The following is a 111,376-nucleotide window of genomic DNA, read 5'->3' on the forward strand; positions in this document are numbered from 1 at the left end:
TGCATCCCAAGAGTTTGTATTAACGGAAACAGAAGGTGCGGCTTCGGCTGCCTGGACTAAAAGTGGAAACATAGATGAACCTCCATGTTCCACACTATAAGCAAAAGGTCCTGAGATCAACCCACGATGTCCCTATGGCGCAGGACCATCGTCGTGATATAAGCAAACTACTTTGCTGAAGTCGTCGCTAACCAAGAAGTGATCTGGTTGATGTCATTCGCGACGTATCCATCAGCTTTAATTTCAACGGCCTTTTTGAATTCTTCCTCGTTTTCCACAACCAGGAAGATTTTTTTCTTACGACGGCGCATTTCAGCAAGGACGTTATCATTAAATGCCGGGCGATTCTGAATTTTGAAAGGAGCAATAAAAACATCTCCTTTAAATTGTGTCGAAGGCAAAACCCACAAAGAATCAAAACTCATCAGGCGCATCAAATCCGGTTTGCTTGTTCCGTAAAGCCAAGTCGGCTGCAGGCTTTTGATGGCGTTTGTAATCACGTTCGCATCACTTTGAATTAGCGTGCGATCGTTGGAATTATAATCCTGGACTGCATTTGCGACCAATGAGTCGACGTCGGTTACGTTATCCACGACATTCAAAATGAAACGAGTTTTAGGGAATTTTTCGTACAATTCTTTTAGTGCGGGAGTGCTTTTATAGAACTCATTGATCTGTTCCCACGAAAAGTTGCTAAGCTTGCTGCCCAACATGATCTGAGCTTTAGGGTTGGCTTCTTGTTCCGCCATCTTTGCATTCAGGAATTCTACGTCACGGCTTGGGGGAAGAATGAATGGCACGCGATTATTGGAAATTCTCACATCCGCCCAGATGATAACGTCAGGACGAGCATCAATGGCTTCTGCCATTTTGGCCAAAGTATGAGCTTTTACGGCCACATACGGAGTTTGACCTTCCAAATAAGGAGTTTTGTATTCCTGAAAGGTTTGGCCCATGCCCCAAATACGGGTCATGATGATAACGAAACCTACCAGAGCCAAGGATGCTAATGTCGCTAAAAGTACTCGCATATGCGGGTGGGTATAACATCCTAAAGTCTCGAAATCAGCACATTTTTTCAAAACTCCCAGAAAGATTCCTGTCAAAATCTTAAATACGCTAAAATTAGGCGTATTTCACCTTGTTTTTCAATTAGCTTTCTATTAGATAACAGGGACGTAATCGTCAGGTGCACTATGAACAAGATCAATCGGAAATTAGAATACGCATTGATGGCTCTTAAATATATGAGCCAAAAAATCCCCGGAGAGCTGACTTCTGCAAAAGAAGTTTCGGATGCTTTCCATACTCCTTTTGATGCGACGGCTCGTGTGATGCAACAAATGGCACAAAAAGGCGGCTTTCTTCGCGCTGAATACGGTGCGAGCGGTGGATATCAGATCACCAAAGACCTGGCGAAAGTTTCTATTCATGACTTGGTTGAGGTGATTGAAGGTCCGACGGCATTGGTAAAATGCCTGCATAAGGAAGTTCCTTGTGAAATTCAAGGGACTTGCAACATCGTTTCTCCGGTTACGACATTAAATAATAAGCTCACTGACTTTTATAAATCCGTCAGTTTGAAAGATCTCTTGGTTGAAAGAACGGCAATGCCTAAAAAATCTTCTGAGGCGGTGATTCATGGATAACAACAAGAATAATCCGTCCCAAAATATGCATGATACGTATGAATACAAATACGGTTTCACGACTGATATTGAAATGGATCAAGCCCCGTTGGGTTTGACTGAAGAAATCATCAGATTGATTTCCGGTAAAAAGAACGAACCAGAGTGGATGCTTGAGTATCGTTTGAAAGCATATCGCCACTGGTTGACTCTGACCGAGCCAACTTGGGCGCATGTTTCTTATCCGCCAATTGATTTCCAGTCGATTCGTTATTATTCAGCTCCAAAGAAAAAATCCGACGCTGATAAGCCTAAGTCTATGGATGATCTTGATCCTGAATTGGTGAAGACTTTCGAAAAACTGGGCATTCCTTTGTCTGAACAAAAACGTATCTCTGGTATCGCCGTTGACGTGGTTTTTGACTCCGTTTCTGTTGGTACAACTCACAATGAAGTTTTGGAAAAAGCGGGAGTTATTTTCTGCTCTATTTCTGAAGCGGTTGCGAAACATCCAGAGCTTGTTAAAAAATATTTGGGCTCTGTGGTTCCATACACAGACAATTTCTATGCGGCACTGAACGCAGCTGTCTTTACCGATGGTTCTTTCTGTTACATCCCGAAAGGGGTGCGTTGCCCGATCGATCTTTCTACATATTTCCGTATCAACGCTAAAGACACAGGTCAGTTCGAAAGAACATTGTTGGTATGTGATGACGGTGGATACGTGAACTACCTTGAGGGCTGTACAGCTCCCCAGCGTGATGAAAACCAACTTCACGCGGCCGTGGTTGAGCTTGTGGCTTTGGACAATGCGGAGATCAAATACTCCACAGTTCAAAACTGGTATACAGGTGATAAAGAAGGCAAGGGCGGCATTTATAACTTCGTTACGAAACGTGGTAAAGCTGCCGGCAAAAACTCTAAAATCTCTTGGACACAAGTTGAATCTGGCTCTGCAATCACTTGGAAATATCCATCTTGTATCTTGCAAGGCGATGGTTCCGAAGGTGCTTTCTATTCAGTGGCGCTGACTCATGATCTGATGCAGGCAGACACTGGTACTAAGATGATTCACATTGGTAAGAACACCAAATCGACAATCATCTCTAAAGGTATTTCTACGGATAAGTCCTCAAATGCTTACCGTGGTCAGGTGAAAATCATGCCTTCTGCAGAAAACGCACGTAACTATTCTCAGTGTGATTCCATGCTGGTGGGTGATAAGTGCTCTGCAAGTACGTTCCCTTATATTGAAGTAAAAAACAAAACAGCAACGATTGAGCACGAAGCGACCACTTCACGCATCAGTGAAGATCAGATCTTCTATTTGCAATCTCGTGGCTTGGACATGGAAAAAACAATTTCAATGCTGGTAAATGGTTTCTGTAAGGAAGTTTTCAAAGAGCTTCCTTTGGAGTTCGCTGTGGAAGCCGTGAAGTTGATTGAAATGAAATTGGAAAATTCAGTAGGTTAATTATGTTGGAAATTAAGAATTTACACGCACGTGTTGAAGAAAAAGAAATTCTAAAAGGCTTGAACCTGACAGTTAAAGCAGGCGAAGTTCATGCGATTATGGGACCGAATGGTTCTGGCAAATCCACTTTGTCTAAAGTCCTTGCGGGTCACCCGGCATACGAAGTGACTTCGGGCGAAGTTAAATACGAAATCAATTTCATGATGCAAAATCTTTTGGAGCTGGCTCCAGATGAAAGAGCTAAAGAAGGCATCTTTCTGGCATTCCAATACCCGATTGAAGTTCCAGGCGTTTCTAACTTCACATTCTTGCACACGGCTTTTAACTCTGTCTTGCAACATCAAGGTTCTGAACCAATGCCAGAGGGCGAGTTCCGTGAATTCCTGGTGCAAAAGTTGAAACTCGTGTCGATGAAACCTGAGTACTTGGATCGTCCAGTGAACACAGGTTTTTCTGGTGGTGAGAAAAAGAAAAACGAAATCTTGCAGATGGCTGTTTTGTCTCCGCGTTTGGCGCTTTTAGATGAAACAGATTCTGGTCTGGATATCGACGCTCTTCGCGTGGTTTCAGACGGTGTGAACAAGCTTCGTCGTAAAGACAACGCGATCATCCTGGTCACTCACTATCAGCGTTTGCTAGATTATATTAAACCTGACTACGTACACGTACTTCTTGGTGGAAAAATTGTTGAAACAGGTGACTCTTCTTTGGCTTTGAAGCTTGAAGAAAAAGGTTACGACTGGTTGATCAACTAAGGACAGGGCTATGAATTTACTTTCGACTTACGAAAAATTCAGTCAAGCACACCCGGCGAAAGGCGCATTGGCAGCTTTCCGTCAGGCGGGCTATGACTATGCCCTGAAAAAGGGTCTTCCGACCCGCAAGGATGAAGAATGGCACTATACAAGTGTTAAAGTTCTTGCGGATAACAGCTTCCTACCAAGTGCTTTGAATGCGGTGGCTCCAAGCCACGACACGATGGTGGAGATTAAAAAGGCCATCAATCCTGGATTTACGAACTTGGTCTTTTTTAATGGCGCCTTCAATAAGACTTTGTCTTCTGATTTGCCTGCGGGTCTTACCATGCGCGAGCTTGGTGAGTATCCTGAACAATTTGATGATACGTTCGATGCTTTAAATGGTGCTTATGCGGAAACTCCGTATATGGTTCACTTGGCAAAAGAAACGTCTGTGGAAAAACCTGTGAATTTCGTGTTCTTTACATCGAATGAGGCGGGTTCTGCTGTGATGGTAAATCCACGCATTCGTTTCGAAGTCGGCGCACGGGCTTCTTTGAAAGTTCTTGAAAGTCATTATGGAATGACGGGAGCATCTTACTTTGCGAATTCAGTATTTGATTTGCAGGTGGGCGACAGCGCGAAAGTTATTTATGTTCGCGTACAAGCAGATAGCTTGAATGCCGTAAATATTGGTCGCACAAGAATCAATCTTGGTAAACATGCAAACCTTGAAAGCCTGGCTTTTTCAACGGGTGCTCAGCTTTCTCGTCATAACTTAGATTTAGTTTTGAAAGAAAAAGGCTCAACGTCTGAAGTCCTTGGCATCTATGCGGTTCAAGGAACTCAGCACGTGGATAACACGACTTTGATTGATCACGCGGTTGGGGAGTGTGTGACTCACCAATTGTATAAAGGGATTCTGGATGGATCTGGTCGCTCTGCTTTCTGCGGTAAGATCTTAATTCAAAAAGACGCTCAAAAAGCGGATTCATCACAATTGAATAACAATCTTCTTTTAAGCAACAAAGCCGAAGCAGACAGCAAGCCTTCAATTGAAGTGCATGCCGATGACGTGAAAGCGGGCCACGGTTCCACTGTGGGTCAGTTGAATAAAGAAGAGCTGTTCTATTTGCTATCGCGTGCGATTTCGAAAGATAAAGCGATTGCGATGCTAAGTTACGGTTACTTGTCGGAAGTTCTTTATAAAATCTCTGACGACAGTATTCAAAAATGGTTAACAAAACATTTGGATGAAGCGTTTGCGCGCTTGCATCTGAACTAAGAAGGTAAAATGAGTAATTTGAACGAGCTTTTTGCAGAAATTCGTAAAGAGTTTCCTGCCTTGACCCAAAAGGTCCATGGCAAAAAGCTTTCTTACTTAGATAGTGGTGCCACGACGCTGAAACCAAAATCAGTGATCGATCGTATTGCGCACTTCTATCTGTACGAAGCTTCAAATGTTCACCGTGGTGCACACTATTTGGCAGACATTGCGACTCAAGGCTTTGAGGGTGCTCGTCATAAAATCGCGAGTTTCTTGGGGGCCGAACAAGTTGAAGAGATTATTTTTGTTCGTGGTACGACCGAAGGTGTGAATTTCGTGGCAAATACTTGGGGTTTAACGAACCTTAAGGCGGGCGATGAAATTTTGATCACCGAGATGGAACATCACGGGAATATCGTTCCTTGGCAAATGATCGCTGAAAAGGTTGGCGCGAAAGTTATCGCTGCTGGCATTTTGGATAACGGCGAATTGAACATGGAAGATTTCAAACAGAAGCTTTCCAGCAAAACGAAAATGGTGGCGTTTACTGCAAGTTCCAATGTTTTAGGAACGAACACGAACGTTGCGGAAATCACCAAGCTTGCACACGCGGCGGGTGCCAAGGTTTTAGTGGATGGCGCGCAGATCGTTTCGCAATTGAAAGTGAACGTAAAAGCTTGGGATGTGGATTTCTTTGTGTTTTCCGCGCACAAACTTTTCGGTCCATTTGGTTTCGGGGCGGTTTACGGTAAGAAAGCTATTTTGGAAACTCTGCCTCCGTATCAAGGTGGCGGTTCCATGATTTCAAAAGTGACGATCGAAAAGACGACTTACAATGACGTTCCGACGCGCTTTGAGGCGGGAACTCCTCACATCGAGGGTGCCATTGGAACAGCGGCTGCGATTGAATTTGTCGAGAAAATTGGTTTCGATAATATCCACTCCTACGAGATGGATTTGTTGAAGTACGCGACGGGGAAAATGCTAGAAATTCCGGATTTAAAAATCTACGGAACGGCAGCAGACAAGGGACCTCTAATTTCTTTTAATCTGAAAGGCGCTCACCACTCTGACGTTGGTCAGATTCTGGATCAAGAGGGTGTTGCAGTTCGAGCCGGTCACCATTGCACTCAGCCGTTAATGGCAAGATTGGGTGTGCCAGGGACAGTTCGAGCTTCTTTTTCAGTGTATAATAATCGTGAAGATGTTGATGCTTTAGTTAAAGCCGTGGTGAAGGCCCGGGAGTTATTGTTATGAGTACGCAAGATGTATTGATCAGAATTCAAGCCACCCCAAATCCAAACGCATGGAAATTCGTTTTGGATCGCCCTGTGTTGGCAGAAGGTAAAGCGACTTACACGGACATGAAGGAAGCGGAACAAAGCCCTCTGGCATCAAGTTTGTTCCAAGTGGAAGGTGTTCGTCAGGCCCACTTTTTTCAAAATGTGATCACGATCACTCACAGCTTTGATGCGGATCCAGAAGAGATCCAAAAGAATGTATGTGCCGTGATTCAAACTCGAATGCCTATTCACAACCCCAACGTGACCCAAGCAGATGAAAAGAAAATGCGTCGTGCAGGATTGCCGCCGGAAGTTCAACGTATCGAAGAGATCTTAGACGAGACAGTTCGCCCAGGTTTACAAGGCGACGGTGGAGACTTAGACGTTGTAAAATACGAAGACAATAAATTGTACGTGTTTTACCAAGGTGCCTGTGGAACATGCCCAAGCGCCACTTCTGGAACATTGATGGCGATTGAAGGGATTCTTCGTGATCAATTCAATCCAACAATCGAAGTCATCCCCCTTTAGGTGCCAGGTCTTATTTACGGACTCAGCGCTTCTAGACTGAAAAACCCACTTTAACAAAGTGGGTTTTTTATTGCCTCAACTTGATATGTGTTTCCTCACTCGTGGAATTTCGAGAATGTCATGGAAACTGATTGAGCTAACACCCTTTGTCTACTCTCTCAACACTGCAAATCCGCAGGCTCCCCCTAAATCTGTTTTTGGTCGGCACAGGAGTTGAATAGACAGTGAGTGGGGGTTCGCAAATGTCTCGTTATCATAATCAAATTATCGTAGGCGTTGTGTTTTCTATGTTCATCGGTTTGATCGCCATTGCTGAATTAAGCAATCGCAAGCCGGCTCCAAAACCTATCTCTGTTATAGATGATTCCAAAGGTGGATTCAGTCTGGCGCAGGTTTTGGTGGAGCAAGAACTTACGAATCGTTCCTTGCCAAATGCAAAAAGACTTCAAAATAAAGAGCTAGTTCTTGCTCAAGTTTCAAGACTTTCTCAATCTGATATCAAGCTTCTGCAAAGAAAAGCTGCGAACCAATCAGTTTCTGCGGAAGAAAGAAAAGTTTGCGTTTATCTATTAGAACAAGCGGGACACCCGGTTGATCAAGCTGTTGCGAAAAAAGTAGCTCAGGCGCCAGTGGCGGCTCCAAAAACTTTCAAGGCAGCACCAGTAGTGGCAGCACACAAAGTCGTAAGCAAGCCTGCGCCTAAGGCAAATGCGAAAGTCGCACGCCAGGTGGTAGATAAATCCAGAAAGCTTGTGAAGAAAGACGGCAGACGTTTGCCAGCTTCTTCTCGTACAGTGGCTCTTGCGAACCGCTAGTTAGTATAAGTCGAATCCTGCCATACCTTTTTCTTGTGTCTGTTGGTCTGCGATGGACACAAGAATTCGCTTCACCTTCTCAAAGCCCTCCGTGCTGACATTGATTAAATAAGCATCCAGGTAAGCTTGGGGAGAGGTGTGCTCTTTCACCTTATTAATACCGATAACCGGGGCTTTTTTCCCATTCAGCTCAACAGTGATATCTGAAATTTTCAATTCTGGAGCGATCAAAACGGGCTGATCTTTTTCGGGACTGCCCAAGGCTTTAAATTTCTGCAAAGACATGGGTCTAAAAAAGATCATCATCCCAGGATAGGTCGGAGCCATTTCCCAGGCCTTCATACCATAAAGTTCCAAACCATCAATTTGCACATTTAAATGCGTACCGTGTTGTGGGTTGAAATTCCAATGCCAGTATTCCAGGAATTTATCTTTATAGGACTTGCAGATGAAAATGGATGGATAGATCTTTTTGGGAATTGAGATTTCGAACTTACCATCTACATCAGTTTGAGTCGCATGCCGAGTCTCAAAGTTCTCGTCGTAAAAGCGGACATCGCCACCAGCCAGAGGTTGGCCGTTAAAATCGCACAATTGCCCAGTAACAGTGATATTTTCCATCGCTAGCTTATATAGTTGGGTCGGACTGATTTGTATAGGGAGCAGTGTGAATAATGCGTTTCAGAAGTGTCTCAAAATGAGATTGGGAGAAATAAAAAAAGAGTCCGTCGGCAACTCTGAACTAAACCTGTTTTAGCTAAGGTGGGTGACCATGATAGCGACTTTAGGCTTCTCAGTACGAGCTGAGCTTGCACACCATTGCCAGGGACAGTCCCCAAAAATATGCTTGTAAGGTTTAATTTCGATGAGCTTTACGCCTTCGAACCCTCTGAAAACTATTCTAGCAGGAAGTATAGTTTCGTCAATCAAACCGGACTCTAACTTTTCGGTAAGGCTCCGATATATTGCTTATGACGCCTCAAAAACTTGATTTTATTTTTCCGTTCGTGGTTTTTTTCTATGGACTCCTCATGGTGTTTGTGCTGGAAAATCGTACACTGGTAAGAATCGGTGAAGAGCGCATGGGTGAGGCGTTTCAGAACCTTATGAAGCACAAGAAATTGGGCTGGGTGTGTTTCTTCGTCGGCGGTCTTTGGGCCGCGCAAAATGTCTGGTACTCGTCACTCTGAGTATTGACTCCTCCCGGGGCTGGCTATAGCTTCTTGCCCCATGTCCGACTCTCCAAATCAACCACTTCGCAAGACTGATGCTTACGCGCAACTCTCGTTGGATGCGGCTTCTGCGCCGGTGAAATCTAATGAGCCTGTGGTGCTTTCTGTTGAGCAATTGAATGTGCAAATCAAGCAATTGATCGAAGGTCAACTGGGTATGGTTTGGGTGCGCGGGGAGCTTTCCAATTTCAAAGCTCACACTTCCGGGCATTTCTATTTCAGCGTTAAGGATTCAAAATCGCAAATCACTGCGGTCATGTTTCGCGGCAACAACTCGCGCCTAAGATTTAAACCTTCTGATGGTATGGAAGTCATGGTGCGTGGCCGGGTTACAGTGTACGAGCCTCGCGGCAACTATCAGTTGATGGTTGATATGATGGAGCCAGTGGGCGCGGGGGCTTTACAAAAAGCGTTCGAGCAACTTAAGCACAAACTTCGTGCTGAAGGCCTGTTCGATGCTGCGAAGAAAAGACCTATTCCTACATTCCCAAGACATATCGCGATTGTGACCTCTCCAACCGGGGCGGCGATTCGTGATATTTTGAATGTTCTTTCCCGTCGTGCAAAATCCATTCAGGTGACCATCGTTCCAACGATCGTTCAAGGTGAGGCCGCAGCTCCGCAATTGCGTGAGGCTTTTAAAAAAGCGGTCGCACTTCCTGACGTGGATGCTGTGATCGTGGGGCGCGGTGGTGGTTCCATCGAAGACATGTGGTGCTTTAATGATGAAGGCTTGGCTCGCTTGATTGCTGCCAGTGCCGTTCCGGTCATCTCTGCTGTGGGCCATGAAATCGATTTTACCATTGCCGACTTCGTTGCAGACTTGCGTGCGCCAACTCCCTCGGCTGCTGCGGAACTTGTCGCTAAAAGTTCTTCGGAGCTTGTGAACAAAGTCACTTCGTTAGAACGCATGTTGAAATTGTCTTTCGATAGAAAGATGAAATTCTTGCGCGAAAAATCCCTGGGATTGTCGAAGCGCCTGGTGGATCCGAAACGTCGCCTGGAAGATTTGGAGCTTCGTAATGACGACCTGCTGACTCGCTTGGAGCTCGCAGTCAATCGCCTGATCAGTCAAAAGAGCCACCGTGTGGAGTTGATGACTCAAAAACTGGGCACTCCACAAAATCACATTGATCGTCGCAAAAAGGAATTAACGTTCCTGCAGGCGCGTTCTGAAAAAGCATTGATGTTCGCATTAGAGCGCAAAAAATCCCGCATGGATCGTATGATGGCGATGCTTGATAGCATGAGCCCTTTGCGTGTCGTTGATCGCGGGTACTCAATCGTAACCAAAGATTCAAAAGTTATTAAATCAGCAAGCCAGGTTAAAGTGGGCGATAGCATCGACATTCGCCTGGCTCAGGGTTCACTCACTGCCACTGTAAGTGGTGTGAAGGAGGAATAATGGATTTCGAAAAGAAATTGGGACGTCTGGAAGAGATCGTCCAAAAAATGGAAAAAGGTGATTTGGCTTTGGAAGATTCCTTAAAGCTTTTCGAAGAGGGCGTAAAGCTTTCTCGTGAATGTCACCAACGTCTGTCTGAAGCCGAAACAAAAGTAAAACTTTTGATGTCTGTGGGCGCTGACGGCAAGCCTGTAACTACCGATTTCACGCCGGAGGAATAGTTTTGGATTTGGCGATTCAGCTTGATCAGGAAATGTCCTTGAAGGTGCAAACTGTGAATCAGTTTGTGGAAAAGTATTTGTCTGAAATGGAACTTCCCCAGGGACCTGCTATTGCTGAACTTCGTAAGTCCATGCTGTACTCTGCAACCAATGGCGGAAAGCGTTTTCGCCCAGTTCTGTCTGTGTTGATCGCAGAGATGTTGGGTTCGTCTGCAGAAAAGGTTTTGCCTTTCGCAACCGCCGTTGAGTTGATTCATACCTATTCTTTGATTCATGATGATCTTCCGTGCATGGATAACGATGACATGCGCCGTGGAAAGCCAACAAATCACAAGGTCTTCGGTGAGGACTTTGCCTTGTTGGCAGGGGATGCTCTGTTAACAGAAGCGTTTCTGATTATCGCGAAACATTATTCTGATAATGGTTTCCTGGTGGGTCGCTTGGTGCAGCTTCTTTCCGAGGCAGCAGGTATTCGCGGTATGGTCGGTGGTCAAGCCATTGATCTGCGTGCAGGTGAAAAACAACTTTCTCAAGACGAGCTGACTCATTTGCATTTGCTTAAAACGGGCGCGTTGATTCGCGTTGCTGTTGAAGGTGCTGCAATTATCGCGGGCGCAAAAGTTCAGGATGTGGAAGCACTTAAAAAATTCGGTGAAGGTTTGGGCCTTGCGTTCCAAGTAGCTGACGATGTTTTGGATCACGGCGAAAAAGATCAAGGCGTGCGCAGTTTCACTGGCATTATCGGTCTGGAAAATACAAAAACATACCTAAACCAAATCAGTAAAAATACGATGGCAGAGCTTCATAAAGTTTCCGCCGATGCGGTGATGTTGGAATACCTAGTAAACTTCAACATCGCGAGAAAACACTAAAAGCAGCTTAAGCTGCTTTTGTTTTAATGGCGACGCTGTATTTTAGTGCCGATAGAATTTCGATCAATTTGTCGATGGTCATGTGGCCTACTTGGCCAGAAAATATTTTAGAAACACGGTCCTGAGAAAGGCCGGGCACAAGAGCCGCGAGTTTTCTCTGACTTATTTTATTTTCAGCGCAGTGTTTTCGAACGGTATCAACCAATTCCTTTTTAATTTTAAATACCTGGTAATCAATGCCCCAGCTAGCCGCTAGTTCTTCGATTGACAGGGGCTTTAATTTTGCGCCTTTCATAAATTTATCCTCGCGATTCTGGAAATTATAAGTTCTTTATCTTTTTGAAGTAGCTTCTGTGATTTTTTGTGAAACGCGTATACAAAAACTAAGTACTTCCCCTGAAAAACTGTAGAGATGGCTCGCCAGTTCCCGTGATTGTCTTTCACCTTAAATTCAACAATTCGAGTATTCTTATTAAGTCGAATTATCTTTAAATCGGTTGGGGGAAGTCTTCGACCACTTAAAAACTCAACTATTAAAGAAAACAGATCCTCTTTCGTGCTGTTCGGGAAAGCCAAAAGTTCCTTTTTAAAAGAGTCCATCTGAACAATTTGGAGTGATTGTAAATTTACTATCATTATGATGCCTTGTCAATAGGTTGTAAATTTGTGAAGCAATTTGAGGGCTTAAGTCTTTTGACTCTGTGGTGGCTTTAAATTAGTTTTGATCCGAGGGACGTAAGTTATGACCGACAAGAAGCGCTTGGATATTTATGTGTTTGAAAAGGGTTTGGCCCAATCACGCACTCATGCTCAAGAATTGATTGAGGCGGGGCAGGTATTCCTTGATAACAACGGCCAGAAAAAAATCCTTAAAAAATCGAATTTGCCTGTCACTCTGGAAATGGAAAATCATATTTTCGTGGAACAAGGACCCGCCAACCGCTTTGTTTCTCGTGGGGGATTAAAGCTTGAGGGGGCCTTAAAGCAAGTGGGCCTTAATATTCAGGGCTTCGATGTTCTGGATGTGGGGATTTCCACGGGTGGCTTTACGGATTGTGCTTTGCAATCGGGTGCTCACTTTGTTTTAGGCGTCGATGTCGGTCATGGACAGGTCAGTGCCAGTCTTTTGAATAACCCCAAGCTTAAGGTTATTGAGGGCATCAATGCTCGTGCCTTGTCCAAAGAGCCCTCTGTGGTTGAGGCTACTCCAAAAGATGGGTTTGATCTCATTGTCATGGACGTATCTTTCATTTCAATTGAAATGATTATCCCGGAATTGGCTCGTTTCCTAAAACATTCGGGCCAGTTGTTAAGTCTTGTAAAGCCACAGTTTGAGGTCGGCGTTGACGGGCTCTCAAAGGGTGGTATTGTCAAAGACTCTTCGTTGTATTTGAAAGTCGAAGAAAAGATCAAGGCGGTCTGCCAAAACAGCGGCTTTGATGTAAAGGACTATTTTGCTTCTTCCATTGAGGGAAAGGACGGCAATCATGAGTTTTTTGTTTTCGCGAAAAAGCACTAGCCTGCTTTTAACATTGGTTTTCCTGGCGGGTTGTCAATCATTCAAGACCCGTGAAGATATTCGCAATGCAACTAAACCAGCACCGACTCCGGGTTCTAAAACTACATCCACTACTCCGACGTCGCCTCGTCAAACTGAAGAAGCAGCGACGCCTTATCAGCCTGACATCCAAGTAGAGGAACCAACAACTCCACCACCGGCACCTGTGATTCCGGCGATGCCTAAGATCGCTTTCATCTTGGGAGGCGGGGGAGCTAAGACTTATGCACATATTGGATTCTTGCACGAACTGACTCGCGCGAAAGTTCCTGTGTATGCAATCGGTGGGATCGAATTTGCGTCTCCGATGGCGGCACTGTATGCGAATCGCGAACAGGCCAACGACGTTGAATGGCAAATGTTCAAAATGAAAGATGACGAGATCATCAAAAAATCATTGTTGGGCAATGTGAATAAAAACGGCGACATCACTGTGATGCGCGAATTTTACAACACAGCTTTTAAAAATCAAAAAGCCGAAGACTATCGCATTCCGTTTGCGTGCCCTTCTTACAATTTGAAGAAGAATCAGTCCTTGATGATGAACCGTGGGGGCATGGAACAGTTGATGTCCATGTGTATGGCATATCCTCCTTTCTTTAAGCCTTTTCAGGGTAACATCGCGGCGGTTCGCGAGGTTTCTGGTTTGGCTAGATATCTGCGCCAAAAGGGTGCGAACTTTGTGGTCTTCGTAAACGTTCTTCAGGGCCCGGGCGGCAGCAAACCGTTCACTTTGGATGCCTCGGCAACGGACAACGTATTATGGAGTGAGATCGCAGGACTGTATAATAAGCCTTTTGCGGGAGTTGATACTGTTATTACCCTTGAGACGGGTGACTATGGTATTATGGACTTCGATAAGCGCCGTGAGATCATGAACAAAGGTGCTGACTCCGCAAACCGCCAATTGAAAACTTTGACACGTAAATGGGGACTTTAAAAAGTTCAGGAGACCGGAATGAGAAAACCAACTTTTGATATGAACATTTTTGCAGAAAGAAGAAAGAAACTGGGTCAACAGATCCCAGGTTCCGCATTGGTGGTTGCTTCTCACCCCGAGTTGATCCGCAATCACGATGTGCATTTCCCGTATCGTCAAGATTCTAATATGTTTTACCTTACTGGTTGGGAAGAACCAGATTCCATTTTGATCGTGCGTCCTGGTCAAACTCCAGAATCTGTGATGTTCGTGCGTCGTCGTGACCGCGAAAGAGAAACTTGGGACGGATTCCGTTACGGCCCAGAGGGTTGCGAACAAGAATTCAAAATCGACAAATGCTATCCAATTGATGAATTTGAAAAAATGGCTCCGCAATTGTTGTCTGCTGTTGATTCAATTTATTATCGCCAGTTCAAAAACAAAGAAGTCGATGAAAAGATGGAACATGTGTTGAACACGGTAAAACAAATGCGTGGTCGTACGGGCTATGGTTTGCTAAGCGTGCATGATGCTGACACTTTGATTGGTGAAATGCGTTTGGTGAAGTCTGAGTACGAATTGACTCAGCTTCGCGAAGCTTGCGAAATTTCTGCTCAAGCTCACTTGGCAGCGATGCGCTTTACTCGCCCGGGTGTGACTGAGCGCCAGGTACAAGGCGTGTTAGCTCATAACTTCTACATGAGAGATTCTGCGCGTGAAGGTTACGGCTTTATCGTGGCTTCTGGTAATGCAGCGACAACTCTTCACTACAACTTCAATGACCAAGTATGCAAAGACGGTGATTTGCTATTGATTGATGCTGGTGCGGAGTACAACTACTACACCGGTGACATCACAAGAACTTTCCCAGTAAACGGCAAATTCACTGACGAGCAGGGCCGCGTGTACGAAGCTGTGTTGAAAGTTCAAAAAGCGATCGTTGATTTCGTAAAGCCGGGAATCGTGTTTAAAGACTTGCATGACATGGGTACTTCGATGCTGACAGATGCAATGCTTGAGCTGGGTTTATTATCAGGTCGTAAAGACGATTTGATCCAATCCCTGGCGCAAAAGAAATACTATCCGCACGGTATTGGTCACTGGTTGGGTCTTGATGTGCATGATGCGGGTTTGTACTTCAAAAAAGGTGAGCCACGCCCGATCGAAGCCAACATGTGCTTCACGATCGAGCCAGGATTGTACATCCCAGCCGACGACACCTCGGCACCTCAAAAATATCGTGGTATCGGTATCCGTATCGAAGACAACATCCGCGTAACTTCAAACGGCGTCGAAAACATGACCACATCCGTACCAAAAGAAATCTCCGACATCGAAAAAGTAGTCGGTAAACCCTAAAAGGTACGCCGTACCTTTTGGGGGTGCGGTGTGTTGATTGAGTATGAAAAAGCCCTGGTTCATCGCCAGGGCTTTTTTTATTTGGATTTCTTCTTTTTGGCGGATTCCTTGGATTTTTCTTCTTTCGCGTATTCATTGGCTTTGCGATTTTCTTCCTTTTGATTGGAGAGAATATCTAAAGCTTGCAAGCGGATGTTGGCGATTTCCTCGCAGGTTTTTATGCGTTCTTTGTCTTGGCAGGAGACGTATACTTTCTTACGAATATGATTCCAGCCTTGATACCATTCCGACGCTTCTAAAAGTTGTTTTTTAGAAACAGGATTCAGTCCTGGTATTCCAGAGAGATATGGCAATAGCTTTTCTAAATAGAATTCCTTTTGCACGGACTGCAAATCGTGAAACTCATCGTATGACGACATCCAGAACGGAGGCTCTGACATATTGATTTCATCGCTGGGTGGGGCCGGAACCACGGAGGAAGCCATGTCGACTTCCTCAGCCAGACTTGAAATTGAAATGAATACGAGAGCTAATACGATCAATGAATTGCGAAACATTATCTGGCTCCTGACGCCGTTTTTTGAACGGAAGCCACTTGTCTTTGATTGCCAGAGCTTCTAAGAGCATCTTCAATGGCCACCAAAGACTGTTCGTAATTTCCAGAGCCGCGTCTGACAACACTGAATGTTTTTCTGCTGTCGCAATCGTTTTTGTCAGACATTTGCGTATCGTCGGAGCCGTATGCACCGAAGGCATTATTGCGATTAGTGAAACCATAAGAGCCCGTGAAAAAGTCAAAACGGTTGCGGCCGCGAATTGCTCCACCCGTATCTTGAACAATCAAATAGCCAGGATGAACCATTGTTCTTCCATTCGGTAAGTGAATGGTTTTTCCCTTCAATGAAGGCATCTGGATAATATCCCCCATACTATAATAGCGTGGATCTGCGGCAACAGAGATGAATGGAACCAAGCAGTTGCCACTCGCCCCAAAAGCGGTGTCACAGCTGCCTAAATTGATTTTCTTCCCCGTATAGGTCAGAAGTTTTCCGTTCGGCATAGTACCCGAGCCCTGCAGGCGAACCTGCTTGCGAAAGCGTGCGCAGGGTTTACTGCCCTTGCAGTAGTCACTCATCTTAGGAACGAAGTAAGTCGTCGTTGTCGCGACATTATTTGGACAAAGACTGGAGAAGCCAACTTCCGAAATCGCGATGACACCGAAGAAGAACATTACTTTTTTGAAGGCATTTCCGTGAGTAGCCGATGTGTTTGTCATACGGGAACACATAGCAAAAAGAGGGCCCCTCTTATAAAGAAATTAGGGGTCCTATGATGTAGATAGACTAATCACTGTATGTAACCTTCAACACAATCTCAAAATGAAACTAAGGTGCCAGGTCCTATTTCTTGTCCTGCCATGACAAGAAATAGGACCTGGCACCTTTTTAGATAAAGCGATGGTGAAGCCAGCCTTTGTCGGCGGCGTTTTGTGCAAGCTCTGCTTCCGTTTTAAAGATCTTATCGTCACGGGAGGCGGCACTGACTGCCAGGCGCAGGTGAGTGGCGCTTTCAAGCAGGTTGAAATCCCCCATGGTGTTTCCGCTTGCTAGGAAGGGAAGCTTGCCACCCGTTTTTGCGAGCAACGCATCAACTTTACCTTGGCGGTAAGTGATTACACCTTTTTGTTGATCAGTGATGATGTCATTTTGAACGTCTGTTTCAACACCAATGATACTGTCGTGATCAAGGCCGACCAGATCCGCGCCAGCCTCGACCGCCCATTTTACTGAAGCAGTGATGACGTAGACCTGCACGCCTTTTGACAAAAGGAGTTGGATCAATTTCTTTTGTTCTGAAAAAACCGGAATAGGAGCTGCGTCTTTAACTCCAGCCTTAGCCCACTCACGAACCTGTGTTAAAGATTTTCCCTGACAGATCTGCGCCAGCCACAAATAGGCTTTGCGTGGATCTGCGGCTTTCATGGTTTCATAGTGCTCCCATGGGGACGGAGGAAGCTGCACCAGCTTGTTGTCGATTTGATAGTGGAAAAAGGTTTCCCCTAAATCGATATCCCACAAAGTGCCATCGGCGTCGAAAGCAGCGATCGGTTGATCTTGCTCTTTCAATACCTGGTCGAGCGTGTTGTTAATCGCAGTCCAAATGTCAGAGGAATAATCTTTGTATTTCATCGGGTCTTAGTATGAAATAGATACGTTCAAATGACAAGGGAGCTACAGGCCATGAGTCTTTTCTGTCGCGTTATTCAGGCTGACGATTTACAAAACATTCTTGATCTCGAAAATCGCAAAATGACGGAACAATATCCGGATGAGATGGAAAGAATGATGGCTGTTTGGAATTCCAAGCATCGCATTGAAGCCTTGAATCATTATATTCCGTTAGGTTGGAGCTTCTTGGCCGAGGACCCGGAAACAAAAGCTCTGCTGGGCTATTTTATCGCTCAGCCGCTGTTGTTTTTTGATGGCCAAACACAAACTTTATGGGTCGAGCATGTGCAGTTTGAAACTTTGCAGGCCCGCGACGAACTTTGTGAACTGGCGTATAAGCTAGGCCGTGAAAAACATCTGCAAAGAGTTTACTTCCCGTCAGATAATGGTGTTCCAAACTCTGTAAAAGGATTTAAGCCTGCTCCGTGGGAGCCAGGCACACTAGCGGTGAAAACAACCAAATAGGATAAGGGTATGAAGAATTTTTCCTTCGTGAATCGTATTCAGAATTTGTCCAAAATGAAATCTCAGGAATTTGATTTAATCATCATCGGTGGTGGGATCAATGGAGCCGGCGTTGCGCGTGATGCCTGTGCCCGCGGGATGTCGGTCGCTTTGGTTGAAACTCGGGATTTTGCTTCAGGAACATCTTCTCGTTCCAGCAAAATGGTTCACGGTGGAATTCGTTATCTGGAAAACATGGATTTCAAATTGGTTTATGAGGCGTTGAACGAGCGCAATAAGCTTTTTGAAATGGCTCCGCACCTGGTTCATCCCCTTCGTTTCATGCTGCCGCTTTATAAAGAAAGTCGCGTGGGCATGTTCAAGATGGGTCTTGGCATGTGGCTTTACGATATTTTGGCTTTATTCCAATCACCAGAAATGCATGAACGTCTTGATAGTAAAGAATCCATGGAGCGCATGACAGCTCTACGAGAAAAGGATTTGTTGGGATCTTACGTTTATTCAGATGGCTATATGGATGATGATCGCCTGGTATATGAAACGTTGCGCTCAGCAAATGAAATGGGCATGGTTGCTGCCAATTATGTCAGTGCTACGGGTGCTGAATTTGGTGCTGATGGAAAAATCTCCTCTGTTCACTGCGAAGATCAATTAAGCAAAGAAAAGTTTACGATTCGTGGTCGTCATGTGATTAGCTCCGTAGGTCCGTGGACAGATCAATTGGGCGACAAGCTTTTCAAAGACTGGAAGAAAATTCTTCGCCCTACAAAAGGTATTCATTTGACGTTGCCACAACATCGCCTGCCACTCACCAGTGCGGTGGTGATGGGTGCTGAAAAAGGTAATCGTATTGTCTTCGGAATTCCACGTCATGACATGATCATCATCGGTACGACAGATACGGATTTTAAAGAATCACCAGAGAATGTCGGCGTAACTCCTGAAGACGTTAAGTATCTTTTGGATATTACTTCCCACTATTTCCCAGGGGCGAATTTGACTCCGCACGATGTGATTTCCAGTTATGCGGGTGTTCGTCCGTTGGTGAATGACGGCTCTTCATCAGAGGGAAAAACCAGTCGTGAGCATACGATTATCGATGATCCTCGGGGTGTGACATTTGTGGCGGGCGGCAAGTACACGACTTACCGCTTGATGTGCCAACAAACGGTTTCCCACGCACTTAAAAGTTTTCCTGTGGAAGATCGCGCGCGATTCGCCAAGAAAGATACGGCGGTGGCATTTAATAAGTACACGACTGAGAGCGCATTCCACGATGCGCAAGTTCTGGCAGGCGCGTGGGCTCAGGAGTACGGGCGTCCTGTTGCAGATGTTGCCGCATTGGCACAAAGATATGGTAGGGAAGCCGAAGTTATTCTCTCCAAATATGATCATCGCTATTCTTACTGGCAACTCGAAGCAGCGCAGGCCATCGACAACACGATGTGCTTAAATCTCAGCGACTTCTTCTCTCGACGCGTGCATTTGTTCCTTGCAGATCGCAATCACGGATTGAAGCATCTCGACGAAATTGCGCAGGTTTTCCAAGAGAAATTGAGTTGGTCTGAGAAGCGCATGCACGACGAGAAACACGCTCTGTCAGAGTATATGGGTCATGAATTGGAGTGGAAAAAACACTTCTAACCGAGTCTTCACTCTGGTCTTGCTGGAGTAGCGCGTCAAAAGAACTCGATGAAGGGCCTAAATATCAGTATTGACTCTGGTTTTCAATCTCCCTAGACTTGTAGTCGAAATGACACAATGAAATTTTCTTGAGAGAGATTCTGCATGAGTTTTTTTGATAAAGTACAAGACTATTTTTCTAATGATATCGCAATCGACTTGGGCACAGCGAACACTCTTGTGTACGTTAAAGGCCGCGGAATCATTCTTGATGAACCTTCTGTCGTAGCAGTTCAAAAGAACTATCGCGGAATGCAAAACCGCGTTCTTGCTGTGGGTAAAGAAGCAAAGGACATGTTGGGAAGAACTCCTGGTTCTATCGTAGCAATTCGTCCGATCAAAGACGGTGTTATCGCTGACTTTGAAGTAACACAATCCATGCTTAAATATTTCATCGGTAAATCTTTGGGCGAGAAAAAATCTTTCATCCGTCCTCGTATCATCATCTGCGTTCCTTACGGAATCACTCAGGTGGAAAAGCGCGCGGTTAAAGAAGCAGCTCAATCAGCTGGTGCTCGCGAAGTTTATTTGATCGAAGAACCAATGGCAGCAGCAATCGGTGCAGGTCTTCCAATCACTGAACCATCGGGCAACATGGTTGTCGACATGGGTGGTGGTACTACTGGTGTCGCGGTTATTTCTTTGGGCGGTATTGTTTACTGTAAATCTATCAAAGTTGCGGGCGATAAATTTGATGAAGCAATCATCAATTACGTACGCCGTCAGTTCAATTTGTTGATCGGTGAAAGAACTGCTGAATTAATTAAAATCCAAATCGGTAACGCTTATCCATTCGAAGACGAAAAAACGATGGAAATCAAAGGTCGTGACCTCGTAGCTGGTGCTCCGAAAACTATCGAGATCACAAGCTCTCAAGTGAACGATGCCTTGATGGATCCTTTGTCTGAAGTGGTTGATGCTGTTCGTACGGCACTTGAAAAAACTCCGCCAGAGCTTGCTTCTGATATCGTAGATAACGGAATCGTTCTCACAGGTGGTGGTGCCTTGCTTGCGAACCTGGACGTTTTGCTAAGAGAACGTACGGGATTGCCAGTTTCTATCGCTGAAGACCCATTGAGCTGCGTAGTTATGGGTTCAGGCAAAGTTCTAGACCAACTGGATCTTCTCAGACAGCTGACAGTCGACTAACATAAGGGTCACTCTACTTATATATTAGGAAGTGCATGACCGAAGCCGACATAAAATCGATCGCCTTGTTTTTCTACTTTGCTTTACTAGATGACAGAAGGGCGATCGAAGCTTCAACTCAGGCACTAGCCCTTTGTCGAGATAAAAAGCAACGCAACCCTGAGCTTTCCACTCCTGTCGCCCTTGTCGCGGCAACTAAGATTACCTGGGATAAATTCAAAGTACGCGTAACTCGCGGTCGTCCAAATACCACAGTTGAATCCGGTTGGCTGGTTCCTGAAGGTGTTGATTTGGGCCCATGGCGTGAATTCCAGAAAACAGCTTCTGAAGACGAGCTGTTAACCGTGATTTGGTCAAAAATTTTAAAAATAGAAGATAACGATATTTCAGAGGGCTTGGGAATCACTCAAGGCACGATTCGTTATCGCCTGGGCCGAGCTTTGCGAAAACTCGGAACAATGACTCAAGGTGTGGGTAAGTTAAAGCATGGCACAGCAGGAAGGTAAAATTCCTCTTTCAAAAAAAGGCAAAAGGGAGATGTCTCCTTTTATCGGCCATGAGCTACTTTACGATTATCTGTCGGGGATTCTCGATGATGAAAGAAAGTCAGCGGTGGAAGATCACGTGAAGTTTTCGCGTGATGCTCAACTGGATTTGAATAAGATCCAGAACGGCGAAATTTACGCAAAACAATTGGCTGACACCATTGTGTCTCAACCGATCATTGAGCAAATCAATACGCCTTCGACTTATCTGACCGTTCTAATGCAAAAATCCAATTTCGATCGCTGGCCGCAAGGATTGAAGTGGGGATTGGAAGCTTTGGTTGTCGTAGCCGTGATTGTGACTTTACTGACGGTAGCTCCGTGGCAAAAAGTTTTGCAAATCGGTATGAGCGGTAACACCAAAGAAGTCGTTCTGGCTGAAGTTGCGAAAACTGAAAAAGTTGCGCAAGTTGAAGACAAACCACAATTCGTGGATGAAGAACCTAAAACTGAAAAGCCGTTGCAAACTCCTAAACCTTTGCCGACGGTGGATGTGAAAGCGACCCCGGCAGCGACAGCGGTAGCCGCGAAACCTTCGGCGACTCCGGCAGTATCTGTGGCGGCGAAAGTTGCAGCAGCAACACCTGCGAAAAAAGAGGCTGATGAAGAAAACGATTCTGAAGGAGCAACTTCGGGTGGTTTCCTTTACCGGGGCGAAATTGCCGTCACGAATCTTTCTGTAGTTGGCCCTAAAATCACAGAAAAAGTTAAAGAGCTTGGCGGTCGTAAAGCCGGTGGCGTGGAATTAGGTTGGCAGAAATCTCCAACATCTACGTACTATCACTTCACTTTGCCTGAAGCTAAATACCAAGATCTGACGACGTTCCTCGGCACATACGGCAAAGTTCATGTGAACAAGGAAAAGCATCCCCGTGTAATGCCTGATGGAATCATCCGTCTGATCATCACTGTGGATGAAGATAAAAAGTGAAAACGCTAAGACGGAAACCTAAGAGATCCCTGCGCACGATTTTGATCGTGTGGTCACTTTTGTTTTCCGTCGTTCCTTTGGCTTTCGTAACTCTATATTCGATGAAGAAATACGAAAGAGCCATCGATCATGAATTGACTCAAAGGCTTAAAGGGAATGCTCGTGAAGTGGAAATCATGTTGAATGATTACCGCACATCATTGCAGCAACGTCGTGAACGCTATCTTCGCGATCCAAGTTTGACTTACCATTTATCCATGGGAGACGGAAACACTGTTCGTAATGTCGCAAGTACCTGGATTCGTTCAGACGATACTTCCAGCCTGACATTCTTTAACCGTGAAGGCCGCATGCTTGCTTCGGTCTTTAAAGACAATAAAGGTGCCGTACGCAGCTTTATGCCCGGCCAGGATGCGGTCTTTTTATCAGCGAAATACATGGCAGAGGTTAAAGAAAATCAGGAAGTGGGAGTCGCTGAATACAGTGATGATCACAAAATGAATCTGATCCTGATCTCCCAAGTGAATAATGGCAGCGGAAGATTGATTGGTTATATGGAGCAGGTAATTGATTTGAATCAGGCTTACCTGACGAAAATCAAAAACCGTTTGAAGCTTGAGCTGATCTTATTTAAAGACAACGGCGACATGGTTGCCGCGAGCCACGCGGATTTTTATCTTTATAAAAAAGACTTTTTTAAGAACTACTTTCATCCACAAAAAGATCTGTTTTTTGACTTGAACGTTCGCTCGGCACCGTACGGATTCCTGGTATATCCTTTGGATTGGGGTATTTCAAAATTTTATGTGGCATTGGGGGCTTCAAAAAGCGAATCAGCAGCCGTCCTTCGCAATGTGAATATCGCATTTATGACGGTCGTTGGTGCGGTGGTGATGCTTTTGATTCTGACGATTTTAGTAACATCCAGCTGGGTTTTGAAGCCGCTGTATGATCTGGTCGATGCCTTGCAGTCTTTCGAATCTCAAGAGCAGGCGGTCACCATTCCAGTTAAGAACGATACGGAAATTGGATTATTGACTGAAAGTTTCAATGAAATGAGTAAGAAGATCTGGACGGCGCGTTCTGACCTTAGAAAAAAAATCACGGAGCTTGAATCTGCTAACCGCGAGCTGAAAGAAACCCAAACCAAGCTGGTTCACTCGGCAAAAATGGTTTCATTGGGTCAGCTGGTTGCGGGTGTGGCGCACGAGTTGAATAATCCGATTGGCTTTATCTATTCGAACATGACTTATCTGCGTGATTACAGCGACAAGCTGATCAGGCTGGTTGAGTCGGCAGAAAAAGATGTAACCAAACTTCCGGCCTTAAAAGAAGAGTACGAATTCGAGTATATCGTTAAAGACATGCCGAAATTGATTTCTTCTTGTCAGGACGGTGCTCGTCGCACGCGCGACATCGTCTTGGGCTTAAGAAACTTCTCTCGACTTGAGGAAGCTAAGCTGCAAGAAATCGATTTGCATCAAAGCTTGGATACGACTTTGAATCTGTTGCAGGGGGAGATCAAAGGACGCGTGGAAATCCATCGTCAATACGAACCGACGCCACACATTCACTGTTATGCGAGTCAGATCAATCAAGTCTTTATGAACATCCTTTCGAACGCTGTGCAGGCGATCGAGGGTTCGGGCCATATTTGGATTTCAACCTTGCCTTTGAAGGACTATAAGCCGAACAAAGACAGCAAGCTGAATAAATCGGGTTGGGTGCAAATCTCAATTCAAGACAGTGGGAAAGGCATGAGTGCCGAAACGATCGATAAGATTTTCGATCCTTTTTTCACGACCAAAGGCGTGGGTCAGGGAACTGGATTAGGTCTTAGTATTTCCTATGGAATCGTGCAAAATCACGGTGGGGAAGTTCAGGTTCGTTCTGAAGTGGGCGTTGGCACCGAATTTATTGTCATCCTACCGATCTTCCCTCCGGTCCAAGAGAAAAATACGCAACTATTGTCCTAAAAATCCCGGCTTAGGACTGAACGAGGCTTGCTTCCTTTAGAGATGTCTCATTTAGCCGATAATAATAGTGATGGCGGAGCAGAAATCCTCGAATGACAACAACAAGCTTTTGGCGATCCTCTTGTTTTTAGGGGCTGGCATTCTTGTATTGATGTCATTAGGAAACGACAATCCAAAATCCGGTGGCCAAGCGGGTGTAAAAAAAACTGAAAAGTTTGAAAAGGCCGTGAACAAACATCTGATGCTTACAAATGAAAAAATGGAATTCGAACGTCGTCGTTTAGAAATTGAAAATGCCGCGGGTTCTGATTTCAATTCCACTAAAGCGCAAACGACTTACAATCCCCAAGATTCTGGTTTGGATCTTTCAAACGATTCTCGGGCTGCAGAAGTTGCAAACATTTTGGGGCGTGGCGAGCGTAAAGAGGGCGAGCCGTTAAATCCAAACGATGTGATTCAAAAAGAACTTTTCAATGCGCAACAAGAAGTCGAGTATTCTGAGGCCTACAAAAAAGAATACGCTCGTCAGTTCGTGGAAAATGCACGCCGAGGCGGGTACAAGGTTTACCTTGATGAAAACTACCGGGTGAAGCAAGTCGTCCCACTGAATCGTCAGCCGGGTAGCACGGATATCTTTAACTCCCACGGCGATGCCATTCGCTAATCAAGTGCGCGGTCCTTTGAGTCTTTTGAAAAATCCATTATCAGCCATACTATAATAATCCCGCTCGCTGAAAATAATGTGATCTAAAAGTGGAATTTGAAACAGCTTGCCGCAGTTATGCATTTTTCTGGTGGTAATCAGATCCTGATCAGAAGGTTGAACACTGGAGCTGGGGTGGTTGTGTGCCATCATAAAAAAACTGGCATTTTTTAAAATCAGAAAACGAAAGATATCCCGGGGGTGGGTCGGACAATGATCCGCCGTCCCCCTAAAAATCATTTCCGTCGCGATAACTTGTAGTTGCGGACTTAATGCGATGACCCACAATTCTTCGGCATAGGGGTTTATGATCGTTTTCAAGGTTTCAAAAGCTTGGGCACTGCTGGTGAGTTCTGTCATGCATTGGGAACATTGCAAAAAGCGTAGCCGTGCGGACTCAACCCACCGATCAGGGGCGGACGGAAGGTGGACGCCCGTCTTGAAACGCACGGGCATGACTTGCGCCTGACAAATCCTCGACATAGAATTGGGAGGAATAAGGGGTATTTATGATCAAGAATTTGCTACTTGGTGCAATGGCTGTTTCTTTGTTGGCTCTAACGAGCTGTGGTCCTAAGGCGTTCACAAAAGGTGATTACGATGACGTGAACAGAGAGAATTTGTTAAACGACCAATGGTCTGAAACAGATATGCAGAAAGCTGTTCAGGATCTTGTGAACAGTGCCCTTCAATCACCAGCAATCACTCAATCTAAAAAAATGCCAATCGTGATCGTCACGGGTTTGCAAAACAAAACCAGCGAACACATCGACACTCAAAGCATCATGGATATGATTCGTGTTGATTTGATGAAATCTGGCAAAGTAGCTTTCATCGATAAAGAAGCTCGTGGTGATATCGCTGACGAATACAATTACCAAAATTCTGGTATGACAAGTGCTGAAACTAAAAAAGGCCCAGGCGGCCAAATCGGCGCAGACTTTATCATCAACGGTCGTTTGGATTCAATCGTTCAAGAGGTTGGTAAAGACAAATCCGTATACTACAAACTGACTTTGAATCTGACGAACTTGAAAACAAGCATGATCACTTGGTCAGATCAAAAACAAATCCGCAAAGTATTTAAGAAAAAATCTATCGGTCTATAATGATTAAATCGACTAAAAGACTCACAGGATATGTGGGTCTTTTTTTTCTTCTGCTAATTACCGGGTGCGCATCTTATCAAAGTAAGGTGGATAAAGCCCGTACCTCACTTATCGCTCGCAATTACGACGCTGCACTTAAAGATCTTGAGCCCTTGGCGAACAAAGCGGATGGCGATCAATTAGTTTATCTTTTAGATTATGGCGTGGCATTGCAAGTCGCTGGAAAGGTCGGCGACAGCAATAAAACTTTTTTGCGTGCAGATAAACTTAGCGAAGAAGTCGATTATCAATCCGTCAGCCGTGTGACTGGATCATTGTTGTTGAACCAGGGAATGGTTCAATACAAAGGCGACACTTTCGAAAAGATTTTCATCAATGCGTATCTTGCGATGAATTTCCTGGAGATCGGCAAACTTGATGACGCCTTGGTTGAAGCCCGTCGAATCAATGAGAAATATCAAAAATATCGCCTTGATGAAAAACAGAAGTTTGAACTGAATCCCTTCAGTAAATATCTTTCCGCTTTAATCTGGGAAGCCAGTCGCGACTATGACGATGCTTATATCGCCTATCAAGAAGCCTATAAGTTAGATCCCAATATTCCACAAATTGGCGAAGACCTGATTCGCTCTGCTAAAAACGCCCGTCGGCCCGATACCTATAAGGATTGGAAAAAAAAGTTTCCGGAAGTGAAAGAAAATCCTGATTGGTACAACAAATCCATGGGCGAGTTGATTATTATTTACCAACAAGGCTGGGGTCCTAGAAAATATGCAGCGAAGAATGAGTATCGCCTGCCAGCTCTGTATCCGACTCCGAGTGAAACCAAGCTTGCCCGGCTGACAATTGATGGGGGAGCAACGGTCGTCAGTCATCCAATTTACGATGTTCAAGAAGCTGCCATCAAAACTTTGCAGGAAGACTATGGTGTCTTGATTGCAAAACGACTTGCGGGCATTGCCACGAAAGCAGTGGCGGCAGATCAAGTGCGCCAACAGAATAAATTGCTGGGTGATTTAACTTATTTGGCATTAAATATTGCCGACCAAGCGGATCTTCGCCAATGGTCGATGCTGCCTCAGACAATCCAAATCATCCGAGTTCCTCTAAGTGCAGGGGAGTATAAATTTAATTTAGAAGGTTTGAGTCTATCAGGCGCACCAACCGGCGAAGCTTTATATAATCAGACGGTCACAATCAAGTCAGGCCAAAAGAAATTTATAGTTTGGCGTTCCCTTAAATAGGAACGTTGGCAAATTCCTTTTTCCGGCGTTCTGTTTTACGGCGATTTTTCAGAGGCCGCGAATTTTGGGCAAAAAAAAGGCCCAGCGTTAGCTGAGCCCTTTCGGTGCTAGTTCTGTCGAGACAGAATTAGTTGTTCAAACCAAGAGATGAACCCGGAAGATTCGGAGTTTCTTCGTCTTGTTGAAGACCTGGAAGAACAGTCGCTTTTTCAGCAGCTACTTTAGCAGTAGTGTCTGTGTTGTAGCGAGTTGCTGCAGTAGCAACACGGTTTTCCAAGTTTTGTTTCATTTCCGCAGACGCATTTTCAACAACTGTGTTTACTTGTTGCTTAGTCATGTAGTCTTGAGGGAATGCACCAAGTTTAGCAAGGTAGCCAGAGATGCTGCCGTTGCCGTTTTGGATGATTTCACGAAGTGTGAAAAGAGGAGCGTATTGAGATGCTTTCTTTTCAGCTTCAAAGATGATCTGAGTCAAAGTTGCAGCAGTGATATCGTTTTTTGATTTATTATCGATAACCATTACTTCTTCGTTTGTACGAATCATTTTAGCGATGTCGTCCAAAGTCACGTAGCAGCTTTGTTGTGTGTCATAAAGTTTACGATTCTGATAACGCTTGATGATTTTAACTTTAGAATTTGGCTTAGATGTCATTGTTTCGTTTTGGTTGATCAAAACTGCCTCCCAATTTGAAAATTACCCAAAATATCCAATGAGATATGTGCTAAAGTATTCAGCACGTCCCCCTGTCGATGGGCGCAACCTATCCCCGGTGCCATGCCTTGTCAAGCGGTCCTCAAATCAAAAGAAAAGACTCTAGGCGTTAATTTCAATCGATTTGAGAATCTCGGCCAGTCCAAACCCTTGTTTGTTTTTTTCCGCAGAATTCTCAGACCTTCGTCTAAAGTTTTCATTTGAAGTCGCCGAAACGTCATTAGGGTCGATTACGTTGCGGGTGGTAATTTAATGAAAAATGAGAAAAATCAAGAGTTTAAGTCATCTGGAGTTCTGACTTTGTTGGGTCTCGTTGGCTTCTCGGCAACCATCATTGCCTCCCCCTGGAACCAGTCCGCACAAGACTCTGAGACCAAAGCCGCCCTGCAGAAAGCGGAGGTCGTGGGTTACCAAGTTGTACAGATTTATCGCGAAGCGACAAAGGTTTCTGCGGCGCCGAAAGTGGCCTCTGGAGGCCGTTCTCCAGCCTCAATTTCACCTAAAGTTGACGGAATCGACAGCCTTCGTTCGACCGGAACCATGGGCACTGACCCGTGGGGTCAGCCATATCATTATCGTGTGCTTCCAAACGCAGAGAAGAACTCCAACATCCGCATTGTTGTGTGGTCATCGGGTCCCAACATCAAAGTCGAAAGCAAAGATTTGGAAAATGAGGATACGAAGATTTCAGGACAACCCAACTTTAGTGGAGACGATGTGGGCGTGGTCTTGAGTATGTCTCAAAATTAGATTTCCTGGCCCTGTCCTTGGGTCAAGTTATTGTGGCCTCTCGTCAAGGTTTTCTTACAGAGCACCGAACAGCCTAGTGACCAAGGAGATCCAATGCTTCTTCAAACTAGGACCGGAATTATCGCAGTACTTCTTCTCTCGCTGACTGCATGCGCGACATCCACGTCACATGATTCTGACAAAGCGCCTTACTACGAGGCTTCTTTCAATGATCACAACCGTGCTCCTGCATCTCTGACTCCTCAACCGATTTCATCAAAAGATGGCCAAGCAACTCTTGATCCACTTTATTTGCGTACTCAAGCGGACTACTACTTCGCAATGGGTGAGGCGTATGCTTTGGAGGGTAACCCAAACAAAGCGATCGAGTCGTTTAAGCTGACTCTGGTCTACGATCAAAACTCTCCAGCGGTGAACATGCGTTTGGCGGCAGAGTATTTAAAATTGGGCATGATCTCTGAATCTTTGTCACAAGCTGAAGAAGCAACTAAGAAAGATCCAAAAAACATCGACGCTCACTTGTTGTTGGGTGGTTTGTACTCTTCGATGAAAGCCTATCCTAAAGCGATGGATCAATACCAGGTTGTGATGAAGCTTTCTCCGACGAACACAGAAGCTCCACTTTACATTGGCGCTTTGTATTCTGAGCAAAAGCAATCTGACAAAGCCGTGAAGTATTTCGAATCATTGTTGAAAAATCCTGAATACACAACTCCGTACCTAGTGCACTACTACATCGGTCGCGTACGTATGGAGCAACCAGAAGCGAAATACCAAAAAGCAGCGGAAGCATCCTTCAAAACAGCTTTAAAATTGAAACCTGATTTTGCTGATGGTGTTTTGACTTTGGGTGCATTTTACTCAAAACAAAAACAAGAAGAAAAAGCATTGTCTTTGTACCGTGCTTATCAAAAAGAACAATCTCCATCTCCAAAAATTGCGGATGTTCTTGCGCAAACTTATATTGAGCAAGGCAAGTACGACTTGGCTTACGATCAATTGGAAGTTTTGGAAGCAAACACAGACGAGCCATTGAACATCAAAATGAAAATGGCGTTGATCTTGATTGAACAAAAACGCTATGACGTAGCGGTAGAGAAGCTGGAGCAAATCCTTAAGGATGCGCCAGATTCAGATAAGATCCGTTTTTACCTGGCAGCAGTTTACGAAGAAACCCGCCAGTCTGAAAAAGCGATCCGTGAATTTAAAAAGATTCCAACTTCCAGTACATATTATGGTGAGTCGACTGTTCATGCGGCGTACTTGCTAAAAGGTGTGGGTCGTTTGGATGAAGCGATCGAACTTGTCTCTAAAGGTTTGAAAGAGCGTGCGGATCAACCACAAGTGTATGCAATGTATGCTTCCTTGCTGGACGAAAAGAACGATTTCAAAGGTGCTGCGAAGGTTTTGGAGCAAGGCCTTGAGAAATTCCCGGAGAACGCTCAATTGAGATTCTATTTCGGTACTATCAATGACCGTATGGGTAACAAAGATATCGTGGTATCTGAGATGAAAAAAGTTTTGGAATTGGATCCAAACCACGTGCAAGGCATGAACTATCTGGCTTTCACTTGGGCAGAGATGAACCAAAATCTTGAAGATGCTGAAAAGCTGGCTCGTCGTGCGATGGAGCTAGAGCCGCAAGATGGTTATGTTTTGGATACATTGGGTTGGATTTTGTACAAACAAAATAAAACAGTTGAATCAATCAAGTTCCTGGAAGCAGCTCACAAGTTCCAAGGTACGGTGAGTGTGATCGCAGAACACTTGGGTGACGCTTACTATAAGCAATCCATGGTTGATAAAGCTAAAAAGATGTACCGTAAGGCGGCGGACCTGGAAACTGACAAACGTAAAGTTCAGGAAATCCGCGCTAAGATCACTGCGATTGAAAAACAAGAAATGGGTTCTCCAAGATTGCCAGCTTCTGTTGAAACACCTGTGGCAGCAGATCACACGGCAAAATAATTCCTTGGTCGGAAAAATTGGAAACTCGCTACTTAAAGCCCACTGTCTGGTGGGCTTTTTTATTTTTTCTCGAAAGCGTTCTTGTTTTTCATCTCTATATATAGATAGAAGCAGGTGAAAAACATAAACGGCAATGCCAGAATTAAGCCGAGGCCGCGCAGATATGTAGCAATCACTAGCGCAACACTGATCGCGACCGTTGCCGCCAGAAAAGGACGCAGATTTTTGATCGCGGCGATAACAGTGCGGTCCATGGCTTTTGCGATACCCATATTGGTTTCAAGTTGCAGATTCAAACCGTGGGATAAGATGAAATAAAAGAATACTCCCATGGCCATCAATCCAAATCCTGCCGGCAGAGATTGAATCAGCGGTTGAGGACTGTGGATTACTCCAAACGCTGAACCCATTAAAATTCCAGTGGGCATCAAGATGACCGCCGTGATCAGCCACGACACCCAATCTTTTTGCAGATGGGTGAAGTCTCTTTCCCAGCGTCCTTTTTGTAAACGCAAATTCGCGAGTTCTTGAAAAATCAAAAGGCCCACAGCAATCAATAGGGCACCGATCGTGGGAACAATCTGTGAAAAGAAAGTAAAGAGTGTGGCAAGGACTCCTAAGATAAGGCTGTCCTTCCAATTCTTGCGAAACATGATCAATGCTTGTTTAACTGAATGCATTTTCATATGCTAAGGGAATGAAAAATCTTTGGCGACAATTAATATCATTGATGCAGGGTCTTTTTCTTCTTGGCGGAGCAGTTCTTGTGAGTGCTTGTGCAACCAAACCGGTGATTGAGGCGCCATTGCAGCAAGCGGAATGGGAAACCAAAGCTTTGATTCGCGACATGAAGGAAAACAAATCCAATTCCGTTTCCATAGATATGATGGCCGTGAAAAACCAAAGAGTTCGTCTGGACATCACCGCCCTGATGGGTTTTCAGGTCGCATCTTTGGTTATGTCTCCCAAAGAAATCGCTTATGCCATCTATCCCAGAAAAGAATTTTATTATGGAAAGAACTCTGAAAAATCCATCGAGCGTATAATCGGTTTGAGTTTGCATCCAATGAATCTGGCTAATATCGCCTTTGATGAACCTGTACGTGGGCCAGGATGGGCGTGTGAGCACGATAGTTCTCAGATACTGTCGAAGTGTGAAAATAAGCAGCGTTCTATTCGAGTTGAATGGAAGGATCGCACAGAAGGTAAGAAGAAAGTTGTAATTACGGCACCGCAATTCGAAATGCAGTGGCTTTTTAAGGCTCCCCAGACCGAGGTCCAGTTCAAACCTGAGACGTTCACCTTGAAACAACCTGATGGTTTCAAGGCAATACAAATAAATTAAAAAACTCGTTAACCGTCTAGTATTGAGGCATAATCTTAGTCAGTAGGTGTGTCACAAATCACCGGGGAGAGTATTATGTCCTCTAAGATTGACCTTCACTCGCTGATCAGCAACTGGCAGAACTCCAGCGTCAATGCTAAAGAACATTGGAGCGGTACTTTCTCTGAGTACTTAGACCTGGTTAAAGCCAATCCGAAAATCACTAGGAATGCCTATCAACGCATGTATGACATGATCGTTGAAGAAGGTACCGAGACGTATCTTGATTTCAAAAAGGAAGTCGTTCGATACAAATTCTTTAGTGATCAATTCAACAACGGCAAAGATGCAGTCTTCGGACTGGATGTGCAGTTGATGAAACTCGTAAATATTTTGAAATCTGCTTCTTTGGGCTACGGCACAGAGAAACGTGTGATCCTATTGCACGGTCCGGTGGGAAGTGCGAAGTCCACGATCTGCCGCATGCTAAAAAAAGGGTTGGAGAGATACTCTCATCAACCTCAAGGTGCTTTGTACACTTTCGAATGGATTGACGAAAAGAATGAGCTTAATGGTTTGTTGGGTAAGGAAGTAAAAGTATTCCCGTCACCAATGAATGAAGAACCGTTGCTGTTGATTCCAGAAGAAATGCGTGGCGCTTTGTATGATCAAATCAACAAAGGCCAAGAAGGCAGTTACCGCGTTCACGTTGATGGAGAGCTAAGCCCGCCATCACGTTTTATCTTTAAGCATTTGATGGAACATTACGAGGGCGATTTGATGAGCGTGCTAAAACACGTTCGTGTGAAACGCTTATTTATTTCCGAAGCCGACCGTATCGGCATCGGTACTTTTCAACCTAAAGACGAAAAGAATCAGGACTCTACAGAGCTTACAGGTGACATCAATTACCGTAAGATCGCAGAGTACGGTTCTGACTCGGATCCACGTGCCTTTAACTTTGACGGGGAGTTCAACGTTGCCAACCGCGGGATGATTGAATTCGTCGAAGTTCTAAAACTTGACGTGGCTTTCTTGTATGACCTTTTGGGAGCATCACAAGAGCACAGAGTTAAGCCTAAAAAATTCGCACAGACTCATATCGATGAAGTGATCATCGGACACACGAATGAACCCGAGTATCGTCGTTTGCAAGACAACGAATTCATGGAAGCCCTTCGTGACCGTACGGTGAAAATCGACATTCCGTACATCACTCGCTGGAAAGACGAAATCAATATCTATAAACGTGATTTCAACTCCCAAAAGGTGCGTGGTATTTCCATTGCTCCACACACAGTTGAGATGGCAGCGATGTGGGCGATTCTGACTCGCTTGGAAAAGCCGAAGAAAGCAAACCTCACTCGTTTGCAAAAATTGAAACTATATAATGGCAAGACGCTTCCGAATTATACTGAGGACAACGTGCGTGAGCTTCGTAAAGAAACTCAGCGCGAGGGCCTTGAAGGTATCTCGGCTCGTTATATCCAGGATAAACTTTCCAATGCGTTGGTAAATGCGCAGCAATCCAATAAAGGTTCTGTAAATCCGTTCATGGTCTTTAAGGAATTGGAATCGGGTCTTAAGAGTCACTCCCTTCTTTCTAACGAAGAGCTGAAAGCTGAATACAAAGAGCTTTTGGGTGTCGTGATGCAAGAATACGAAGAGATTATCAAGGCCGAAGTGCAACGTGCGATCAGTGCTGACGAAAGCGCGATGGCAAGATTGTGCTCGAACTATATCGATAACGTAAAAGCATACACTCAGAAGGAGCGCGTCCGTAATCAGTTCACTGGTAACGACGAGGAGCCGGATGAGCGTTTAATGAGATCGATCGAAGATAAGATCGAAATCCCAGAATCCCGTAAAGATGATTTCCGTCGCGAGATCATGAATTACATAGGGGCTTTGGCTCTTGAAGGTAAGAAATTCAACTTCAAGATGAACGAGCGCTTGCACAAGGCGATCGAGCTTAAACTATTTGAAGATCAAAAAGACAGTATCAAGCTTACAACTCTTGTCAGCAATGCTGTTGATAAGGACACGCAAGAGAAGATTGATATCGTTAAAACCCGTCTTATTAAAGACTTCGGATACGATGAAATCTCTGCGACGGATGTTTTACATTACGTTGCAAGTATCTTCGCCCGAGGCGATGTAAAGAGTAGATAATGGGCATACGCGAAGATCAAAGCCGATTTAAAGACATCGTAAAGGGGAAGGTCAAAGAAGACCTTCGCAAATACGTGTCGCAAGGTGAAATGATCGGGAAGCGGGAAGACGAATACGTCAAGATCCCGCTTCCGCGCATTGATATTCCCAATTTCCGTTATGGTCCCAAGCAATCTGGTGGTGTTGGTCAAGGTGAAGGACAACCCGGTCAGGATGTCGGTGATCCAGGCGAAGGCGGACAAGGTCAAGCGGGTGAAGCACCCGGTGAACACATGGTGGAGGTTGAACTCTCCATGGAAGAGCTTGCAGATATTTTGGGCGAGAAACTGCAGCTGCCGCGCATTGAACCTAAAGGTCACAAAAATATTGATTCCTTAAAAACGAAATTCACAGGGATCGCTCCGGTGGGCCCCGAGGGACTTCGTCATTTTAAATCCTCTTATAAAAGCGCACTGAAACGTATGGTTGGTTCTGGAACTTATAATCCGGAAGAGCCGCTTGTGCTGCCGATTCGCCGAGACATGAAGTACAAGTCGTTCAAAAAGGTGAATCAACCCCAAACCCAAGCGGTCATTATCTATATGATGGACGTGTCGGGTTCGATGGGCGAGGAACAAAAGGAAATCGTCAGACTTGAAAGCTTCTGGATCAATACGTGGCTTAAGAAGCATTACAAGGGTCTTGAAACCCGATTTATTATTCACGATGCTGCGGCTAAGGAAGTTGATGAAGACACTTTCTATCGTACAAGTGAATCTGGCGGTACGCTGATCAGTTCTGCCTATAAACTCTGCCAGGAAATTATCCAGGCAGATTATCCAACCAATGAATGGAATATTTATCCTTTTCACTTTAGTGACGGAGATAACTGGAGTGGCGAGGACACGCGTCTTTGTGTGAAGATGCTGCAGGAGTTCTTCCTGCCTAACTGTAACGTCTTTGGATACGGCCAAGTCGAAAGTAAATACGGCAGTGGTCAGTTCTTAAAAGATTTGCAAAAGGAATTCGGCGAGGACGAACGAATCACTCTCAGCCAAATCGAAAGCAGAGACAAGATTCTGGATTCCATCAAAGACTTCCTCGGTAAAGGCCGCTAACCGACTTTGTGTCGCTTCGGGTCTTAGCAAGAAGGGCCATGCAGCCCTTTAGAGAGTGAAGGAACTACCATGGCAAATTTAACTCCCGAATTAGAAGCAGAACGAAAGCGTATTTGCCAGATCGCTAAGGATGCAGGACTAGACTGTTTCGAAACTGTCTTCGAATTGATTACATACGATCAAATTTCGCAGTTTGCTGCCTATGGTGGATTCCCGGTGAGATATCCTCACTGGAAATTCGGTATGGAGTACGAGCATCTTTCTAAAAGCTATGAATACGGCCTTTCTAAAATCTATGAAATGGTGATCAATACAGATCCTTGTTATGCGTACCTGATGGAAGGCAACGCGATGATGGATCAAAAGCTTGTGATGGCTCACGTTTATGGTCACTGTGATTTCTTTAAAAATAATGTGTGGTTTGGAAAAACAAATCGCAAAATGATGGACCAGATGGCGAATCATGCGACAAGAATTCGTCGTTACATGGATCGCTATGGACAAGACACGGTCGAAAATTTTATCGACGTATGTTTAAGTCTTGAAAACCTGATTGATCGTTACAGTCCCTATGTGGAAAAGTCTGTGGTCAAATCGGAAACACCTCCGCAGGAAAAAAACTATCTATTAAAAGTCGAGCGCGATTACATGCGCGACTATATCAATCCGCCCTCTTTCGTTCAGGAACAAAAGCGTAAAGCCGAGGAAGAAGCCGCGGCCCAAGCGCAACGCTTTCCTCGTGAACCAGAAAAAGATGTTCTGAAGTTTTTTATTCATCATGCTCCATTGGCTGACTGGCAGGTGGATGTACTGACAATTATTCGTGATGAAGCTTATTACTTCTCTCCGCAAGGTATGACGAAAACCATGAATGAGGGTTGGGCTTCATACTGGCATTCCAAATTGATGACGACGAAAATTTTGAATGATTCAGAGATCATCGATTTCGCCGATCACCATGCCGGCACGATGGCCATGGCTCCGAATGGCTATAATCCGTATAAAGTCGGTATTGAGCTTTTCCGTGATATCGAAGAGCGCTGGAACAAAGGTCAATTTGGTCGTGAGTTTGAAGAGTGTGATGACGTGAAAGAGCGTAAACACTGGGACAAGAAATTGAATTTGGGGCGCGATAAGATTTTTGAAGTTCGCAAAGTCTGCAACGACGTCACGTTTATTGACCAGTTTTTGACGGAAGACTTTTGCGTGCGCAATAAGCTCTTCGTGTATAAATTTAATAAAAAGACACAGAAGTTTGAAGTCGACACGAGTAACTTCAAAGCGATCAAGTCGCAGCTACTGTTTCATATGACCAATTTTGGTCAACCGATCATTCGCATTGAAGATGCCAACTTCGAAAATAGAGGTGAATTGTTGCTAAACCACCTTCACGAAGGCATCGACATGCAACCTGATTTCATGAGCGAGACTTTGAAAAACGTGTACAAACTTTGGAGTCGTCCGGTGAATATCGCGACGATTATGGATGAGACACCGCAACTTTTTAGATTTGACGGAAAGGAGTACACGCAGCATAAACTGAGCGAAGAGGGTCCGACACCGAACCCTGCAACTGAAGAAAGCTCTGGTTCTTAATGAAAAATACCCGTTTAGTTTATAGTACCGACCCTAAGGACAATATTATTTGTCCTCACTGCAAAGAACTAAAGAGCGAATGCAAATGTCGCCCTGAGGATAGCGCGGATCAAAAGTTCACTGTGATCTTTCGCCTGGAAAAGAATGGCCGAGGCGGAAAGACGGTAACTGTTCTGGATGGTTTGCCAAGAAACGAAGATTACCTAAAAACACTTGCGAAAGAATTGAAAGCCAAGTGTGGTGTAGGTGGATCGCATTCAATTGGCGAGAAATTCGGACTGGTTGAAATCCAAGGTGATAAGAGAGACGCGATCAAAAAAATTTTACAGGTCAAAGGCATACCATTTAAGGGTATGTAATTCTAGACTTAAGGTAACTTGTATTTTTGTTCGATAAAGATATCCTGTTTATATGCAGATGTACGGTAATAACTTGAACGTAGGGGTAAATTTGGCTGCGAAGAAAATCGTCATCGTTGATGACTATGAAGAAAGCTGCAAGCTTTTAGCGGAGATCTTAAGCTCCACTTACGAATGCAAGTATACTTCAGACAGTACTGCGGCGATGCAACTTATCAACGAGCAAAAGCCTGATCTGATTCTGCTGGATTATAAAATGCCAGGAAAATTGGGCGTCGATGTTTGCCGTGAAGTTCGCGAACAATCTGAAATCAAAAACACACCCATCATTTTCGTTTCCGGTGCGGCAACGATTGATGAACGTATTAAAGCGTTCGAAACTGGCGCTAACGATTTCATTTCCAAACCTTTCCACGTGAAAGAACTTATCCTTAGAATCAAAGCGCGCTTGGCAGAAAAAGAGCCAGAGGTTACTGCTGAATTGACGGCTGGTAACTTGCGCATGAACTTGTTGGCTCGCCAAATCTTCATCGATAACGAAGAGATTAACGTAACGCCAAAACAGTTTGATATCTTAAAGCTCTTGGTAGCTGATAAAAACAACCTGGTGACTCGCGAAAAATGTTTAAGCGAAATCTGGGGTGACTCCGATGTGACTTCACGTAACGTGGATTCACAAATCAACTACTTGAAGCGTAAAATCGCCACATTCAATGGCCGCATCGTTGCGGTTCCATCTTTGGGTTACCGTTTAGAGGCGTAAATCAAACTGACAAGTTGAAATTAAAAAGGCGGAATCACTTCCGCCTTTTTTTATTCGCAAATTCGATCTTCACTCGCTGACATTTTCAAGCAAACAAGGCCTTTTCTGCCGGCTTTGCCATCAACGCCATCGGGTACGTCACGCCCGCAGGGGGCAAAGATCGTGTCAGCCGCTGTTCCATCTCGAACGGATCCTCGTAAACCGCGCATACCCAGCATGCCAGCAATGTTGTCCCAGTTTAAAGTGAAGCCGGAGTTAGAATCGACCGTCAGTTGTAAACTTCCGGCATTGCCTCCGTCACCACCGCTTGTCCCCGCGCAACCAGGATGCACTCGCGGATCCGTTATTGCGCCATTCTTGCCCTGTCCGCCGTTTTCGCCGTTTAAAAGGACGTTAAGATTTCCGGTCGCATACTTTGCATCAATTTGAACGGCTCCGCCAGAACGGCCATTGGCTTCGCAGCCAGCCTGGGCATTAGGAGAGAAGTTTTGAATCGTTCCCCCTTCAGCAATCAATTCATCAACTTGGATAATTAAAGGATGCTCGCCGGTTGTGATGATTGCATTTTTTCGAATCGTTAAGCGGTGGGCTTTGATGGTTTCAGGCTTATCCAGCGTGCGAGCCTCGTTCCAAATCACGTTGTCGGCAGCTCCATATATTTTGACTTCAGGTGGCTTTTCATTCTTGTCTTTAACTTCTACAGCACAAGCCGCAGTAAGAAAGATCATTGGTATCATAATAAGTAGTTTCATAAAATTCTCCTTCGCGGGGGAGCTGAGTTGCAAAGGAGTTCACGAAGCTAAGAAGTGCTTTGGGCAATGTCGCAGCCGTATTCCGGATGCCTTAGGGACGACTCCTGTAATTTTAAGTGAAATCGGCGAAGTCGGTAATTTAATAACGTAAGTCTTGATTTGTTCTGATACCGTTGATTGTTTAAACTGGCAGATCACAATTCCAGAATGTTTGTAAATCATTCTGGAATTCCAAACGTACCTAAGTGGCTAAGACTATATATTCGGGTGGCAGCAATCGTGTATGTGCCGTTGATCCTTTTATGTGTACGCCTTCAAACGGAAGTTCTTCCCGATATCGGGGAGCCTTATGCCGCATTAATTGGTGTGGGTGTTCCGGCCTTGTTTTGTATTATGCCCTATTTATACGTTTCAGTTTCAAAATGCCCTAGTTGCACCAAGCACTTTTTCAAACCAAACCCCTTAGCCCCAGGTTTCGGCAGCGACGTCTCATGCAACCACTGCAAATACGAAGCTGTTGCGTAGCGCCTCTTCTTTGGGTTCACGACTCCGATAATTATGAAATAGTTTATCGAGGTCAGTAAGAATGATTGAAGGGCTAGTTTGTGGTGTGAATTAATTGACCTGAATAGTGCCTACGCGAAACCATTTGCTACTAAGCAAAATTCAGTTTGGTAGTGGGGTGCAAATGTTGAGGTTATTATTAGGTGCATTTTTGTTGTGTTCTTTTTCAAATGTAGAGGCAAGAAATTCTAGAGCCTTGGAAATTGGACCTGTTGTTTTTGAGCCCCCTAAAAAAGTTGTTCAGGAAGGCCCAATATCCATCAATCCGGGTTTCGAACGTGCTGGCGATCGCAATGAAGGTCTTGGCAACATAGCAATTGGTGCCACTGGAACTTTATCCACTGCGTGGACAATAACAGGTTCATCAACGACAGCCAAAATGAAATTTGCTGCAACAACATTGTCTGGCAGTGCAGGTTATAAAATTACTAAAGACGGTTGTAAAGGCGTAACTGTGGTCGCCGGGCAATCTTGCCCAATTGAGGTTACCTATAATTTCTCTTCCTCTGGTATGCAAAATACAGTTTTGAACACACCGTGGACAGTTGAGGATACGGAAACAAATCCCCCTACAACCTATTCAGGTACAGCGACAAAATCATATTCTGCGTATGTTGTTCCAGCAGCTCCCGAATACGAAGAAAATCCAGCAGTGCAGAATTGCCAAGGGGAATCTCCAGGATCGATTGTTCGTATAGATAGTTAATCCTTAGGAGAAGAGATAGCGATCGTGGGGACGGGACTCTTTTTATCCTATACCTCAGAGAACGCTAAAGAGTTTGTTACCACTGCTCCCAAAGCAAATCGCATAGCAAATTTTAATCCCGAGGGGATGTCAATTTCTGTGCTTCATTACTATGATCGTGTGAAGCTGCGAATATTCGAAGGAGTCGGTACATCTCGCTTCGCCAAGTACATAAATCTTGAAGGTCAACGAGTCGTTGCAAGTTCTAATGCTGATGAGCTTTACTATTTCGATTCGAATGGTCGACATATGACTACGCGGAATGCTCTTACCGGTGCAATTTTGCGAACTTTCAATTATTCCAATAACAAACTTTCTTCAATTGTTGATGCTTATGGAAATACAACGAAATTAAATAGAAGTTCCACGGGTGTTCTTACTTCCGTCACTGCGCCATTCGGTCAAATCACTACTGTTACGACGACTGCTGCAGGTCTGATTTCTTCAGTTAAAAATCCTATGGGTCAAACTTATACTTTGGCTTATAAAAGCGGAACAGAGCTTCTCGAAAAATTCACTAAACCCGGTGGCCAATATTCTACATTCAGTTATGATGTTAACGGCAAATTGACCAAAGATGCAGCGATTGCTGGCAATCGCTGGGATTTACTGCTCACATTGATGTCAGATCAAAGAACAATTGATAAAAGTTCTGCTCTTGCAAGAAAAGACACTTACTATTTTTGGGGAGAAAAAGGAGACTCTCATCGTTATGTCGATTATGCCTCAGGCGCGTGGTCAGATAGCGTTTCTCTATATAATAACGGTGGAAGTGTTTATAATGAGGAAGGAATCTCGGAAGAGGTTCGTTCCTTCCCCGATGCTCGGCTTGATGTCTTGTCTGATACTCCCATATATCATATAAAACAGTGGCGTGATGAAGAAACTAATAGTCTTCCTTATGTCATGACAACATTTCATAGAACGATTAGTGGAAGCTATGCCTTATTTGGTTTCGGAGCCATAACTGATTCTGCAAAAATCAATGATCGGACTATTTCTACGGATGTCTACACAGCTAATACCAAAACATTTCTGAAGACTTCTAATCAAGGTGCGACATCGACAAAAGTAATTGATCAGTTCGGTAAAGTCTCGCTGCTTAAAATTGGTAACGACACGCCATGGACTTACAATTATGATGGATTTGGACGGTTGTGGTCTAAGTCTCAGGGGGCTTATAACACGGAACAGTACGTTTATAATACTAATGGATACCTCCAAAGCGTAACAAATGCCCGGAACGAAGTTACTTCATATTCTTATGATCTTGCTGGAAGATTAACGCAGATTAAACTTCCGGATAATCGTTTAATTGGTATGACGTACGATGCAAATGGAAACAAGACGGGTATCATCCCTCCGTCAAAACCTCTGCACAAGTTTGTATTTAATGCGATGGAACTTATGAGTTCTTATCAGCCACCAGCTCTTACTGGTGTTACAGTTAAAGATACAACATATACGTACAATCAAGATAAACAGCTGACGCAGATTACTCGTCCCGATGCCAGAACTGTGAAATATATATATGACGCAAACATGGGCCGTATTGATCAAGTCCAGGTTGCACGCGGAAGTGATAATTATTTTTATAGAGACTGGTCCGATCGCATTGGGCAAATTGATTCTGCCGATGGAATACGCTCGGTTTACAGATACTTCGGAAAATCATTACGAACAGAGGAGCAACGACTAGCATCGAACGACGCACTTTTGGCGTCGGTTCAATATCTTTATGATAATGAATTCCGAGTTTCTGCTCGTGTGGTTAAGGGGAGTGGTTACACTTCAACGATCGGTATCACCTATAATGGAGACAGTGTCCCAACAAAAATTGGTAATATGACGTTGGCCTACAGTTATCCTTCAGGTCGTCTGGCGACGACTGCTTTGGATCGAATTACGGATTCCCGTACCTACGATGCACTCGGTAATTTGAAAAGTTACACTGCTATTTATACCCCACCAACTGGTGCCGCAACAACTTTGTATGCGTACTCTTTGACCAGAGATGCCGCGAGCAGAATTACGGGAAAGACTGAAACAATTGGTGGCGTGACGTCAACATACGTTTACAAATACGACGTCGCCGGCAGGCTAATCTCGGTAACAAAAGATGGAGCAACTAACAGTACTTTTAGTTATGATTCCAACGGTAATAAAACTAGCGGTACAATTAATGGTGTAGCGTTCACAGCGACCTATGATGATCAAGATCGTATCGCGAAGTGGAATTCAGCTGTCTACACACACAACGCTAATGGCGATAACACCGGAATTCAAGATGGCACTATTGCCAATACGTACACATATGATGCTTATAGCAGACTTTTGGCCTCGGTTGTTTCATCAAGTAACTACAAATACCAATACGATGGCAAAGGACGTCAGGTCAGAGTTTATTCAGGCACAACGGGCGCGACAGTTATGCGAAGAATCTATGAAGATGATCTTCGAATCGCTGCCGAATACAACGATGCGGGTGTGGTTTCAAAGGAATACGTTTACGGAACGAGTGTTAACTCACCAGACTACGTAATTATATCGGGTGTTAGATATAGATTTATCAAAGACCATTTGGGATCGCCTCGTTTAATTGTAAAGTCAACGGACGGAACAATCGCACAACGAATGGATTACAGCGTTTTTGGTCAAGTTACTATCAATACGAAGCCGGGTTTCCAAGCGTACGGATTTGGCGGTGGCCTGTTGATTAGTTCGGTTGGACTTACAAAGTTCGGTGCGCGATGGTATGATGCTAATTCAGGAAGATGGACCTCTAAAGATCCGGTTCGATTTGATGGCGGGGATATGAATCTTTATGGTTATGTAATTAACGATCCAATTAACCTAATTGATCCCACCGGATTAAAGTTTAACCCGCAGTCTGACGCCATCAACGAGGTATTGGCGGAGAGAATTCCCGAAGCGGCAAATTACTGGTTTTATGAGCGACCATGTGAGAAGAAGCGGGAGAAGCAGAGGTCGGCAGAAGAGTGGGATGCTTCAAACCCCATTAGAAGTACGCCAGTTAAACGCGTCTTGCCGCCGCCATTCGATCCCGTGCCAACTGTTGAATCGCCTAAAATGTGTAATGGAGTGAAATGTGGATAGAACGAAAATTTTATTGAAATGGATTATTCATATTACCAGAGCTGTGTTTTTCCTGGGGCTTTTACTGAATACATTCTCGCTAATAACTTATATTGTTCAGTTATTTGAAGATTTTAATCAGAATGAACATCTATATAAGACCATTTACACAATTTTGATCATTGCTCAAAATTTAATTCTTATAAAAGCATTATCCCATTCGCTGAAGATTGGAAGATTCTGGAATATTGATCGTAAAATTTCGGTTTCCTCAGTTCGGAGTGTCGCGAGGTGTCTTATGATTTTGATTTTCGTACAAGTCGTGAGTATTATTCTTCGATTCGTAACAAATATTGTCTACCAAAGGCCTTCTGATAACTACCTTACGGGAGATCATTGGTCCGCACCCGTGGTGGGTCATGTAGAACATAACATTAAGATAATATCCTTGATTTCTGATTTTATGGACCCCAGCCCTACTGGCTTAGGCGCGCTAATTTTGGCGTTATGTATGTTAATAGTTGCAGATCATCTAGATGGCGCGTTGGCGAGATGAATAAGAAATGTAAAAAAGGCGGAATCACTTCCGCCATTTTCTTACTTAACCAGGTTCTTTGCGTCTTTTTGGGCTTCGATAACTGCTTTGTGGAATTTATCGAAGGCCTCGGGGTTTACTTTGTAAATCGCTAAAGAGTGCTGGAACTAGTGCGGTCATCTGTGGAGCCGCGACAGCCGTGGCAATTACAGTAGTCAATATTTATGATGACAATGATCCTGTACAAGAGGCCATTGATAAACTTAAAAAGGACACGGAGGAGTAATGATGAAAACTATTTATCATAGTAAGCTGTTGGTTGCTGGAATGATTCTCATATCTCTTGCTCTGGTGTTGAGCGCTTGGATCGAGAGTAATTTAACTTATAAATTGGTACATTTATGTCTCGCCTCAGCATTTCTGTTTTTTTCGATATATTCACTTCGGTTTCCCGCTGTAAAAATTGAGGGCAATGCGATACACGTACGACAGTTTTTTTGCGTTGGATTTAAAACAGTGAATAGGTCCAATTTTTTTTTCATGCGAAAAAATTGGGAAATCGAGGCTTTCTATTTATGGTCCTGACGGCAGTCAAATCTTGAAGCTGGGAATATTTAGCGAGTATGATCTTGATCAAATAATCGAGGCTCTAAAATTGTCTACTCATCATTAAAAAAAGGCGTTCCCGATCATACATGGAGGCCCCTTGGAGTTTAGAAGAAAGAAATCTATTATTGTGATCATTATTGCTATTTTTGTGTTGGGAATGGTCATTTTTTTATGCAGAGATAAAATCTCCGAGATGGTTAACGATCGGGTGACGCCGTTGCAGGCTAGATAGCGGAATATATAATTAAAAAGGCGGAAGTGATTCCGCCTTTTTCTTATTTAACCAGGTTCTTTGCTTCCTTCTGAGCTTCGATAACTGCTTTGTGAAATTTTTCGAAGACCTCGGGGTTTACTTTGTAAATTGCCAAGGAGTGCTGGAACAAGTGAGTGTTGATTTCTGGATGCTCGTCGATGTTTTTCTTAACTCGTTTTAGCAAATCCGGATCTTGAGTTAACTTCTTAGAGAAATTTTCCATAAACGCTTCGTCTTGGAATTTTTCGTAGCTGGTGAAGCCGTGATCCTTTAGCTGCAGATCTTCGATGATGCCGTCACGGCCTTCTTTGATTTGCTTGTCGATCTCGACCACATATTCAGGGAATTGATACGTTTTTGCGGAATTTACAGCAGTCAAAAGTTTCATCGTGATTTCAGCACTTTTTTCAAGGCTGACTTGGCGAGGATTGCCGTCTTTATCCAGCAATAACAAGTTATTAAAAACATCCTCTGGAGATTCAGCATGCGCCGGAGGAGCCTCACTTAACGTCTTCATCACTTCTGCAGAAGAAATCAAAACCTCATAGCGCAGGCTGTTTTGCAATGCCTCTTTCGTGTCGAATGTAAGAACTTGTTCCTGCAAAGCCTTCAGGCGCATTTTATCGTCTTTTTTAAGTTTGCGGTGGTTCATGGCTTTCAATGTTTCCAGAGATTGCTCAAGCCAATTTGTGCCCATCATGTTTAGTAAGATCGGACCTTTACACTGAGCCACCATCAAAGAAACGCGCGCCAAGGCTTGCGCGTCTTTCATATTGCCGCTGTTGCGAACTTGTTTGTTGGTGATTTTGAAAACTTCATTCGCATCGTTCCAGTTGGCAACTGTCAAACCACTTGCGGAGTAAGCATTGCAACCTTGAATCGACAGATCAGACAGTTTCAAAAAGCTTTTTGCTGTTTGAGCGTTGCTGGAGGATTTTTTCATCACAGCTAACTGAGAGAAAAATTGGCGACTTCCCTGAGAAGGGATAATGATTTTATCCTGCTCAGGCAGCATCGAATTTAATTTTCCGGCAATCTCAATAAGGGATTTGCTGGTTTGTGGAGCCGTCAGATCTTTCTTTTGTGGAGAAAGAGTAATCGCTGTCGTCGCCTCGGGAGTAGGCGAGGCCGCAGGGGATGGGCTTTCGGTTGGTGAGGCTGCTAGTGCCAGGGAAACAAGTAGATGAAGCATAACCCTCCTAGAGTTTCATTTTTCGAGCGGTCTTTGTGAGCTTCTGTACGGCCCACAGGATATCTTTATCGTAGGCGAACACGCGATCAACATCTTTCAAATCAATCCATGCGACTCCACGATGATAGTCTGCATCCTGAACGGCTCGCACTTCGTGCCATGGCTCATTCAAGGTTGCGAGGTAAAACACTGTGTCGCACGGTTGATTTTTTCCATTCCACGTGAAGTCATATTTTCTTCTGAATTCAGTCTCGGGAAATACTTTGATCTGATAATCAGTTTCTTCTTTGGCTTCACGCATAGCTGTGGTGGCTGCATTTTCACCTGGATCGATCATTCCGCCTGGCAAAAAGAAGTATTTCTTTTTCGAAACCGGATCTTCCGCATGAAATCCTAAAATTTTATTTTTATAAACCACGATAGCGGAAGCTCGGTGGCGATAAACTTTTTCGGATTTCAATTGTTTCTGTTCATCGCGGCGAATTTGAAAAAATGCAGAGATCAACTCAGAACATTCTTTTTCCAGAACCCCTGCCGTGACCTGCACCTGATGATTTAATCGTGCATCTGATAAAACTTCATACAGGCTTTCAACCGCGCCACCTTTAGCGTCCTTAGCGGCGTAAACCACACGGCCCACTCGAGCCTGTTGAATCGCGCCAGCGCACATCACACAAGGTTCAAGTGTGACATACAATGTGCAGTCTTCTAAACGCCAGGATTGAAGTTTTTTAGCGGCTCTGTGCAAACACAAAAGTTCTGCGTGGCCCAGGGGAGTATGAAGTGTTTCGCGAACATTCGCGGCTTTGGAAAGAAGTTCCCCGGTCGGAGAAACAAGAACAGCACCGATTGGTACTTCGCCGTTTTTACCAGCTTTGTGCGCAAGTTCTAAAGCCTTGCGCATCCATTTTATATCTTGCTCAGCATTCTTAATCATTAAGGGTATTTTAGATCGCCCTCATAGAAAAGCTCAATCCAATTATTTTTTTTCGTGAATTGGTGCCATCTCCAATCCCAGAAAAAGACTGCTTTGCCCGTAAGGATTCTGTACTGCAGATCAAAATCAGCGTTAGCCATGAAATAAAATGCAGTGCTTTCGGCAAAATCGTCATAGGGATTTGTGGCAGCGTAAGTGGTTACAAAGTTTGTTCGGTCGAATTGCAAGTAGAAGTCATGCATTTCACTCAGCTGTAATTTGGTTCTGCCTTCGCAGTAATAAAAGCAAAGCCTGCTCCATAGCGGAAACATATTCTGATCATTTGGCTCATAGCCATTTTTCCAGCTGAGTGATGACCACGAGTCCATCTCTGGCAGGAATTTTTTTTGAAGCGCGTAGTACTCTTCAGTTGTTGTTGGTTTTGCCGAGCAGTCTTCTCCCGGAGCGCAGTAAAAGCGATTCGCTCCATTGGCGAAATCCAAAATATGACCAAACTCATGAGTAACCACGTACTGCATAATTTGCAGCGGGGATTTGCCACGAATTGAAACTTGCGGGCCGTCTTTGCTGACTTGGTAGCGGGGTAATTCGCTGCCAAAAATCTTTTGTTCCTTCCAGCCAAGAACCGCATCGGCTTCTAATCCAGATTCAACAAGGCTTCGGCTGATTGCCATGAATGAAGTGCCTTGACCAGAGCCGGCCATCGCAAGCGAATCCATTTTATCTACGACAAAAATATACGGCAAAGAGCAGAAGACTCTTTGAAGTGGTTTTTGAAGAAGGTCATAAAGATGCTCCAGATTTTCGATCGCCTTTTGGTTTTTTTCACCGCAGACGTCGTCATGCTGTAGGTCCGCTACACTGCAGGTAATCTGTGAAATACGAGCTCTGCAATCCTCTTGGCCGACCCATGCTGTGAGTGTTTTAGGGGCATTTTTAAGGGCCGGAGGGGTTCCGATCACGAAATCGGGTGCAAGATAGGTCGCCCAAGGCAGTGTGTTCGCCGTTGAAGAGCCGTGAGCTGATGCCGCACCCGAGAGCAATAATACTAATAATATTAGGTAGATAGATTTCATGGCGGCACGATAGCCAGTTCCCTGGCGAATTATCAATGAAAAGGTGCCTGGCACTTTTTGCAGAAGCGTTGCGTTAAGACCTCGAGGGGTTGCCCCTCCGTTGCCTCTTTGTTATACACTCTCATTCTTATTTCTCTCTTCGACCACATTGGAAGGTAGGTGATTGTCGTGGCAATGGTTAAAATCAAAGACGGTGAGTCTTTTGAATCAGCGTTCCGTAAATTCAAAAAATCTTGCGAAAAAGCAGGTATTCTTTCTGAAGTTAAAAAACGTGAACACTTCGAAAAACCTTCTGTAAGACTTAAAAAGAAATCTATCGCAGCTCGTAAGCGCGCTGTTAAGAAATCTCGTAAAGGTTGGGGCGAATAGTTCTTTAAAAGAATTATAGTTTCTTACTCACAAGAGGCGACCCACAAAGTCGCCTTTTGTCATAATCACCATAGGGAGTTTTCATGGAAATCAGAGACAAAATCATGGCTGATGTTAAAGCCGCAATGATCGCAAAAGAATCACTTAAGCTAACAGCACTTCGTGGTCTGCAAGCTGCGATCAAAAATCGTGAAATCGATATGCGCCCAGACCCAATCACTCCGGAAGAAGTGATGAACGTCGTTAAAAAACTAGTTAAGCAACGCAAAGAATCCATCGATCAATTTCAACAAGCTGGCCGCCAAGACCTGGTTGACCAAGAATCTGCTGAATTGAAAGTTTTGGAAGTTTATTTGCCAACGCAAATGAGCCGCGAGCAAATCGAAGCTCTAGTAACAGAAGTTATCGCTGCAACTGGCGCTAAAACTGTGAAAGACATGGGCCCAGTGATGAAAGAAGTCATCGCTCGTGCCAATGGCGCCGCTGACAACAAAATCGTTAGCGAAGTAATCAAAGCGAAACTAGCCTAGTTTTTCCTCGGAAGAATTGGACCTTGCCTAAAGCCTGCGGGGACTCATGTTCAGTGAGTTCCTGAAGGTAAAACTGAACCAAACTTTGGAAGGTACATGCGTTTTTCCCAAGACTTTATTGAGAGAGTGTCAGAGGGTAATAACCTCGTCGATATCATCTCCCAATACACACAGCTAAAACAGAGTGGCAGTGGCCTGATGGGTCGTTGTCCATTTCCGGATCACGTTGAAAAAACGCCGTCCTTCTCTGTTTCAGAAGTAAAACAAGTCTATCACTGCTTTGGTTGTCACAAGAGCGGTAACTTGTTTTCGTTTCTGCGCGAATATCAGGGCATGAGTTTTCCTGAGGCTGTCGAGTACCTTGCCAACCGCGCCAGCATCCCGATTCCCGCTCCAGAAGCCCATGACCCGCAACGTGATCAAGTCGCGGATAAAAAGAAGTCGTTGTTAAAAGTAAATAAGCTCGCTGCTGATTATTTTTCAGAGCAACTTCGTCGTGTCCCTAACGACCATCCGGTTAAGAAATATATCGCCAGCCGTGGCCTGTCCCAGGAAGTGATCGACACTTTCGGTATTGGTTACGCGATTGCCGAATGGGATGGTTTAGAGCGCGTTTTACAAAGCAAGCAAGTGCCAATGGCCTTGGCTGAAGAAGCGCGCCTGGTAAAGGCCCGCAACGGCAAGCCTGGCTACTTCGATCTTTTCCGTGATCGCTTGATGTTTCCGATCTTCTCCGCCATGGGTGAGCCTATTGCGTTCGGTGGACGTTATTTAGAGAAAAAAGAGACCGAGCCCAAATACCTGAACTCTCCCGAAACGCCGGTCTTTATTAAGGGACGCGTGCTTTACGGATTGTCACAGACAGCTCGCTATATTCGTTCTGAAGACCAAGCCCTTATTGTAGAGGGATATATGGATCTAGTGTCTCTTTACCAAGCGGGCATTAGAAACTCTGTGGCGACCATGGGAACGGCTTTGACTCCAGAGCACGGCAAGATGCTAAAGCGTATGACTCGCAACGTGGTGGCGCTGTTTGATGGTGACTCCGCAGGGATGGAAGCGGCTGAGCGCAGTCTTCCGATCCTGTTGGCAGCTGATTTGTATCCAAAAGGGCTCACGTTACCAAATAACATGGACCCTGATGATTACGTGAAGAAGTACGGTGCCGAGGCCTTAAAGGTCGAATTGGATCGTGCGCCTGATTTGTTTGTCTTGATCCTGAATCGTTGGATGGAGGGTTACCGTGGTGATGCTCCAGAAAAGGTTAAGCTTGCGGATAAATTGAAGCCGATGTTTGAGATTATTCCCGATCAGCGTTTGCGGGATTTGTACTTGGCTGAGGCCGCGCAAAAGATGGCAGTGACCCTGCCATGGCTTCGTCAGGCTGTAGGATTGCAAAGCAGTGGCCCTGTATATTCGCAAAACCGTAGCAATTTCTCTAGGACGGTGCAGCCAAATCAGAACTCGTCACAAGCTAACCCAGCAGTGGGTCCACAAGCGTCTGACTCTGTAGAAGGTGGCAAAATCACCCTCAAAGGAGCCTCAAAAGCGGAAGCAATGCTATTAGGATTGGTACTCAAAAGTCGTGCCAGTTTCGAGCAGTTTGTGAATGAAAATGTGCTGGCAAGTATTGCTCACCCGGGAGTGAAAAAGATCCTGGAAAAAGCAACTGATGTGTATAGACAAGACTTAAATAAGTTTGATAAATTGACCAGTCTCCTTGTCTCCTATGTAGATCAACCCGAATTATTATTCTTAGAGGCACCAGCCAGTGAAGGTGACCCCGGGTTTGATGAAGAAGCTGAGGCGAAGCTTCTGCGCGATTGCTTTAAGCGCGTGCGCGACAATTTCTTGCGCGATCAAGCAAAGCAATTGGCTCTGGAACTAAAGTCCGAGCCAAGCTCCGAAAAGTTGGAACAGATTATGAAGGCACACAGAGATCGACTATCTCTGAATAAAGGATAAAGGCGGGTCATTGATGAAACAGAACCTACCAAACAAACAAGAGAAAGAGCCCGTAAAGGTTCTTTCTTTGCAGGAACAGGAAGCTCTGGTTAAAGAAGAAATCCAGAAATTCCTGAAGCTTGCGAAGGAAAAGGGTGCGTTGACGATCGAAGAGATCAACGACCTTCTTCCACCTGAAATCATTGCCCCAGCTGCATTGGACCAGTTCATGCATGGCCTAGAGGCCGCGGGTGTAGTTATTTCAGACTTGTCTGAAACTTCGAAAGAAGAAGAGGGTGAAGGCAACTTCCTGGAAAGCCCTGATTCTGAGGACGAAGAAGTAGATGAAGAAGAAAAAGCAGAAAGCGAAGACGTTAAGGGTAACGACCCCGTTCGCTTGTATTTGCGTAAAATGGGTTCCGTATCTCTACTAACTCGTGAGGGTGAAGTTGAGATTGCTCGTCGTATTGAAAAAGGGGAACGTGAAATCGTTCGTGCGATCCTTTTGTCACCTCTAGGTACCTACGAGATCATTCAACTTGGTAAGCGTCTTGATGAAGGCCGTATCAAAGTTAAATCGATCTTCCGTGGTCTTGAGGATGAAGAAACTCAATACGATGAAAAGGAATACATCGATAAAATTCACGAATTGATCGGTAAAGTTACGGAATACCAAAAGGCAGCCGTAAAACAATTCGAAGTTCTTCGCCGAGAAGAAACAAACACGCCAGCCCGTCAGGCCGCAATGAAAGAACTTGTTGCGATGAATGACACGTTGATGGCGGTGTTCGAATCTGTGAACTTTAACCGTAAAACGATCAACCGTGTTGTGATCAAGTTCAAAAACTTGGTGAACCGTATCGGAACTCTTCGTCGTCGTATCAAAGACGGTGTAGAGCGTACGTTCTCTAAAGACGTTGCTTCCATGAGCGAGCGTATGAAGCTTGTTGAAAGCAATGAAAAAGAACTGACACGCATGACTCGTGATACAGGTCTTAACTATCAAAAATTCAGATCTTATGTGTTGCAAGCTCAAGAAGCAGAAGTCCGTATTAAACGTTTGGACTCTGAAACTGAGATGAATCACACATGGGTTAAGGAAACATACACAGCTATCTGGAAAGGTGAGCGTGAGGCCGATGCAGCGAAATCTGAATTGGTTGAAGCGAATCTACGTCTAGTTGTATCTATCGCTAAGAAGTATACAAACCGCGGTCTTCAATTCTTGGATTTGATCCAGGAAGGTAACATCGGTTTGATGAAAGCGGTTGATAAGTTCGAATATCGTCGTGGTTACAAATTCTCGACATATGCGACTTGGTGGATCCGTCAGGCGATCACTCGTGCTATTGCCGATCAGGCGCGTACGATCCGTATCCCTGTTCACATGATTGAAACTATCAATAAGCTTGTTCGTACATCTCGTTACTTGATCCAAGAGCTTGGCCGTGAACCAACTCCGGAAGAGATCGCAGATAAAATGGACATGCCGGTAGATAAAGTTCGTAAAGTTCTTAAAATCGCAAAAGAACCAATCTCTTTGGAAACTCCAGTGGGTGAAGAAGAAGATTCGCACTTGGGCGACTTTATCGAGGACAAAAAGGTTATCAATCCTGCAGAGGCGATTGTTAACTTGAACTTGGCTGAACAAACACGCCGAGTTCTTGCGACTTTGACTCCGAGAGAAGAAAAAGTTCTTCGTATGCGTTTCGGTATCGGTGAAGAAGCTGACCATACTTTGGAAGAAGTAGGTCAAGACTTCAACGTTACCCGTGAGCGTATCCGTCAGATCGAGGCGAAAGCTCTTCGTAAGCTTCGTCATCCTTCTCGCAGCAATAAACTGAAGTCTTTCGTAGACGGATAGTTTAAATTCTAAATAATTAGAAAATTAAAGGGCTCCCAGCGGGAGCCCTTTTTTTATGTCTAAATGTCTTTAAAAGCCCGCTGTTGCGCTTGAACTCAACAGCCCCTATCTAATCATTGGTTTCAGATTCAGTGGCGTAAAGGGGAGGGGTGATCTTGCCGGTTTCTAGTTCAGAAAGAACGGCGCGGAAGTGTGAGCGCAGGATTTCGTTTTCTGCATTTGTGTAGCAGAACAAAAATGTCAGCTGCATTTGCTCGGTTGGAGAAAGTTTAAATAATGTCCAAACCAGTGGCAAAGTGGGAAAAGTAAAATTCCTTTTCTTGTCGAACACCAACTTCACAAAAGTTTTTGAAACTTTAAGATGATTCGCGCAGTGCTGAAGTGAAAAGCTGGCTTTCTTTTCTTTGGCTGCTTTGTACTTGAATTGCAAAAAATCACGATAGTCTGAATACGCAGTTATCTCTGAACTCATACTCTAAGGATACCGAACAGCATGCAGTTTAGAATGTTAAACATCAGTGACCAACCAAATACTGTACTCACTATGATTACGGACGAACAATTTTTTTCAGCAAAGTTTACTGACAGTGAACGATTGTTTCGTTATCTGCCGGTATATAGAGTGCAGTTGGGTCTGTTTCCAAGAACAAAAAATAAGTTATAAATGCGCCGTAAAAGCAGGTACGTGAAACCAGTCATCGTCTTTACCATTCATGTATCTTAAAGGCGCAGCCATGGCTTCTTTGAAGTCGACATCATCTAACGCTGGAATAGAAATGGAGACATAGTCTCCGCCGATTTCTGGTATGTTGCCGATGGAAAATAATCGCACTCCGCAAGATTTGCAGAACATGTGATGATTAGAATATGGTGCCATCTGGTCACCAATTTTGAAATTTTGGATTCCAGATTTTGAGTAATCAGATAGGCTTTCGTCCCCCGTGAGCAATTTGAATTGGTCGGGGGTCGTCTGAGTACTCCAGTTACGAACCTTCGTGCAAAAGCTGCAGTTGCATCGGCCCGTGCCTTTTGAGAAATCCAAATTCGCTGTGAAACGAACTTTCCGACAATGACAACTTCCCTGATAAGTCTTGGTCGACATAAATCCTCCGTGCTGGTGGAGGTTATTCTTGCGTACAAAATTGAGTTTGTATATCGTTCTAGGCTCCTAATACAGGTGAAGTTCAGTGAAGCTGTTTTATTGCAGCCATTCTGGCGCTGTCCCGCAACGGTGACCTTTTTAAAGGAAGTCCGATCCCTGATAGGAGCTAACACCACTCCGACGAAGTCGGAGTGAATACAATCCCGCGGAGGAACCCATGGATCTTGAACTTCGAAAGAGTTCATCGCGCACGCGCGTCTTTAAAACTGTCTTTCCTGGAGAGACAAATCATTACAACACTCTATACGGTGGCTTGGCCTTGAATTGGATGGATGAAATTGCCTTCATTGCGGCAACCCGTTTTTCCAGGCAACGCTATGTCACTGTAAGCAGTGACCGAGTGAACTTTAATGTTCCGATTCCAGCAGGAACAATTGTTGAGCTTGATGCATATGTCAGTAGAATAGGTAAGAGCAGTCTGGAAGTGACGGTCGACACATATTGTGAAGACATGTACAGCGATAAGCGAACCAAATCGATGACCGGTGTATTTACTTTGGTGGCCATTGACGAGAATCGCAATTCGACACCGATTAGATTTCCGGAGATTTAGTAGCAAATGGGGGCACTATGAAAAAAATGACTAAAATTGTACTGACTGGTGCCCCATCTTCTGGAAAAAGTTCTGCGCTGGATGCCATTGCCGTTCTCAAGCATGAGAACATAGTTTTGGTTCCGGAAAGCGCGGTCGTTTTGTTAAAAGGTGGGTTTCCAGCACCTTCCCATGACGATCTGGAACAGATCCGCAATTTTCAAAATTCAATTTTGACGGTGCAAGAGAATCTGGAAGACATTTGTATACGCAAAAACCCGCGCGCCTCTCATATGATTTTAGATCGGGCTAAATTGGATGGGGCGGCCTTTTGGCCTCCAGGTATTGAAGATTATCTTCAAAACTTTCCGGTTCGTATCGACGAAGAGTTAGCAAAGTATGATCACGTTTTATTCTTAGAACTACCCAAGAAAGAACATTTTGGCGGAGTTCATCAGTCGCGCTTTCACAACTATGAGCAAAGTTTGGAGAGCGAACGTCGCTTAGAAAAAGTATGGGGCGGTCATCCAAGTTTCACCCGTATCGCTGCCCATCAGGATTTCGACAAAAAGATTCAATCCATCATATCAACTTTAGAAAATCTGGGCGCCTTGTAAAAAGGGAGTCTGCAATGGATGTGTTAAAGAAAAACTCAAAAAGCGCTTTTGCGAAGTGAAAATGGTAGGGGGCGAGGTTATGCCCGCGATAAAACGAGCCAGTGGCTCGTTTTATTGCGGAGCAAGTGCGCGCCTGCGACTGCGAAGGCAGTCCCAGCAAGCACACTTTTTCGGCTGCCTCAATGGCAGCTGAAAAACGTCCCGACAATGCCAGCAACAGCCGCTCACCAAAACAAAGAACCTCGGCAATAAAAGTCATTACTTGCCGCTTTTGCGAAACAGGGAAGAAGAAGCAAAATACGGGGAGCGAAAATGGAAAATCGAAAATGGAGGACCACTTTCGCTTCGCAAAAGTGGTAGGGAGTGCGGAGGTTGAAATTTGTTAATGATTTCAAGCCTCTTTTTCCCGACGGACTACAAAACACTACAAGCTCTATTTTTCCACGCCCAGTTTAAGATTAACGTCCTTGGATTCGCTTTTAAGAGATTTATTCCAAAAATCCTCGATGACTCTGGCTTTTTCCCTATCTGTAGGCGCCCTGGATAGCTCTTTCTTAACTTCCGCACGGTATTCTTCAGCAATCACCAATCCAACAGTATCTCCGTTTTTCCTCGGAAGATTTGATGGAATCTTCTCAAAGCTTTTTGCAAATTGCGTCGGACTATTGGACTGTTGAATCAACTCAGATACTTGCTTTTGCGCTTCATGAATATCTATCTTTATATCTATTTTTTGGGAATTATTCTGTTCCTGCTCTTGCTTCTGCTTCTGTTCTTGAGCCTGCTTCTGGAGCTGCTGTTGAAATTGAAGCTGAATCTGCAATTGGCTCGATTTCAGATAATCGAAATAGTCTTGTGCTGGTTGTTTCGCAAAACACACCGCCAAGACTGCAGCAACTCCCTTAAGGATACTTCCAAAGCCATTTAAGACACTTCCCCAAAAATTGTTTTCCATATAAACAATAGTAAATATACAAGAAACAAGATGTCTATCGTTCACTAAGATCGGTCTGGTAACTTCAATAGTTTTCCAGATTCAACTTTATGAATATGCAGATCATCCAATACTTTGGTTGAGTCTTTAATATCGATTCCTGCCTTTCGCATATATATCATCATCGTATCCATATCCTTCCAACCTCCCATGCTCATCACTTTACTGGGAGCAACACCCTTCCCAAGCAATAATGTCGCCCAGCTCGCTCTTAGGTCATGGAACCTAATCTCAGGTAGCCCCAAGGATTTCAAAAGGAATCTAAGTTCACGAGCCTGCTCCCCCTTATCCCATTTACTCAAACGCGGCAGAACAAAGTTATTGCCTGCTGTTTGCAACTTCAGCTCAGTCAGCACTGGCATTAACGGCTTAGGAATTTCAACCAGTCGGTCATCACCGGACTTGGTCGATTTGTACCCATCTTTACTGCTCCAAGAACAATTCACCAAAATCTGCCGCTGCTCTAAGTTCACCTTGTCCCACATAAGCGCGTAAAGCTCCCCATTTCTCATTCCCGTATAAAGAGCGACGGCGTAATGAGGATACCAATGCCAATCCAACTCTTGGGCTCGTCGCAACAGAGTTAAAATTTGCTCTTCCGTTAGGACCGCTTTGATCTTGTCATTGACCTTGAACTTAATGAGCGGGGTCGGATTCCTTATTAGAATTCCTTCTTCAACCGCGTACTGAAACACGCCTTTGAGACATTTAATGAAGAACTTCCGATGAGCTTCTGCATTTTGACCAAGGCGCTCATTAAGCAGCTTGTGAATATCAGGGGTCGTAATTTGATCGACTCTTTTCGCGTCCCAAGCTGGTAAGGTATGAAGTCGCAAAACCTTTTCTCTGTTGTAGATAGTGCTTTTCATTAATTCATTCTTTTCGTCGATACTGACACAATAATCAGTTAGTAATTTATCCCACAAAGGATAGATTTTCTGATGAAAATAGTTGTTCATCTTGACCACAAGCTCGCGCTCTATCTTTTGCGCTTCAGCCTTGGACTTTAAACCAACTCGTTTATAAGTTTTCGGAACTTTTGTTATTGGGTGCCGATTACTAAAAAACGCAGTCCAAGCCTTCGTCTTTTCATCAAATTTAATTCCCATTGAAACCTCCTCTGCGATTTGCCAAAAGAAGTTGCAAAAGGTCTGATTTTAAATATCGATTTCGTCTTTGGAACTTATAGTAAGGTACTTTGCCGTTACTCGATAAATTCAAAAGTGAAGCTTTGGGTATCTTGAGATATGCCGCCGCCTCTTCTGTTGTCATCCACTCTTCAGTTTTCAAAGAACCTACATCAAGATAGTTTTTCTCTCGATGAAACGTCATCTTTATAGCTCATCTTTCATTCCCTTTCCAATTTAACGAACCCAACCCTGAAGCTAATTGCTCCAACTAATTAAAAAATACACGCTCTAAAAGTCTTAACCGCCTTTGTGAGCTAATCGTTCGACTCGTCTGATTCGATATCCTCTTTGGAGCTTTGATCCGACGCTTTCTCTTGCCAGTCCTCTAATTTTTGCTGAATCGGCGTTGTTGGCGCATCGCTTTCACGAGCCAGCTTTTTCAAAAGTTCAACTAAGCGCATAGACCTCCCTTCGGTCTTTGAGTGAAAAGTCCTTTTCATTTTTGCTCTTACTCAAGAAACATTTTTTGAACCTCGACAAAATTCTATAAAACTTTATTCCAATTCGATTTCACCCTTTTCACCTTGCACATATCCTGTTGAAATTATTTGATTACTCGATGTGAAAGCTTGGGTGAAAAGTTAAACGTCACTCATCTCCTTTTTTATCTTAAAGTGATAAAAGACGTTTCGTTGACCGCCATTGCTTTCAGTGATGTCGAAAAACTCTTTCAAGTTAGGTCGTAAATGTGACATCCGTTGAGCGAAAGCGGGTCCTCGTCCTGAAAATTCAAACTTTTGCCCCGTTGTTTTTGCAAATTCAGAAAGCGCCTCGCACAGTTGGACGTTCGTGACTCTGTTATTGGGATTTTTTTGCACCCAGCGATAAAGAAAAATAAAGAGGGAGTTATCCTCAAGAGCAAATTGCGATTGTTCGGCAGAAATCTTTTTGAAAATCTCTTCGATCTTATTTCCTATTCCGGCGTGACGTCCTAGCTTCGTCGCAAAGCTGCTGAAATCGGCCATTCTGAACGATCCGATGTCGTCCTCATCCTTAGCCTGAGCGAGGGCAATAAGGCCTTCTTGTGCGAACTCAATGAGTTCCGACATCAATCGGTCTCGATTTTCAGAAATTTCACGAATTAGTCTATTTTCACCTTTGAATTTATTTTGACGTTCGACCTTCAAAGGCAATACTCGGTCTGCCACGTCGTCACGGCGAAAATGCGGATCACGAGCCGTAATCATCAAATGGCATTGAATGGTCGCCTCCATAAATTCATTCGTAGTGTAGAGCTTTCTTTTTTTAGTAGTTCCTCCGGTCGCCGCGATAGCGAGACGGTCATCCAGCCACGGATTCTTTGTGTCAGCATTATCCAAAACGATAAGAGAGTTGTTTGTTACGATAGCATCAAAGTCGCTGGCTTCTTTTGGGATTGGAGTCACGTTGCTTTTAACTCCATGAATAATTTGAAGTACACGGCGGGCGGCACTAGTTTTGCCGGAGCCTTTGACACCGATAAATGCGAGTATGACCTTCGTGGGGAATAGCTCGGGGAAAAACAGCGTCAGAATCCATATCAAAAAAAGCGTTTTTGCTTCACTTGGATGCAGTCCCTTGTTGGAAAATTTGACCTGCGACAAGATTTTTTCATCCCATAAAGAGCCCCGCCATGAGGGCTTCTCAAAAATGAATTTGTCATAAACTTTATTAGGTAGAAATAGAACCCCATCGACTCCATTTTCACAGAGTTCAATTTGATCTTGAGAGATTCGATAAACCTGATTCGAGAAGTTCGAGAGATAAATGCGGTTTGTCTTATCGTCGTAGTGTGAGAACGGGTAAACCGTTACTCGTCGCGCCGTTTTCGCAGCGGTCGTCTCAAGTTCTGAATAGATATATTTATAAATAATTTCAGAGGCGTTGATTTTATATCGAGACATCAAGATTTTATAATCTTGGTCCTCGGCATCTATTTTAACTAAGTTCTTGTCTGTCTTTGAAAATAAATAGGCTAATTGACCGTCATATAAAAGCTCTCCTCGGTCTTTCAAATCAGCTATCAAGAGTTCAAACGCATTTGAGTTAATCTCAAAGTCTTTTCTTTTGTCAGAGGACCCCTGTTTTTGACGAGATAAAAAGACCTCTTCAGCAACTCGTTCGACATTGCGCGGGCAAAAGCGAGAGTTTTGAATAAGTGATTTTATTTTTTCGATAGTCGCCATGTCATCGCCGGACTTTACAATAAAGCTATCGAGGTCACTGTCTGGCTCAGGCGTCGTAAAAGCATAGATACTCATTTTCTCTTGAGCTTTTTCGACAAGCACTTCACCTGCACGATTAAGGTCGTTGTCATAGGCAATATAAGGAGTTCGGCAGATTTTTTTGAGTGTTTCAGTGTCGGCGCTATTAACGCCGCCAACTGCCGCTACAAATGCGTATGAGAACTGTTTGCCTAAGACTTCGGATGCTCTTGCAAGGCATGATTGAAACTGAAGTTGATTAAACTCCCCCTCAACGACAATAAGATGTTTATTTAACTGCTTGTGTCTCTCGTCTTCATACGGCTCAAAAAGTTGATGACCGAAAAGTCCCATGACTTGAGTCGGTTTATAAAGTGTAATTTCTTTCGTAAAGGGCTCACGAAACTTTATCGCCACAACACGATGAAACTCGTCACAATAAGCGAATGTGATCGCCCCATGGCGAGGGGACAACCGTTTTCCAACCAAAACACGCTTGAACTTTTCTTTAGCGTCCTTAAGACGTTCGACTTGATGGCTCAATACCTTTTTCTTTGATTCAGCGGTTTTGTCAGTGCCTATGATCTTATGAAGTTCAGACTCAATTTCTGCGATGATTGGATCAAACTTCTCATCTAGGTTATAATTACGAGGGATAGCGCCCAATAAAGACGCCTTGACGACGCTCGGATGAATTTTCCGCTCATCGACAAGATAGCTCCAAGCCGTCCCGCTCTTTTTACCTTCTTGCTTTATCAAGCACTCGTGAAAGTCTTGTAATATAGATTCGTGAATCTTAAAAAGGCTTTGTTTTTGCGTCGGGCATGAGTTCGCTTGATTTATATAGAGACCACATGAAGGCGAAAAACATTTCCCCAAAGCATCGTCTTTCGTAATCGAAAAATGAGGACCGTTGCAGAACGGGCAAGGTCCTTTCTTGCCCGCTCTTGCTTCAATGCCGTGACTCTCTGATAAAAATTCGATGACGCTAAAAGAGGCCATGTTAAACCTTCTTTCTGCTTCGTTGAACAATCGCAATGATTTTTGCTTCAAGGCCACGGTCGGGACTTAGAATTTTAAGAAGTCTTGAACGAATAAACGGCCACTTTTTATCAGAGCCGATCTCTTGCTCAAATAGATCCATGATAAGCCCTCTATAAAAGCAGAAAGTCTCCGTAATCTGCTTCTGAGTCTCTTCTTCGTGTTGTGTATCTCGCATTACTACCCCCATGTTTGGAGGCCGAAAAAAATGAAAGGAGCAATTCCAATCCATCAAATCCCGGCCAAATAAAAAACCAAACGCAGGATAATGAGTGAAAGTTATGGGGATCTGGCTACGCCAATAATAAATTTATTTCGCCAAGCGTCTGACTTCTGAAAGAATGTCACTAATGCGCTGATAGCCGACGGTATATCGCTCATCATTTAGGTTATAAATGATCTCTTCATCTTCCATTGAAACACTTTCGATTTGTATTTCAGATGATGTCTTTATTTGAAAGCTCTTACTGCTAATACTCTTTTTAAATAGGTTAAGGATGTCGCTTCGTTTCGCTTTTGGATTATGTCGAACAATATCCGCAATAAGTTTTTTTAATTCTCCAAACTTTCCTTGGCGAACTTTTCCACCCTTCGCAGCTCTCTTTTTCTGTGCGTGCCTTAATATAAACGGAATTCCTAGAAAATGAATTTTCTCTTTCAATGAAAGTCCAAGTCGAAACATCCTTTGAGGATTACGACATTTTAGAGAGATATGTGCGATTGTCGCGATCTGAGCATAGGTATATGCATCTAGGCCCCGTACTCTTCTATTTTCGGTAATCATTTGATCATTACAAAATCCAACATGTGATGTGAACATCACATCATTGGAACCAGGCATGAATTTTAGGTGCTTGACCAGTTTTTTCCAGGCCAATGGATCGTAACCAAGTTCGGACAGTTCATTTTCGGCCATCTGAATTTGATTTTGCAAATACGCAATAAATGGCGAGTCTCTTTTCTTCCCATCCCGTCCAGTCATATAATTTTATTAACCGACTTTCTTCTCAGCAGCTTTCATCTCAGTTGGGTAGTCCTTCTTAGCTTGCTCATAGGCTTCTTTAAGAGAAGCCTCGATAATTTCAACTCGCTTCAAATTGAGAGCCATTGCGAGTGTCTCTAATTGCCTAACTGTTTCTTCTGAAAAGCGAAAGGACATTGGGGTGGGGCGAAGCTGTCGAGTTGGTTTCTTTTTTAAAGCCATATGGAACAGATTAGATACGAGGCACTACTATGGCAATACAAATATAATACACCGTATTGACATCAAGCGTTAGGCGTGAGACTCTGCGTGTCGAGGTGTTAATGAAAGCTCTGATTTACGCTCGCGTTTCAACGAGCCACCATAATCAAAATCCCCAAGTTCAAATTGCTGAACTTAAACGGGCCTGTGAGGGGCGAGGTTGGGCCATACATGAGGAAATCATCGATCATGGCTATAGTGGGTCCACTGACAACCGCCCAGGCTTAAGACGCCTTATGGCTCTTGTTCGTGCGAAAGAAGTCGATGTCGTTGTGGTCGTAAAAATGGACAGACTTTTTAGAAGTCTAAAACACTTGGTATCCACCCTGGAAGATTTTGAGAAGATCGGCGTTAAATTTGTAGCCCTCAAAGACAACGTGGATTATTCCACCCCATCGGGACGCTTCTTTGTTCAAATCCTTGGAAGCCTTGGGGAGTTTGAGCGTTCTTTACTCCGCGAGCGCACCATGATGGGTCTTGAGCACGCTAGAACCAAAGGCAAGAAATTCGGTCGCCCTCGCATTCACAACGACACCGAGATTCGGCGATTGCATCAAGAGGGAAAGACCTATCGACAAATTCAAAACGCGACGGGTGCGCCCATGGGTACGATTTCACGAGCAATCAAGAGTGCTCGCAAATCCCAGTTGGAAAATGCCCTAACGGATCAAAATAGGGCTGCACGCAATACGACCGTTTTGCGTGCGGGCGAGATCAAAATTGATCTATTCGATGAGAACGGCAATAAGGACAAATTGTCCGGCAAGGTGGATTCATGACCGACGATAAGGACAGTTCATTAAGAGATATAGAGTTCGCTCCGAAGTTAAGCAGGACTATGAATTTAAAACAGCAATTGAAATACTATCTTAAAGATCGAGGTATAACGGCTTCCCAGCTTTCAAAGAAAGCATCCGTTCCGAAGCAGTCATTGAGTGGATGGCTTGCAGGCTCTAATCCTCGCGACGTTAGGCAGATTAAGCGTGTCGCTGATGTATTGGGAATTTCCATAGATCATCTAATGTTTGGCAGCGGTCCAGAAAAGGGACAAGAGAAAGTTGCCCCACTAGATTCTCTTATCGGCGAGGAATGGTTCGGCGGTTTATTTGAAGTTCGTCTTCGTCGGGTTAAAAAATGAACACTACAGAATCAATCGTTGAGGGGTATTTCAGGCAATTTCGCGGCTGCCTTACTATTGCCGATGTAAAAGTGCCTAAGGGTTTTGGTCGGCAACTTGATTTACTGGCATTCAACGCAAAAACTGGCGACCAATATCATATAGAAATTTGCGTCAAGCATGATCTCTCATTTTGCCTAAATCCCAAGGAGACCCGACAGCTACTACAACAGAAATTCTTTGGAGCGGAAAAAAGTTTAAGCAATAAGGTATATCTAGAGGCAATTAAGAATACCTACAAGGCCTATGGGTTCGATTTTCAAAAAGTCATTAGGGTGTGGTCAACCTGGGTTATCCATGACTCACAGGAGCCGGAGAAAGACGTTAAAGCTGAATTTAGTAGATTGGCAATTAAGCATGGAATCAAAAGGCCAAGATTTGAACTGCTGTTATTTAGAGACAGACTTCTTCCTGAGCTTTTCAGCTCGATTGGGACGCAAAATTACTCAGACTTCAATTTGCGTGCAATAAGCCTCGTCGCTATGGCTGAGAAACAAACTAAGAAAAGAGATGGGCGGATAAAATGAAAGTAGCAACCTTTCTATTTTTTTCTATATTTGTATGTCAAGTATTTGCGGTGGAAGTTCCCGCAGCGGAGGACGCCGCAGAAACAGATGCTGCTAGTGATATCTGTGATGTTTCAGAACGGATTTTTTCCGCTCAGAAGGAAATTCACGAAGAAAAGAAAATTGGCAAAGCTTCGGGAGCACAGAACTTAACTGCCTTGAATGATGCCGGACGAAAACTCGTTAGAAATCAGAAAGAGGCTAAGAAGCTGGTCTCGGCGTATGAGAAAAAATACGCCCGTAAATTCGATCTCACTAGATGTACATTTCTAGACCAAGTCGATAGTGATGATTTGAGTGAAATGCAAAAAGAAGCAAAACCAAAAAAATAGCTATCCAATATTGCGCGATGGCTTTCGGATAATTTTTGTACTACTGGCAGTCACCTCTAATGCTCTATCAAGCTGATCAATTCGCGCTGCGCGCTGCTCGGCATTCATTATATCGTAGCCGAAAAGTTTCTTGTTAGTTTCGTTGTGTAGATCCTGAACTTGTTCACGGCTCAAAGAGTTGATGTCGATATACCCAGCGTTTACATTTAGCTGCTCAATGGCTTTGCGCTTCGGATAGACGTAAGACATTAGATCGACGAGAACGTCAGCTTGTTTCTCTGGGGAGAGAGATGGAAGCAGCTCCATGAGCTTCTCGGGAATGCAAAAATCCTTGGCGTCTAAAATTTCATTTAGAAGCTGAGTCTTTTTGTTGGGAGTGCCTTTTTGCCGACCTCCAGTTTTTATTGATCCTTCAACTTTCGGCATGTTCCTACTTTATTCTACCTTAGAATATCTTATCCATCTTAGTAAGGCTCTATGTATTACATAGTATATTATATTTTATAATAAATTATCGACAATAAATAGTATTGGACAATTAATTATAAAACAGAATATCTTTACAAGAAATGAAAGTTAAAAAGCCTAAAACTCAGATGATTGAACGTTTGAAAGAGAGAGCCCTTCTGGCCGAGAAGGCAAATATCACTTTCCGAGTTTCGACGGACATTTCAAGAAAATTTAAGGCTAAGTGTAAAAAGGACGGCTTTAGCGCCGGTATGGTTATTGAAGAGTTGATGAGAGATTATGCCGAGATGACTTCGAAAGCGGAGAATGAATGATTCATCAGTTTACAGGACGCATAGAAAATAACCTGGCGGGCCTGAGTGATCTCGCAAAACTAGAAGCAACGACTCGAGGTCTATTTCTGGATCAACTCACCATTGATTTTTCTTATGCCAATTGGTTTGAAGCCAATCTTTGTGCGGCTTTAGGAGCTATTTTAAATAGAACTTCAGCAAACCTAAACACAGTCAAACTTGAGAACATTCCGTCTGGGATTGAGTCCATCTTCAAAAAGAATGGTTTTTTAAGTCATTTTGGCGGCGAAACTAGGCCTGATTACTACGGCACTACAATTACCTACAGCAGTTTTGGCCGAGGGGATGTTAAGGCGTTTCATGCCTATTTACAGTCGCAGCTTTTGGGTAGATCAGATCTACCCAAAATGACAGATCTATTGAAAAGAGAAATCGCCAGGAGTATTTTAGAAATATTCGTAAATGCAATAACGCACGGAAATTGCTCTCAGGTATTTGCATGCGGACAGTTCTTTCCCTCGAAACAACGAATTGATTTTTCTATCGTAAATCTGGGTACGACAATACAGCAAAATGTATCAAATTTTCTTCGTTCAAACTTAACAGCTGCGGAAGCCATCCAATGGGCTTTACAAGAAGGCAATACTACCAGGACGGGACCAATTCCAGGCGGCCTAGGACTAAGCATATTAAAGCAGTTTCTGAAATTAAATCAGGGGCGGGCTCATATATATTCAGGAGGCGGATGCTGGACACAGAGCGGTGCGTTAGAAGCTTTTGCTGATTCAGCAAATGACTTTGGGGGCACCATGGTCGTTGTGGAATTTAACTTGAGTGATAGCACAAGCTATCGACTCTCTACGGAATGACAGATTTAGTTGTTTTAAATAAAAGGGGCCACAGATGAGCACTCAACTTAAAATTAATGTTTATGAGATAGTGGGAGGCGATTCGGCTATTGCAGTCGAAGATGGCGAAGCACTATTCTCCAGAATAAAAAATGCCATCTCTAACGGGGTTGACACAGAGGTCAATTTTGCGAATGTAAACTTGATAGTTTCGAGTTTTCTCAACGCTGGCATCGGTCAGCTATATGGAGAGTTCGATGAGATCCTTTTGAAATCCAAGCTAAAGGTTACGGGTTTATCTGAAGACGATCAGGAATTGCTGGTTAAGGTAATTAAACGAGCAAAAGAGTATTTCGCGAAAAAGGAGACCTTTAATAAAGTTATAAAGGAAAATCTTGGCGATGATACATGATATTCAAAACTATAAGCCAAGTGAGAACGATAAATTTTTAGTGGATACAAACATCTGGCTTTTTTTGCACTGTCCAATAGGAAATCATCGGCAAAATGTAATCGCAAAATACTCCAAGTTTTATAAAGATATCGTCATCGCGAAGTCAAAAATTTTGATTTCATCGTCGGTCGCATGCGAATTTATGAATCGCTATGTAAAGTTAGATTACGATCTTCAAAAATCAACTAATAGCGCAATACAAGAGTACAAACGAACATATCGCCCCACGGCGGAATATAAATCGACCGTAAAACAAGCGGCAGCGGCGCTAAATAATAAAATCCTCCCTTCGTGCCAAAAGATCCATGATAATTTCGATGCTATTTCAATGGTGAATATATTTAATCATATGGAGCATGTTGACGTAAGCGACAGCTACATGTTTGAGTTGGTCAACAATCAAGGAATAAAAATTCTGACAGACGATGCAGACTTTGGGGTCTTCAAAGACAAGTGCGACATATATACATCCAATCGCAAACTGTTAGCGATGTAAGTTCGCGAAGTTAATTTTTCTTCAAATCTACAACTTTGTTGGCCTTATTTGTCGTTGCAATCAAGATGCTCTCTATTTTTAGCAAAACTTGACTTTATTTAGAGGCTTTCATTGAGTACGCTGTTATATAACACGAGGATTTGGAAAATGACTGAAGGACAGCAAGATATCTATATAGAATTCGAAGATTCTACCGACTCATTTGAAACATGGATTAATAAAGACTTTGTTCCTGAAGACCTGAAATCTCAATTGAGCCAAGCCAACGTCCTTATTATTCCCGAAGAGCAGGTTCGTAATATTTCTGGCCCAGTATTTCCAAAAGGTACAGAATTTCTTTGGCGGCGTTTTGAGAGGAATGACGTTCAGAACTTGAAAGTCGAAATTTGCATTGGCAACGAATATGAAGAGTATGCGTTCCATGGAGTTGATCTGATCCTAATTGCGGGATTTGTTGTGCAAAATATCGTGGCTCCTGTAGTTGCAATGATGGTTTATGATTATATCAAAGGAAGAATGAAGAAGGACGAGGACTCTAATGCCGAAGTCCGCTTTGAAATGACCGTCGTCCTCCCCGACAAAACTAGCAAGAAAATAAAATACAAGGGACCTGCGAGTAAATTCGACAAACTCATAGACGCCGTGAAACAGGTAAGTTCGGAGAATCAGAGGGACAGGGTTGAGATTTCAACTTTGGATAAGAAATGAGCTTGGAGGCAGTTAAGGCATTATTACGCGACGTCGAGAACAACTGGGAAAATCGGAATACAGATAATATTTTCGAATTGTTGAAGGTCGCAAAGCAGGAGGCCGTAAGATGCGGCGACCAGGAAAAAGCCAAATACATTTGGTGTCTAGAGCAGACTACAAAAACGCAGGATATGTTTATTCATGCGTTTAAAGAGAATAAACAAGGCAAGTTTTATAATGGATGGTGCTCCCTTGAGCGTGTCGAAGGACTGGCTGCAATGCTGGGTAGACATTTGCCAAGTCCTTTGATGGACGATTTTAAAATACATTTTATAAACACTCATACTCAGAGGTTCCAATCTATCTATCCATATGGAATCTTTATCAGTCCTGAGTTCGTTAAACAAAAAATTTACTGTAGTATTTGTGACGCTCGAATTTCCCCAAGGAGCCACTGTGGCCATGATCCTGGAGAAATATATGATGGTGAAATGTGTGGACGTATTATTAAAAGCGCAGAAGTCGCTGCCCTAGCGATGGTGAAAAACCCCGTTCAAAAGTATTCAGTTCCATTTATGACAAACCCGAAAACAAAAGAAACAGAAGATCAGTACAACTATGGGGTTGTTAAATATTTAGTTCGAGCTTTAGCCTCTCCATTTCACGAATGGGATATAACGAAAGAGACGAGACGACATCCTCATTCGAGATTTAAGGATGTCGGTCGAAATGGCAAGTGCCCCTGCGAGTCTGGAAAGAAATATAAGCTCTGTTGCCTCCCTACCGAAGGAGTGCTTCGTCCCCATATCCAATTTCACTTTTCTGTTGAACCTCCTGCGGAGGTTATCAAGCGTGAATATATTTAGCTAAATATAGATGAACACACAGAGCCACTTACTTTATTTTTTTACCAAAAGCTCTTTCGTTGCGCTGGATAACTTTGCAATTGCATCTTTGTTTGCATTTAGAAGATGAACGAAACTTTCTAACGTTTCCCTTACAGCCTTAGCCTTTTGAAGACATTCTTCATCTGTTAACGAGTGAATTCCTTCGCTGAGGACCCTATAAAGAATTCCCATAGGATTCGTACCTCCTGGTTTCAAGTGTGAAGGAATCACCTGGCTAATCAGCTCAATTTTATTCTTTGCATAGTGGCTATCTTTAATTTCTCTAAACCCACTCCTGAAAGCCTCAATATTTTCAGACTCTACATGGAATTCTATTTCGCTTAAAAGCCTCTCAATTTCTAGCTCCACAATTCTTCGATAGTAGCTAAAGGCCGCAATACCATAAGATTGAGATTCACAAACAAGCCCCTTTTTAAAAAGATCTACATACTCGCCTAAAAATATATTGATTTCTTGAGAGGGTTTTATGGTTATAGCCGGATACTGTCCTACTTTCTGGACTTTCGCTCCATCACTCGAAAACTTCAGCATGAAGTTCATTTGAAATGAATCACATCCTTTACACTCATAATTAATCTTTAGGGAGATGTCTTTGTAAATATCCTGCAAAGAAGTTCCTGCTCTTCCAGCTGATCGTTGCATCCACGAAGCTTCATCGAAATCAGCAAAGGCAAATGTTTGGTCCGATTTGCAGTTGGGGCAATTCTTGACTACAGATGGCGAATATTTAAACGTATCCGGTCGAGAAAATCTTGTAAGGGCAAACCATTTATAAAGGGGATAACTTTCCAAAAATTCTTTGTCCAACATTGCACTTCTTCTGTAATCATCTGGTCCTGGAACTTTGATCATAATTTCACTCCACGGTTAGACTCTTATAAACAAAAATAAAGTTTATCAATCGTAATTCATTCATCATTTGTAGCGTTTTGAAAACCTGTAGCGCGCGAACGCTACAAACAGACTGCAAATGCAGTTATTTCGAGTGATTTCGGGTGATATTTAAAAATTGGGACCTGTCGCAACTTCCGACTTAATTATTTGATTTTATTTATGAACTTCTAAAAACACAAAAACCGCCAAGAAGGCGGTTGATGATGGTAGGGGGCGAGGGACTTGAACCCCCGATCCCAGTGTTATGAGCACCGTGCTTTAACCAACTAAGCTAGCCCCCCACTTAAGGAAATTTGAAACTATCAAACTCCTGGGGGATTGGCAAAAGCGCGGCGCATTAGTCTTAATGAGTGGGGCGATCTTCGTGTTTGGTCGAATCTGCATGCAACGGATGGGGTTCCACATGACCGTGGGCGCCCACTGTGCCGATAATTATTTCCGGGGTGGTCATGCCCACGTGGCTAAAGTGGGTTTTGCGAAACTCGGCGGCCAAATGAATAGATTCTCGAAGTCCGATTTCGTCACGAAAAACACAAACTCCGACACCTTGGCCGTCAGGGGTGGTAATCCAATTATAGGAAATGAATCCCTCCATTTGTTCCAAAAGAGGAATGAACATTTCTTGAAGCTTTTCGTTGATCTCTGGAATATATGCGGGGCTGAAACGATAAGTGCGTACTGAAGCAAACACAAGCCACCTCCAATCTTTAATTCCATTGTAAGCGGAAGCCGTTGTGTAGATTCGCGGTCAATGCTTGCCTAAAAACACATTCTGAAAACTACAAAACGCAAAAAATCTGGGGAGCTGGTGTTTATAGCACTTAAACTCTGAATAAGGTGGGGTATCGAGTTCGGTACTTGTTGTCGGTTCAATAACTGCCAGTGCTACAGAGCTCATCAATGAAGTCATAATCATAGCCTTAGATATTTCATATCCAACCTCGACCGATTCATAAATGCCGTTGACCTGAGCGGTCCAGTTTATAAACTAGAGGAATGAAAAAACATCTAGTGACGGCTTTATTTGCAGTAGTTTCTGGTTTCATGCTTCAAGCGTGCTCACCCGCGGGTTCTTTGATTTCTCACCAAAGAGATGCAGATTTTTATAACCAATTCGTAAATTCTTCAGCTGATTGGCAACAGGTTGAAAACAAGATTGATGAACTTAAAGTGATGCAAACGGGTTCCGAGTATCCGATGCGCTACGTATTCTTTGATAACGGCAAATTTTATTATCAGGTTGATAAGTTGGGAACGGGCGAAGGTGTTTGGTCCACTCAAAAGGGCGCTTTGATTGCAACAGCTCAGCGCACGATCTTTGCGATGGAGCTTGCGATTTCAGCAGCCAGCGACAAAGGTAACGAGACATTGGTGCGTTTTTATGATCGTCACGGATTAAATTCGATCAACATTAAATTGCGCGATCCACAAGTAATCAAAGCTCAGGGCAAAGTGCCGACCGAGCTCAGAAAATTCACTCGTTCAGAAAAGAACATCTAAAAGAGAAAAAGGGAGCCGAGAGCTCCCTTTTTTTATTCCCAAATTGAAATTTAGAAAACTATTTACAGCTGTAGCTGACGCTTTTTTGCAGATCGTATCCGCTCAGGAAACCTTTGCGAACAGAGTGATCCAGGATCAGCAGGCTTGCGTTTGGCCAAAATGTAGAAGTGACTTTGCTGTCACCAGTTACAGTGCTGTATTTAGCGTGAAGACCAACGATTTGAACTGTCTTAGTTGTCGCTGAGTTGATTACCACAGAGTCTTCAATAGTTTGGTAAAGATATTGGTTATCGGAAACTTTTGCGACCACGAAGCAAACTGGTTTTGCGTCAGCTTGCTCGGGTGTGCACTCGAAAGTGCTTACAGCGTCAGAATTATTTGGAAGAGTCGTTGTTGCTACATCTGCACAAGTTGCAGCATTTGCACTTGCGATAACTAGAACCAAAAGAACAAAGAAAATACCTACGGGTTTCATAAATCCTACTTAAGAGTTTCGCACTCTGTTTTAACGATATCGTACCAATTGTCTGAATTTTTCTTGAACACAGTGATGCATTTGAAAGTGGGCGCCACACCTTTAACTTTGTAGTTACCACGAGCCATCGTGATGATCGCCAGATCGTAACCTGCAACTTGTGTGAATTTTTGATCCATGGAAAGGATGCTTTCATCAATACCAAGTGTTTCAAGAACACTTTCAGTCGTCATGAATGAGATCTCTTTCATTGCTCCTGCAGAAGCGAAAGATGAGCTTAGGATAAGCGCAGCTGCGATGAAAAATGCCTTCATTAATACCTCCCAAAATGTGTGAGGGGTATTTACTGAATTTGCGGTCATTTGGGGAGTCTAGAGTGGCGAACCTGTCAATTTTACGTGGGAATTAGAGATCTGTTACGCACACAAAACGATCGTAAGGAGGATGCTCTGCTGGAACACTCGTCACTGGATCCACCAAAATCAGGTTAAAATGGCGCCCCTCTTGGGATAGGAAGGCCTTATATTCGTTAAAAGGAGAATCGACGGCAAATTTGCCCTTATTAGCAGAGGAAATCTCCCTCCAGCCATAGTCCATGGAATCGCTGTATCCAGAGCTGGTCGTCAGACGGCTGCGAGAGGCCGATTTATCATGAAGCTCCACGGAATACCGAAAAAAGAAGCCTTGCTCATATGCACGCCCATGGCAGCGAAAGCTCATCTCTGTCGCCAGAGATGGTAGGGCTGATAAAGAAACGACCGCTGCAAGCAATGTTGAAATGTACTTCATTACTTAAGCTTGGAGCGGTCTTAATGGCTAGGCAAGAGATTTCATATCGATCACAAAGCGATATTTAACATCGCTTTTAATCATGCGTTCATAGGCGACGTTGATTTGTTCAATTGGAATCATCTCAATGTCGGAAACGATGTTGTGCTTGGCACAGAAATCCAACATCTCTTGAGTTTCCTGGATCCCACCAATCAAAGAACCACCCAATTTTCTGCGACCCATGATCAATGCACCTGCAGCCAATGTCGGGGGAGTATCTGGTAATCCCACCAGCACCATATTGCCGTCACGACGAAGCAAGCTTAAGTAAAGATTGTAATCGTGGGGAGCCGACACTGTATCTAAGATGAAATCAAAAGTTCCCATGTGGGCACGCATTTGCGCCATGTCTTTAGAGATAATCACTTCGTGTGCACCCAGGCGTTTAGCATCTTCCACTTTCGAAGCTGAAGTGGTGAATACAGTAACATTTGCTCCCATCGCATTGGCGAATTTCACACCCATGTGACCCAAACCACCTAAACCCACGATACCAACCTTTTGGCCTTTTGAGACTTTCCAGTGGCGAAGGGGAGAATAAGTAGTGATGCCTGCGCACAGTAACGGAGCTGTTGCCGCCAAACTTAAATTTTTGGGAATGCTTAAACAAAATTCCTCGCGGGTGACGATGGAGTTCGAATAACCACCAAATGTGGGGGAACCGTCCTTTTCTTTACTGTTATATGTTCCAACAAAACCTCTTTCGCAGAACTGCTCCAAGCCTTCTTTGCAAGAAGCACAGTCTAAACATGAATCGACCATGCAGCCGACGCCGGCCAAATCACCGACTTTGAATTTTTTGACTTTTGAACCGACGGCAATAACGTTGCCGACTATTTCGTGACCTGGAACCATGGGGAAGCTTCCGCGACCCCATTCATCGCGCACCTGGTGAACATCAGAGTGGCAAACGCCGCAATAATGAATTTCAATGTGAACATCATTATCGCGAAGTTCGCGGCGCTCAAAACTGAACGGAGCCAGAGGTGCTTTTGCAGACGGGGCTGCATACGCTTTTGCTTTAATCATGAAGATTCTCCTGATTGTGAGTTACCGAAAATGATAGCGAACTCATGGAAAATGAACAGTGAAATTTCTGAAAGCCTGTGGCATACTACGGAGTATGAAAATTCAGGTGAGTCATATTCTTGTTCAGCATTCTTATGAAGCCGAAGATATTTTGCGTGCACTGAAAGATGGCAAAGACTTTGCCGAACTTGCACGCAAGTTTTCGAAATGCTCATCTGCAGCAGATGGTGGCAATTTAGGAGTATTCTCAGAAGGAAAACTGGACCCCGATTTCGAGGAAACTGCGTTTTCTTTGAAAGTAGGACAAACCACGACTAAACCAATTCGTACGCGCTTTGGTTATCACATCATACGCAGAACTGCATAGTTCGCAGACAGTTTTCGACAAATGACTGGTAAGCGCATTTACGAGTAATAAAAAATTAAATTTTAAATGTGAGCGCTCCGATGGGGAAATACAACCACGGAGGATTTTGCAATGTATGTACCTCGCTCACTTTATCCCATCGGGATTTTCGCTTTGGCCCTGGCATTGAATGCCTGCGGACCAGGTAACAGCAACCTTGCATCAGTTGATGAGACTGGTGACGAAACAGCATCGATTGTCGATCCCGGCACTGGCGGCACAGATAATTCAGAATCGACAAATACAGGCTCGGGTGGTTCGACAGTTCAACCCGTAACTTCACAAAAGCTTTTGTTGAATCAAGCGATGAGTGTTCGTTATGAAAGTAACAGCATTCTTGAAAATAAAGCGGAACTACCTGCAGGTACACAGATCGAAGTTCCGCAAGACTATCAAATGAAGAATTTGGACTATCGTGATTCCAACGGCAAGATTGTAAGATCCAGCACGGGATTCATTTATCCAATTAAAATCGTTTCTGTTCCCACTGCTTCTGCTTCGCAGTTTCCACAAAGTAAAATCGATACTTTGAATAAAACTTCGGGCGGACTTTTCATCTTTGCTTCGATCGTGGGAAATCTGCAGGGTGTTGAAGGTAATTTCGCAGTCGTCACGCCAGCTGCAGCTGGCGCTGGATTTCTGACCAATTATAATACTTCGGGAAAACCAAAGTTCAGCTATACGACATCTTCGACAAAACGTTTTCCGAAAATAAACAAGGGTGTGGACCCGGCCTCACTAAGTGCTGCTGATCGCGCGAAATGGTCCGCGATTTATAGCGAACTTAAAAAAGCAGTGAATCGCACGGTTGAAACACCGAAGTCTTATTTGATGATTGAATCCGCCACAGCGAAACAAGCATCTTTGGATTATGAAAGCACGGGCAAGGTCGCCTTAAATGGTGCCTGGTCCATCGCGGTTCAACAAACGGCGGTTCGCCACGGATTTTCGAACGTGCCTTGTGCTGAATTTCAATCGGAACTTGTTCGTGAGGCCTATCAACGAGCGGGTTATCGCGTGAGTGATGATTTTAATACGAGCAAAGGTAATAAACTGATCTGGTCAAGTACAGCGGCTGTTGTGAACTTTTCGATGGCTCTTTACAAAGCCGGTTGGATTGCTTGGGATGGAACGAAGTACAAGCCAATGACGGGTGCCATCTTGATGAACGGATCAGGTATTTCTCCGGGGCACACTTATATCTCTGGCAGTGATGATGGTATGATCATCGTCGATAATGGTGCACCCCAGGGCCGTGATTTAAGAAAAACATCCCAGTCGATCATCGAAATGATGTTTCAAACGGGCGTGTTCTTTTTGCCTCCAGGAATCAACCCGCCAACTTGGTAGTTTTTGGCGAGTACAGTGTTAGAATATTTCCTAAAAGGCAAAGTGCGACTCCCGTGATGATATAGGGAGTCCACTTAAAGTCTTCATACATACTTGAAAGGGTCAGCGCGATGACCGGAGAAATAACTCCGGAGTAGGCCGCTCTTTCAGCCCCAATTCGTCCCGCTAAAGACAAGTAAGCGCCAAAAGCAAAGACCGATCCAAATAAAGAAAGATAAAGCAAAGAACTTAGATATTTAGTGGTCAATGGAATTGCAAAGCTATGCTGCAAAACCAATCCGACCAGTAAAGTGAAGGCACTTCCATACAGCATACCCCAGGTGTTTGAAACCACCACGGGAACGGCTTTGCGATAGGATTTTTGTGACAACATATTACCCGCAGATGCCGATAGCGTTGCAATCAGTCCAATGACCAAGCCCATGATGGTGCGCTCGTTGGCGTGCAAACCTAAAATCTCATTGATAAAGATTAAAAGGATGCCCACTCCGCCAAGCACGGATCCCGCAATTACTTTAGGAGTTATAGGTTTTTTAAAGAACAATCTCATGCCGATCATGTTGTAAGGGACGATAACTGTAAAACAGATCGCAGCTATACCCGAACTCACCATGGTTTCAGACCAATAAACCAACATGTAATTCACCGAGAACATAAATATGCCCATGGTCAGGAAGGTGAGATGGTCCGATTTCCCATAGGACAGTTTCTTTTTGGTTATCAGGCAATAACTTAAAAGCATGAATGCCCCTAAAGTAAAACGCCAGAAAACGGAGGCGATCGGGGAGGCCGAATCAACTTGAAAAGTGATTACCAGCCACGTGGAGCCCCAGATGAGAGTGCATATTGCATATAGAAGGAAATTCATGGAATCACAGTCGGTGAGGTCTCAGCTTAAGTCAAGAAATGGGACTTCCGGGTCCACCTTGTTGCGTATTCCTGCAACCATTAGTATTCTTCATATATTGGCAAAGGACGGTTGTTAGTGAAGAAGATTGTTTTTGCACTTATCACATTGATGGTAATGACGGTGTCAGCGGCACCTTTGAAAATGAAAGCGGCTCCTTATAAAAAAGGACCGGATTTTTATCGTGGTGTTGTATATTTTCATTACGATATTAAAGGCAAAAAAGAAAAAGAATCTTTGCACATTCAGCAAGACATCATTCGTGTGAATGCAGAACCGGTACAAAAAAAGAACTGGAAAAAAGGCGAGCCTGCAATGAAGGTTCTATTGAAGCTTGAGAAATCGTCGTCGGCAAAATGCACGGCCGGCAGTTACTCATTGCGGGTGGCTAAGGGCGAGCAAAAAAGCCAGGTGGAAAAAGGCTGCGTAGGTACGCCACGATTTAAACAGCTTCAGCAGGCATTTGCGATTTTAAAAGACCTGGTGCCGAAGCAATACGATAAGAATCTAAATCCTCTTTAGAATGAAAAAGAAAAAGCCCTGGTCTCCCAGGGCTTTTTTTATGACCGGGACTAGTCTTCGTCCTCGTCGTCATAATCCTCATCATCATCTTCGTCATCATCGTCGTCGTCTTCATCATCTTCGTCCTCATCTTCATCGTCGACATCATCGCTCGATTCGATGCGAACCAACCAACCCTCTTCGTAAGGGTCTTCCATGATAAGAGACGGATCGTCGATCACCGAAGTGTTCACTTCGATAACAGTCCCATCAACCGGAGAATAAATATCCAAAGGACCGTCGCTGGTTTCGATAGATCCGATCACAGTTTCAGTATCCACTTCCTCTTGTTCAGCAGGAAGGTCCACAGTGCTGATAGATTCGAAATCCTCAAGTCCATCTTCGTTGATACCAATTGTGATCACGCCATCTTCTTGGCGGTACCACAAGTAGCCCATATAATTTCTTACGTCATCTGATGCCATTTAATCTCCAGGAAAAAAACTATTAACAATCGTAGTACAAGTGGAACTCGTAAGGAACTGGTCTTTGCTGTACTGGACGAACTTCTTTGTCGATTTTGTACTGCACCCAAGTTTCAATCAAGTCGTCACTGAAAACATCGCCTTTTTTCAAGAAGCTGCAATTTTTCATCAAATTAGCCAGGGATTCTTCTAAAGTTCCCGGAACTGATGGGATTAAAGCGGCTTCTTGTGGTGGCAAGCCATAGATATCTTTATCTAGTGGGTCGCCTGGATTGATCTTATTAATGATACCATCCAAGCCGGCCATCAAAATAGCTGCCTCTGCCAAGTAAATGTTCGCAGTTGGATCTGGTGTACGGAATTCAATACGTTTTGCCTTAGGGTTTGGCCCAGAATTTGGAATACGCATTGCCGCCGAACGGTTTTTAAAGCTGTAAGCCAATTTCGTTGGAGCCTCAAAGCCTGGAACCAGGCGTTTGTAAGAGTTTGTCGTCGGATTGATGATGCCGCACAAAGCTGGAGCATGTTTCAATACGCCACCGATATAGTGAAGTGCCATTTCAGACAAGCCTGCGTATTTGTTGCCTGCAAAAAGATTTTTACCGTCTTTCCACAAAGACATGTGGATGTGCATTCCAGAACCGTTGTCACCGAAGATTGGTTTCGGCATGAAAGTCGCTGTTTTTCCATGGCGCATACAAACGTTCTTCACGATGTATTTGAACCACATCATTTTATCGCCCATGTTCAAGGCTGTGTCGTATTGGAAGTTGATTTCGCATTGACCAGCAGAAGCTACTTCGTGGTGATGGCGTTCTACGCGCATGCCACAAAGTTCCATCTCTGCGCAAATTTCAGAGCGGATATCTTGCAAGGTATCTGTTGGAAGTGCTGGGAAATATCCTTCTTTAGAGCGGATTTTGTATCCAAGATTGCCGCCGCCTTCATCGCGACCTGTGTTCCATACGGCTTCATTGCTGTCGACAGTATAGAATGCAGAGTTCGAAGTTTGTTCAAAGCGAACGTCATCAAAGATAAAGAATTCAGCTTCAGGTCCGAAGTAAGCTGTATCAGCAATGCCCGTTGACTGCATGTAGGCGATCGCTTTTTTAACGATCTGACGTGGGTCACGATCATATGGTTGAAGAGTCTCTGGCAAGCAAACATCGCAAATCAATGACAATGTCGGCATTTCCATGAATGGATCCATCATCGCTGTTTTAGCATCAGGTCTGATAATCATGTCAGACTCTTCGATACCCTTCCAGCCACGAATCGAGCTTCCATCAAAGCCAAATCCATTTTCAAAAGATTCTTCTTCAAGCTGGTGAAGAGGAATTGTTAAGTGTTGCCAAGTTCCGATCATGTCACAGAACTTGAGGTCTACCATTTTCGCGCCTTTTTCGTGGGCGAATTTTAAAGCTTCCTTCGCAGTCATTTTGCGTCTCCCTTGCAAAAATCAAAAATCAAAAATCTGAAATCTAAACAAAAAAATAGCCGTAGTATTTGCTATGGCTAAAGTGCTTCCTCATTTTTTTCACCCGTACGAATTCTTAGGGCGGATTCAACTGGCAATACAAAGATTTTCCCATCACCGATTTTACCGGTATGAGCAGTTTTGCGAATTGCTTCGACAGCGCTATCGACTAAAGCGGCGGGCAATACGACTTCCAGTTTTATCTTGGGAAGAAAATCAACGACGTATTCGGCACCTTTATATACTTCAGTGCGCCCTTTTTGGCGCCCAAACCCACGAACTTCGGAGACAGTGATACCTTCAATTCCAACTTCGGAGAGAGCATCGACGACGTCGTCGAGCTTGAAGGGTTTTATGATAGCCTCTATTTTTTTCATGGATCCTGTTGTTACCTAAAGATGTCTAATTTCGTTGAAACCAAGAATAACAAAGGGTTGGAAGAATGCAAAAAGGACTCAAGCAATTTTATAATTTTAATTTTCTAATAACGCGAAACGATAAGCGTTTCTAGGTTGAGCACTCTAGTTGTTTTTGGTACACAGCCCGTCCGCGTGTAGTTTTACTAGGCGCGTTTTGGATCGGAAAATCACTATTGTTGTCAGACCGGGGGGATTATGACTGCAACACGTTTTTTCGTATATGGATCATTGACCGAGGGGATGGTTCATTACTCAAAAATTCAGAACTTCGTGGAATCATTAAGCTTTGCCAGAATTAAGGCAACAGCATATCGTTTAAAAGTTGGCTTCCCAGCGCTTGTTAAAGGCGGCTCGGACCTGGTGCCAGGGCAGTTGGTGGAGTTAAAGGCCTCTGATTTGCTGATCAATTTGTTAGACGAATTTTATGGTTTTAACAGATTGGACTCGGACAAGAGTCTTTACTCCAGAGAAGAAGTTGATGTGTACATCGAAGGCTCTTCTGAGCCGGTGAAGGCTTGGACCTACTTCTTAAATCCACTTAAGCTTCCAGTGAATGCGTCGGTTATTACCGGTGGCGACTGGAAAAAATCAATCGAAGATCAACCTTTGATGACATCTAAGTTGACTGAAAAACAAGCAACTTATATTCAACGCCTGGGTCGTTCTTCAGGTCGGGAGATCGTACCTATTGATTTGACGCTTTATCGTGAACTGATGAACCTTGAGTTGATCGTCGATAAGGGTCGCAGATTGGCTCTATCTAAATTGGGCCAAGAGGTATTTAAACATCTTGGATAATTCGAAAAAAATCTTCCGCATCGTTTTGATTGAGCCTGAAATCCCACAAAACACAGGGAACATCGGGCGAACATGTGTAGCTACGAACTGTGAGTTACATCTGGTGGGTAAGATGGGCTTCGAAATCAATGATACAAATCTAAAACGCGCGGGGCTGGATTACTGGCCCCATCTGACTTGGCATCGTCATGCTACGTTTGAAGACTGGTGGAAGCTGGTAGAGGATCCGTCGCGCGCTTGGTTCTTTACGACAAAAACAAAACGTACATACTTTGAGCCACAATATCAGACTGGTGATTGGTTGGTGTTCGGTAAAGAAACCAAAGGTTTGGATCCAGATCTTTTGGCGAAATTTCCGAATCAAACAGTGACGATTCCGATGATCGGCGAGGGTGCGCGCAGTTTGAATCTTGCAACAAGCGTTGCTATCGCAGCCTATGAAGGCGTCAGACAAAGTCGTTACACCTAAGAACTCAAAGAGTATTTTGCGCGCGCAATATGGTAATTAAAATCCATTAATGCAAGTAAGGTGATTTCATTTTTTTATTATTATTTTTCGCTCTATGCCCACTGTGTTGGTCCTTAGTCTGGGTTTACGAATTTCCGAGTGATCTCGCGTCAATGACGCGCCGATAAAAAGCCCCCTTGCCTTGCAGGCCTCCTCGTTATTGGGCTATCCTTAGCCACTATGGTAACGCAAATACTTACAAAAATATTCGGAACGAAACACGACCGTGAAATGAAGAAGATCCAACCGATGGTTGATCGTATCAATGCCTTGGAACCTAAAATGAAGGCGCTCACGGATGAACAACTTAAAGCGAAAACTCCTGAGTTCCAGGAGCGTTTGAGAAAAGGCGAGACAGTTAACGACATCTTGCCAGAAGCATTTGCAGTTTGCCGTGAAGCTTCGATTCGTGTTTTGGGTATGCGCCATTACGACGTTCAATTGATCGGTGGTATCGTTCTTAACAGCGGTAAGATCGCCGAGATGAGAACGGGTGAAGGTAAAACCCTGGTGGCGACGTTACCAGTTTATCTGAATGCACTTACTGGTAAAGGTGTTCACGTTGTGACTGTGAATGACTACCTGGTACGTCGTGACTCCGAACACATGGGTCGCTTGTACGGTTGGTTGGGACTTACCACGGGTATCATCGTTCATGGTTTGAACGATCAACAACGTAAAGAAATGTACGCTTGCGATATCACTTATTGCACGAACAACGAACTTGGTTTCGACTATCTTCGTGACAACATGAAATTCGATCTGGCTGATTACGTTCAACGTGGTCACAACTACTCGATCGTGGACGAGTGTGACTCTATCCTGGTCGACGAAGCTCGTACGCCGCTGATTATTTCCGGTCCTGCGGAAGCTTCCACAGAAAAGTACCAAATCGTAAATTCCATCATCCCTCACTTGAAGCGTGATGTTCACTTCACAATGGAAGAGAAATCAAAAACTGCTTCATTGACTGAAGAAGGAAATGCGAAAGTTGAAGAGTTGTTGGGCGTGGGCAATCTTTACGATCCACAGAACATCGAACTTCTTCACCACGTTTACCAAGGTTTAAAAGCTCACTACTTGTACCGTCTTGACGTTGAATACATGATCAAAGATGGCGAAATCGTGATCGTGGATGAATTCACGGGTCGTTTGATGCCGGGCCGTCGCTGGTCTGACGGTCTTCACCAAGCTATCGAAGCTAAAGAAGGCGTCGAAGTTAAATCTGAAAACCAAACTTTGGCGACAATCACTTTCCAAAACTACTTCCGTATGTACGACAAACTTTCGGGCATGACGGGTACCGCGGACACAGAAGCGGTTGAGTTCAAAAAGATCTACAACCTTGATGTGAATGTGATCCCGACAAATAAACCAATCACTCGTAAAGACGAAGAGGATGTGGTTTATAAATCTGAAAAAGCCAAATACAAAGCGATCACTGCAGATATCAAAGAGCGCACTCAAAAAGGTCAACCCATCTTGGTGGGTACTGCTTCTATCGAAAAATCTGAAGCATTGAGCCGATTCCTTCGTAACGAAGGAATCAAACACGAAGTCTTGAATGCGAAACATCACGAACGGGAAGCCGAAATCATCGCTCAAGCAGGCCGTAAAGGTTCTGTGACGATCGCCACCAACATGGCCGGTCGTGGTACCGACATCATGTTGGGTGGTAATGCGGATATGTTGGCGAAAGCTGCAGTGGGCAACGATGATTCTCCTGAGTACATTGAGGCTTTGGCGAAAGTTAAAGGCCAAGTTGAAAAAGAACGCGAAGAAGTTCGTCAATTGGGTGGTTTGTACATCATCGGTACGGAACGCCACGAATCTCGTCGTATCGATAATCAGCTACGTGGTCGTTCTGGTCGTCAAGGTGACCCAGGTGAGTCTCGTTTCTATCTTTCTTTGGAAGATAACTTGATGAGAATCTTCAATGGTGAACGTATCCAGAAAATCATGGAAATGTTGAACATCCCTGAGGACGAACCAATCACTGCGAAAATGGTGACGAACGCGGTTGAGGGTGCTCAACGTAAAGTGGAAGGTCACCAATTCGATATCCGTAAGAACTTGATGGACTACGATACGGTTATGAACAACCAACGTAACGCGATCTATGGAATGCGCCGTAACCTTCTTGAAGGTAAAGACGTTGAGCGTTCCGTTTTGGATATGTTGGGTGATGTTGTTTCCAACATCCTTGATACCTATGTTCCAGAAGATGGTAAAAAAGAAGAGTTCAACATCGAAGGCTTGAACAACTCTTTGGCTCAAACTTTCGGTTTCAAAATTGATGTAGATGGCAGAGCGGTTAATTCCGAAATGATCATCGATCAAGTTCGTGCCGGTGTGAAAGCCGTTTACGATCGTCAAAAAGAATCCATGGGGCCTTTCCTTGAGCAGGTTCAAAAAATGATCTTGCTTCAATCGATCGACCATCACTGGAAAATGCACTTGGCGGTTATTGATAAACTTAAAGAAGGTATTGGTTTGCGCGGTTACGCTCAAAAAGATCCTTTGATTGAGTATAAAAAAGAAGCTTTCTTGGCATTCGAAACTTTGAACAACACGATCAAGTCCGATGCTATTGAAAAAATCATGCGCGTTCAGTTGGTGCCTCAACAATCTGAAGAAGAAATGTTGGAAAGCCTGCGTCCTGAAGAATCTGACCTGGATGAATTGGATTATTCTTCCCCGTCTGAAGCTGACATTGGACATTCATTGCCTGAAATGGGCGTTTCTGAAGAGCCGAAGCGAAATAAGATGACTTTCCAAAGTGGGCCGGTGGATGACCGTCCAATGAACCGTGAAGAGCGTCGTCGTTTGGAAAAACAAGGCAAAGGGAAAAAGTAATTGATCCAATGCCCGAACTGCCAACAGCCAGTAGAGATTCTGGATAAACACATTGGGGCGCTGTTTACGTGTCCCCATTGTGCGGCGGTTTTCTTTGTAAATTATGATGGCCAACCGGAAATGGCTTCCCACGAAGCCGAACCGGCCCAGGAACAAAACGAAAATGCTTTTGTTCCGCCGATCTCTGAAACTCATTACGGCACTCCAGCTGCTGAAGAGTTCTCTCCTGCACAAGATCAATATCTCGAACCCACTGAAGAGCCGCAGTTTCAACAGCCGGCGGATTCCTTTGGTGAGTACAGCGCTGAATCTTCAGACGGTGGTTTTAACGAAACTCCGCTGAATGAACAGTATTCTGAAGAGCTTTCCGAAGCGGCCACAGAATCAGAGCCAGCCTACGAGATGAATACATCTGAAAATTTTGATTATTCTGAAAACCTAAATCAGCCCGCGGAACCCATTGTCGAAAATAGAACATCGGATGATGCCAACTTTGCCGACGTCATTGATTTTGCCAATGCGAATTCCACGGCCGGGAACTTTTCCTATGCGGTGATTATCGAGGGTATCGATAGCAGCCAGTTGGTTTATCAACTGAAAGAGGCGATGACGGACTCAAAGTTCGGCTGGGATGTGAGTGAACTTTTAACTCATATCGGTGGTGGGAGATTGGTAGTCAAAGGTTTAAGCCCGGCTAAAGCTTCGGTCTTTATCAACCGAATTAAATATCTGCCGTTTAAGGTCTCCTGGAGGCAAGATGTACTCTCTGGTTCTTAGATCCCTGCTTATTTTAGTCACTGTGATGTCTGTTGCCGTGGCGGCATTTGCCAACGAAGGCGGTGGCGGTCATGGGGGCGGAGAAGAAAAGAAAGCCGAAGGCGGCGAGGGCGCTAAGGAAGAAAAAGCCGAGCCTAAATCCGCTGAAGAAAGCTATGACAAGGTTGCAGCGAAAGTGGCTGCCTTGGAAGCTAAAATCCATTCTGGTCAGGAAGAAATCGAAAAACTGATCGAGGAAAAAGCGCACGCTAAGGACCCTGCGCAAATAAATGAAATCGTAAAACAAATGCTGACCTTGCACAAAGAACTGCAAAAAAACGTGCAGGAATATGATCAGGTCCGTGGTTTGATGAAGTACCGTTACCCTGAAAAAGGTCTTACAACCAAGCGCGAATACGAACGTATCGAAGTCAAATCGCTAGACGATATGGAGTCCGCGATGAGTCTTTCCTCGTCGGTAAAGCGCACAATGAAGAAGGTTCGTAAGCAATACGAGACTCCAGAGCAGGCTAAGGCCCGTGTAGAGGCGGAAGCCAAAGGACACGGTGATGATTCTAAAAAGAAAAAGAAACCACCGGAACTGACTGAGCCGGTGATTCTTAAGAAATAGTGTCTCAATACGAGACGGCGGTGGCGCCAGTCTTTCGATCCCAAGCTGGAACTGATATCTTAGAGGTGTGGGGGAAATCATGTTACGACTGATGTCGATTCCGATCGTCGTTATAGGGCTGTTCACATCAGCTTGTCAGACATCCATGCTTAAGCAATTCGAGTCCATTAAACCCGGCATGGAAAAAGATGACGTTTTGGATTTAATGGGAAGCCCCAACCAAACCCAACGTGTATCCGGCAAAGATCGCTGGTACTACACATTTTATGACAAACGCATTCGCTTTCAAAAAGAAGTTCAATTTGTGGATGGTGCCGCGATCTATATCGGTGAAGTTTATCAGCCACCTGCAGAGCAGACGGCTGTCGCTATTGACACTCGCAATGAGTCTCGAAATAAACAAATTGATGAAGAGATAAAAAAAGAAGTTCAGGAAAATCGTAAGGCCTATGATGCTTACGAATCGCAAACAAAAGGGACTGATAAAGTTCGTTACGTTCCTCAGTTCGAGCCTATTCGGTAAAATTAAGCGGCGATCCTAAAACAGAAATGATTTCGTAGCCATTTACTTCCAGGAAGTCGGATTTGTCGCGGCTATAAAGCTTAATGCCTGTCCAAACCCAATTGTAACCCGCGGGCAGTTCAACCTTCACGCCATCTAAATGTAAACCATCTGGCGCCACTGAGCAGTGACCTTGAACAACGGTGTGTGGAATGTCGCCAGATACCGCCACCCCATCGGCAGAAAAAGTTAATTCAATATAAGGATAGCGCTGACACACGGAAACTTTGGCGCCGTCCTGATCAGCCATGAAAAAGTGCCCCAGGTGCAAGCGTTTGCCATCACTGAAATCAGTGACCTTGGCATCTTTTAGTAACTGATATTTGAAAGCTTTTAGGAAAGTTGTCGGATTGGATCCAGAAAGATCTGCACTGGCCAAAGCTGTGTCCATTTGCGCTTCTTGTTCAGTCGACGCGATTTTTCGAGAGCTGGACATGCGGTTATTCAGATAGGTAATCGCAATTGGAAATGCCAACAAGATCAGGAAGGTGATCGCGCTGCGTTTTCTATTTTTTATAACAGGCTTTTGTTCTTCACTCATTTAATACTCACATTTCAGGGCTTTGCGATCAGCCTCTGTTAATACATCACGCTTTGTTCCAGCATTCAATACCGGCCACATGACTGTTGAAAGAGTGGATCTGTGTTTCAAACCTAATACGTGTCCGAACTCATGCACAATCAAGCTGTGCAAGTGAAGATCAGAAGTAAGTTCCGGATGTTCAATGTAAAAGCGGAAGTACTTTGCATCGACGGTCATGTCGGATTCGGTGATTTTATTTCCGGTCCAATAAAGTGACGTCATCGCCTGTAAGTTTGGAGATTTGGTCCAATTGGTATTCCAGTAAATTCCGTTACGACCGTCTTTGCTGCCGTCATAAGAAATGTCATCTTCGTTGGTGATATTAAAAAGAGACATTCCAGCAGCGTCTTCCCAAACTTTCGCAGCCGATCTCACGATAGATTCATATTCTGAAGGAACATTTTTTGAAATAAACATGTTAATCGGCAAGGTTGTTTTCCAGGAAACTCGCTGACCATAAACGTTTTGTACAAATCCGCATTCATCTTGAGCGGCACTCGCAAGAGTCGTTTCAGAGCCAGGTCCTAGAGTCACGCCCTGTTGGCATCCACCGACTAAAAAGCTCAACAATGTGAATACTAAAAATTTATACATATCCTCCAATTTACCATTGAAACCGTGCTTATCCGAACAGCACTTTCTTATTCCCGACCTTTGACTGGTCCTGTGTCCTTCCTTGCTTCGTGAAGTCGTGGGGCGTAGGCTTTGGGGCATGATAAATTTTAAGTTCATTAATAAGAATGCTGTAGTAACAGGTGGCGCTGCTGGTATTGGTCTTGAGATCTCTCAAAGCTTTCTAGCAGCTGGTGGGAACGTTTCCGTATGGGATTACTCTGAGAAGGCCTTGGCGGCAGCTCGGGATGAACTTTCCAAGTACGGCTCTCAGGTTCAGTACGTTCAAGTCGATATTACAAATCGCGATTCGGTCGCGAAAGCCGCTGCTGGCTTGCCTTGGGCTGTGGATATCCTTGTGAATAACGCCGGAATCACGCGTGATAAGTCATTTGCGAAAATGGGCGCGGATGACTGGGATGCTGTGATTAATACAAACTTAACTGGTTTGTTTAATGTCACAAAAACATTGCTTGAAAAGTTCAATCCGAATTCCCAACACAAACGCATTATCAACATCTCTTCGGTCGTGGGTATTTACGGAAATTTTGGTCAGACAAATTATGCTGCGGCAAAATCCGGCGTGATCGGCATGACGAAAACCTGGGGTAAAGAGTTGGGTCGTAAAGGTTTTACTTCCAACGCAATTGCTCCGGGGTTCATCAATACTGCGATGACGAAAGCGATGCCGAAAGAAGCGATCGATGCTATGGCAGCTAAGGTTCCAGTGATGCGCCTTGGCGAAACTTCTGACATTGCGAATGCTGTTCTGTTTTTAGCAAGCGAACAAGCCTCTTACATCAACGCTACTGTTATAAGTGTCGATGGTGGCATCACTTTATAAAAAATTGAGAGCGAGTATCAGTGCCGCGATTTGACCTTTTGCGGCGCAACAATAGCCCCTGGACAGTGTGGTGTAATTTGTTGCGGTCCCTAGGGTTTTCGGGTACTTAACTTAGATTATATTACAATACTGTGACAAAACTTTTTTGCGTCCGCCCTTTGGGAGTGCCAGCCTATGTCTGAGAATAAAGATCATTATAACCGCGGTGGTTTGTTTGCATTCATGTTTTCTATGGCGTTTGTATTCGCCTTTTTCTTCTACCTAGTTGTAGTCAACAAAGGTGTGGATTTGGCAGAAAACGTTATCGATCCAAATGCTCCAGCAGCAGCGACAGGTCCCGTGTTTGATATCACGACGGTGAAAGAACCATGGGTAGAAACTCCTGAAATGATCACATACGGTCAAAAATTCTTCAAAACAAACTGTGCTATGTGCCACGGTGATACTGGTCACGGTGACGGTGCTGCGGGTGCGGCATTGAATCCTAAACCACGTAACTTGGTTGAAGGTAAATGGACTCAAGGTGAAGGTATCATCAACCACTTTAAAGTGGTTACGAATGGTATCCCGAACTCTTCAATGGCAGCATTCGGTCACTTCAAAGCGGCTGATCGTTGGGCTGTTGTTCACTTCATTAATTCTATCACTAACAATAAATCTAAAGACGATCCTGCTAAAGTTGCTGAGTTTGCAAAAACCGCAAAATAATTAGGAAGTTATTTAATGCTGAAAAGTCGTTTGGTTTTGAAAGCAAAAAAAATGGGAATAGTTCTGACTGGAACCGTTCTCGTTTTGTTTTCAGCAACAACGACTTTCGCATACAACGGAACTGAAGCAGGAATGGCGGCGGGTGATAAAGCTCGCGAGCTTCAGGGAGTTGGGATCGAAGAAAAATTGGGCAAGAAGCTCGATTTGGGAATGAAGTTTAAGGACGAAACTGGCAAGGAAGTCGCACTGGGCGACTACTTTGACGGAAAACATCCCGTAATTATTTCGCCTGTGTATTTTTCTTGTCCTGGTTTGTGCAACTTTCACCTGAACGGTCTGACAGATGCACTTAAAGTGATGGATAAGAATTGGACTGTTGGTGGCAAATTTAAAGTAGTCGCTATCAGTTTTGACTCGAAAGAGACGCCGGAAATCGCCGCTCATAAAAAAGAGCTTTATATGAAGCTTTATGATCGGCCGGGTTCCGAGTCGGGCTGGCACTTTTTGACCGGAAACGAGCAACAAGTAAGAGCTTTGACAGAGGCTATTGGATTTAAGTTCAGATGGGATGAAACTCAAAAGGAGTGGGCACATGCTTCAGCAGCAGTTGTCGCATCTCCTGAAGGCACGGTTTCTCGCTATCTTCCTGGGATTATGTTTAATCAGCAGGATATTAAGTTGGCTTTGAACGAAGCAACCGAAGGAAAGATCGGAAACTTTGTAGATAGCCTGGTGCTTTATTGTTTTCAGTATGATCCACACAAGAGCAAGTACTCGCTTGCCGCAGTTTCAATTATGAAAATGGGCGGGGGAGTGATGCTTCTGGTGATGGTTTTATGGTTATTGCCGCTTTATATTCGCTCTCGCAGAGCGAAGAAAAATGTGGCGGGGAGATAAAGGTACATGATGTGGTTTAATATTGCGAAGGCCCAATCCTTCATGCCAACGCAAGGAACCGAGATTGCCAAGCAGGTGGACAATCTTTACGGATTCTTGCTGATTACAAGTTTCATCGCCTGCGTGCTGGTTATCGGCGGGATGATTTACTTTGTACTTAAGTACAAGCGTAAGTCTGACAACGAAAAAACAGCATATATCTCTCACAACACAGCGTTGGAGTTCTTGTGGTCATTTATTCCACTTGTGATCTTCCTGGCGGTGTTCGCCTGGGGTTGGTACATTTACCACGGCATGAGAACTATGCCGAAAGACGCGTTAGAAATTAACGTTCTTGGTAAACAATGGGCTTGGGAAATCGAATACAAAAACGGTTTCAAAGCTGTGAACGAAGTCGTTGTTCCAGTGAATACAGACGTGAAGTTGCTTTTGACTTCTCAAGACGTAATCCACTCATTCTTCATCCCAAGCTTCCGTATTAAACAAGACGCCGTACCAGGTCGTTATACTGCTTTGTGGTTCCGCGCTGAAAAACTTGGTGAATTCCACGTTTTCTGTGCTGAGTACTGCGGTACTACTCACTCGGGTATGATCGGTAAAGTACGTGTTGTAACTCGTGCTGAGTTCGACAAGTACATGGAAGAAGGCCAAGAAGAAGGCCAATTGCCAATTGCTGAACGTGGTAAAAAACTTTTCGCGTTGAAAGCGTGCGCATCTTGCCACGCTGTCGACAATCCTGCGGTAAAAGTTGGTCCATCATTGTTCCAGGTATTTGGTCACGAAGTTGACGTTGATGGCGGCGGAAAAGTTATCGCAGATGAAAACTACATCCGCGAATCTATCCTTCAGCCAAATGCTAAAATCGTAAAAGGTTTCCCTAAAGGCGTTATGCCAACGTTCCAGGGTCAGATTAACGAAAACGAACTTAACGCCCTTGTTGAGTACGTTAAGAGTTTGAAATAAGGAGTGCAGCTCATGGGTAGTCATTCATCATCAGCTCACGGCGAAAATTATATTAATTGTGAAAAAGGCCTATGGTCTTGGTTAACTACGGTTGACCATAAACGTATCGGTCTTATGTACATGATTGCGGTTATGTTCTTCTTCTTTGTCGGCGGGGTTATGGCCTTGCTTCTTCGTTTGGAACTTTTTGCTCCAAACGCGACAGCGGGTGTTGGGCAAGTTTTGAAAAACGGTGACGTTTACAATCAGGTACTGACTTATCACGGTGCGATCATGGTCTTCATGGTTATCATCCCTGGTATCCCGGCCATCCTGGGTAACTTCTTCCTTCCAGTTCAATTGGGCGCAAAGGACGTGGCTTTCCCTAAAATCAACTTGGCTAGCTGGTACGTGTTCATGATTGGTGCTTTGATGGCAGTAGCGACTTTCTTCACTACTAAAATCGACACTGGTTGGACGTTCTACACTCCTTACTCCATCCGCACAGGAACTGCGACAGTTCTAATGGTTATCGCGGCTTTCGTAATGGGTATGTCTTCAATCCTGACGGGTTTGAATTTCATCGTAACTGTTCACAAACTAAGAGCTCCGGGCATGACAATGCACCGTATGCCTTTGTTCGTTTGGGCACTTTACTCAACTGCGATTCTGCAAATGCTTGCAACTCCGGTTTTGGGTATCACCTTGATGTTGTTGGCAGCGGAAAAAGTATTCGGTGTTGGTATCTTCGATCCGGCATTGGGCGGTGACCCGGTATTGTTCCAACATTTCTTCTGGTTCTACTCGCATCCAGCGGTTTACATCATGATCCTTCCAGCGATGGGTGTTGTGTCTGAATTGATCACAACGTTCTCTCGCAAAGTGATCTTCGGTTACACAGCGATCGCATACTCTTCTCTAGGTATCGCAGCGGTGTCCTTCTTCGTTTGGGGACATCACATGTTCGTATCTGGTCAGTCAGCAACTGCAGGTATCTTGTTCTCGTTCATCACGATGCTGGTTGGGGTTCCAACAGCGATCAAGATGTTCAACTGGGTGGCGACAATTTATAAAGGTTCTGTGAGCTTCGACTCCCCAATGTTGTTCGCTCTTGGTTTCTTGTTCTTGTTCGCAATCGGTGGTGTGACTGGTATCATGCTTGCGGTTCTTCCAATTGACGTTCACTTCCATGACACATACTTCGTGGTAGCCCATTTCCATTACGTGATGGTGGGTGGTACTTTGATGGCGTTGATGGGTGGCTTCTATTACTGGTTCCCGAAAATGTTCGGTAAGACTTTCAGCGAAGCAGCGGCTCGTATGTCTTTTGTGTTCATCTTCATCGGTTTCAACGTGACGTTCTTCCCTCAATTCATCTTGGGCGCGATGGGTATGCCACGTCGTTATTTCGACTACATCCCGAACTATGAACACTTGAATAAAGTGTCGACTGTAGGTTCGTGGTTGATCCTTACTGGTTTCTTGATCGGTCTTTACACGATTGTACAAGGTATCAGAAAAGGTGATAAAGCTCCGGCGAATCCTTGGGGCGGCAAAACTCTTGAGTGGCAGACGTCTTCTCCACCTCCACAATTTAACTTCGATGTTGAACCAGTAGTAACAGCGGGGCCTTATGAGTACAGATAATGTAGCGAATCCACACGCAGCACATGTGTCGCATCACTTTAAAGATGCGACTCAAGAATACGACAGCGGTAAGCAAGGTATTTGGTTGTTCATGGTTACCGAGATCCTTATGTTCGGCGCACTTTTGGTCGGCTACGGGATCTTCCATGCTATTTATCCAGAGATGTTCGCTGAAGGTGCTAAACAGCTTGATTGGAAATTGGGTTTCATTAATACCCTGGTTCTAATCTTCTCTTCTTTCACAATGGCAATCTCGATTCAATTGATCCAGCGTAATCAAATCAAAAAGGCGGCGATGGCTTTGGCAATCACGATCCTTTGCGGTGCGATCTTCATGGTCATCAAATACTTCGAGTGGACTCATAAATTCCACATGGGCTTCTATCCAGGTCGTTTCTTGGATATGGCTAAAACTGGTGCAGAACACGCGAACCTAGGTATGTACTTCGGTTTCTATTTCTGTATGACAGGTCTCCACGGTCTTCACGTGTTGATCGGTATGGGTTTGATCGCTTGGTTGTTGATCAGAACGATTCGCGGTGATTTCCACTCTCAATACTGGATCCCAGTAGAAGGCGTTGGTATCTTCTGGCATATCGTCGATTTGATCTGGATCTTCCTATTCCCTCTTCTTTATCTGGTGGGTTAACAATGGCAGCAGCAAATAATCATAAACACGACCCTAACGTTCTTCATCCACACATCTCTCCAACTTCCATGTACTTGAAAGTTGCGGGGGCATTGTTTGCGCTAACTATCTTGACGGTAGTTGCGCATCAATTCCACGTGGCATTGGGTGCATTTGCAGCCGTCATCGCTTTCGCGATCGCAGCGGTAAAGGCAACTTTGGTTTTGTTGTACTTCATGCACTTGAAGGACGATAACAACATGAACCGTGTGATCTTCGCTTCTGGTTTCTTCTTTTTGCTAGTTCTTCTGTTCTTTAGCGTGATTGATATCCTGACTCGCGTTGCAGAAGTAAGTCCTCTATAAGACCGTGTTAAAGACTTACGCGGATCTTACTAAGTTTGGCATAGTCGTGTTCTCCGTTCTTGCGGGATTGGCCGGCTATGCCACTGGTTTTCAAAGCGAAAATCCTTTCGACTGGAAAGCCATTCTTGAAACTCTTCTTGGAATCTATTTCTTAAGCTCGGGTTCTTTGGCCTTGAATCAAGTTCAAGACTATAAGCTCGATGCGAAAATGCCCCGAACAGCCAATCGTCCGATTCCTGCAGGTCGCCTAAAGCCAGCGGCGGCGGGCATTTTGTCTTTCTTCTTCTTGTTTGTGGGATTGCAGTTGTTGTTCACAGTGCAACCGATGGCAGGATTTGTTGGTTTGATCTGTGTCCTTTTCTATAACGGTCCTTACACTCTTTATCTTAAAAAGAAATGGGCGTACGGAGCGGTTCCGGGTGCAATCCCTGGTGCTTTGCCAGTGACGATCGGTTATGCGGCGGCCAACCCTGATATTTTTAATTCTGAATCGATCTACTTGTTCCTGATCATGTTCATCTGGCAAATGCCGCACTTCTGGGTGTTGGCTATTCGCTATAAAGATGACTATGCAGCAGGTGGTATCCCAGTTCTTCCAGTGGCTCGCGGAAACGAAAAGACTCTTCAGCAAATCGCTCTTTGGACCTTTGCTTATGTTGGGGTTGCTTTGGCAGCACCCTTGTTTGTTCATGCGAGCTGGCTTTACATCCTTTTGACTATTCCCTTCGTTTTCAAAGTTTTGCAGGAGCTTTACCGCTATTACAAATCTCACGGGACGGAACGTTGGTTGGCCTTTTTTATGTGGCTTAACGTGAGTATGCTGATTTTCATCATCATCCCGGTTATAGATAAATGGCACTTCCTGATCACTGAAAACAGATAATAAAAAACCCGGTCTCCCGGGTTTTTTTATTTTGGCTGTCCAAGTTCGAACTAGGGTTTGCGTAATTCTTCCGGTGTATCAATCTGCCGACTGAAGTGAGCCTTGATGAACATCGGGTGCTTATCTAAGTTATCGAAGATCTTCATCACAGTTGGATACTTTGACAGGTCCATATGGAAGCGCTGGCAAGTGATGATCTGCGGATACAGAACGATATCAGCCATGGTGACTTCGTCGCCGAAGCAGTATTTCCCAGCGAATTCAGGCAATGTTTTTTCCAAAGCATCCAAACCTTGCATCACCCATTTTTGAACCCATTGGTCCTTTTGCTGTTGAGAATAGTCATGGGTTTCGCCCAGGTATTTCGTCACTTTCAAGTTTCCATAAGGGTGCATGGAGGCGTTAACGATCTCACAGACCTGACGAACGCGAGCGCGGTGATAGGGATCTTTCGGAAGGATCGAAGGTGAGGGATGAATCTCTTCCAGATATTCAAGGATCGCCATGGAATCTGGAATGATTTTATCATCGTGAATTAACGTCGGAATTCCGCCTAAGGGATTTAGTTTGCGATAGTCCGGGGAGTGCTGTTCATCCTTTAGTAAATTGATGGGCTTGTATTCAAAGGGGATATTTTTCAAGTGCAAGGCCACGCGGGCACGGAAGGATGTGGAGCTTCGAAAATAGTTGTAAAGCACGAACGAGGTCATATACTAACTCCTGTTGAGGCGCATAATTAACAACTCAGATTCTCATCAAAGGGCGTTTTAATGCCAAGCAGATTTATCTTTTCGTTACGCTTTTCCTCAAAGGTAATGGTTAAGCTTGCGAAGTTGTCTCTTGCCATGGTTTTGTTCATGAGTCTTTTCAGACTGAACCTATTCTTTTTATCTGCGTTCGCCAAAGTTGAACACGCTACATTTTTAGAAATCGTTCAGTCTTTTGTGGCGGGCTTCCGTTTTGATATCCTGATTTTTGGTTTCTTATTGCTGCCGATTTATTTCGTTTTGATGATTCAGGCGATTTCAGAAAAGTGGCCGAATTGGATTTTCGTTCTTTATAAAATCTATTTTGCGATCATTTGGTTTATCATCTGCTTGATGTCTTTCGTCGACTTCTTTACTTATGCGCACCATGGCCGTCGCATGAGATTTGCGGAGTATTCCAGTTGGACGCCGGATCTGACCTGGGAGCAGATGCATGCCTTGCAAACCAATCAAGTGATCTTCTTTACGATCAGCACAGTAATTCTGTTTTCTTTGGGTTACATGATGATCCGAGGCATGCAGTTCGGTCAGTGGAAGGATGAGTATTCTCCTCAAAAAGGATCCTATGGAGAGATGGCATTGCGCATCGTATTGCCTTTGCTTCTGATTGTTTTAGCAGCGCGTGGCACCGTGGAACCTCATCACTTGGCTTTAGAACACAGCCAGGTTTCTAATATTCCCGCCCTCAATGAAATGGCTCTGAATGCCGTTTGGTGTTTTGATAAATAGAAAAACTTGTGGGAGACTATGCCCACAAGGAGTTCTTATGAAAAAACTGGCACTGTCTTTACTTGTCGTTTCAGGTCTTTTCTCTTCTGCAGCTTTCGCTGGTCTTAATTATGGAATCGAAGCGGGTATGCGCAGTCAATCTGGTGATACTGATGCAGCTGGTGGATCCACTGATTCTCAAACAGCTATGCAAGTGGGTATGTTCGGTATCATGCCGATCGCTAACGCCTGGAACATCCGCACTGGTTTGCTTTACACGCAACGTCCTTTGACTGAAAAGAATAGCGGCGTAGAAAACAAAATCGATATGAACTATGTCGATATCCCTTTCAATATCATGTACAAATTCGAAGATTATGCGGGCGTGTATCTGGGCGTGAATCTTGCGATCAACATGGATAAAAAATGTAGTGCTACTGGATGTACAATGGGCGATGTCACTTCTCCATTGATTCCACTGGTGGTGGGTGCAGCCTTTAAATTTTCTCCAAATTTCGGTGTGAATGTTTACTTTGAAAGTGCCAGCGGAAAAGTTGTCACTGTAAATAATCACGATCTTAAAAATTACCGCGCAATTGGCGCGAACTTGCTACTGACTTTTGACTAAGGATATTTTGTGAAATTAGGTTCTCTGAAATCAGCTCAAAGTTTGGACGGTGATCTGTGCGTGATCAGCCGTGATTTGAAAACAGCGGTGAAAGCGACTCATATCGCTCCGAACTTGCGCGAGGCTATGGAAAAATGGTCTGCGAAAGAAGCTGATTTGAAAAAGTTGTACAGTGATCTGAACGAAGGCAAAGCATCTGCTGCTTTCCCGGTGAATGAAAAGGATTTCCATTCTGCATTGCCAAGAACCTGGTTGTTTGCGGATGGATCGGCTTTCATCTATCACATCAAACTTGTGCGTAAGGCTCGTAATGCTCCATTGCCAGAAACATTGTCGACAGTGCCTTTGATGTATCAAGGGGAGTGCGGTCAGTTCCTGGCGCCGACCGAAGACATTCCTCAGCGTGATTTTGCGCATGGAACTGACTTTGAGGGTGAAGTGGGCGTGATTACCGACTTTGTTCCCATGGGTGTTACTCCTGAAGAAGCTTTAAAACACATCAAACTTTTTGTGTTGATCAACGACGTTTCCTTGCGTGGTTTGATCCCTGAGGAGCTTGCCGGTGGCTTTGGTTTCTTCCAAAGTAAACCAGCTTCCGCGCTTTCTCCATTTGCTGTAACTGCAGATGAATTGGCAGAGGGATACAAAGATGGCCGTGTTCATTTGCCCCTGGATGTGACTTACAACGGTGAGTTCTTTGGTAAAGCCAATGCGGGTGCGATGCACTTCCACTTTGGTCAATTGATTGCTCATGCAGCCAGAACACGCAACCTGCCTGCGGGTGCACTGATTGGCAGCGGTACGGTTTCCAATGAAGATCATTCAAAAGGTTCCAGCTGCTTGGCTGAAAAACGCATGATTGAACAAATTGAAACAGGATCTATCAAAACGCCATTCATGAAGGCTGGCGATACGATTCAGATGCAGATGAATAATTCTAAAGGTGAAAATATCTTTGGGAAAATATCCCAGAAAGTTCGTTCCGTTTAAAGAGCGAAATTTTAAAGCAGATATCAAAAAAAATGCCGGGGAGACCCGGCATTTTTTATTCTAATTTAGCTAGCCCAAATTACATTGCTTCGATAACGCCGCAAGCTTCACGAGCTCCAGAGTTTCCAGCCGGTTGAGATTTCAAATCATCTTTACCTTTGTGGATAACGATAGATTTACCGATGATGCCTTCTGGGCCATTCAAAGCAGCTTTCAAAGTCATCGCCGTGTTGCCTTTACCTTTTTTATCAGCCATCAAGTTACCCATGTCACCCAGGTGGCGCTCTTGAGCTGTTGGAGAACCGTGCTTTTTGCCTGTTGGGTTGAAGTGACCACCAGCAGAAGTGAAATCACCTTCACAAGTTCCAACTTCGTGAATGTGGAAACCATGAGGGCCGGCTTTCAAACCATCGATCATTGTTTCGACTTTGATTTCGCCATTTTCTTCAGTGAAGTGAACTACACCTTTAATTTTAGAGCCTTTCGCCGCTTTCAATACAGCTTGAGCTTTTGTTGGAGGTGGTGGCGGTGGAGGAGTAGCTGCTACAACTGGAGCTTCCTCTTTGTGCGCACAAGCGCCGATTAGTAATGCCGCAAGGACTGGTGCAATAAATCTTTTCATGTTGATTCTCCCTTTAGTGGTTTTACATGAAAAGATGGTCACAGATTTTTATCAGGCTGTCATTTATTGATTCGCAACTAGACGAATAAGCTCTACGGTTAAAAAAGTAACAATGTAAAACGCTAAGACTTTGCGTCCAGTTCTGATTTTAGATGCAAGCAATGCGCGAGTGCCAAGCGTAGTCATAACGACCCCCTTTACCTATTCAGTATCGGGCGTTCTTGATTATAGATCCAATTGATTAAATCTACTGGTCTTATAGATAAATACTATAATGCAGCTACGCTATATCATAGTGAAATAACACGGGAATTTGCATATCAGGATGCATGCTTTCTTTCACGGGACAGCCCAATGCAAAGCCTTCGATCTTTTTGCGATAGTCATGGGGAATGCTCATTGGCAAATGTAGGACCACATTTAATTTTGCGATTCTTCTCGGATTTGCAACCATCTCTTTTTCAACAGAAGCCCAAGCACCTTTAAGAACGATGCCGTCTTTCTCCGAATGAATAGCCATAGTGGTAAGCATGCAGCTACCCATTGCTGCTCCTACCAAATCTGTCGGAGAGAAAAGCTCACCCTTACCATGATTGTCTTTTGGTGCGTCTGTCGCAATTCGAGCGCTGGAGGGTTCATGCGTGATTTCGCAGTGTTTTTCACCTTGATAGTGAGTCGTTGATTTAACCATGGGACCTTCCAGGAACTAATTAGACATCTGGTCAATAATCTTACGCAGACGCATCTCTGATGATTTAGACATGTCGTTGTAGAGTTTGCGAAGATGTGTGGATTGAACAGCGTCGCCTTTTGAGGCTTTCATCTCACGACCGATTTTGATCGCAGAGCAAACGCTTTCGATAACGAATTTTCTTTTTGAATCTTTGGTGATGAAGTCAAAGGCTCCCAGGGACAGTGCTTCCAGGGCGCGAGCATGGTCTCCGTGTGCAGTCAGAACTACGAAAGGAGTCATGTGACCCAACGAGCGAACGTAAGCCAAAAACTTAAGACCGTTCATTTGTGGCATTTCGATATCAGATAGAATTGTATCGAATTCTTTAGTCTTTACGTATTGTAAAGCGGCAGCGCCGTTTTCTGCCTCAACTATTTCATCGACGAACTCTTTCAAGAAATGCTTAAGGAGCTCGCGAATATCTGCGTCGTCCTCAACAATCAGCAATCTGCTTTTTTCTTCCTGTGGGTTCATCTCGAATCCTTAGCTCATCGTGTAACGGTTAATCACGCCAAGCAAAACGTCTTTCTTAAATGGTTTTGTGACGTGATCATCACAGCCTGCATTTAAGGACTTTTGTTTGTCATCAGAAAGGGCGTGTGCAGTCAGTGCGATAATTGGGATGTGTGAATGCTGAGTCGCGCGTTCCCATTCCCGGATAATCGACGTTGCGGCATAGCCGTCCATCTCTGGCATTTGAACGTCCATAAAGACGATATCAAACTCGTTCGATTTTATCTTATCTACTGCTTCAAGTCCATTCTCCGCTTCAATTATTTCAAACGGCTGGTTCTTAAAGAAATGCGTAAATAAGATGCGATTGTCTTCGGTGTCGTCAGCTAACAAGATACGAACTTTTCTGGATTTGTCCAGTTCACGAGCTTCTATTTGATCAGCAAATGAAAGCAGGCTGGTTTCAGGCATTCTTACTGTTGCCAACTGAAGACCTGGAGACTGCTCACGGTAAGGAACCGTAAAGAAAAATGTTGTCCCAGCGTTTTCACGGCTCTTAAACCAAATTTGACCACCCATAAGTTCGACAAGGCTTTTGGAAATTGCCAGCCCCAATCCCGTTCCACCGTAGCGCCGCGTGATGGAGCTGTCGGCTTGGGAAAACTTCTGGAATATCAAATGTTGTTTTTGTGGAGCGATACCGACACCAGTGTCGCTGACACTGATCAGAAGGCTGTCTTTCTTGGTCGGATTTTTAACAACTGTGACTTTGATTTCACCGCGCTCGGTAAACTTAATCGAGTTGCTAACCAAGTTGATCAGAACTTGACGTAATTTGGTTGGATCACCCATCAGGAATGTGCTGACACCAGGACCGATATCAAAAGAGTACTCGACTCCTTTGATTTGTGCACGAGGACGCATCATCTCTTGGACGTCTGTCATCATCTTGTGAAGTTCGAACGAAATGTTTTCGATGGAAACTTCACCGGCTTCGATCTTGGAAAGATCCAGAATATCATTGATCAACGTCATCAGTACATCGCTGGCTTTCTGGAAAATCGTTAAGTAATAGCGTTGATCCGGATCAAGCTTCGTGTCTTTCAAAAGTTCGGCCATACCCATGATCGCATTCATTGGCGTACGAATTTCATGGGACATGTGAGCCAGGAACTGAGATTTCGCCAAAGATGATTTCAAGGCCTCATCCTTCATGGCAATCAATTCTTGTTCTGCTTTTTTCATCTGCGTGATGTCTTGGTTAATACCCCAAGTACAGACGGGATTTCTTTTGTCGTCGTATTCAGTCAAGCCCATTAAATTTGTCCAAATGAACTCGTGGGTGTCGGCTCTGCGAACACGAATTTCAAAGTGGAATTCGCGGATGCCGGATCCGGCTTGCTTAAGTGCCGTCTCTAATACGTGAACATCCTCATGATGGACCATGGCTTTGAAAAGATCATAGCTGGGCTGAACTTCGTTGGGATTTAAACCCAAGAGCTTAAACTGCTCATCTGACCAAATCATTTTGCCCAGACGGAAATCCCAACGGAAAGACCCGGTTTTGGAAATCGCCTGAGAAGCCTTCAGCAAGTCTTCCTTCATCCGAAGTTCGCGTTCTGCCTCGAGCTTCCAACGCAAATCATCTCCGACAATCACGAATCTTTCGCGTCCTGCAGAGTTGTTCATCGGTACCGTGGTGATAGCCAGTGGAATACGCTCTCCAGAAAGGCATTTCAAATGCGCTTCAGTTCTTTGCTGATCAATCAGGTCTTTAAGGTCAATTTCCAACCACAAAGATAACTCCGATCCAACCAGCGCCGCCTCGGGAGTGCCGATCAGTTCATTTGCAATCGGATTGGATTTACGTATGATGGCTTTTAAGCTGCCACCAAAGCCAGGCATAATTTCAACCATGAACATCACTTTGTTAAGCGTGCGCACGACTTGCTCTAGAACTGTTTTCTCCTGCTGTTCCTGGCCATAGGAGCTTGCAAGCTTGTTGAAGTCTTTAAAGATGTTGGCAAATTCATCTTGTGATGAATAACTGATTTCCTGAACTTTATTTCCCTGAGTGCTGATGCGGGAATGCAGGAAGTTCAGCGGTTGAATCAATTGCTTGGAAAAGAAGAAGGCGATCAAAAGGGAAATCAGCAAGAACAGGGAGCCAATGATCACAAAAATAATCAAATAGTGATTAATCGGCCCGGTCGTCTCGTTGAAATTAGACTTCGCCACCAGCGCCCACTCGACACCACCTGGAAGTTGTACTTTCCCGATGGACATTAAGCTGAGGGCATTTAAATAGTCGGTGCCAGTTTCCACGATGTCGTCGTTACGCAAATAGTGACGAATTTTATCGGCGGGCAAGCTTACAGCCATCGCCGTAGTGCCGCTATCTTTTACCAGTTGCGGGGCCTGGGACTTATTTGCGCTGGATAACAGCTTTAGGAACTCGCCTGGATTTTCATAATGCAGACGAGAGTTGTTGCGCATAAATCCGTCAGGACCATAGGCGATCACCTCACCGGTTTCACGTAAGCCCGAACGCTTCCATTGAAAGTTATCGCTAAGGATCTGATCGAAGCGATCCAGCGCGATTTGAAAGACCAAAGTTCCGATATAAGTTTTTTGATCGTAAATCGGGGCCGCAATATAAGAAACATACTCAGGCAGAACTCCCGCCAGCGGAGCAAAGTCAAAGAAGCGAAATGTTTGTGGAGGCGCGCTTTGTGACCAGCGATAGACATCTGTTAATCGTGTTGCGCTGAAAATGCCCGTGTTTAGATTGGCTCCCAGCTCAAAACCTTTTTGCACCGAATAGACGACGATGCCATCTTTATCGAGCAACAAGACATCGGCCATTTGAAAACGATCAGCATAATCCGACATGAATGTGTGAATATCACTGTGAGTTTTAAAATACCCATAAGGATCGATGGTCTTTAAAGCCGTGACGTTGCGGGGAGTACTTTCATTTCTTTCAGCCTCCTGTAAAATCATCGATTGCAGAATTACTGCAGGCTTGCTTAAGCGAGCTGCGATATTTTTTTCTTCCTCAAAACCAGGTTTGTTTTTGTAATAAGAGCTGACAATGCGGATGTCTTTCGCGGGCGCGATTTCGCCTGTACCGTCATTGATTTTTTTAAAGATTGCATGGAAGGATAAAACTGCATCGCGCACTCGGCCCATCTCGGCAGCGACCAGCAAGTTATTACCAAGATTTTCAAGATCAGTTTTTAAAGCTTGAGCACGGTTGAGGCGAATCTGAATCAAACGCTCCGAATGACCGCTTTGGAGTGAGGAAGTACCCACTTTATAGCCCATAGTTCCGGCGGCAATCATGGCTCCAGTAACAATGAGCAGTGTAAAGAGAAGTATCCTAACCCGTATTGTCATCTTGCCCTAGGACATCGGAACAAATTGAATTTCAATATTTTCAAAATGGTTTTTCATGTCTTGAGCAAGAGCCGCAAGTTGAGTGCCCTCGTTGTTTTTAGAGAGTTTTTCCATTTGAGCAGCAATTTCACTTAATTGCATAAAACCGTAACTGGAAGCCGCACCCTTGATTTTATGGGTTAATGCCGCGATGGCTGGAAGATCATTTTTTGCAATGAGTTCTTCAAGGGCCAAAATGTCTTTTTTGCGATTCTCAGTGAACTGCGGAATTAGATCTTGAAGATCAGCGTCGATTTCTACTTTGATTTTTGCCATAGATGGGTCGGTTATCCTTTTTAGTGGTTCTCATTACAATAAAATTTAGTTTACGAAGGCGTTTATTGCATAGATTTAATATCAACGGTAAATTCCTCTCTGCACACCATTTATGGGGCTGATTTTATGAAGAAAATACTCATTTTCCTGACGCTATTCTCCGCGCTTTCTTGTACTTCAAAGCACGAATTGGGGACGGAAGGAAATCCCATTCATTTTGCTCTAGTTCCCGGACAAGATGCAGCCGTTTTGTTAGAAAACGGGAAAATTTTAGAGCAGTGGTTGCGAAAGCAAACGGATTTAGTTGTTAAGATCCAGGTACCGACTAATTTCGTAGCTGTTATTGAGGGCTTGGGATCTCAGCGAGTTGATTTTGCGATCATTAATACGTTTGGATATATCTTGGCCCACGACAAGTACCAGGCGAATGCAGTTTTGATTGGTGAAAACAATGGTCGCTCCGAATATTGGGGGCAGATTATTGCGAGAGATCCCAAAATTAAATCTCTTAAAGACATCAACGGAAAGAAAATGGCGTACGTTGACCCCGCGTCGACTTCTGGATACGTGCTGCCAGCTACGCTTTTAAAGGAAGCGGGTGTGAGTCCCAAAGAAGTCGTCTTCGCAGGTAAGCACGACAGTGTTGTCAGCATGGTTTACCAAGGCCAAGTGGATGCGGGAGCAACTTACCATACGCCGGCAGAAGATGGTAAACCTCAGGATGCGCGCCGTTTGGTGCTGACTCAATTTCCCGATGTATTTGAAAAAGTTCGAATCATCGCGATGACGGGATCTATTCCGAGTGATCCCGTCGTATTTCGCGCGGGCTTTCCAGCTGAACAGCAAAAGAAATTGGTCGAGGCGCTAAAGAATTTTTCCGCTTCTGCAAATGGAAAGCAGACCTTGCGCAAACTTTATCACATCACGAATTTTAAAGATTGTACCGATCAGACATTCGATCCGGTTCGCAAGATCCTGCTGAATCTGGGTAAGAATGCACAGGATCTGGTGAAATAGTAGGTTTGCACTTTGGCTTTGCCGAATTATCTAAAACATAAATGGCACACTGACGCTGATCATGCTGACTTTGTTGCCGAAGTCATCAAGGCTTGGAATTGAGCCCCAGTTACCTGTGCCTTTTGAGTATTTCAGATCCATGTACTCGAAATTAACTGCAATAAAAAAGATCTTAATTCCCAGTCCTACTTTAGGTCCTTTTGCTTCGTCGAATTTCACGTCAAACAAGCCGCTTTCTTCTGGATCAAGCGTTCCCCCAAAAACATATCCTGCCCAAAAGCGCAAACCGACCAGGGGAGTTTGCACTCCGATAATGGCTCCATATGTGCTGGAAGTGGCATCGGCTTCATAGCCGGTATTATCATGTTTGAATTTTGGTTTGGAATAAGATCCATCAAGTCCCACAAACAGCATGTGCTCCACAAAGTGCATGCCCAGTTTCAGATCCAAGCCCATGCCTTTCGTGGTGGCGTCGGAATCATCAACGTCTACTTTGCCGGCGCCACTTTCATAAAAAACAGCAGGTTCGAAATAGAATCCGGTTGCCATGGCCTGTGCGGAAAAAAGCAGAATGGCTGCCGTAAAAGCCAACTTCAAAAACTTCATGAGTGACCTCCATGGGAAACAGGTTACTGCGAGTTTGAATTAACGTCGCACTGTGTTTTATCACTCGGCGGGCAAGCCCTGCTGTCAAACCGGGGTGGGTGTTGTGGCGATTTATTGACTTTGGTAGGTGAAACCTGATTATCATGACCTATGGAAAATCAATATTTGTCAGGATTCGGAAATCATTTTTCTTCAGAGGCTCGCCCCGGTGCTTTGCCTGTGGATCAAAACTCGCCACAAAAAGTAGCTATGGGACTTTATGCTGAACAACTAAGTGGTTCAGCATTCACGGCTCCGAGACATCATAATCTTTATTCCTGGTTGTATCGTATTCGTCCATCGGTGGTTCATAAAGCTTTCGTACCGTTGAAAGACTTGACGGCGAAAACTTTCATGAAGCCTCAACATATCAATCCCAATCAAATGCGCTGGAATCCTTTGGCAGCCTCAGGCGATGCTGATTTTATTGAGGGTATTCGCACAGTTTGTGGCGCGGGTGGCGCTGAAGATCATCGTGGTATTGATGTGCATTTGTATTCCTTTAATAAAGCTATGGGAAAACGCTACTTCATGAATGCAGATGGTGATTTCCTGTTCGTTCCTCAGTCTGGTGCGATTCAGTTGAAAACTGAAGTTGGCGTGATTGAAGCAGAGCCTGGTGAAATCGCAGTGGTTCCGCGGGGAATGAAATTCCAGGTGAATCCACTGGGTGCTGGAAAATGCACAGGCTATATCGGCGAAAATTTCGGCAGCCCTTTTCAGCTTCCTGAATTGGGTCCGATTGGTGCAAATGGTTTGGCGCACCGTCGTCACTTCCTGACACCAAAAGCGGCTTTCGAGGATTTGGAAGGCCAATTTGAACTGGTCGGAAAATTTTCAGGTCAGTTGTGGGCGGCAGAGATGAGTCACTCACCACTGGATGTGGTGGCGTGGCACGGGAATTACGTTTCTTATAAATACGATCTAAGAAAATTCAACGTCATCAATACCGTCAGCTTTGATCATCCAGATCCTTCTATTTTCACGGTCCTAACCTCTCCAAGCGAGACTCCAGGAACAGCGAATGTGGATTTTGCGATCTTCCCACCGCGCTGGATGGTGGCGGAAAATACATTCCGTCCTCCTTATTTCCATCGTAATTGTATGAGTGAATACATGGGCTTGATTTACGGCGAGTATGACGCAAAAACAGCTGGGGGTTTCGTTCCTGGTGGCGGTAGCTTACATAACTTCTATTCAGCGCATGGACCTGATGTGGATGCTTTTGAAAAAGCCAGCAATGCGGATCTGAAGCCGATTCGTTTGACGGCAACAATGGCGTTCATGTTTGAATCGCGCTCTCCGTATCGTGTGACCGATTTCGCGATGGGGAAAGATTTCTTGCAGGCAGATTACCAGTCTTGCTGGCAGGGTTTTAAAAAGTATTTCAAATAAGCGGAATGCAAAAAATGGGAAATAAAAAAAGGGCTCTTTTCGGAGCCCTTTTTTATTTTTCCAGATTTGAAAGTAATGTTTCAATTCGGCTGGCTAGTTCTTGGGTCTCAGGATTTTGGCGCATTTCCTCGAACTGTGTGAACGGGATGCGATCGTTGTTTGCTAAGCCAATGCTGGCAAAATAATTATCGGGATTATCAAAGTGAAGAATGAAGCCTTCATTGTCTCTTTCAACTGTTACGGACTGGTGCAGATCCGTGATGCTTTGTTCAAGCATGTCCACTGCATCTTCTGTCAGTTCCAGGTTGATATTGCGATGAACCACTTCGCCCGTTGTAGGCGGAGTTGCCATAGGTGTACCGTTTGGCATTGGGGCCGCGTTTGATTCCGCTGTTTCAGGCGGGGGAGGGATATCGCCGCCAGGAAGTTCATTGTTTTGTGCAGGGGCAGTGCTTTCATCAGTAGCTACCTGTGCGGTTTCGGTTCCTGCGGATGTAGGATTTGGAGTAGTGAATTTGAAAACTCCCCAACCCACCAAAATACCTAAAGCAAATGCGATTAATAGATCCTTGTTCATGGGCCCGATATTAGGCACCTCGACGAAAAAGGCAATAGGCTTTGTCTTATTTGCACGATTCTTAATGAATATCCCACGTCTGACAAATCCTGAATTGTCAGGATGGTGCGGGTCTTTACTATCACCCAGTGTTTATTTATGGTTATGACAGAGGTGAACGATGAAGGTTATTGAAATCACTCGGCCCGGTGGCCCCGAAGTACTGGCAGTTGCGGATCGACCAGTTCCTAAGCCCGCAAACCATGAAGTTCTGATAAAAGTAAAAGCCGCGGGAGTGAACCGACCTGACTGTGCCCAGCGCCAGGGCACGTATCCACCTCCACCAGGAGCTTCCGATCTTTTGGGTTTGGAAGTGGCTGGTGAAATTGTCGAAGTCGGCAGTCAGGTAACCCGTTGGAATAAAGGTGATCCCGTCTGTGCCTTGGTTTCCGGTGGTGGCTATGCGGAATTTGTAGTGGCCCCCGCGGGACAGTGTCTGCCCATCCCATATGATTTAGATTTCACTCATGCAGCAGCATTGCCAGAAACTTTTTTCACAGTTTGGACCAATGTATTTGAAAGTGGTCAGCTAAAAAAGGGAGAAACGATCCTGGTTCATGGTGGTTCCGGCGGTATTGGAACCACGGCCATTCAGTTGGCTCATCAAATGGGCGCGCGGGTATTGACCACGGTTGGAAAGGAATCCGCTATAAAACCTTGTCAGGATTTAGGCGCTGAAAAAGTCATTCAATACAAAAAAGAAGACTTTGTCGCTGTCGTCAAAGAAGCGACGGGTGGAAAAGGCGTCGACGTTATTTTAGATATGGTGGGCGGGGAGTATTTCCCTCGTAATATCGAGTGTCTGGCGCCGCTGGGGCGTCTGGTACAAATCGCGACATTGCAAGGTTCGACGGCCACTTTTGATTTAAGAAAAATGATGGCGAAAAGATTAGTGATTACGGGATCTACATTGCGCCCTCGTTCTGTGGAAGAAAAAGCCCGAATTGCAAAAAGCCTGGAAGATCATGTGTGGCCGTTATTAAATAAGGGCCGACTGAAGCCCGTTATTTTCAAAGAGTTTAAACTTGAACAAGCCCGTGAAGCCCACGAGCTGATGGAATCCAGTGCCCATACTGGAAAAATCGTATTGAACGTCAATTAACTTAAACGGAGGTCTTTATGGTCTTCTCGCCGGCCGGAGGTTTATCTGTCCTGCTTTTCATGGCGGTGGTTATTGGCGTTTGTATTATGTTTATCGGCGCTGTCGGCGTGGCTAGTGAGCGGTTGGAGTTTTCCGTAAACCGCGAAGTTATTAAAGTGACGGTATTTACTTTGTTATGGCTCGCATTCGGTACATTCCTAACGTACACCAAAATCTTTCAGTTTCGTCCTTATCCGATGGCTCTGGCATATTTCATTCTGGTGTTGTTGTTATCGATCGGCCTTGCTTTATCCCGCTATGGAAATCGCCTGGCGTTGGGGCTTTCATTGTCTGCCTTAGTTTTGTTTCACGGCTTTCGACTGCCCTTGGAAATAATTCTGCACCAATGGGCCGAGCAGGGAACTATGCCAACCACCATGACCTGGACCGGATATAACTATGATGTTGTGGCGGGGCTACTGGCCTTGGTGATTGCTCCATTTGCAAATAGTCACAAGTGGCTTGCCTGGATATTTAATATTGTCGGACTTGCTTTGGCCGTGAATGCGGTTTACGTCGGATTGATGTCGTCACCCTTGCCATTCGCCTGGCAGATCGAGCCCCGGCTTTTACTTCTTTATCATATTCCATACTTCTTAGTAATGCCTGTCTGTGTGGGAGGTGGTATCGCTGGACATGTGATTTTGACAAAGGCCTTGTTGTACCGGGCTTAACTTCCGAAAATGAGTGTTGTGGAGGGCACCGATGGAATCCCAAAAACAACAGGAAACAGATTTTATTTCTCCCACGGGAGCTTTGAATTTTTCTGAATTCATTGCCTCGCTGGAGCAAACTCTGGTCGACTATTGCCGTGTGGATTTTTTGGAAGGTCGATTGATTTTTGTTGCTGATGATGGCGAAGTCTATTCAGATACTCTTGATATAAAATCCGACATTGCCGAAAAATTTGATGATGGTGGAGTACGCCAAGCCATTCTGGAAAATCAATCGGATCGCCTCAGTTTCAAAGATTTCGTCTTGGCGCTGATGAATAGCGGAGTCGTGAGTTACACAATTCATCTTTCCGGAAATAAAGTGATCTATTTTGGAAAAAACGGCGATTGTTGCTATGAAAATCTTAAATTAAAACCAGGTGCCGCTCGACGTCCAGCACTGGGGACTTCAGCGGTTCAATAGTAACAGACAGATCTTTAAATTTTTTACGAGCCAGCAATAGCTCTTCATCGATCTTTTCTTTACGCGCTTTTAGAAGGAAGTATTTTCCTTTTTTTGCGTAATAAGTGCGGCTTACATCCAAGATCACATCAACAGGTTTAAAACCGCGGGCTGTGACAACATCGACGGCCCCAAGGTCTTTGGGAATTTCTCCGTGTACATGAAGATTCGGTGCAATTTTTTTGCAGTTGTTCAAAAAGTTTTGTTTAAGAACGCTTTTTTCGTACAAGTGAAATTGAACTTCTGGAAATTGAATGGCGTAAATCACGCCAGGCAAGCCACCGCCGGAACCAAAATCGGCTGCGACCTTTATGTTTTTTGGAAAGTATTTAAGCGGTAACAAGCAATCAACGACGTGATTATCCAGCAGTTCATCAAAAGTCATTTTGCGGCTGATAAGGTTCAGCTCCTCGTTGGAGCTCCAAAGAAGATCGATATAACTTTTCAGCTGATCAATGGCCTCTTTGCGGAAACCTAAATCCAAAATCGTGGGGACTCGTTGCTCAAATGACATGGGCCTACTTATACCTTATAGGCCGTTTTTTGGTAGTTCCTTTTGCACGAATAGAAAGAAATCACGATCGTTGTACTTTCGTAGGAAAAAATACAACTGCTTGGGATCCTTCATCTTTCTGTGAATCTCGCGGACCGAAACGGGGGTTACGCAATCCAGGGTCAGACGCTGTTGTTGATCGCAGTATTCGGGTACGATTTCGTCCCCATTAAAGGGCATCGTTGTGATCGTGATATGGGCTTTTTGGGTCGGCTCAATCTTGCTGCTGATAAATTCGTTGGTCGATAGTTCATTGGCCTGGTCATGAGGCATCTTGATCCAGCACGGTTTTTTACAATTTTGGATCTCCTCTGCCGATGCTTCCAACCCGTTTTGGATGATGTGAACCGGGATCTGCAGCTTTTTGTAGTACTCTTCTAAGAAATGGGTCATCAGAAGTTGGGTATCAGGTGTTTCTGGCAGCACGCCCCAAATTACGTAGTGGTTTGACTGAAGATCTGGAAAAATTCGCAAGACCGTGTGGCTGGAGATATTACGCTGATCCGCGCTGATTACGGTCGGGCGGATCAGAGGCTCCGAACGCAGGCTGACTCCTTTGCGGACCAAATAGATCATGCAAAAGGTGATGATGATGAAAACCAGGCCTAGGATGGTGAATATCTTCTTCATACTTAAGCGCAGACTAGGATCTCACGGCCCTTGAAGTCAAGACGTGACGGGCCTTCCGGAAAGAAGTAAACCCAGATGATCAAAGGAGTATTCCATGGCATCTATCACACTTAAAGGCAACCCAGTCCAAACTTCCGGTCAGATTCCTGCCAAGGGTTCTGTAGCTAAGGATTTTAAATTGGTTCGTAATGATCTTTCTGAAGTAAGTCTTGCTGACTATGCTGGTAAAAAGAAAGTTCTTAACATCTTCCCAAGCATCGATACTGCAACTTGCGCAACTTCTGTACGTCACTTTAACCAGGACGCAACTAAGCTTGCTAACACCGTCGTATTGAATATCTCTATGGACCTACCTTTCGCACAGACTCGCTTTTGCGGTATCGAAGGCATCAAAAACTCTGAATCACTATCTGCTTTCCGCAGCACTTTTGGTAAGGACTGGGGCTTGGAAATCATGGATTCTCCTCTGAAAGGTCTTCTTTCACGAGTCGTGGTCACTTTGTCTGAAGATAACAAGGTGTTGCACGCGGAACAGGTTTCTGAGATTGCTCACGAGCCGAACTACGACGCAGCTTTGTCTTCTCTTCGCTAGTATTTTTTATAAAAGCAGCGGCCTCGGTGCAGATTGAGGCCGCCTGTGATAGACCTTCGGGTCTTATGAAATTCCAAACGTCTTCTCTTCGTCAGAACTCCTTCCAAGATATGAATCTGTCTCCGGTGCTTTTCGCGGCACTCGAGAAAATGTCCATCAAAAAACCCACACCAATTCAGTCCCAAGCTATTCCTGTAGTTATGAATGGATCTGATCTAATCGGAATTGCACAGACGGGGAGTGGTAAAACATTAGCTTATGCGCTGTCCGTGTTGACGGGGCTTGCGAATAAACCGAACTCCAGAGCACTTATCTTGGCTCCAAGCCGTGAGATGGCGCAACAAATCTACGAAGTGTTCTTGGATCTTTGCAAAGAAATGCCAGTTTCCGTCTGTCTGGCTATTGGCGGAACAACGGGTTCCAAGCAAGCCAATCAGCTTAAGAAAAATCCAAAAATCATTATCGCAACTCCCGGTCGCATGAATGATCACTTGCAGACGAATAAGCTTCTTTTGAAGGATGTCGAGTATGTGGTGATCGACGAAGCGGATCGCATGCTGGATATGGGCTTTGCTCCGCAACTTAAAAATATTCAGGCGACATTGCGCGGGAACCGTCAAACTTTGATGTTCTCTGCCAGCTTTGGTCATAACGTGGATATGATCGCTCAGCTTTTCTTGCATCCTAAAGCTGTGATGATTCGCTCCGAACAAGCCGAAGCACCGGTTGAAAGTTTGAAACAAAAAGTTCTGTTCCTGGATCGTACCATGAAAAACGATCGCCTGTTGGATGAGTTGAATGCAACCCGCGGTGGAGTGATTGTATTTACGGGCAGTCAGGAAAGCTGTGAAAACGTTGGCGAGTATTTGAAGTCTTATGGCTTTGATACGGATTTGATTCACGGGGGACTTTCACAGGGGCAACGTAATCGTGTGGTGCGTGCATTCCGTGAAGGCGAAATACGTATCATGGTGGCGACAGATCTTTTGGCCCGCGGATTGGATGTGCCACACGTTGATCACGTCGTAAATTTTGATTTACCATTTCAGGCCGAAGACTTCCTACACCGCATCGGGCGCACAGCGCGTGCTGGCCGTAATGGTGAGGCGATCACGTTCGTGACGCCTTCCGATCATCGTATGTACAATAAGGTGAAGGTCTACCTTCAGGGGGCCAAAGAAGAACAAGTGGATCATTCATTTAAGTTTATTGATCGCTCAAAAAAGTTTGCCAAAAAATCTGATGCGGGACCTGCATCTAAAAGATCGGCTGGCAAAGGCGCGCCGCCGCCGAAAAAAGGTTCCGGAAAATCTTCTGTAAATCCTTTTAAAAAGCGTAGATAATCCTCTCATGTATCAGTTGCGCCCGTACCAACAAGAAGCGGTCCAAGCGACCCTTCAGCACTTTCGCAAAGAAAAATCGCCAGCGGTGATTGTGCTGCCAACGGGTGCAGGTAAAAGCCTGGTTATTGCCGAGCTTGCACGTCTGGCGCGGGGTCGCGTTCTGGTCATGGCGCATGTCAAAGAACTCGTCGAACAAAATCACGCAAAGTATATTTCCTTTGGCTTGGAGGCTGGGATTTTCTCTGCGGGATTGGAGCGCAAGGATTCTTCCCAAAAAGTTATTTTTGGAAGTATTCAGTCGATCGCTCGTGCCGAGGAGGAATTCTTTCAGAATTTCTCATTGGTTGTTATCGACGAATGTCATCGTGTTTCCATGGAGGGTGAGACTCAGTATTTTCAGGTCGTTTCCAAATTGCAAAAGCACAATCCTGAGATTTGTGTCTTGGGTTTGACGGCGACACCTTATCGGATGGGGCTTGGCTGGATCTATCAGTATCACGTGACGAAAAAGTTGCAGCAAACGACTGAAGAGCGCTTTTTTAAAAAATGTATCTATGAGCTTTCAATTGGATACATGATTAAGAATAAATATTTGACGCCACCATTGAAAATTGATTCTCCGGTAGCCTGTTATGACTTTTCCAGTTTGAAACTGCATGGCACCAGTTATGTCACAGCTCAGATTGAAGCTTTATTGAAAGATCAAAAGCGGATCACGCCTTTGATTATTAAAAACATCGTAGATATGTCTGTGGAACGTCATGGTGTTATGATTTTCACCAGCTCGGTCAATCACGCTGTAGAAATTATGAAAAGCCTGCCTCCCTATGTTTCGGCGTTAGTGGTGGGGGACACTGAAATTCAAGAGCGCGACGAAATCATCGAGGCATTTAAAGAGCGCAAACTTAAGTACCTGGTGAACGTCTCGGTTTTAACGACGGGGTTTGATGCTCCTCATGTGGATGTTATTGCAGTTTTAAGACCCACGGAATCTGTGAGTTTGTATCAGCAGATTATAGGGCGCGGTTTGCGACTCAGTCCGGGAAAATCTGATTGTCTGATATTGGATTATACGGGTCAGAACCATGACCTATTTGCACCTGAAATTGACGATGACAAACCGACTTCTGGTTCCGTTATGGTGGAAGTTCCATGCCCTGAATGTGGAACAGTTAACAATTTTTGGGGTATCAAAGATCACGAAGGCGAAGTGGAAGAACACTTTGGACGTCGCTGTAAGGGAGCCTTTCAAGATCCCGTCAGTGGCGAGATCGAAGCCTGTGGATTTCGATTTCGCTTTAAACGCTGTCCCGATTGTGGACATGAAAATGATATCGCGGCTCGAATTTGCGAAGGTTGTCAGGCTGTTTTAGTTGATAACGATAAAAAGCTTAAAGAGGCGATGGCATTAAAAGATGCCCACG

At 44.4% G+C, this 111,376-nt stretch carries 126 protein-coding genes, 1 tRNA gene, 1 other RNA gene and 1 pseudogene (2 of these 129 running past the window's edge); 79 read left to right on the top strand and 50 right to left on the bottom strand.

The annotated features are described in order from the left end of the window. A protein-coding gene (tolQ, locus tag HW988_RS00840) for a protein TolQ (protein ID WP_181605814.1) crosses the window boundary here: on the bottom strand, nt 1-72 show its beginning. It extends 666 nt beyond the left edge of the window; 72 of the gene's 738 nt are visible here — the first part of the coding sequence; the start codon lies at nt 70-72; its stop codon lies off the left edge, out of view. A gap of 95 nt (nt 73-167) precedes the next feature. After that, nucleotides 168-1,082 carry a hypothetical protein gene (locus HW988_RS00845; protein WP_255490139.1) on the bottom strand — a complete coding sequence of 305 codons (915 nt, stop codon included), beginning with the start codon at nt 1,080-1,082 and terminating at the stop codon, nt 168-170. A 114-nt stretch (nt 1,083-1,196) separates the two neighbouring features. Here HW988_RS00845 and HW988_RS00850 point away from each other — a divergent pair, with 114 nt between their 5' ends. The 7 genes from HW988_RS00850 (at nt 1,197) to HW988_RS00880 (ending at nt 7,735) form a co-directional block, all read left to right on the top strand. After that, a complete protein-coding gene (locus HW988_RS00850; protein ID WP_142698576.1) occupies nt 1,197-1,649 on the top strand; it encodes an Rrf2 family transcriptional regulator in 453 nt (150 codons plus the stop codon). Continuing rightward, nucleotides 1,642-3,102, top strand: coding sequence for a Fe-S cluster assembly protein SufB (gene sufB, locus HW988_RS00855; protein ID WP_181605815.1), 1,461 nt, complete (start codon nt 1,642-1,644; stop codon nt 3,100-3,102). The genes HW988_RS00850 and sufB overlap by 8 nt, the downstream gene beginning before the upstream one ends. A 2-nt stretch (nt 3,103-3,104) precedes the next feature. Further along, nucleotides 3,105-3,857, top strand: coding sequence for a Fe-S cluster assembly ATPase SufC (gene sufC / locus HW988_RS00860; RefSeq protein ID WP_181605816.1), 753 nt, complete (start codon nt 3,105-3,107; stop codon nt 3,855-3,857). 10 nt (nt 3,858-3,867) lie between these two features. Continuing rightward, a complete protein-coding gene (gene sufD, locus HW988_RS00865; protein WP_181605817.1) occupies nt 3,868-5,124 on the top strand; it encodes a Fe-S cluster assembly protein SufD in 1,257 nt (418 codons plus the stop codon). A 9-nt stretch (nt 5,125-5,133) separates the two neighbouring features. Continuing rightward, complete coding sequence (locus tag HW988_RS00870) at nt 5,134-6,363, top strand: aminotransferase class V-fold PLP-dependent enzyme (RefSeq protein WP_181605818.1); 1,230 nt, start codon at nt 5,134-5,136, stop codon at nt 6,361-6,363. Continuing rightward, nucleotides 6,360-6,920 carry a NifU family protein gene (locus tag HW988_RS00875; protein ID WP_181605819.1) on the top strand — a complete coding sequence of 187 codons (561 nt, stop codon included), beginning with the start codon at nt 6,360-6,362 and terminating at the stop codon, nt 6,918-6,920. The genes HW988_RS00870 and HW988_RS00875 overlap by 4 nt, the downstream gene beginning before the upstream one ends. Before the next feature lie 242 nt (nt 6,921-7,162). Continuing rightward, on the top strand, nt 7,163-7,735 hold the full coding sequence (locus tag HW988_RS00880; protein WP_181605820.1) for a hypothetical protein: 573 nt from the start codon (nt 7,163-7,165) through the stop codon (nt 7,733-7,735). On the opposite strand, the gene HW988_RS00885 is transcribed toward HW988_RS00880, so the two are convergent. Together HW988_RS00885 and ssrS are read right to left on the bottom strand one after the other, a co-directional pair. Continuing rightward, nucleotides 7,736-8,356 carry a hypothetical protein gene (locus HW988_RS00885; protein ID WP_181605821.1) on the bottom strand — a complete coding sequence of 207 codons (621 nt, stop codon included), beginning with the start codon at nt 8,354-8,356 and terminating at the stop codon, nt 7,736-7,738. Nucleotides 8,357-8,452: 96 nt separating this feature from the next. Then, a non-coding RNA gene (gene ssrS / locus HW988_RS00890) (6S RNA) lies at nt 8,453-8,626 on the bottom strand. 80 nt (nt 8,627-8,706) lie between these two features. On the opposite strand from ssrS, the gene HW988_RS00895 reads away from it, so the two are divergent. Genes HW988_RS00895 through HW988_RS00910 form a run of 4 tightly spaced genes read left to right on the top strand, consistent with a single transcriptional unit; the run spans nt 8,707 to nt 11,465 of the window. Continuing rightward, nucleotides 8,707-8,925, top strand: a complete 219-nt coding sequence (locus HW988_RS00895) for a hypothetical protein (RefSeq protein ID WP_142698583.1) — start codon at nt 8,707-8,709, stop codon at nt 8,923-8,925. A gap of 40 nt (nt 8,926-8,965) precedes the next feature. Further along, nucleotides 8,966-10,372: an exodeoxyribonuclease VII large subunit gene (gene xseA, locus HW988_RS00900; protein ID WP_181605822.1), complete on the top strand. Its 1,407-nt coding sequence runs from the start codon at nt 8,966-8,968 to the stop codon at nt 10,370-10,372. Then, a complete protein-coding gene (locus HW988_RS00905) occupies nt 10,372-10,593 on the top strand; it encodes an exodeoxyribonuclease VII small subunit (RefSeq protein ID WP_088616156.1) in 222 nt (73 codons plus the stop codon). The genes xseA and HW988_RS00905 overlap by 1 nt, the downstream gene beginning before the upstream one ends. Before the next feature lie 2 nt (nt 10,594-10,595). Further along, nucleotides 10,596-11,465, top strand: coding sequence for a polyprenyl synthetase family protein (locus HW988_RS00910; protein ID WP_181605823.1), 870 nt, complete (start codon nt 10,596-10,598; stop codon nt 11,463-11,465). Nucleotides 11,466-11,472: 7 nt separating this feature from the next. On the opposite strand, the gene HW988_RS00915 is transcribed toward HW988_RS00910, so the two are convergent. Beyond that, nucleotides 11,473-11,760 (bottom strand): XRE family transcriptional regulator, encoded by a 288-nt coding sequence (locus HW988_RS00915; protein WP_181605824.1) that lies wholly within the window; start codon nt 11,758-11,760, stop codon nt 11,473-11,475. Continuing rightward, a complete protein-coding gene (locus HW988_RS19225) occupies nt 11,757-12,101 on the bottom strand; it encodes a type II toxin-antitoxin system RelE/ParE family toxin (protein WP_220128781.1) in 345 nt (114 codons plus the stop codon). Before HW988_RS19225 ends, HW988_RS00915 begins: the two co-directional genes overlap by 4 nt. A 106-nt stretch (nt 12,102-12,207) precedes the next feature. On the opposite strand from HW988_RS19225, the gene HW988_RS00925 reads away from it, so the two are divergent. Genes HW988_RS00925 through HW988_RS00935 form a run of 3 tightly spaced genes read left to right on the top strand, consistent with a single transcriptional unit; the run spans nt 12,208 to nt 15,301 of the window. Then, nucleotides 12,208-12,984, top strand: coding sequence for a TlyA family RNA methyltransferase (locus HW988_RS00925; RefSeq protein ID WP_181605826.1), 777 nt, complete (start codon nt 12,208-12,210; stop codon nt 12,982-12,984). Continuing rightward, complete coding sequence (locus tag HW988_RS00930) at nt 12,953-13,963, top strand: patatin-like phospholipase family protein (RefSeq protein WP_181605827.1); 1,011 nt, start codon at nt 12,953-12,955, stop codon at nt 13,961-13,963. The genes HW988_RS00925 and HW988_RS00930 overlap by 32 nt, the downstream gene beginning before the upstream one ends. A gap of 18 nt (nt 13,964-13,981) precedes the next feature. Beyond that, nucleotides 13,982-15,301: an aminopeptidase P family protein gene (locus HW988_RS00935; RefSeq protein WP_181605828.1), complete on the top strand. Its 1,320-nt coding sequence runs from the start codon at nt 13,982-13,984 to the stop codon at nt 15,299-15,301. 77 nt (nt 15,302-15,378) lie between these two features. On the opposite strand, the gene HW988_RS00940 is transcribed toward HW988_RS00935, so the two are convergent. The 3 genes from HW988_RS00940 to HW988_RS00950 all read right to left on the bottom strand — a co-directional run bounded on the left by HW988_RS00940 (nt 15,379) and on the right by HW988_RS00950 (nt 17,490). Continuing rightward, complete coding sequence (locus tag HW988_RS00940; RefSeq protein WP_181605829.1) at nt 15,379-15,858, bottom strand: hypothetical protein; 480 nt, start codon at nt 15,856-15,858, stop codon at nt 15,379-15,381. Further along, the gene (locus tag HW988_RS00945; protein ID WP_181605830.1) at nt 15,858-16,577 is read right to left on the bottom strand and encodes a 3D domain-containing protein; all 720 of its coding nucleotides are present in this window, start codon (nt 16,575-16,577) and stop codon (nt 15,858-15,860) included. Before HW988_RS00945 ends, HW988_RS00940 begins: the two co-directional genes overlap by 1 nt. A 169-nt stretch (nt 16,578-16,746) precedes the next feature. Further along, nucleotides 16,747-17,490 (bottom strand): HAD family phosphatase, encoded by a 744-nt coding sequence (locus HW988_RS00950; protein WP_181605831.1) that lies wholly within the window; start codon nt 17,488-17,490, stop codon nt 16,747-16,749. 51 nt (nt 17,491-17,541) lie between these two features. On the opposite strand from HW988_RS00950, the gene HW988_RS00955 reads away from it, so the two are divergent. The 7 genes from HW988_RS00955 (at nt 17,542) to HW988_RS00985 (ending at nt 24,942) form a co-directional block, all read left to right on the top strand. Beyond that, entirely contained in the window at nt 17,542-17,994 is a 453-nt protein-coding gene (locus HW988_RS00955; protein ID WP_142698593.1) for a hypothetical protein, read from the top strand. A 9-nt stretch (nt 17,995-18,003) separates the two neighbouring features. After that, nucleotides 18,004-19,638 (top strand): glycerol-3-phosphate dehydrogenase/oxidase, encoded by a 1,635-nt coding sequence (locus tag HW988_RS00960; protein WP_181605832.1) that lies wholly within the window; start codon nt 18,004-18,006, stop codon nt 19,636-19,638. Between the two features lie 144 nt (nt 19,639-19,782). After that, complete coding sequence (locus tag HW988_RS00965) at nt 19,783-20,826, top strand: rod shape-determining protein (RefSeq protein ID WP_142698595.1); 1,044 nt, start codon at nt 19,783-19,785, stop codon at nt 20,824-20,826. A gap of 35 nt (nt 20,827-20,861) precedes the next feature. After that, a complete protein-coding gene (locus tag HW988_RS00970) occupies nt 20,862-21,332 on the top strand; it encodes a hypothetical protein (RefSeq protein WP_181605833.1) in 471 nt (156 codons plus the stop codon). After that, nucleotides 21,313-22,302 carry a hypothetical protein gene (locus HW988_RS00975; RefSeq protein ID WP_181605834.1) on the top strand — a complete coding sequence of 330 codons (990 nt, stop codon included), beginning with the start codon at nt 21,313-21,315 and terminating at the stop codon, nt 22,300-22,302. The genes HW988_RS00970 and HW988_RS00975 overlap by 20 nt, the downstream gene beginning before the upstream one ends. Further along, nucleotides 22,299-24,278, top strand: a complete 1,980-nt coding sequence (locus HW988_RS00980) for an ATP-binding protein (RefSeq protein ID WP_181605835.1) — start codon at nt 22,299-22,301, stop codon at nt 24,276-24,278. Before HW988_RS00975 ends, HW988_RS00980 begins: the two co-directional genes overlap by 4 nt. 70 nt (nt 24,279-24,348) lie before the next feature. Further along, the gene (locus tag HW988_RS00985; RefSeq protein ID WP_181605836.1) at nt 24,349-24,942 is read left to right on the top strand and encodes a hypothetical protein; all 594 of its coding nucleotides are present in this window, start codon (nt 24,349-24,351) and stop codon (nt 24,940-24,942) included. Here HW988_RS00985 and HW988_RS00990 read toward each other — a convergent pair whose 3' ends face one another. Continuing rightward, on the bottom strand, nt 24,943-25,341 hold the full coding sequence (locus HW988_RS00990) for a JAB domain-containing protein (RefSeq protein ID WP_255490140.1): 399 nt from the start codon (nt 25,339-25,341) through the stop codon (nt 24,943-24,945). Nucleotides 25,342-25,490: 149 nt separating this feature from the next. On the opposite strand from HW988_RS00990, the gene lpoB reads away from it, so the two are divergent. Both lpoB and HW988_RS01000 read left to right on the top strand, forming a co-directional pair. Then, a complete protein-coding gene (lpoB, locus tag HW988_RS00995) occupies nt 25,491-26,090 on the top strand; it encodes a penicillin-binding protein activator LpoB (RefSeq protein WP_142698605.1) in 600 nt (199 codons plus the stop codon). Further along, nucleotides 26,090-27,334 carry a COG3014 family protein gene (locus HW988_RS01000; protein ID WP_181605838.1) on the top strand — a complete coding sequence of 415 codons (1,245 nt, stop codon included), beginning with the start codon at nt 26,090-26,092 and terminating at the stop codon, nt 27,332-27,334. The genes lpoB and HW988_RS01000 overlap by 1 nt, the downstream gene beginning before the upstream one ends. A 127-nt stretch (nt 27,335-27,461) precedes the next feature. Here the strand turns inward: HW988_RS01000 and HW988_RS01005 are convergent, their stop codons facing one another. Continuing rightward, nucleotides 27,462-28,007: a polyhydroxyalkanoate synthesis regulator DNA-binding domain-containing protein gene (locus HW988_RS01005; RefSeq protein ID WP_088617236.1), complete on the bottom strand. Its 546-nt coding sequence runs from the start codon at nt 28,005-28,007 to the stop codon at nt 27,462-27,464. Nucleotides 28,008-28,298: 291 nt separating this feature from the next. On the opposite strand from HW988_RS01005, the gene HW988_RS01010 reads away from it, so the two are divergent. Both HW988_RS01010 and HW988_RS01015 read left to right on the top strand, forming a co-directional pair. Then, a complete protein-coding gene (locus HW988_RS01010; RefSeq protein WP_181605839.1) occupies nt 28,299-28,796 on the top strand; it encodes a hypothetical protein in 498 nt (165 codons plus the stop codon). Nucleotides 28,797-28,889: 93 nt separating this feature from the next. Continuing rightward, on the top strand, nt 28,890-30,764 hold the full coding sequence (locus tag HW988_RS01015; RefSeq protein ID WP_181605840.1) for a tetratricopeptide repeat protein: 1,875 nt from the start codon (nt 28,890-28,892) through the stop codon (nt 30,762-30,764). Nucleotides 30,765-30,823: 59 nt separating this feature from the next. Here the strand turns inward: HW988_RS01015 and HW988_RS01020 are convergent, their stop codons facing one another. Further along, nucleotides 30,824-31,444: a hypothetical protein gene (locus HW988_RS01020; protein WP_181605841.1), complete on the bottom strand. Its 621-nt coding sequence runs from the start codon at nt 31,442-31,444 to the stop codon at nt 30,824-30,826. 17 nt (nt 31,445-31,461) lie between these two features. Here HW988_RS01020 and HW988_RS01025 point away from each other — a divergent pair, with 17 nt between their 5' ends. From HW988_RS01025 to HW988_RS01050, 6 genes are all read left to right on the top strand, one after another. Beyond that, complete coding sequence (locus HW988_RS01025; RefSeq protein WP_255490141.1) at nt 31,462-32,109, top strand: DUF4292 domain-containing protein; 648 nt, start codon at nt 31,462-31,464, stop codon at nt 32,107-32,109. Nucleotides 32,110-32,184: 75 nt separating this feature from the next. Next, entirely contained in the window at nt 32,185-34,260 is a 2,076-nt protein-coding gene (locus HW988_RS01030) for a PrkA family serine protein kinase (protein WP_181605842.1), read from the top strand. Then, entirely contained in the window at nt 34,260-35,357 is a 1,098-nt protein-coding gene (locus HW988_RS01035; RefSeq protein WP_142698611.1) for a DUF444 family protein, read from the top strand. The genes HW988_RS01030 and HW988_RS01035 overlap by 1 nt, the downstream gene beginning before the upstream one ends. Before the next feature lie 69 nt (nt 35,358-35,426). After that, complete coding sequence (locus HW988_RS01040; RefSeq protein ID WP_181605843.1) at nt 35,427-36,953, top strand: SpoVR family protein; 1,527 nt, start codon at nt 35,427-35,429, stop codon at nt 36,951-36,953. Continuing rightward, entirely contained in the window at nt 36,953-37,312 is a 360-nt protein-coding gene (locus tag HW988_RS01045) for a translation initiation factor (RefSeq protein WP_181605844.1), read from the top strand. Before HW988_RS01040 ends, HW988_RS01045 begins: the two co-directional genes overlap by 1 nt. Nucleotides 37,313-37,403: 91 nt before the next feature. After that, nucleotides 37,404-38,075, top strand: a complete 672-nt coding sequence (locus HW988_RS01050) for a response regulator transcription factor (protein WP_255490142.1) — start codon at nt 37,404-37,406, stop codon at nt 38,073-38,075. 50 nt (nt 38,076-38,125) lie between these two features. On the opposite strand, the gene HW988_RS01055 is transcribed toward HW988_RS01050, so the two are convergent. Next, nucleotides 38,126-38,827 carry a hypothetical protein gene (locus HW988_RS01055; RefSeq protein WP_181605846.1) on the bottom strand — a complete coding sequence of 234 codons (702 nt, stop codon included), beginning with the start codon at nt 38,825-38,827 and terminating at the stop codon, nt 38,126-38,128. 688 nt (nt 38,828-39,515) lie between these two features. On the opposite strand from HW988_RS01055, the gene HW988_RS01065 reads away from it, so the two are divergent. Then, nucleotides 39,516-40,097, top strand: a complete 582-nt coding sequence (locus HW988_RS01065; protein ID WP_181605848.1) for a hypothetical protein — start codon at nt 39,516-39,518, stop codon at nt 40,095-40,097. 24 nt (nt 40,098-40,121) lie between these two features. Next, on the top strand, nt 40,122-43,253 hold the full coding sequence (locus tag HW988_RS01070) for an RHS repeat domain-containing protein (RefSeq protein WP_181605849.1): 3,132 nt from the start codon (nt 40,122-40,124) through the stop codon (nt 43,251-43,253). 1,398 nt (nt 43,254-44,651) lie between these two features. Here HW988_RS01070 and HW988_RS01075 read toward each other — a convergent pair. From HW988_RS01075 to HW988_RS01085, 3 genes are read right to left on the bottom strand one after another with little or no spacing between them, the layout of a single operon-like run. After that, nucleotides 44,652-45,821 (bottom strand): hypothetical protein, encoded by a 1,170-nt coding sequence (locus HW988_RS01075; RefSeq protein ID WP_181605850.1) that lies wholly within the window; start codon nt 45,819-45,821, stop codon nt 44,652-44,654. Nucleotides 45,822-45,828: 7 nt separating this feature from the next. Beyond that, nucleotides 45,829-46,758, bottom strand: coding sequence for a tRNA adenosine(34) deaminase TadA (gene tadA, locus HW988_RS01080; RefSeq protein WP_181605851.1), 930 nt, complete (start codon nt 46,756-46,758; stop codon nt 45,829-45,831). Next, on the bottom strand, nt 46,758-47,834 hold the full coding sequence (locus HW988_RS01085) for a hypothetical protein (protein WP_181605852.1): 1,077 nt from the start codon (nt 47,832-47,834) through the stop codon (nt 46,758-46,760). The genes tadA and HW988_RS01085 overlap by 1 nt, the downstream gene beginning before the upstream one ends. A gap of 168 nt (nt 47,835-48,002) precedes the next feature. Here HW988_RS01085 and rpsU point away from each other — a divergent pair, with 168 nt between their 5' ends. The 4 genes from rpsU (at nt 48,003) to rpoD (ending at nt 52,541) form a co-directional block, all read left to right on the top strand. Next, nucleotides 48,003-48,203 (top strand): 30S ribosomal protein S21, encoded by a 201-nt coding sequence (gene rpsU, locus HW988_RS01090; RefSeq protein WP_088617237.1) that lies wholly within the window; start codon nt 48,003-48,005, stop codon nt 48,201-48,203. An 83-nt stretch (nt 48,204-48,286) separates the two neighbouring features. Continuing rightward, nucleotides 48,287-48,733: a GatB/YqeY domain-containing protein gene (locus tag HW988_RS01095; RefSeq protein ID WP_181605853.1), complete on the top strand. Its 447-nt coding sequence runs from the start codon at nt 48,287-48,289 to the stop codon at nt 48,731-48,733. A 96-nt stretch (nt 48,734-48,829) separates the two neighbouring features. Then, the gene (gene dnaG, locus HW988_RS01100; protein WP_181605854.1) at nt 48,830-50,698 is read left to right on the top strand and encodes a DNA primase; all 1,869 of its coding nucleotides are present in this window, start codon (nt 48,830-48,832) and stop codon (nt 50,696-50,698) included. Between the two features lie 13 nt (nt 50,699-50,711). Further along, nucleotides 50,712-52,541 carry an RNA polymerase sigma factor RpoD gene (gene rpoD / locus HW988_RS01105; RefSeq protein ID WP_181605855.1) on the top strand — a complete coding sequence of 610 codons (1,830 nt, stop codon included), beginning with the start codon at nt 50,712-50,714 and terminating at the stop codon, nt 52,539-52,541. A 109-nt stretch (nt 52,542-52,650) separates the two neighbouring features. Here the strand turns inward: rpoD and HW988_RS01110 are convergent, their stop codons facing one another. Both HW988_RS01110 and HW988_RS01115 read right to left on the bottom strand, forming a co-directional pair. Beyond that, nucleotides 52,651-53,013: a hypothetical protein gene (locus HW988_RS01110; RefSeq protein ID WP_181605856.1), complete on the bottom strand. Its 363-nt coding sequence runs from the start codon at nt 53,011-53,013 to the stop codon at nt 52,651-52,653. A 186-nt stretch (nt 53,014-53,199) separates the two neighbouring features. Further along, a complete protein-coding gene (locus HW988_RS01115; RefSeq protein ID WP_181605857.1) occupies nt 53,200-53,643 on the bottom strand; it encodes a GFA family protein in 444 nt (147 codons plus the stop codon). Nucleotides 53,644-53,860: 217 nt separating this feature from the next. On the opposite strand from HW988_RS01115, the gene HW988_RS01120 reads away from it, so the two are divergent. The 3 genes from HW988_RS01120 to HW988_RS01130 all read left to right on the top strand — a co-directional run bounded on the left by HW988_RS01120 (nt 53,861) and on the right by HW988_RS01130 (nt 55,238). Continuing rightward, complete coding sequence (locus HW988_RS01120) at nt 53,861-54,256, top strand: acyl-CoA thioesterase (protein WP_181605858.1); 396 nt, start codon at nt 53,861-53,863, stop codon at nt 54,254-54,256. 17 nt (nt 54,257-54,273) lie between these two features. Then, nucleotides 54,274-54,852, top strand: a complete 579-nt coding sequence (locus tag HW988_RS01125; RefSeq protein ID WP_181605859.1) for an AAA family ATPase — start codon at nt 54,274-54,276, stop codon at nt 54,850-54,852. Between the two features lie 101 nt (nt 54,853-54,953). Next, nucleotides 54,954-55,238 carry a hypothetical protein gene (locus HW988_RS01130; protein WP_181605860.1) on the top strand — a complete coding sequence of 95 codons (285 nt, stop codon included), beginning with the start codon at nt 54,954-54,956 and terminating at the stop codon, nt 55,236-55,238. Nucleotides 55,239-55,285: 47 nt separating this feature from the next. Here HW988_RS01130 and HW988_RS01135 read toward each other — a convergent pair whose 3' ends face one another. The 7 genes from HW988_RS01135 to HW988_RS01165 all read right to left on the bottom strand — a co-directional run bounded on the left by HW988_RS01135 (nt 55,286) and on the right by HW988_RS01165 (nt 61,242). Next, nucleotides 55,286-55,807, bottom strand: a complete 522-nt coding sequence (locus HW988_RS01135) for a hypothetical protein (protein WP_181605861.1) — start codon at nt 55,805-55,807, stop codon at nt 55,286-55,288. A 44-nt stretch (nt 55,808-55,851) separates the two neighbouring features. Then, nucleotides 55,852-56,955: a tyrosine-type recombinase/integrase gene (locus tag HW988_RS01140; protein ID WP_181605862.1), complete on the bottom strand. Its 1,104-nt coding sequence runs from the start codon at nt 56,953-56,955 to the stop codon at nt 55,852-55,854. Beyond that, entirely contained in the window at nt 56,945-57,178 is a 234-nt protein-coding gene (locus HW988_RS01145) for a helix-turn-helix domain-containing protein (RefSeq protein WP_181605863.1), read from the bottom strand. The genes HW988_RS01140 and HW988_RS01145 overlap by 11 nt, the downstream gene beginning before the upstream one ends. Before the next feature lie 112 nt (nt 57,179-57,290). Continuing rightward, nucleotides 57,291-57,437, bottom strand: a complete 147-nt coding sequence (locus tag HW988_RS01150; protein WP_181605864.1) for a hypothetical protein — start codon at nt 57,435-57,437, stop codon at nt 57,291-57,293. Nucleotides 57,438-57,617: 180 nt separating this feature from the next. Further along, nucleotides 57,618-60,221 (bottom strand): toprim domain-containing protein, encoded by a 2,604-nt coding sequence (locus HW988_RS01155; protein WP_181605865.1) that lies wholly within the window; start codon nt 60,219-60,221, stop codon nt 57,618-57,620. A gap of 1 nt (nt 60,222) precedes the next feature. Beyond that, the gene (locus HW988_RS01160) at nt 60,223-60,438 is read right to left on the bottom strand and encodes a hypothetical protein (RefSeq protein WP_181605866.1); all 216 of its coding nucleotides are present in this window, start codon (nt 60,436-60,438) and stop codon (nt 60,223-60,225) included. Between the two features lie 132 nt (nt 60,439-60,570). After that, the gene (locus HW988_RS01165) at nt 60,571-61,242 is read right to left on the bottom strand and encodes a hypothetical protein (protein WP_181605867.1); all 672 of its coding nucleotides are present in this window, start codon (nt 61,240-61,242) and stop codon (nt 60,571-60,573) included. Between the two features lie 323 nt (nt 61,243-61,565). On the opposite strand from HW988_RS01165, the gene HW988_RS01175 reads away from it, so the two are divergent. The 4 genes from HW988_RS01175 to HW988_RS01190 are packed head-to-tail and all read left to right on the top strand — an operon-like array spanning nt 61,566 to nt 63,578. Continuing rightward, nucleotides 61,566-62,282 carry a recombinase family protein gene (locus HW988_RS01175; RefSeq protein WP_181605869.1) on the top strand — a complete coding sequence of 239 codons (717 nt, stop codon included), beginning with the start codon at nt 61,566-61,568 and terminating at the stop codon, nt 62,280-62,282. Further along, a complete protein-coding gene (locus HW988_RS01180) occupies nt 62,279-62,641 on the top strand; it encodes a helix-turn-helix domain-containing protein (RefSeq protein WP_181605870.1) in 363 nt (120 codons plus the stop codon). Before HW988_RS01175 ends, HW988_RS01180 begins: the two co-directional genes overlap by 4 nt. Beyond that, nucleotides 62,638-63,207: a hypothetical protein gene (locus tag HW988_RS01185; protein ID WP_181605871.1), complete on the top strand. Its 570-nt coding sequence runs from the start codon at nt 62,638-62,640 to the stop codon at nt 63,205-63,207. Before HW988_RS01180 ends, HW988_RS01185 begins: the two co-directional genes overlap by 4 nt. Continuing rightward, the gene (locus tag HW988_RS01190) at nt 63,204-63,578 is read left to right on the top strand and encodes a hypothetical protein (RefSeq protein ID WP_181605872.1); all 375 of its coding nucleotides are present in this window, start codon (nt 63,204-63,206) and stop codon (nt 63,576-63,578) included. The genes HW988_RS01185 and HW988_RS01190 overlap by 4 nt, the downstream gene beginning before the upstream one ends. Here the strand turns inward: HW988_RS01190 and HW988_RS01195 are convergent, their stop codons facing one another. Further along, a complete protein-coding gene (locus tag HW988_RS01195) occupies nt 63,579-64,004 on the bottom strand; it encodes a hypothetical protein (protein WP_181605873.1) in 426 nt (141 codons plus the stop codon). A gap of 143 nt (nt 64,005-64,147) precedes the next feature. Here HW988_RS01195 and HW988_RS01200 point away from each other — a divergent pair, with 143 nt between their 5' ends. The 6 genes from HW988_RS01200 (at nt 64,148) to HW988_RS01225 (ending at nt 67,693) form a co-directional block, all read left to right on the top strand. Further along, nucleotides 64,148-64,360, top strand: coding sequence for a hypothetical protein (locus HW988_RS01200; RefSeq protein WP_181605874.1), 213 nt, complete (start codon nt 64,148-64,150; stop codon nt 64,358-64,360). After that, nucleotides 64,357-65,208 (top strand): ATP-binding protein, encoded by an 852-nt coding sequence (locus tag HW988_RS01205; protein ID WP_181605875.1) that lies wholly within the window; start codon nt 64,357-64,359, stop codon nt 65,206-65,208. The genes HW988_RS01200 and HW988_RS01205 overlap by 4 nt, the downstream gene beginning before the upstream one ends. Before the next feature lie 34 nt (nt 65,209-65,242). After that, nucleotides 65,243-65,599, top strand: coding sequence for an STAS-like domain-containing protein (locus tag HW988_RS01210; RefSeq protein ID WP_181605876.1), 357 nt, complete (start codon nt 65,243-65,245; stop codon nt 65,597-65,599). Further along, a complete protein-coding gene (locus tag HW988_RS01215) occupies nt 65,589-66,137 on the top strand; it encodes a hypothetical protein (protein ID WP_181605877.1) in 549 nt (182 codons plus the stop codon). Before HW988_RS01210 ends, HW988_RS01215 begins: the two co-directional genes overlap by 11 nt. A 147-nt stretch (nt 66,138-66,284) precedes the next feature. Beyond that, a complete protein-coding gene (locus HW988_RS01220) occupies nt 66,285-66,845 on the top strand; it encodes a hypothetical protein (protein WP_181605878.1) in 561 nt (186 codons plus the stop codon). Beyond that, a complete protein-coding gene (locus HW988_RS01225; protein WP_181605879.1) occupies nt 66,842-67,693 on the top strand; it encodes an SEC-C metal-binding domain-containing protein in 852 nt (283 codons plus the stop codon). The genes HW988_RS01220 and HW988_RS01225 overlap by 4 nt, the downstream gene beginning before the upstream one ends. A 33-nt stretch (nt 67,694-67,726) precedes the next feature. On the opposite strand, the gene HW988_RS01230 is transcribed toward HW988_RS01225, so the two are convergent. The 3 genes from HW988_RS01230 to HW988_RS01240 form a co-directional block, all read right to left on the bottom strand. After that, nucleotides 67,727-68,587 (bottom strand): hypothetical protein, encoded by an 861-nt coding sequence (locus HW988_RS01230; RefSeq protein ID WP_181605880.1) that lies wholly within the window; start codon nt 68,585-68,587, stop codon nt 67,727-67,729. 246 nt (nt 68,588-68,833) lie between these two features. Then, nucleotides 68,834-68,910 (bottom strand) — tRNA-Met (locus tag HW988_RS01235). A gap of 62 nt (nt 68,911-68,972) precedes the next feature. Then, nucleotides 68,973-69,320 carry a hypothetical protein gene (locus HW988_RS01240; protein ID WP_181605881.1) on the bottom strand — a complete coding sequence of 116 codons (348 nt, stop codon included), beginning with the start codon at nt 69,318-69,320 and terminating at the stop codon, nt 68,973-68,975. A 305-nt stretch (nt 69,321-69,625) separates the two neighbouring features. On the opposite strand from HW988_RS01240, the gene HW988_RS01245 reads away from it, so the two are divergent. Continuing rightward, nucleotides 69,626-70,129: a transposase gene (locus tag HW988_RS01245; RefSeq protein WP_255490143.1), complete on the top strand. Its 504-nt coding sequence runs from the start codon at nt 69,626-69,628 to the stop codon at nt 70,127-70,129. A gap of 58 nt (nt 70,130-70,187) precedes the next feature. On the opposite strand, the gene HW988_RS01250 is transcribed toward HW988_RS01245, so the two are convergent. From HW988_RS01250 to HW988_RS01265, 4 genes are all read right to left on the bottom strand, one after another. Then, the gene (locus HW988_RS01250; RefSeq protein WP_181605882.1) at nt 70,188-70,604 is read right to left on the bottom strand and encodes a hypothetical protein; all 417 of its coding nucleotides are present in this window, start codon (nt 70,602-70,604) and stop codon (nt 70,188-70,190) included. Nucleotides 70,605-70,609: 5 nt separating this feature from the next. After that, the gene (locus HW988_RS01255; protein ID WP_181605883.1) at nt 70,610-70,918 is read right to left on the bottom strand and encodes a hypothetical protein; all 309 of its coding nucleotides are present in this window, start codon (nt 70,916-70,918) and stop codon (nt 70,610-70,612) included. 91 nt (nt 70,919-71,009) lie between these two features. Beyond that, on the bottom strand, nt 71,010-71,393 hold the full coding sequence (locus HW988_RS01260) for a hypothetical protein (RefSeq protein WP_181605884.1): 384 nt from the start codon (nt 71,391-71,393) through the stop codon (nt 71,010-71,012). A 27-nt stretch (nt 71,394-71,420) separates the two neighbouring features. Then, on the bottom strand, nt 71,421-72,464 hold the full coding sequence (locus tag HW988_RS01265) for an NAD(P)-dependent alcohol dehydrogenase (protein WP_220128782.1): 1,044 nt from the start codon (nt 72,462-72,464) through the stop codon (nt 71,421-71,423). 94 nt (nt 72,465-72,558) lie between these two features. Between HW988_RS01265 and HW988_RS01270 the strand changes: the two genes are divergently transcribed. Beyond that, complete coding sequence (locus HW988_RS01270; protein WP_181605885.1) at nt 72,559-72,831, top strand: peptidylprolyl isomerase; 273 nt, start codon at nt 72,559-72,561, stop codon at nt 72,829-72,831. 111 nt (nt 72,832-72,942) lie between these two features. Continuing rightward, nucleotides 72,943-74,220: a hypothetical protein gene (locus tag HW988_RS01275; RefSeq protein WP_181605886.1), complete on the top strand. Its 1,278-nt coding sequence runs from the start codon at nt 72,943-72,945 to the stop codon at nt 74,218-74,220. Here HW988_RS01275 and HW988_RS01280 read toward each other — a convergent pair. Next, nucleotides 74,201-75,088, bottom strand: a complete 888-nt coding sequence (locus HW988_RS01280; protein ID WP_181605887.1) for a DMT family transporter — start codon at nt 75,086-75,088, stop codon at nt 74,201-74,203. The genes HW988_RS01275 and HW988_RS01280 overlap by 20 nt on opposite strands. A gap of 117 nt (nt 75,089-75,205) precedes the next feature. Between HW988_RS01280 and HW988_RS01285 the strand changes: the two genes are divergently transcribed. Further along, nucleotides 75,206-75,649, top strand: coding sequence for a hypothetical protein (locus tag HW988_RS01285; RefSeq protein WP_181605888.1), 444 nt, complete (start codon nt 75,206-75,208; stop codon nt 75,647-75,649). A 50-nt stretch (nt 75,650-75,699) separates the two neighbouring features. On the opposite strand, the gene HW988_RS01290 is transcribed toward HW988_RS01285, so the two are convergent. From HW988_RS01290 to HW988_RS01300, 3 genes are all read right to left on the bottom strand, one after another. Beyond that, a complete protein-coding gene (locus tag HW988_RS01290; RefSeq protein WP_246845792.1) occupies nt 75,700-76,113 on the bottom strand; it encodes a glycine cleavage system protein H in 414 nt (137 codons plus the stop codon). A gap of 22 nt (nt 76,114-76,135) precedes the next feature. Then, on the bottom strand, nt 76,136-77,551 hold the full coding sequence (gene glnA / locus HW988_RS01295; RefSeq protein ID WP_142698652.1) for a type I glutamate--ammonia ligase: 1,416 nt from the start codon (nt 77,549-77,551) through the stop codon (nt 76,136-76,138). A gap of 77 nt (nt 77,552-77,628) precedes the next feature. After that, the gene (locus HW988_RS01300; protein ID WP_142698653.1) at nt 77,629-77,967 is read right to left on the bottom strand and encodes a P-II family nitrogen regulator; all 339 of its coding nucleotides are present in this window, start codon (nt 77,965-77,967) and stop codon (nt 77,629-77,631) included. Nucleotides 77,968-78,204: 237 nt separating this feature from the next. Here HW988_RS01300 and HW988_RS01305 point away from each other — a divergent pair, with 237 nt between their 5' ends. From HW988_RS01305 to bamE, 6 genes and pseudogenes are all read left to right on the top strand, one after another. Beyond that, the gene (locus tag HW988_RS01305) at nt 78,205-78,807 is read left to right on the top strand and encodes a gamma-glutamylcyclotransferase (RefSeq protein WP_255490144.1); all 603 of its coding nucleotides are present in this window, start codon (nt 78,205-78,207) and stop codon (nt 78,805-78,807) included. Next, a complete protein-coding gene (locus HW988_RS01310; protein ID WP_181605889.1) occupies nt 78,800-79,276 on the top strand; it encodes a tRNA (cytidine(34)-2'-O)-methyltransferase in 477 nt (158 codons plus the stop codon). Before HW988_RS01305 ends, HW988_RS01310 begins: the two co-directional genes overlap by 8 nt. Nucleotides 79,277-79,495: 219 nt before the next feature. Continuing rightward, nucleotides 79,496-81,964: pseudogene (gene secA, locus HW988_RS01315) on the top strand (preprotein translocase subunit SecA); the annotation flags it as partial. 207 nt (nt 81,965-82,171) lie between these two features. Then, the gene (locus HW988_RS01320) at nt 82,172-82,948 is read left to right on the top strand and encodes a zf-TFIIB domain-containing protein (RefSeq protein ID WP_181605891.1); all 777 of its coding nucleotides are present in this window, start codon (nt 82,172-82,174) and stop codon (nt 82,946-82,948) included. Then, nucleotides 82,929-83,558 carry a hypothetical protein gene (locus tag HW988_RS01325; protein ID WP_181605892.1) on the top strand — a complete coding sequence of 210 codons (630 nt, stop codon included), beginning with the start codon at nt 82,929-82,931 and terminating at the stop codon, nt 83,556-83,558. Before HW988_RS01320 ends, HW988_RS01325 begins: the two co-directional genes overlap by 20 nt. Before the next feature lie 79 nt (nt 83,559-83,637). Then, on the top strand, nt 83,638-84,081 hold the full coding sequence (gene bamE / locus HW988_RS01330; RefSeq protein WP_142698659.1) for an outer membrane protein assembly factor BamE: 444 nt from the start codon (nt 83,638-83,640) through the stop codon (nt 84,079-84,081). Here the strand turns inward: bamE and HW988_RS01335 are convergent. Then, nucleotides 84,071-84,661 (bottom strand): hypothetical protein, encoded by a 591-nt coding sequence (locus HW988_RS01335; protein ID WP_181605893.1) that lies wholly within the window; start codon nt 84,659-84,661, stop codon nt 84,071-84,073. The two genes, bamE and HW988_RS01335, sit on opposite strands and share 11 nt — an antisense overlap. Beyond that, nucleotides 84,662-85,297: a matrixin family metalloprotease gene (locus HW988_RS01340; protein WP_181605894.1), complete on the bottom strand. Its 636-nt coding sequence runs from the start codon at nt 85,295-85,297 to the stop codon at nt 84,662-84,664. It abuts the gene before it with no gap. Between the two features lie 118 nt (nt 85,298-85,415). Here HW988_RS01340 and fabG point away from each other — a divergent pair, with 118 nt between their 5' ends. The 8 genes from fabG to cyoE all read left to right on the top strand — a co-directional run bounded on the left by fabG (nt 85,416) and on the right by cyoE (nt 92,229). Beyond that, nucleotides 85,416-86,159, top strand: a complete 744-nt coding sequence (fabG, locus tag HW988_RS01345) for a 3-oxoacyl-ACP reductase FabG (protein ID WP_181605895.1) — start codon at nt 85,416-85,418, stop codon at nt 86,157-86,159. A 174-nt stretch (nt 86,160-86,333) separates the two neighbouring features. After that, on the top strand, nt 86,334-86,867 hold the full coding sequence (locus tag HW988_RS01350) for a cytochrome c (protein WP_181605896.1): 534 nt from the start codon (nt 86,334-86,336) through the stop codon (nt 86,865-86,867). 15 nt (nt 86,868-86,882) lie between these two features. Further along, nucleotides 86,883-87,764 (top strand): SCO family protein, encoded by an 882-nt coding sequence (locus tag HW988_RS01355; RefSeq protein ID WP_181605897.1) that lies wholly within the window; start codon nt 86,883-86,885, stop codon nt 87,762-87,764. Nucleotides 87,765-87,770: 6 nt separating this feature from the next. Then, a complete protein-coding gene (gene coxB, locus HW988_RS01360; protein WP_181605898.1) occupies nt 87,771-88,727 on the top strand; it encodes a cytochrome c oxidase subunit II in 957 nt (318 codons plus the stop codon). Between the two features lie 12 nt (nt 88,728-88,739). Beyond that, nucleotides 88,740-90,353 (top strand): cytochrome c oxidase subunit I, encoded by a 1,614-nt coding sequence (gene ctaD, locus HW988_RS01365; RefSeq protein WP_181605899.1) that lies wholly within the window; start codon nt 88,740-88,742, stop codon nt 90,351-90,353. Continuing rightward, nucleotides 90,340-91,002, top strand: a complete 663-nt coding sequence (locus tag HW988_RS01370) for a cytochrome c oxidase subunit 3 family protein (protein WP_142698666.1) — start codon at nt 90,340-90,342, stop codon at nt 91,000-91,002. The genes ctaD and HW988_RS01370 overlap by 14 nt, the downstream gene beginning before the upstream one ends. A gap of 2 nt (nt 91,003-91,004) precedes the next feature. After that, on the top strand, nt 91,005-91,346 hold the full coding sequence (locus tag HW988_RS01375) for a cytochrome C oxidase subunit IV family protein (RefSeq protein ID WP_142698667.1): 342 nt from the start codon (nt 91,005-91,007) through the stop codon (nt 91,344-91,346). Between the two features lie 4 nt (nt 91,347-91,350). Continuing rightward, nucleotides 91,351-92,229 (top strand): heme o synthase, encoded by an 879-nt coding sequence (gene cyoE, locus HW988_RS01380; RefSeq protein ID WP_181605900.1) that lies wholly within the window; start codon nt 91,351-91,353, stop codon nt 92,227-92,229. 50 nt (nt 92,230-92,279) lie between these two features. On the opposite strand, the gene maiA is transcribed toward cyoE, so the two are convergent. Continuing rightward, nucleotides 92,280-92,939: a maleylacetoacetate isomerase gene (maiA, locus tag HW988_RS01385; protein WP_181605901.1), complete on the bottom strand. Its 660-nt coding sequence runs from the start codon at nt 92,937-92,939 to the stop codon at nt 92,280-92,282. 105 nt (nt 92,940-93,044) lie between these two features. Between maiA and HW988_RS01390 the strand changes: the two genes are divergently transcribed. The 3 genes from HW988_RS01390 to HW988_RS01400 are packed head-to-tail and all read left to right on the top strand — an operon-like array spanning nt 93,045 to nt 95,322. Continuing rightward, nucleotides 93,045-93,725, top strand: coding sequence for a hypothetical protein (locus HW988_RS01390; RefSeq protein WP_255490145.1), 681 nt, complete (start codon nt 93,045-93,047; stop codon nt 93,723-93,725). A gap of 37 nt (nt 93,726-93,762) precedes the next feature. Next, nucleotides 93,763-94,332, top strand: a complete 570-nt coding sequence (locus tag HW988_RS01395) for an outer membrane beta-barrel protein (protein WP_255490146.1) — start codon at nt 93,763-93,765, stop codon at nt 94,330-94,332. Nucleotides 94,333-94,341: 9 nt separating this feature from the next. Then, nucleotides 94,342-95,322, top strand: coding sequence for a fumarylacetoacetate hydrolase family protein (locus HW988_RS01400; RefSeq protein ID WP_181605904.1), 981 nt, complete (start codon nt 94,342-94,344; stop codon nt 95,320-95,322). A 79-nt stretch (nt 95,323-95,401) separates the two neighbouring features. Here the strand turns inward: HW988_RS01400 and HW988_RS01405 are convergent, their stop codons facing one another. The 6 genes from HW988_RS01405 to HW988_RS01425 form a co-directional block, all read right to left on the bottom strand. Further along, nucleotides 95,402-95,944 carry a superoxide dismutase family protein gene (locus HW988_RS01405; protein WP_181605905.1) on the bottom strand — a complete coding sequence of 181 codons (543 nt, stop codon included), beginning with the start codon at nt 95,942-95,944 and terminating at the stop codon, nt 95,402-95,404. Between the two features lie 63 nt (nt 95,945-96,007). Next, on the bottom strand, nt 96,008-96,130 hold the full coding sequence (locus HW988_RS19080) for a hypothetical protein (protein WP_255490147.1): 123 nt from the start codon (nt 96,128-96,130) through the stop codon (nt 96,008-96,010). Between the two features lie 94 nt (nt 96,131-96,224). Further along, entirely contained in the window at nt 96,225-96,635 is a 411-nt protein-coding gene (locus HW988_RS01410) for an OsmC family protein (RefSeq protein ID WP_181605906.1), read from the bottom strand. A 15-nt stretch (nt 96,636-96,650) separates the two neighbouring features. Beyond that, entirely contained in the window at nt 96,651-97,151 is a 501-nt protein-coding gene (locus HW988_RS01415; RefSeq protein WP_181605907.1) for a response regulator, read from the bottom strand. A gap of 9 nt (nt 97,152-97,160) precedes the next feature. Beyond that, a complete protein-coding gene (locus HW988_RS01420; RefSeq protein ID WP_181605908.1) occupies nt 97,161-100,475 on the bottom strand; it encodes an ATP-binding protein in 3,315 nt (1,104 codons plus the stop codon). Between the two features lie 60 nt (nt 100,476-100,535). After that, on the bottom strand, nt 100,536-100,844 hold the full coding sequence (locus tag HW988_RS01425; RefSeq protein WP_181605909.1) for an Hpt domain-containing protein: 309 nt from the start codon (nt 100,842-100,844) through the stop codon (nt 100,536-100,538). A gap of 126 nt (nt 100,845-100,970) precedes the next feature. Between HW988_RS01425 and HW988_RS01430 the strand changes: the two genes are divergently transcribed. Then, nucleotides 100,971-101,861, top strand: a complete 891-nt coding sequence (locus HW988_RS01430; RefSeq protein ID WP_181605910.1) for a phosphate/phosphite/phosphonate ABC transporter substrate-binding protein — start codon at nt 100,971-100,973, stop codon at nt 101,859-101,861. Between the two features lie 30 nt (nt 101,862-101,891). On the opposite strand, the gene HW988_RS01435 is transcribed toward HW988_RS01430, so the two are convergent. Continuing rightward, on the bottom strand, nt 101,892-102,467 hold the full coding sequence (locus HW988_RS01435) for an outer membrane beta-barrel protein (protein WP_181605911.1): 576 nt from the start codon (nt 102,465-102,467) through the stop codon (nt 101,892-101,894). Nucleotides 102,468-102,617: 150 nt separating this feature from the next. Between HW988_RS01435 and hmgA the strand changes: the two genes are divergently transcribed. Beyond that, a complete protein-coding gene (hmgA, locus tag HW988_RS01440) occupies nt 102,618-103,901 on the top strand; it encodes a homogentisate 1,2-dioxygenase (RefSeq protein WP_181605912.1) in 1,284 nt (427 codons plus the stop codon). 52 nt (nt 103,902-103,953) lie between these two features. Here the strand turns inward: hmgA and HW988_RS01445 are convergent, their stop codons facing one another. Beyond that, nucleotides 103,954-104,478, bottom strand: a complete 525-nt coding sequence (locus tag HW988_RS01445; RefSeq protein WP_181605913.1) for a hypothetical protein — start codon at nt 104,476-104,478, stop codon at nt 103,954-103,956. A 160-nt stretch (nt 104,479-104,638) separates the two neighbouring features. Here HW988_RS01445 and HW988_RS01450 point away from each other — a divergent pair, with 160 nt between their 5' ends. The 3 genes from HW988_RS01450 to HW988_RS01460 are packed head-to-tail and all read left to right on the top strand — an operon-like array spanning nt 104,639 to nt 106,795. Beyond that, a complete protein-coding gene (locus HW988_RS01450; protein WP_181605914.1) occupies nt 104,639-105,619 on the top strand; it encodes an NAD(P)H-quinone oxidoreductase in 981 nt (326 codons plus the stop codon). A gap of 17 nt (nt 105,620-105,636) precedes the next feature. After that, complete coding sequence (locus HW988_RS01455) at nt 105,637-106,332, top strand: hypothetical protein (RefSeq protein ID WP_181605915.1); 696 nt, start codon at nt 105,637-105,639, stop codon at nt 106,330-106,332. A 31-nt stretch (nt 106,333-106,363) separates the two neighbouring features. Next, nucleotides 106,364-106,795, top strand: a complete 432-nt coding sequence (locus HW988_RS01460; protein WP_181605916.1) for a DUF1398 family protein — start codon at nt 106,364-106,366, stop codon at nt 106,793-106,795. On the opposite strand, the gene HW988_RS01465 is transcribed toward HW988_RS01460, so the two are convergent. Next, complete coding sequence (locus tag HW988_RS01465) at nt 106,737-107,348, bottom strand: 16S rRNA (guanine(527)-N(7))-methyltransferase RsmG (protein ID WP_181605917.1); 612 nt, start codon at nt 107,346-107,348, stop codon at nt 106,737-106,739. The genes HW988_RS01460 and HW988_RS01465 overlap by 59 nt on opposite strands. Nucleotides 107,349-107,363: 15 nt before the next feature. Beyond that, a complete protein-coding gene (locus tag HW988_RS01470; RefSeq protein ID WP_181605918.1) occupies nt 107,364-108,017 on the bottom strand; it encodes a hypothetical protein in 654 nt (217 codons plus the stop codon). A 94-nt stretch (nt 108,018-108,111) separates the two neighbouring features. On the opposite strand from HW988_RS01470, the gene tpx reads away from it, so the two are divergent. From tpx to HW988_RS01485, 3 genes are all read left to right on the top strand, one after another. Continuing rightward, entirely contained in the window at nt 108,112-108,609 is a 498-nt protein-coding gene (tpx, locus tag HW988_RS01475; protein ID WP_181605919.1) for a thiol peroxidase, read from the top strand. A 65-nt stretch (nt 108,610-108,674) separates the two neighbouring features. After that, entirely contained in the window at nt 108,675-109,952 is a 1,278-nt protein-coding gene (locus HW988_RS01480) for a DEAD/DEAH box helicase (protein WP_255490148.1), read from the top strand. A 7-nt stretch (nt 109,953-109,959) separates the two neighbouring features. After that, nucleotides 109,960-111,376, top strand: partial view of a DEAD/DEAH box helicase gene (locus HW988_RS01485; protein ID WP_181605920.1) — the 5' portion only. The gene runs 308 nt beyond the window's last position; 1,417 of the gene's 1,725 nt are visible here — the first part of the coding sequence; its start codon is at nt 109,960-109,962; its stop codon lies beyond the right edge, outside the window.

This window comes from Bdellovibrio sp. KM01, assembly GCF_013752535.1.
In the GTDB taxonomy this organism is placed as follows: domain Bacteria; phylum Bdellovibrionota; class Bdellovibrionia; order Bdellovibrionales; family Bdellovibrionaceae; genus Bdellovibrio.

Excerpts from the sequence above, each read along its gene's own strand:
- HW988_RS00975 (WP_181605834.1), top strand. The coding sequence starts at position 21,313 with ATGGCACAGCAGGAAGGTAAAATTCCTCTTTCAAAAAAAGGCAAAAGG.
- HW988_RS01350 (WP_181605896.1), top strand. The coding sequence starts at position 86,334 with ATGTCTGAGAATAAAGATCATTATAACCGCGGTGGTTTGTTTGCATTC.
- HW988_RS01135 (WP_181605861.1), bottom strand. The coding sequence starts at position 55,807 with ATGGAAAACAATTTTTGGGGAAGTGTCTTAAATGGCTTTGGAAGTATC.
- HW988_RS01480 (WP_255490148.1), top strand. The coding sequence starts at position 108,675 with ATGAAATTCCAAACGTCTTCTCTTCGTCAGAACTCCTTCCAAGATATG.
- sufD (WP_181605817.1), top strand. The coding sequence starts at position 3,868 with ATGAATTTACTTTCGACTTACGAAAAATTCAGTCAAGCACACCCGGCG.
- HW988_RS01085 (WP_181605852.1), bottom strand. The coding sequence starts at position 47,834 with ATGAAATCTATCTACCTAATATTATTAGTATTATTGCTCTCGGGTGCG.
- HW988_RS01035 (WP_142698611.1), top strand. The coding sequence starts at position 34,260 with ATGGGCATACGCGAAGATCAAAGCCGATTTAAAGACATCGTAAAGGGG.
- HW988_RS01255 (WP_181605883.1), bottom strand. The coding sequence starts at position 70,918 with ATGAAGGCATTTTTCATCGCAGCTGCGCTTATCCTAAGCTCATCTTTC.
- HW988_RS01125 (WP_181605859.1), top strand. The coding sequence starts at position 54,274 with ATGAAAAAAATGACTAAAATTGTACTGACTGGTGCCCCATCTTCTGGA.
- HW988_RS01435 (WP_181605911.1), bottom strand. The coding sequence starts at position 102,467 with ATGAAGTTTTTGAAGTTGGCTTTTACGGCAGCCATTCTGCTTTTTTCC.
- HW988_RS01370 (WP_142698666.1), top strand. The coding sequence starts at position 90,340 with ATGAGTACAGATAATGTAGCGAATCCACACGCAGCACATGTGTCGCAT.
- HW988_RS01185 (WP_181605871.1), top strand. The coding sequence starts at position 62,638 with ATGAACACTACAGAATCAATCGTTGAGGGGTATTTCAGGCAATTTCGC.
- ctaD (WP_181605899.1), top strand. The coding sequence starts at position 88,740 with ATGGGTAGTCATTCATCATCAGCTCACGGCGAAAATTATATTAATTGT.
- HW988_RS01120 (WP_181605858.1), top strand. The coding sequence starts at position 53,861 with ATGGATCTTGAACTTCGAAAGAGTTCATCGCGCACGCGCGTCTTTAAA.
- HW988_RS00885 (WP_181605821.1), bottom strand. The coding sequence starts at position 8,356 with ATGGAAAATATCACTGTTACTGGGCAATTGTGCGATTTTAACGGCCAA.
- fabG (WP_181605895.1), top strand. The coding sequence starts at position 85,416 with ATGATAAATTTTAAGTTCATTAATAAGAATGCTGTAGTAACAGGTGGC.
- HW988_RS01395 (WP_255490146.1), top strand. The coding sequence starts at position 93,763 with ATGAAAAAACTGGCACTGTCTTTACTTGTCGTTTCAGGTCTTTTCTCT.
- HW988_RS00895 (WP_142698583.1), top strand. The coding sequence starts at position 8,707 with ATGACGCCTCAAAAACTTGATTTTATTTTTCCGTTCGTGGTTTTTTTC.
- HW988_RS01010 (WP_181605839.1), top strand. The coding sequence starts at position 28,299 with ATGAAAAATGAGAAAAATCAAGAGTTTAAGTCATCTGGAGTTCTGACT.
- HW988_RS01155 (WP_181605865.1), bottom strand. The coding sequence starts at position 60,221 with ATGGCCTCTTTTAGCGTCATCGAATTTTTATCAGAGAGTCACGGCATT.
- HW988_RS01150 (WP_181605864.1), bottom strand. The coding sequence starts at position 57,437 with ATGCGCTTAGTTGAACTTTTGAAAAAGCTGGCTCGTGAAAGCGATGCG.
- xseA (WP_181605822.1), top strand. The coding sequence starts at position 8,966 with ATGTCCGACTCTCCAAATCAACCACTTCGCAAGACTGATGCTTACGCG.
- HW988_RS19225 (WP_220128781.1), bottom strand. The coding sequence starts at position 12,101 with ATGATAGTAAATTTACAATCACTCCAAATTGTTCAGATGGACTCTTTT.
- HW988_RS01460 (WP_181605916.1), top strand. The coding sequence starts at position 106,364 with ATGGAATCCCAAAAACAACAGGAAACAGATTTTATTTCTCCCACGGGA.
- HW988_RS01175 (WP_181605869.1), top strand. The coding sequence starts at position 61,566 with ATGAAAGCTCTGATTTACGCTCGCGTTTCAACGAGCCACCATAATCAA.
- HW988_RS00965 (WP_142698595.1), top strand. The coding sequence starts at position 19,783 with ATGAGTTTTTTTGATAAAGTACAAGACTATTTTTCTAATGATATCGCA.
- tpx (WP_181605919.1), top strand. The coding sequence starts at position 108,112 with ATGGCATCTATCACACTTAAAGGCAACCCAGTCCAAACTTCCGGTCAG.
- HW988_RS00945 (WP_181605830.1), bottom strand. The coding sequence starts at position 16,577 with ATGACAAACACATCGGCTACTCACGGAAATGCCTTCAAAAAAGTAATG.
- HW988_RS01260 (WP_181605884.1), bottom strand. The coding sequence starts at position 71,393 with ATGAAGTACATTTCAACATTGCTTGCAGCGGTCGTTTCTTTATCAGCC.
- HW988_RS00935 (WP_181605828.1), top strand. The coding sequence starts at position 13,982 with ATGAGAAAACCAACTTTTGATATGAACATTTTTGCAGAAAGAAGAAAG.
- HW988_RS01225 (WP_181605879.1), top strand. The coding sequence starts at position 66,842 with ATGAGCTTGGAGGCAGTTAAGGCATTATTACGCGACGTCGAGAACAAC.
- HW988_RS01065 (WP_181605848.1), top strand. The coding sequence starts at position 39,516 with ATGTTGAGGTTATTATTAGGTGCATTTTTGTTGTGTTCTTTTTCAAAT.
- HW988_RS01410 (WP_181605906.1), bottom strand. The coding sequence starts at position 96,635 with ATGGTTAAATCAACGACTCACTATCAAGGTGAAAAACACTGCGAAATC.
- HW988_RS00850 (WP_142698576.1), top strand. The coding sequence starts at position 1,197 with ATGAACAAGATCAATCGGAAATTAGAATACGCATTGATGGCTCTTAAA.
- HW988_RS01000 (WP_181605838.1), top strand. The coding sequence starts at position 26,090 with ATGATTAAATCGACTAAAAGACTCACAGGATATGTGGGTCTTTTTTTT.
- HW988_RS01025 (WP_255490141.1), top strand. The coding sequence starts at position 31,462 with ATGAAAAATCTTTGGCGACAATTAATATCATTGATGCAGGGTCTTTTT.
- HW988_RS01340 (WP_181605894.1), bottom strand. The coding sequence starts at position 85,297 with ATGTATAAATTTTTAGTATTCACATTGTTGAGCTTTTTAGTCGGTGGA.
- HW988_RS01455 (WP_181605915.1), top strand. The coding sequence starts at position 105,637 with ATGGTCTTCTCGCCGGCCGGAGGTTTATCTGTCCTGCTTTTCATGGCG.
- HW988_RS01270 (WP_181605885.1), top strand. The coding sequence starts at position 72,559 with ATGAAAATTCAGGTGAGTCATATTCTTGTTCAGCATTCTTATGAAGCC.
- HW988_RS01055 (WP_181605846.1), bottom strand. The coding sequence starts at position 38,827 with ATGAAACTACTTATTATGATACCAATGATCTTTCTTACTGCGGCTTGT.
- lpoB (WP_142698605.1), top strand. The coding sequence starts at position 25,491 with ATGATCAAGAATTTGCTACTTGGTGCAATGGCTGTTTCTTTGTTGGCT.
- HW988_RS00950 (WP_181605831.1), bottom strand. The coding sequence starts at position 17,490 with ATGAAATACAAAGATTATTCCTCTGACATTTGGACTGCGATTAACAAC.
- HW988_RS01335 (WP_181605893.1), bottom strand. The coding sequence starts at position 84,661 with ATGAGTGAAGAACAAAAGCCTGTTATAAAAAATAGAAAACGCAGCGCG.
- HW988_RS01095 (WP_181605853.1), top strand. The coding sequence starts at position 48,287 with ATGGAAATCAGAGACAAAATCATGGCTGATGTTAAAGCCGCAATGATC.
- HW988_RS01445 (WP_181605913.1), bottom strand. The coding sequence starts at position 104,478 with ATGAACAAGGATCTATTAATCGCATTTGCTTTAGGTATTTTGGTGGGT.
- HW988_RS01275 (WP_181605886.1), top strand. The coding sequence starts at position 72,943 with ATGTATGTACCTCGCTCACTTTATCCCATCGGGATTTTCGCTTTGGCC.
- HW988_RS01425 (WP_181605909.1), bottom strand. The coding sequence starts at position 100,844 with ATGGCAAAAATCAAAGTAGAAATCGACGCTGATCTTCAAGATCTAATT.
- HW988_RS01205 (WP_181605875.1), top strand. The coding sequence starts at position 64,357 with ATGATTCATCAGTTTACAGGACGCATAGAAAATAACCTGGCGGGCCTG.
- HW988_RS01040 (WP_181605843.1), top strand. The coding sequence starts at position 35,427 with ATGGCAAATTTAACTCCCGAATTAGAAGCAGAACGAAAGCGTATTTGC.
- HW988_RS00880 (WP_181605820.1), top strand. The coding sequence starts at position 7,163 with ATGTCTCGTTATCATAATCAAATTATCGTAGGCGTTGTGTTTTCTATG.
- HW988_RS01390 (WP_255490145.1), top strand. The coding sequence starts at position 93,045 with ATGGTTAAGCTTGCGAAGTTGTCTCTTGCCATGGTTTTGTTCATGAGT.
- HW988_RS01210 (WP_181605876.1), top strand. The coding sequence starts at position 65,243 with ATGAGCACTCAACTTAAAATTAATGTTTATGAGATAGTGGGAGGCGAT.
- HW988_RS01250 (WP_181605882.1), bottom strand. The coding sequence starts at position 70,604 with ATGAAACCCGTAGGTATTTTCTTTGTTCTTTTGGTTCTAGTTATCGCA.
- HW988_RS01430 (WP_181605910.1), top strand. The coding sequence starts at position 100,971 with ATGAAGAAAATACTCATTTTCCTGACGCTATTCTCCGCGCTTTCTTGT.
- dnaG (WP_181605854.1), top strand. The coding sequence starts at position 48,830 with ATGCGTTTTTCCCAAGACTTTATTGAGAGAGTGTCAGAGGGTAATAAC.
- HW988_RS00960 (WP_181605832.1), top strand. The coding sequence starts at position 18,004 with ATGAAGAATTTTTCCTTCGTGAATCGTATTCAGAATTTGTCCAAAATG.
- HW988_RS01200 (WP_181605874.1), top strand. The coding sequence starts at position 64,148 with ATGAAAGTTAAAAAGCCTAAAACTCAGATGATTGAACGTTTGAAAGAG.
- HW988_RS01165 (WP_181605867.1), bottom strand. The coding sequence starts at position 61,242 with ATGACTGGACGGGATGGGAAGAAAAGAGACTCGCCATTTATTGCGTAT.
- maiA (WP_181605901.1), bottom strand. The coding sequence starts at position 92,939 with ATGACCTCGTTCGTGCTTTACAACTATTTTCGAAGCTCCACATCCTTC.
- HW988_RS01290 (WP_246845792.1), bottom strand. The coding sequence starts at position 76,113 with ATGGCATCAGATGACGTAAGAAATTATATGGGCTACTTGTGGTACCGC.
- HW988_RS01015 (WP_181605840.1), top strand. The coding sequence starts at position 28,890 with ATGCTTCTTCAAACTAGGACCGGAATTATCGCAGTACTTCTTCTCTCG.
- HW988_RS00875 (WP_181605819.1), top strand. The coding sequence starts at position 6,360 with ATGAGTACGCAAGATGTATTGATCAGAATTCAAGCCACCCCAAATCCA.
- sufC (WP_181605816.1), top strand. The coding sequence starts at position 3,105 with ATGTTGGAAATTAAGAATTTACACGCACGTGTTGAAGAAAAAGAAATT.
- HW988_RS01300 (WP_142698653.1), bottom strand. The coding sequence starts at position 77,967 with ATGAAAAAAATAGAGGCTATCATAAAACCCTTCAAGCTCGACGACGTC.
- HW988_RS01110 (WP_181605856.1), bottom strand. The coding sequence starts at position 53,013 with ATGAGTTCAGAGATAACTGCGTATTCAGACTATCGTGATTTTTTGCAA.
- HW988_RS01220 (WP_181605878.1), top strand. The coding sequence starts at position 66,285 with ATGACTGAAGGACAGCAAGATATCTATATAGAATTCGAAGATTCTACC.
- HW988_RS01470 (WP_181605918.1), bottom strand. The coding sequence starts at position 108,017 with ATGAAGAAGATATTCACCATCCTAGGCCTGGTTTTCATCATCATCACC.
- HW988_RS01375 (WP_142698667.1), top strand. The coding sequence starts at position 91,005 with ATGGCAGCAGCAAATAATCATAAACACGACCCTAACGTTCTTCATCCA.
- HW988_RS00955 (WP_142698593.1), top strand. The coding sequence starts at position 17,542 with ATGAGTCTTTTCTGTCGCGTTATTCAGGCTGACGATTTACAAAACATT.
- bamE (WP_142698659.1), top strand. The coding sequence starts at position 83,638 with ATGTTACGACTGATGTCGATTCCGATCGTCGTTATAGGGCTGTTCACA.
- tadA (WP_181605851.1), bottom strand. The coding sequence starts at position 46,758 with ATGATTAAGAATGCTGAGCAAGATATAAAATGGATGCGCAAGGCTTTA.
- sufB (WP_181605815.1), top strand. The coding sequence starts at position 1,642 with ATGGATAACAACAAGAATAATCCGTCCCAAAATATGCATGATACGTAT.
- HW988_RS01420 (WP_181605908.1), bottom strand. The coding sequence starts at position 100,475 with ATGATTGCCGCCGGAACTATGGGCTATAAAGTGGGTACTTCCTCACTC.
- HW988_RS01145 (WP_181605863.1), bottom strand. The coding sequence starts at position 57,178 with ATGACGTTTCATCGAGAGAAAAACTATCTTGATGTAGGTTCTTTGAAA.
- HW988_RS01450 (WP_181605914.1), top strand. The coding sequence starts at position 104,639 with ATGAAGGTTATTGAAATCACTCGGCCCGGTGGCCCCGAAGTACTGGCA.
- HW988_RS01280 (WP_181605887.1), bottom strand. The coding sequence starts at position 75,088 with ATGAATTTCCTTCTATATGCAATATGCACTCTCATCTGGGGCTCCACG.
- HW988_RS01215 (WP_181605877.1), top strand. The coding sequence starts at position 65,589 with ATGATACATGATATTCAAAACTATAAGCCAAGTGAGAACGATAAATTT.
- HW988_RS19080 (WP_255490147.1), bottom strand. The coding sequence starts at position 96,130 with ATGACTACGCTTGGCACTCGCGCATTGCTTGCATCTAAAATCAGAACT.
- HW988_RS00990 (WP_255490140.1), bottom strand. The coding sequence starts at position 25,341 with ATGACAGAACTCACCAGCAGTGCCCAAGCTTTTGAAACCTTGAAAACG.
- HW988_RS01115 (WP_181605857.1), bottom strand. The coding sequence starts at position 53,643 with ATGTCGACCAAGACTTATCAGGGAAGTTGTCATTGTCGGAAAGTTCGT.
- HW988_RS01230 (WP_181605880.1), bottom strand. The coding sequence starts at position 68,587 with ATGATCAAAGTTCCAGGACCAGATGATTACAGAAGAAGTGCAATGTTG.
- hmgA (WP_181605912.1), top strand. The coding sequence starts at position 102,618 with ATGGAAAATCAATATTTGTCAGGATTCGGAAATCATTTTTCTTCAGAG.
- HW988_RS00925 (WP_181605826.1), top strand. The coding sequence starts at position 12,208 with ATGACCGACAAGAAGCGCTTGGATATTTATGTGTTTGAAAAGGGTTTG.
- HW988_RS00940 (WP_181605829.1), bottom strand. The coding sequence starts at position 15,858 with ATGTTTCGCAATTCATTGATCGTATTAGCTCTCGTATTCATTTCAATT.
- HW988_RS00905 (WP_088616156.1), top strand. The coding sequence starts at position 10,372 with ATGGATTTCGAAAAGAAATTGGGACGTCTGGAAGAGATCGTCCAAAAA.
- HW988_RS01405 (WP_181605905.1), bottom strand. The coding sequence starts at position 95,944 with ATGAAAAGATTTATTGCACCAGTCCTTGCGGCATTACTAATCGGCGCT.
- HW988_RS01245 (WP_255490143.1), top strand. The coding sequence starts at position 69,626 with ATGAAAAAACATCTAGTGACGGCTTTATTTGCAGTAGTTTCTGGTTTC.
- HW988_RS01305 (WP_255490144.1), top strand. The coding sequence starts at position 78,205 with ATGACTGCAACACGTTTTTTCGTATATGGATCATTGACCGAGGGGATG.
- coxB (WP_181605898.1), top strand. The coding sequence starts at position 87,771 with ATGATGTGGTTTAATATTGCGAAGGCCCAATCCTTCATGCCAACGCAA.
- HW988_RS01020 (WP_181605841.1), bottom strand. The coding sequence starts at position 31,444 with ATGCATTCAGTTAAACAAGCATTGATCATGTTTCGCAAGAATTGGAAG.
- HW988_RS01140 (WP_181605862.1), bottom strand. The coding sequence starts at position 56,955 with ATGGGAATTAAATTTGATGAAAAGACGAAGGCTTGGACTGCGTTTTTT.
- rpoD (WP_181605855.1), top strand. The coding sequence starts at position 50,712 with ATGAAACAGAACCTACCAAACAAACAAGAGAAAGAGCCCGTAAAGGTT.
- HW988_RS01265 (WP_220128782.1), bottom strand. The coding sequence starts at position 72,464 with ATGATTAAAGCAAAAGCGTATGCAGCCCCGTCTGCAAAAGCACCTCTG.
- HW988_RS00930 (WP_181605827.1), top strand. The coding sequence starts at position 12,953 with ATGAGTTTTTTGTTTTCGCGAAAAAGCACTAGCCTGCTTTTAACATTG.
- HW988_RS01045 (WP_181605844.1), top strand. The coding sequence starts at position 36,953 with ATGAAAAATACCCGTTTAGTTTATAGTACCGACCCTAAGGACAATATT.
- HW988_RS01160 (WP_181605866.1), bottom strand. The coding sequence starts at position 60,438 with ATGCGAGATACACAACACGAAGAAGAGACTCAGAAGCAGATTACGGAG.
- HW988_RS01180 (WP_181605870.1), top strand. The coding sequence starts at position 62,279 with ATGACCGACGATAAGGACAGTTCATTAAGAGATATAGAGTTCGCTCCG.
- HW988_RS01415 (WP_181605907.1), bottom strand. The coding sequence starts at position 97,151 with ATGAACCCACAGGAAGAAAAAAGCAGATTGCTGATTGTTGAGGACGAC.
- HW988_RS01465 (WP_181605917.1), bottom strand. The coding sequence starts at position 107,348 with ATGTCATTTGAGCAACGAGTCCCCACGATTTTGGATTTAGGTTTCCGC.
- HW988_RS00985 (WP_181605836.1), top strand. The coding sequence starts at position 24,349 with ATGGCGGAGCAGAAATCCTCGAATGACAACAACAAGCTTTTGGCGATC.
- HW988_RS00870 (WP_181605818.1), top strand. The coding sequence starts at position 5,134 with ATGAGTAATTTGAACGAGCTTTTTGCAGAAATTCGTAAAGAGTTTCCT.
- HW988_RS00915 (WP_181605824.1), bottom strand. The coding sequence starts at position 11,760 with ATGAAAGGCGCAAAATTAAAGCCCCTGTCAATCGAAGAACTAGCGGCT.
- HW988_RS01190 (WP_181605872.1), top strand. The coding sequence starts at position 63,204 with ATGAAAGTAGCAACCTTTCTATTTTTTTCTATATTTGTATGTCAAGTA.
- HW988_RS00970 (WP_181605833.1), top strand. The coding sequence starts at position 20,862 with ATGACCGAAGCCGACATAAAATCGATCGCCTTGTTTTTCTACTTTGCT.
- HW988_RS01195 (WP_181605873.1), bottom strand. The coding sequence starts at position 64,004 with ATGCCGAAAGTTGAAGGATCAATAAAAACTGGAGGTCGGCAAAAAGGC.
- HW988_RS01325 (WP_181605892.1), top strand. The coding sequence starts at position 82,929 with ATGTACTCTCTGGTTCTTAGATCCCTGCTTATTTTAGTCACTGTGATG.
- HW988_RS01355 (WP_181605897.1), top strand. The coding sequence starts at position 86,883 with ATGCTGAAAAGTCGTTTGGTTTTGAAAGCAAAAAAAATGGGAATAGTT.
- glnA (WP_142698652.1), bottom strand. The coding sequence starts at position 77,551 with ATGACTGCGAAGGAAGCTTTAAAATTCGCCCACGAAAAAGGCGCGAAA.
- HW988_RS01030 (WP_181605842.1), top strand. The coding sequence starts at position 32,185 with ATGTCCTCTAAGATTGACCTTCACTCGCTGATCAGCAACTGGCAGAAC.
- HW988_RS01075 (WP_181605850.1), bottom strand. The coding sequence starts at position 45,821 with ATGCTTCATCTACTTGTTTCCCTGGCACTAGCAGCCTCACCAACCGAA.